This window comes from Streptomyces sp. NPDC088350 (assembly GCF_044753545.1).
Lineage (GTDB): Bacteria > Actinomycetota > Actinomycetes > Streptomycetales > Streptomycetaceae > Streptomyces.
Window position 1 is genome coordinate 56,436 of sequence record NZ_JBIVNL010000001.1, and the last position, 99,341, is coordinate 155,776.

A 99,341-nucleotide genomic window follows, 5' to 3' on the forward strand; every position below is an offset into this window, starting at 1 on the left:
CAACCGTTCCAGCAATGGAGTAGACACGTAGCGGCACTTGTGAGAAACCCTGGCCGGCGAGCAGCGCGAGCGCCAGCAATACGAGTGCTGCAATGCCGATGCCTATTCGAACTTTGACATTTTCCATTACTTGAGTCCTAGATTCCGCCACGCCTCCAGCGCGAGGGTATGAGCGTCACCCATGGACCACTTCTGCCCCGGGCCGAACAAGGGCTTGATATCGTTCGGTTCAAACCAGTCTTTTGCTGAACCGTCAGGTTTAGTCTGATTCCAGATGTGCTTGATCACCGCCGTAATGTCATCGGTTAGCGGTGTCACTCCGTCATGGTTGAAACGATCGTTAGGTACGCAATAGACGAGACATTCCATGAAGTAACTCGGCAGAGCGTCAATCTTGCCCGCAGCAACCAGGTCATTCTCTACACGCTTCAGAATGCGCACCATTTTTTTGTAACGGCGACCGGTACGGCGTTCATTCTTGGTAACTCCGTTGTCGTACTGCTGCTCGGGGTAGTTGATTACCCACTCGCCGTTCGTCCGTCGCGTTGTAGTGCCCTCGAAGTATCGAACGGCTCCTTGTGCGTCATAGTAGTATTTCCGGTGCCCGAAGGACGGCACGACGTCAGTCTTCACGCGACCGCCATTTTCAGCGATCTCGATGGCAGTAGAACCTGATGTATCGCAGTCACCGCCATACGCATGCTCCATGGCTTTCTCAAGCTCCGCCCTGAAGGAGGCTCCCTCGTAGCGTTTGCCCGTGAGGGGGCGCCTCAGGATCTTGTCGGCAGGAAGCAACTCATCGTCGTTGAAGTAATTGAATCCCTTGTGGATCACAGCAATGTCAACGTCACTGTCAGCACGGACATTAGTGTTGTTCTTATACGACCCCTTCGGCAGCAACCTGATGCCTACGCCGTCAAAGCCACTCCAGCTTTCGACGGCCTTGCACACCATGCGCTCAGCTCGGTCTTGCTTGTCTTGTTCGGTATCGCTGGACGGTGCTGTGTAGCGAGCCAGCTTCTCTTCCAGTGCTGTCATAACTATTCCTCGTTCTTACTTTGCTGTACGGCCGGAGCTACCTCGCACGCCTCGGCCGCGTGATCTTCGTACCCGGTACGTCGCCACGCTAGCCGGTGACACTGACAGTTCCTCACGCTCCGTCAGACTCAGGGCAGACAAAAGGAGTAGACCACCCTCCTTCTTGACCGAACGTGATCACTTCTGTCGACCGGTGACCGTCTGCATCTCCCGCTCCAACACCCACACGAAGGCCACGCCTCCCTTGGGAAACGTCCAGCCTGGATATGCCACCTGAACGCTCGGTGATGGGTCGGTTGCGGCCAGTTCAGCCACGCGCGACTGCCGAGGCCCAGACAGGTAGTCCAGAACGTTCATATGCCGGATACCGCAATCGCCGTACCAAAGTTCAGCCGTGAAGTCCTTGGTCGGTTGAGCGAGATCGAGGTGCAGTACGTGTCCGTGTTGCTGGACCAAGACGCGGTAGGTGTACGCCAGCGACACCTGTTTGCCTCGTTCCATCTCGCCACCGAGGCTCACGCTGAACAGCTGGCCGTCCTTCCGGCTATTCCGGCGGATCGGGCGCGACTTGCCATCTACGGTGACGGACACGAGCTCGAAGGCTTCAGGTGATCCGGCGTCAAGCCCGTTGATCGGTTGGAAGTACCAGGCTTCTGTGAACTCGGTGTCACTCGACAGCTCCCGGAAGGCGTCCAGGTCTGAGACGCACGAGAAGCGCAGCGTGGGATTTGACGGCGCGAAGCGGTACTCCCACTGGAGGGTGGCCACGAACATCGAGCCCTTGCCCATGGCAGGCCCGCCCTTCCACGGCGCTAATGCCACCGACACATGGGCGTCGTACCACCGTTGCCGTGCCCCGATGACCTGCTGCCGGAGGTCGCGGTAAACGTCGGCGGCCAACTCGGCGTCACCGAGCTGGATGGACAAGGTGTTCTCGACGATGCGATCGAGCGTCCGGGGCGAAGCGACGTTCGTCAGAGACTCGGGAGCGAAGGCGAAGCCGTCGACCACCGCGTCACGGATGGCAGGAGCCTCCTCCGAGAGCACCTTGCGCAGACGCTGGTTGGCTCGGACTTCGGCGTCGGCCTGGTCGATGTACTCGAAGAAGATGGCGATCAGGCCCGTGGTGAACAGGGCCGAGCCCACATCCAAGACGGGAAGGTCGTTGAACCAGCTCCAACCCACCTGGCCGGCTGCCCAGTGAGCCAAGACCATGAGGGCAACACCGACAACCGTGACGACGGTTGCGAGGAGTGCAAGCTTGGTGCGGTAGAGACGTTGTAGCGGGCTCTGCATACAAGATCAATTGTAACAAACATGCAGCTCAGAGCAATACTGAGGATGCACAGAGCACCCCGGGCATCTACCTGCCGGGGTGCTCTGGCAGCGCCAGCCGCTAGCGGACCGTGCCACCGCCACCACCGTTGTTGCGCAGCATGGCCACCACCTCCTCCGCTTCCCGAGGGTGCCTACGAGAGGGAGCATAGGACACATAGTCATGGGATGCAGAAGCTTGGGATGCATAGTCTCTGGATCTTGAGGCTTGGGACATATGAGCTAGGGCTTGCCATGGCAAAACAGCCCATCTCAGACGCAGCAGAGACGTTCGGTGCCCGGGTACGCGCCCGCAGGAACGAGCTCGGCAAGAGCCAGGAGCGCCTTGCCGACGACAGTGGCATGCACTGGACGTTCATCGGGCAGGTCGAGCGCGGTCAGCGCAACGTCAGCCTGCACAACATCCTGAAGCTTGCTGCGGCACTTGGGGTGGATGCGGCAGAGTTGGTGCGGGGTCTGAAGTCGCCAAGGGACGGCGAGAGCAACAAAGACTGAGGACGGCATGAAGAACAGGGTCGACTGGACCGACGAGCGACTCGGATCCAACGTCTACGAAGACATGGTCTCCGTCCTCATCAGTCGTCTTCATCCGCAAGCCCAGCGCATCGACGGAGCGGGCGGAGACAAAGGGCGCGACGTCCAGGTGCCTCTCCCTACGGGCCTGGAAATCTTTGAGCTCAAGAGCTTTACCGGGCGTCTCGATGACAGATCCGGCAGGAGACGGCAAGTTTCCGACTCCCTCAAGAGCGCGGCTAAGCACAACCCAGTGGCTTGGTATCTCGTGGTACCCATCAATCACACTGATGGCGAACTCACGTGGTTCAACGATTTGACTGCTAACTATCCCTTCCCATGCGTCTGGCGTGGGAAGGATTGGCTCGACAGCCAGATGGCCTCCCACCCAGAGCTCCCGCGTTACTACCTAGAAGGCAGCAACGACGAGATCGTTAGCATGATGCGGGAGATCAACCAAGAGCAAGCTGCCCTCACCCGTGGTGTTACTGACCTAGCAGCTCGTGTACGCACACTCAAGGATCGCCTCAACTCTCTGGACCCGCACTACTCATTTGGTTTCGAGGCCCATCCGGACGGGTCAGTAAAGATCACAGTCGCACCGCGCTATCCCGGAGCCGAGAGGGATCGCCCTATCACAATGGGTGGAGCCTTCCAATTTCCAGAAACCGAAGAGGGCAAGAAAGCGGCTCAGGCAGTCAAAGACGCCTTCAACTATGGCACGGCAGCCACCGTTCCCGGAGAATACGTAAAGCATATTCAGATTGATGCTCCGGCTGGATTCGGTGGCACCTATGAAGGTGGTGAACTCCGCTTTGGTTCAGCCATCAACACGCCGCCTCAAGAGCTCCGCGTCGTACTCCGAATTCAAGATGAGCGCGGATTCGTCGTAGCGCAGCTTCCTCTCAAGGCGCTTGAAAGCACGGTTGGCTTGCGCGGCGGCGTGCTCAAGCTAATTGACCTCAACTCCACGATCAACGTGACTGCACGCTTTGACACTGTTACCAACAGGATCAACCTGCACTACGATTACCATCAGCCTGACGGCTGCCTCCCCGGGACACTTCTGCCTGCCGTCAATTTCCTTCGGGAGATGAAACCCGAGCGCTACTTCGTAATGGAAGTGAACGGACAGGAGATTGGCCCGCCAATCGACATTCCCGAGTCCGGTACTGATGGCTACGCCCTACCGTACAAATTTCTACTTCTGCTTGCCGATGTTCAGCGAATCAGTGGCGTCTACTTCCCCATGCCCAAGACGCTCACCGACGAGGAAGTAGACGCACTCGGAGATGCCCATGCCTATCTCACCAACAATACAGCAACAGGTCAGTGGTCCGAACTGGACCTCGAAGTAACGGTAGAAGGTTTGTCCTCGCCAGACATGCAACAACTAGAGAAAGACAGAGAAGCGCGAGACGTATGGCTTAACGAACCTCTAATCATTAAGCTTGGCGGCATCACCTATATGCTCGGCATAACCAGAAAGACCCTCGCTACCGTACGTGTGGCAAATTGGCCCGAGATTCCTGATGACGCTACACGCGATACGAAGGTCACAGTAGCGCTTGAGCCAGGATCTGATCCATCTGTGACGATCGCTATTTTTAAGCCAGAGGCACAGGCGGCTCCGTATATCGGAGCTGACAAATGAACATCGCTATGACCGAGCTGCCGTAAGCGTGCGCTCTGTTGGATCGACTGGCGGCGCCCCTACGCTTGCTCCCATGCCCACCACCGCAGAAGTGACAGTCCGCACCCTCGACGGTCTCCACCTCGCCGGCACCTTGGTCGAACCAGGACAGCCAACCTCCCGGGCCGTCGTGCTCGTCCACGGCGGCGGCGTCACCCGGGAAGAGGGTGGCTTCTTCACGCGGCTCGCGGACAGCCTGTCCGACGCGGGCGTTGCCTCATTGCGCTTCGACCTCCGCGGCCATGGACAGAGCGAGGGTCGTCAGGAAGACCTCACGCTGTCGGCCGTCCTGAACGACATCCGCGTCGTGCTGGCGTATGTCCGGGAGACCACCGGGGCCGAGGATGTCACGCTGCTCGGTGCCAGCTTCGGCGGTGGCATCTGCGCGTACTACGCCGCGCAGCGTCCCGACAACCTCTCCCGGCTGGTGCTCTTCAACCCCCAGCTCGACTACAAGAAGCGAACCGTCGACAGCCGGACGTACTGGGAGAACGACTACATTCAGGACGAGGCTGCACAGCAGTTGGCATCGGAGGGCTTCATCCAGTTCACACCGACGCTCAAGCACGGGCGACCCATCTTCAACGAGGTGTTTTGGCTCCGGCCCCATGAGGCGCTCGGTGGCGTCCAAGCCCCGACGCTCATCGTGCACGGCACGAAGGACACCTTCGTGCCCATCGAGTCGTCGAGGGCAGCAGTCGAAAAGTTCGGCGGTCCCTGCAAGCTTGTCGAGATCGAGGGCTCACAGCACGGCTTCGCCGTCCACGACGACCCGCAGTACCTCGACCCCCAGAGCCAGGAGTGGCAGGCGTTCGTTATCAGGACCGTGGTCGAGTGGGTGAAGCAAGAGCCCGTTGGCAAGTAGCTCTCGAAGTTGTGTTCGGGACACCAGCCTCCTACGGCGTATACGTCATCCGGAGTAGCTTCCAGATATGGATCTCAACGACGTAACCTTGGGTGACATCGGGGCCGCTGCCGCCGCGATCATCGCGCTGGTTGCCCTCGGCATCGCTATCTGGAGCGCGAAGATCAGTTCCAAGACAATGGATGCGGCGCAGCGGTCTGCCTCAGCTGCCGAGGTTTCGGCTGACGCGGCACGACGTTCAGCAGACGCAGACGAAGAGATGGTTCGGCTCGCGAGGAGCGGCGCAGACAGTCCCGAGGTGCCGTGGCACTTGATCCAGGCAGGAAGGTCCTCGTATCGGCTAATGAACAACAGCGACAAGCCTGCCGAGAATGTAGAGATCAGCGGCAGCGTCCTGGCACCCGACTTCCAGAACGGTGACACCATCCCTGGGCGCTCGGCTGTAAAAGTGCTCGATGTTCGTTCCATGGCTGAGAGTGAGCCGTTGTCGGTCACGTGGTCTCGGCCGGGAAGCACAGAACGTCTGGGACCTTGGGTACACCCTCTCTGAGGTCATACCTTGGCCGACACACGGCCGTTAGGAGGCACGCAGCGCTTCGCGGAAGTCTCGTACCGCAGGCCGGCTGCTCCAGCGACTCAAGGTGTGCAGCACCTCGGAGAGGACGCGCAGGGTCCGCTCCGACTTCATGGTGTGGGCGACCTCGGCAGAGTCACGGCCGAGCTGGGCAGCTTCATCAGGCTCGCCACACAGCGCCACGGCAGCAGCCCGACGAGCGTTGAAGAACCCCGTGTCGCGGCGCGACAGCGTTCCAGCCGAGATCGCATCGTCGAACAGCTCGACCGCCAGACCTGGCTTCCCGGCCTCGGTGTAGCTGACGGCGTTGCGTAGCAACAGCGTGTCAGTGGTGAAGTACGCCCCCAGAGGCGAGGAGTCGTTACTGGGCACCGCGGTCAACAACTCGTGGGCTTCGTCGAGCTTCTGCTTGACGGCATCCAGCGGTTCACCAGTCATCGCCAGACCGAGAGCTTCTTGCTGCGTGACCTCGGCTCGTACCCGCGCCGGCAGCTGCCACCGCTCGTGGCTCCCTGCTTGGGCCAGCGTGAGCACCCGTAGGGCGTCGCGTTCGTCGTATGCCATCTGCGATTTCTTCAGCAGGACGTACCCCTGCATGGCCGCGTCGTCGGCTTCTTGTGCCCACTCCATGGCACGGTCGTACCAGAAGCCAGCCTGGCCCGGCTGGCGAATGTCGCGGTACAGCCATCCTGCGAACTCCGCTCCGTCGGCTCCAATGGACAGCAGCTCGCGCCGAGCTTTGGGCTTCACGTCCCGGGCATGCTCCTCGATGGCACCGAGCAGCCCGAGCACCACCGGCAGGGTCTTCTTCGGCCCAGCGGAGCCGTCGTCGCGCTTGGTCTGTTCGAGCTGGGTGCGGAAGTAATCGACGACCGGGCCGCGCTGGTAGCGGCGGGAATCTTCCAGAGCGGTCGCGACGCGCTGAAGTTCTTCCAGGCCACGACCCGGCAGGGCGGCAGCGGCAATGCCGCTGAGGAGCGTTCGACGGTGGAGCGGACTCATGGCCTCGTGTTCCGTGACGGTGGTGCTGTCGGCTGCGAGTGCCGACAGGCTGCCGAGGCCGCTGGCCGCGAGCGCTTCCGCGTCGACGGGTACGAAGACGTGTTGTCCGTTGACCATGACCGGAAGCAGCACGGGCCCTTGGGTCTGGGGCCGTTGCTCGGGCATCTGAGGGTCGGTCTCGCTCCGCGGATTGGCAGGAGCCGCGAACTGTCGTTCGCTGCCTGGCAGCTTGAACCACAGTAAGGAGGCCGGGATCTTCAGGCTATGCGCCCATTGCATGAGCTTCGAGAGGTCCTGCGGAGCTGCGCCGCTCTCGATCCTGCTGAGCTGGGCCTGGGTTACGCCGAGCCAGTCGGCGACGGCTCCTTGCGACAGCGCTCGTCCGTGGTGCGGGTGCGTGCGGTAGGCGTAGAGCACTTGGCCGAAGTGCCAACTCTCAAAAGCCTCGCAGATCCGAGGGTGCTGCCAGAACTCGGCGGGGAGAGCGGGCGGTTGGCCGGCTGAGTGACGCTCCTGGCGGGCACAGGCCCCGCAGCGATCTCCGGCGTTGTCCCTGGCCAGCCGCGTACCGCAGGTGCAGTAGCGGACCGCTTGCTGTGGTGCCATATTGCCGCCGCTCCCGCCCTTGGTGCCCCCTGGCCATGCCTACCCAGGGTATTGCCACATACGGCCCGGGACGGCAATACGCCAGACGTATACCCGCCTATGCGGGGCGGCAGTTGGCCTATCCCCGTGCCCCCAGCACGCTCGGGACACCCCGTTTTACCCCCCGACACGGGGCGGCAAGGAGCCGACAGCATGACCACAACGCCCCGACTGGCCTACGGCTACCTCCGCGTGCTGCCAGGGCTCGGGATAGACGACGTGCTGCGCTTGCAGCGCGACCTGGTGGCCTTCGCCGAAACGCACGGCTTGGTGCTCGCCGACATGTTCGTCGAAGCCCAGTGGCAGCAGCTCAAGGCCTGGCACGTGGTCATGGTCCACTGCCACGCCAAAGACGTTCGCCACGTCGTCATGCCCTCCCCGGAACACCTCCACCAGATCCCGATCTTGGCCGAGATCATGAAGGACGAGGTCGAGCGAGAGATTGGCGGCACGCTGTGGCTCGCCAAGTCTCTCGAAGCAACCTCCACTCCCGAGCAGGAGGCCCGGTCGTGAACGCCACCCCCTACACGAGCGAGCTGGAGCTTGCTGCCCAGGCCGACGCTGTGCGATGGGGTCGTCGCCACACAAGAGATGTCTTGTCCGCCTGGCGCTTGCCCGACGACCGCATTGACGACGCCCAGTTGGCGGTCTCGGAGTTGGTCACCAACGCCGTGCGCTGCGTCGGCAACGTCTCGCTCGACGCCGTACCACCCCGCATCCGACTGACGTTGCACAAGGAGCCGCACCGCCTCCTGATCTGGGTTGCTGACCCAGATCCCCGGCCGCCGGTGCTCAATGCGTCGCCTGCTGCTGGCGCTGAGAACGGCCGGGGGCTGCTCATCTTGGAACGGATCACGAAAGAGTGGAGCTACTACTTCTTGCCGACGGGCGGCAAAGTCGTCTGGTGCAGCATCGGGCTTACCTGAGCGTACCCGTGCCGACCGGGGCATTCCCTCATCCTTCCTTTGTCACTATCTGGAGCTACCCGTGTCCTCTCGGCGAACCTACCGGTTCCGCAATTACAACATCCGGGCCGACAGCGACAGCCCAAAGCTTTACAGTGCCGCATGCGTCACCGACAAGGGAGCGCCCTGTGACGCCCACAAGGAAACCATTGAGCCTGAAGCTATTGAGCGCTGGATCGCTGAGCACGTCCGCGACACCGGACACGAACACTTCCGCCGCACCTTCTCGGAACTCGTTACGGCGACTCCAGAGGAATGGCAGTGAGCCGGGTGGTCGGGTCGTCCAGTTGCCGATGTCAGCGAGCGGCGGAGTGCTTCATCGCGGCGAGCTCACAGGTCGCTCGTCCGCGCCGCAGCCTTGAGCCGGTCGAGGCTGGTGTAGCGCTGGCCCAGAACCCAGGCCCAGGGACGTCCCGACGCCGCAACCGTGTCGTTAACGACCGGGCCGTTGAGCGTCACGGTCTCCGGATCCTCCAGGCCAGACAGGAGAATGACACCGTTGGACTCGCCCTCTGCACGGTACTCCTGCTCGATGAGCACCTGGATGAGATCCGCAAGCGCCTCATGCCCCTCGGCGCGGTGGCGCTGCGCCTCCTCGTGCGTGAGCAGCACGGTGTCGTAGTGCACGCGGATACGGGCGATGACGGGCTGCACGACGCCCTCGGCGTAAAACCCGAAGTGCGTCAGCCCGTCTCGGAAGGCGCGCTCCGGCTGGCAGACGTACGCAGCGAGGGTCTGGTACTCCGGCCAGGCCGAGCGCGCTGCCACGATCACGGTGTCGTCGTTGGTCAGCAAGCCCTCGGCCTCGTACAGGGCAACGAGCTCGGACAGCAAGTAGCGGGCCTGCTCACCAAGTAGCCGCCGTGCGTCGCCGACCACAGCTTCGATCGCAGTGGCGAGGTCTCGGAAGGAAAGCCAGAGGACCCGGTCATGGGCCTGGGAATCAACACCGTCGAGCTCGGCAAACCATGCTGGCCGAGTCGGATCCGGGGTCAGGACGAACAGCCGGGCTGTCGGGTCGCCCTCCAACTGCTTGGCATGGGAGCGTACTTGACTGCGGCCGTGGCCTTCGCTCGCGTACGCGCCGCGGACGGTCTTGGTCTCGAACCACCACGTGAACCGCGCCGATATCCGTGCGTCCGGGACTGCCTCGCTAATTGTGACCTGGTTCTGGAACGAGACCGTCGGCAGTTCCCCCGCGCCGGCCGTGGCCGTTTCGAGGAGCTCCTGCACGAGGCTGAGATCGATGCGCTCGAACACGGCCATGGTGGAGGACGTGACGCGGTTCTCGCCGGTGCGGTACGTGGAGAAGAGTGGGTTCCGTGGCATGGCCGCGAGCGTACAAGCCGCCACCGACATCCGTCCGGGGAAGCCTGTGGCGCTACTTCGCTCGGGCCTTGTACCCCCACACGGCATGTTCCAGAGTGCCGGGCTCGTGCGGAGCTGCGGGCGATTTGGTCATCGGCTGTACCCCGAGCAGGCATGCTGGAACCCATGACCGACGTATCACCTCCCGTGCAGCATCCAAAGGCGTTCCTCTCGCATGCCAGCGAAGACAAGGCCGAGTTCACCGAGCCACTCGCTCGTGATCTTGCCAGGCTGGGCGTTGACCCCTGGCTGGATAAGTGGGAGATCCGCCCAGGCGACAGCCTGGTGCAGAAGCTGTTCGACGAGGGCCTCGCGCACGCCGATGCCGTAGTCGTCGTCGTGTCTCGCCACTCAGTGACCAAGGCATGGGTACGTGAGGAGCTGGACCAAGGCATGGTCGCCCGGATCGAACGCGGCACCCGGTTGATTCCGGTCCGGTTGGACGATGTGGAGGTCCCCGCGCCGTTGCGCCATCTGGTGTGGCACACCGCAGAGCGCAGCCTAGAGGGTATCGCCAAGGCCGCGCAGGAGATCGCCGACGCATTGCACGGAACACCGCGCAAGCCGAGCATCGGCGCGATCCCGACCTACGCGCATGCGTCAGCTCAGATTCCCGGGCTCGCTCCGGCGGACGCGTTCTTGCTCACGCTGGCCATCCAAGCTGCTATTGATACAGGTCGGCCTCAGCTGCTGGACTGGGCCACGGTCGAGCAGAAGGCTCAGGAAGCTGGTTTGGTGGGCGCCAACTTGCACGAGTCCACCACCGCACTGGCCGAGCAGGACTACCTCGATATCCGTTTCCTCGGGGAGCGTGTGAGCCGGGCAAACCTAACGTCCTACGGGTACAGCACTGGAATCCAGGCCCTGATGCCCGACATCGACGAGGGTCGTCGCCGCGTGACCGCGCTGCTGGTCAACGATCCACCAACCGGAGACCGCGTCATGCACGACCTTGCAGACCGCGCGAACGTCCCCCTGCTCGTGGTACGTGAACTGCTTGAGGAGCTGAAGCTTCGGGGCTTGCTGTCCTACAGCCTGACCATGGGGGACCACACTCGGCTTCACAGTGTCAGCCCGACGCTGCGGCGGGAGGTCTGACCCCACCTCAAAGCAAGGGCACTGTCCCAGAGTCCGCCAGTAGTCGGACGTGATGGTCATCCCAACCGCGAATGCGCCAAAAGGTCCGCGCCGGTAAACGTGGGCTTGCCGCCGAGCGGTGGCACATGAGCGGCCAACTCGTTGGCGAGCGTGGACGTCTCACGCGAGGTGATACCAAACTCCCGGAAGTCGTAAAGCAACTGGGTAATGTGCTGGTGGATGTCTCCCCGCGCGGTTCGTCGTTTGGCGGTTGCGACGATTTCGAGGAACCACATCGCCATGCTCAGTCGCTCGTCGGTCGTACCGTACTTGAACATGATCCCTGCGGCGTAGCTCACCGACATGAGCGCCAGCGGGTGAACGTTGGCAAGTTGGTCGAGGGTTGCCCGGCGTAGGCCGTCCAAGAGCACAGCACAACTGATGCCATCCAGCGGGATGATTCCTGCCCGCCGTGCGATGTCCTCGCCATGTTCCTGGACGGCTTCGTCTGTCCAGTCTCCGGTAAGGTCCAGGCGACCACTGTCGAGGCACAGTCGTTGGAATTCCCGTATAACGATGTCGTCGGCCATACGGGATTTGTACTTGCGGTTCAAGCCCCAGGGATTTGCTATGCGTTGCAATCCCATGTCAACGATGTCGAAGCGGCCCGGAGCAACAGCAAGCGCGCCGCTCATGGCCAACTCTCGGCGAGCGCGCTCCATCTGGCCTTTCTTGATTCCACGCTTGCGGGCCGTACGGGTAGCATTTTCACCACGCAGGGCGTCGTAATTGCCGTTCTCGTCCGTGAACAAAACCCTACAAGTCCATGCCACACCGTTCCTTTTCCCATTGCTGAACGCTAGCACTGCAAGAGCGTCATCTTCGGGCGTTGCCCAATTTGAGCGCATAAGGGCTTCGGTGGCTGTGTTGGTGGTGATGGATTTTGGGTGAATTATTTTAGACGGAGAGGGCGCCGGTGGTTTGTAACCACCGGCGAGAATTAGTTGCTCGATCTGGCTAATCGCATGGTTTAGGTCACGCTCCGCTGATTTTTGCTTGATTCGAAATCGACCAGCAGCGGCACTGTCTAGCCATTCGTAGCGCCTCGTAAGATCACGCTGACTGAGGTCGGGGCGTTCGAGGACATTGAACAGTGCCCGTACCGATAGCCGAAATTGCTTCGAGCCATCGTCAATGGGCAACCCCCGTCTACCCGATCGCACGGTCAATTGCGGGATCATTACCCGCAACCGTTCCTTTAGGATTGCTCGTGCTGCTATCGCGTCGCAATCCTCGCTAATTCCCAAAAGCGCTCGCAGCGGGTAAAGCTCACCGCCAAGAAGTTTCAGCAAATCATCTCGATAAATTCCTCTATCCTGGGTGAGCGTCTGTAGAGCTTTCCAAAGCTCCGAGCGCTCCTCGCCTTCACCCACAAGCACCCCCTTGCGCGAAACTGATTGATTATATCGCATCCAATCATTGTAAAAAAGCGCAGAATATGTTACAACTGAATAAGTAATCAAGATTAATTTATGCCATATCCACCCGGAAATTATAGTCGACCATACCCGCGCGATAGCTTCAACTCGGAAGAACTTGCCGCCGAAACGGTATTCTTTTCGCTGGATGATAGCGACTATGTCATAAATCTCACCGAAGAACGCGCCACCAAGCTGCGTGCGGAGTTAGTGCCTTTTATTGAAAAGGCGCGCAAAGTCGGGGAGGTTGGCATTATTTCTCTGTATGACCAGCTCGACAAAGAGAACGCGTACGTTGCGAGTGATGCTGTCATCTGGGATGAACCGTATCCTCTCGGTGACCTTGACTTCTTCCCTCCCGGTGCCGATCCTGCCGACTATTTTGAACTCTGACTAGTCACAGTCTGACTCGACAGTAGCGCTCTGAGCTGTGGGAACGCAGTCTGACGAGTGATAGACGTTCGACACACTTCGTTTCTTGGATCGTTCCCCCTCTAGCGTTGTCATCAGTCGGGCCGAGCCGCCAAGGCTCAAGACCCCATTCAAGCCACAGTTCTATCTGTTGGCCCATTCCTTGAAAACTCCAGAGGGGAGCATCATGTCCGAAATCGTGCCGCGCCGTGTGGGTACACCCATACCGCGCAATGCGAAGCGGACGGGTTCTGGCATCCATGCCGAAACCTACGTCGAACAGACGGCAATTCACGCGCTGGCCAGCATCGGCGAGTTCGCAGTAGCTGAGGTGCAGTACCTCAAGCAAGTGCAGCGCACTGCCGAGAACGCCAATCCGGATTGTGCCGAAGCGGTGGCCTACATCGTGGGCCTGACCGTCCAGGGCATTGCCCGGAGCGTCCAGCACTTCAGTTCGCGGCTGGACTGATCAATGCACGGATTCACCGAGCTGGGCTGGTTGGCCGGCTGCTTTGTCGGTGGCCGCATCTATCAGCGGATGCGCGACCGCAAGGCGCTCAAAGCCAACCGCACCATGACGGCAGCATTCGACGCCGTAGCCGACATTGCTGCGCAACGTCGGCGAGCCGAAAGCCGGATCACCCGAGAAACCCGCAAGAGGGGGTAGATATGACCACCACCAAGGAACTCCGCGCCGTGCGCCAGTGGTTCAACGAGAGCCGCTGGCGACTGTTGGACGGCTTCATTGCCGTCAACGATGCGGTTAAGGCTGCGGAAGTCGAAAGCAAGCGACAGCTCGTTGCCATGCTGCACAACCTGGACGAGTTCCGGCACAGCGAGGAAGAGCGGGAGTACCGCCCGGTGTGAACCACGGCGGCCCGTTGGATGGATGGAGACAGCGCTTTATTCAAGCGCTGTCTCTGTTCCTCATTGTCTCGGTCTTGGCGCGGTGGATCTTCGATCTCCTCGCGCCGGTGTTGCCACTGCTCATTCCCGTAGGGATCGGGCTGAGTATTTGGCGTCTGATGCGTCGGCGGCAGCAGTGGTAATGACAGCCGGATCACAGCCACCGTGCACAAAACCACAACACTTTTCTCGCAGCCCGACTCGCGCGCAAAACGAGCGCACCAACAGGTAGCAGCAATCCTATGCTCGCCTGCAAGTTCGGGCGAACTTTCGAGCGAGTCTAGGATTTTCAAGATCATCGCCATGTTCTAAATATTAAATAGCTCCGGGGGCAAACCGCCGACCGGAGCACAACGAAAGGAGGGCAACAAAAGCACGTGAAAGAAAATTCAACAACGAAACAGGTGGCCCCCACCCGGTTCAAGACTTTGTTGATCGACCCGCCGTGGTCGCACAACCAGTTGGGAACAAAGGGTGCAGAGCGGCATTATCCGCTCATGGATCTGAGCAAGATCAAGAGTATGCCGGTCGCGAATCTGGCGGAAGAAAATAGTCATTTGTGGCTTTGGTGCACCAATGGTTCACTGCGTGACGCTTACGACGTCGCTGAGGGCTGGGGGTTCGTCCCACGCGCACCCCTTACGTGGGTCAAATTCCGGCTTGGCCTCGGGTCTCATCTGCGCCACAGCACGGAACACCTGCTGTTCTGCACGCGCGGCAAGGCTCCGGTCAAGTTCAGGTCGCAGCCGACCTGGTTCAACGCGCCGGTCACTGAGCACTCCAGGAAGCCCGACGAGCAGTACGCCCTCATCGAGAGATTGTCGGACGGGCCATACCTAGAGATCTTCGCGCGACGCCGACCCCCGAGCATTCGGGGATGGTCAATCTGGGGTAATGAGGTCGATTCTGACCTGGTTATCCCCGGCTACCCGGTGCCCAGTGATCACCGCCATGCCCCACCGAAAGGGGGCGGTAAATGACCCCACGAAGGTCACAAAGTCAGCGGCCAGAACGCCACTACATCGTGGTAGGCGTACGCCGGGAACCGACCGACGTACGCAAGCTCGCGAAGGCCCTGCTGGCAGTAGTGCTCGCCGAACAACAGCGCACCGCGGACGCCGCCGAACCCGAGGAAGGTGTTCGCGGATGACCGTTACATGGTCCCGGCTCCATCTGCCCCGCCCGCTCGACGCGGACGCAGTGCTCGCCCTCCTTGGCCGGCTGGCGTCGGATCGCCAATCAGGGCACCTCGTGCTTGAACTTCGCGCCGAGAGCGGTAGCCAGGTGCGCTACTTGCTCGGTGCCCGCCCGGTGGACATGGCGCGGCTGGGGCATCTGCTCGGGCACTTCCTACCCGGCTCCTTGCTCGAAGACGCCCCGAAGCAGCCTCCAACTCGTCCGCCCGTGACGGCCGCTGGTCGCCTGCGGGTCCGGCCGTCATACCTGCCCTTGAGCATGGACACACCCGAGAACGTCTCCCGGGCGGTGCTGTCGGCTCTGGCCGTGCCGCTCGCGTCAGACGAGACGTTGGTCGTACAAGTCATCCTCGGCCCGAGAATCCTCCCGAGCGTGCTCCCAACAGAGATCCAAGACCCCAGTCTGCCGCTCACCCAACTCCTTCTGGTCGGCACCAGGCCGGCGGGGGCGGAGCTTCGCGGACGCCTGCGCAAGCGCGTGGAGCACCCCGGCTTCATGACCACAATCCGGGTTGGTGCGGCGGCGGCTACGCGACAGCGGCGAACCGCGCTGCTCCTGGGCGTGCTGTCCGGCCTGACGGTGGCCCAGGGGCCGGGCACTCGCATCCGACTCGTCCACGACAGCGTGGAGCGCCTCAACAAGGGCCGTCGGCCGTGGTTGTGGCCGCTCAAGCTGTCGGTGCCGGAGCTCGCTGGGCTGCTGGCCTGGCCGCTCGGTGAGGAGGAGTTGCCGGGGTTGCCACCGCTGCACCCGAAGCCGATCCGCGCGTCGGCACGGGTGCACCAAGGTGAACGGGTCTTCGCCCGTAGTGCCGCACCCGGGGACGACCGCCTGGTGGGTATCGCGCCCACTGACCAGACGTTTCACGGAGTGGCCTACGGCCCCTCCGGGTCGGGTAAGACTAATGTCCTGCTTCGCCTGATTTTGGCGGACATCGCGGCTGGTCGGCCGGTTGTCGTCCTCGACCCCAAACAGCAGTTGATTGACGACATTCTGGCGCGGGTGCCTGCCGACCAGGTTGACCGCATCGTGGAGCTGAACGCCGCCGACGCGTCGCCAACTGGATTCAACCCGCTGGACGTTGGTCACCGAGACCCGGACGTGGTCGTTGACGGCATCCTGGCCGTCTTTGCCGCAGTCTTCGCGGACGGCTACGGCCCCCGTACGGCAGACATCTTCAGCTCAGGCTTGCGCACCCTGGCCCGCGGCAGCCTCCCGAACGCCCCAGCCACCTTGACGGATTTGCCCCGGCTGTTCACCGACCCGCCGTTCCGTCGCCCATACGTCGGCCGCGTGCAGGGCGACCTCGCCCTCGCCCAATTCTGGGCCGCGTGGGAGGAGCAAGGGCCTGCCGCCCAAGCGGCTGTCCTGGCCGCACCCATGAACAAGCTCCGGCAGTTCCTGCTGCGGCCAGCAGTGGTGCGGATGCTCGACCAGCGGGAGGGCCGTTTCCGGATGCGAGATGTCTTCCGGACGAACAAGGTTGTACTGGCCCCGTTGAACGAGGGTCTGGTGGGACCTGGAACGGCCTCACTTTTGGGGAGCTTGATCATCGCGGAAACCTGGGCTGCCGTTCAGGAACGGGCCAGCGAACCGGGTGCGCACCTGCGACCGGGCACGGTGTACGTGGACGAAGCACCGCGGTTCGTACACCTACCGACTTCGCTCGCGGATGCCCTGGCTATCTCGCGCTCGCTGTCGGTGGGGTGGTTCCTCGCGGCACAGTTCCGTAGCCAGTTCCCGGCGGAGCTGCGGACGGCGGTGGACATCAACGCGAGGTCGAAGATCGTGTTCGCGACAGAGGCGGACGATGCTCGGGACATCGCACACAAGCTCGCGCCGGAGCTGGAGCCTGCCGACTTCATGAGTCTGCCGCGCTTCCACGCCTACGCCAACCTCGTCGCCGACGGTGCGCCGTCCGGCTGGGCGCTGGTCAAAACGCTGCCGCCACCTCCGATCACTGCTGACGCCGAGGCGGTGCGGGCTGTCGCCCGTACCAACTGGAGCCCGCAGTCGAGCATGCCAACGGGCGGGGCCGTTGGTGGAGTCCAAGGCACCGTCGAGCCTCCGCAGATTGGGCGCAAACGACGCACGAAGCCAGCCGAGGAATAGCCGTGGGTCGCGAATAACGCTCGGGATTGAACCCTGTCCTCGCCCCTCTGTCCGCTGCTCTCTCCACGTTGCAGTAGACCGCCGCATTCGCCCAGCTCGACGCTTGTTCGCTGGCAGATGCGGGAGGGGACTGACTGCATCTCCAGTCGTCCAATCCGCACCCCCGGCCCGGCAGGCCGGAGGAAACAGCGAAGCGAGCCACGAACCGCTTTCCTGCGCGTTAGCTCGGCGACCGGCGGCGTTCCTCGCGGAACAGCCGCCCGGCACAAAGACCCTACATTTTAATAGAAGGGAGAACGAATGAATAAGAACAATGACATCACGAGCCTGCTTGAACTACTTTCCGACCGTGACCTTTCCATCCTTGAATCAATGCGCACTCACCGCGCACTGACCACCACCCTTATCCGCCGACTCCATTTCCCGATCACGGGAGAGCTCAAAGAACCAGGCAACGACAAAACCCACGCGACCGAGATGGCCGCTGCCGTGGCCACGATCCGCGTGCTGACGAGACTGGAGTCACGTCGCCTCATTGCCCGGCTGAGTCGGCGGATCGGGGGTGTACGGGCCGGGAGTTCCGGGATCACGTGGCAGCTCGGCAATGCCGGTGAGCGGCTGCTGCGGGCTCGACATGCCGACCCGGCGCGTCGCCGCTACAGCGAGCCGTCGCCGAGTTTCATAGCGCACACGCTGGCCGCTGCTGACCTCGCGATCCGGCTGTACGAGCTGGCCCGCCGGGGCGTGATCGAGTTGCTGACACTGGAAGCCGAGCCGGAGTGTTGGAGGACGTTCCTGTCGGCGCACGGCGCCCGCCAGTGGCTCAAGCCGGACTTGTTCGCAGTCACGGCCGGCGGGGACTTTGAGCACCACTGGTTCATCGAGGCCGACTGTGCCACCGAGCACGCGCCGGTCATTGTGCGCAAGGCACTGCAATACCAGCAGTACGCCAGCTCGGGAATCCACCAACAGGAACACGGGCTGTTCCCGGCCGTGGTCTGGGTCGTCCCTGATGCCAAGCGTCAGGACGCCATCCGGGCAGCGCTGGGAAACGAGCCACAGCTCCGTGAGCCGGTGGCCGCTGGAATGTTTCAGGTGGTGACCAGTGAGGAATTTCCCGCGCTTATAACAAGCGCTGGCCTGGCCAGCCCCTAAACGGGCTTGGCCAGCCAAAATGGCCGTCGGTAATTGGCCATAACGGAGTTAAAATGGGACTGGTAAATAGCCGGAAGTAAGGAGGGAAAGCGTGAAAGAAGAAAAAGAAACACCGGCGCAAGTTTCGGCCGGAGCGTTGGCTGTGACGTACCTGCGGGTGTCGACCAAGGAGCAGGCCCAGAAAGGCGGACAGGTCGAGGGGTTCTCAATTCCTGCCCAGCGGGAGGCGCTGCGCCGGAAAGCGGAAACGCTCGATGCGGTCATTGTCGCGGAGTTCGTTGACGCTGGGGAGTCGGCCAAGTCCGCCGACCGCCCCGACCTGAAGCGGATGCTCGCCTACCTGGAAACGCACCGCGTCAGCTACGTGCTCGTGCACAAGGTCGATCGGCTGGCACGCAACCGGGTGGACGACATCGCGATCACCATGGCCATCAAGAAGGCCGGGGCGACGCTGGTGTCCGCCACCGAGAACATCGACGAGACGCCATCGGGGATGCTGCTGCACGGGATCATGTCCTCGATTGCGGAGTTCTACTCGCGCAACCTGGCGACCGAAGTACACAAGGGGATGTCGCAGAAGGCCATCGCGGGCGGTACGCCCGGCAGGGTGCCGCTCGGCTACCGCAACATCGGGCGCACCACCGACGAAGGCCAGGAGGAACGCACCGTCGAGGTCGACCCCGAACGGGCCGACCTGATCGCTTGGGCATACGCCGCCTACGCAACCGGTGAGTGGACACTGCGCTCCATGGCCGACGAACTCGAAGTTCGCGGCCTGACCACCAGGAAGACGCCGAAGCTCGCCGCCCGGCCGGTCAAGCCGAACGTCCTGCACGCCATCCTGACCAACCCCTACTACAAGGGCGAGGTCATCTACCGGGGTGTGTCACACCCCGGACGGCACCAGCCGCTCACCGACCCTGCGACCTGGGAGAAAGTGCAGGATGTATTTGCCTCCCACCTGGTCGGCGAGAAGCAGCGCGAACACCCGCACTACCTCAAGTCGAGCGTATTCTGCGGTGCCTGCGGTAGCCGGTTGATCATCACCAACGCCAAGAACCGGCACGGCACGGTGTACCCGTACTTCGTGTGTTTGGGGCGGCACCAGAAGACCACCACCTGCACCCGCAAGGCGATGCTCACCTCCAAGGTGGAGAAGCTGGTCGAGGAGTACTGGGCCACCGTCCAGCTTGAGCCTGCACTGCGTGGTGCGCTGGAGCACGCCCTCCGGGTGGCGCTGGTCGACCACCACAAGCAGGACGAAGAGGAACGCCGCCTCCTGAAGAACGAACACGCCAGGCTCACCGCTCAGCGTCAGAAGCTCATCGAGGCGATCTACAGCGGCGCCATGCCGATGGACATGATCGCCAGTGAGCAGCAGCGCATTGGCAGTCGCCTGACCGCCGTCCAGGAGCGGCTGGACGCCGCCACGGCCGTTTCCGGGAAACTGGAGGCGAACCTGGCTGCGGCGCTCAACCTGGCTGGCGACTGCCATGCCGCCTACCGGCTGGCAGAGCCATCCGTGCGGCGGATGTTCAACCAGGCGTTCTTCACCCATCTGCTCATCGATGAAGAGGACGGTGTCCACGGCCAGCGTGCCGAGCCGTTCGATGTGTTGCTTGCACCCGAGGTGCTCGACGCTGGGAGAGTCGCCCAGGCCGACCAGGAGGCGGGACTGGCCGCCATGGCGGCCGTGCTGGGCAACGCACACACCCCAATCAACCAGAAGACCCCCAGGGCGCTACGCGCCTCTGGGGGTCTATCCGGGGAACCCTGGGCCCCTGTTGCCAGGAGTGAGGGTTCGAAAACAACTACTTTGGTGCCCCCGGCAGGATTCGAACCTGCGACACCCGCTTTAGGAGAGCGGTGCTCTATCCCCTGAGCTACGAAGGCGTGCCACGGCCGTCAGTGTAGCGCGTGGCACTTCGGCGGTTGGAGCGTCGGTCAGGTCGGCCGCTGGGAGGCTCAGGGGCTTGCGGGCCGTGATCCGGGTGCGGGAGTTGTCGACCCGGACGTGGCCGATGCAGAGGAGCAGGGCGCCGTTGGCACCGTAGGCGGGGACCCTCTTGTGTGTCATCCGGCCGCGGGCCGTGGCGGTGGCCCCGCCGCCGAGCTCCGGCGCGTTCCGGAAGGGCGTCGTGCCGGGCATCCTGGGCCCGGCCCACTGCACCGCACGACTCGCGGTAGGGGCCGGTGTGACGTAAGACACGGGAACTCGTCGGCGTTCAGAGGCAGTTCAACACGTGACCCACCGCCTGCGGTCAAGAGGGTGTCCGCATCGGTCGTCGCAACCCGATGCCGGACACCCTCCCTGTGTCCGGGAACACCGCAACCGGAACTGCTCGCCTAGTCGTTCAGGTGGGCGAGGAGAAGGTTGGGATCCTCGGCGGTGACGTAGGCGGCGCTCAGCACGTATACGGTGTCGCCGCGCAGGGCGATGGACGTGGGGTTCTGCAGGCCGTCGGCCGACGTCAGCACGGTGGAGTGGCTGCCGTCGGGCTGGACGAGCGCGACCTCGCCGGGGCCGTTGAGGGCGGCCAGCAACTGGTCGCCGCGGCCGGTGAACGCGAAGTCGTCGATCCCCGGCAGGCCGGTGGCCTCGGTCCGGACCGAACCGGCGCGCCCGTCCTGGCGGACGGGGATGCGCAGGACGGTGCCCTTGTCGAGGTTGGTGGCCCAGACGGCGCCGTTGTGGATCTTCAGGCCGTTGGCGCCGAGGAAGCCGGTGGCGGCCAGTTCGGGGGCGCTGGACCAGGTGGTGGGGGTACCGCCGGCGGTGGGCACGCTCCAGATGGCGCCGCGCACGGAGTCGGTGACGTAGAGAGTGTTGGTCCGCGAATCCAGCGCCAGGCCGTTGGGCAGGCCGTCCGCGGGCAGCGCGGCGATCCGCCGGGGTTCGCCGCCGGGGCGCAGGCGCCACACCCCGGTCAGGTCTGCGGTGCCGGTGGCGTACAGGAAGTACAGGGTTCCGTCGTGGGCTCGGACGATGCCGACGGTCAGCGGGAAGCCCAGGACGGGGGTGTGGACGCCCCCGTCGGCGGGCTTGGGCAGGGTGGCCAGGATCCGGACGGTGCCCTTGGGCGAGACCTCGGCGATCTGGCGGCCCGCGGCGAAGGTGACGTACGCGGAGCCGCCCGGTGCCAGGGCGATGTTCTCCGGTGTCCGGCCCTTGGCCAGGTCGAAGTGCGTGGCGATCCGCGCACTGCTCAGCGGGGCGGAGACGGCCGACGCCGGCGCCGGAGTGAGCACCGCGGCAGCGGTCGCGACAAGGACGGCCGCTGACACGGCGGACGTGGAGAGCTTCTTGAACATGGTTCCTTCACTGGTTTTCGGGCATGCGGCAGCAACGCGCCGACGCATGGGTTGGGGGGTGGGGGGGAGGTGTGGGTTCTGCCCGGGGGCATACGGCCCCGGGAGCGCCCGCGGCGGCCGGTGGCACGGTGCTGGTTCAGGCAGTGCTCGCCCAGGACCCCGTCCGAGTCGGGTCGGTCGGGTCGGTCGGGATGGTCGGGTCGGTCGGGATGGTCGGGACGGTGCTCTGGGCGAGCAGGGCCAGCGCGGCCCGTGAGGCCGAGCCCGGCTCCGTGGTGGCGACCACCGTGGTGGGGCCCGGCCCGTGGCTCAGGGTCTGCTGAACGACGGTCAGCGGGCCGACCAGCGGGTGCCGCATCTCGTAGGTGGCGACGGTGCACGCCTTGACCCGGTGGTCGGCCCACAGCGAGGCGAACTCACCGCTCTTCGCGCTCAGTTCACCCAGCAGCGCGTGCAACGCCGTGTCCTGCGGATGCCGGGCCGCCACCAGGCGCAGATTCCCCACCACCGCCCTGGCCTTGCCCGGCCAGTCCGCGTACAGGTCGCGGGTGTGGGAGTCGAGGAACACCAGTGCGGCCATGTTGGGACGCCGCGCCGGCCGGTCGGGGGCGCCGGGGTCCAGGTGCCCGGCGAACAGCGCGTGCCCCAGGCCGTTCCACGCCAGCACGTCACCGCGCCGGCCGAGCACGATCGCGGGAACGCCCGCCAGCACGTCCAGCAGCTGGGCCGTCGCCTCCGTCACCCGCTCCGGCGCGGGCCGCCGACCACGGGTGCGCGGCCTGTCCACCCGGACCAGGTCGCGCAGATACCGCCGCTCGGACTCGTCCAGCCGCAGCGCCCCGGCGATCGCGTCCAGCACCTCGGGCGACGCGCTCAGTGACTGCCCCTGCTCAAGCCGGGTGTAGTAGGAGGCGCTCACACCCGCCAGCAGCGCCAGCTCCTCGCGCCGCAGACCCGGCACACGCCGACGCTCCCCGTAGGTGGGCATCCCGACGTCCTCGGGACGCAACTGGGAGCGCCGCGCCTGCAGGAAGTCCCCGAGCTGCGATTTTCCGGTCATGGATCCGAGTATGGGCCGACGCGAAACGCCCAGCCTGCCCCAGCTGTGGATAGGCACCGGCCGGTCCGGCTCCCCGGCGCCCGGGTCAGGACAAGGGCACCCGTGTGAACCGCCCCGCCACCCTCAGGTCCGCCTCGACGGCGCGCGCGGCCGTCGTCAGCTCGGGGAGGATGTCGTGGACGTACTCCTCGACCGTGCGGCGGGACACATGGGTCGCCGTGTTCAGGGCGGCGACGACCCGGCCCGTGCGGTCGCGGACCGGTACGGCGACCGAGCGGAGGCCCACCTCCAGCTCCTCGTCGACCAGGGCGTAGCCCTGCGAGCGGACCGTCGCCAGGGCCGTGGCCAGCGCCGCCGGGTCCGTCAGCGTGTGCGGGGTCAGCGGACGCAGGTCCCGGTCCGTCTGCGGCGCGTCCGCCAGGAGTACGCGGCCCAGTGCCGTCGCGTACGCCGGGAAGCGGGTGCCGACGGCGATGTTCACGCTCATCACGCGGCTCGTGGCGACCCGGGCCGTGTACTGGATGTCGTCGCCGACCAGGATCGCCAGGGACGCCGACTCGTGGATGCGGGTCGCGAGGGCGGTGAGGTGGGGGAGCGCCAGGTCGGGGAGGGTCGTACGGGAGAGGGGCGGGAAGCCGAGGGACAGGACCCGGGGGGTGAGGGTGAAGCGGCGGTCGCCGGACGGGGCGACCAGGCCCAGGTGCTCGTACGTGATCAGCGCCCGGCGGGCCGTCGCCCGTGCAAGTCCCGTCGCCCGGGCGACCTCCGTCAGGGTCAGTTCGGCGCGGCCTTCGCCGAAGGCGGTGAGGACCGTCAGTCCGCGGGCCAGGGACTCGACGAACTCCCGCCCCAGTTCCTGCTTCGAGGCCCCCGTCCAGGTCGCGAGTCCGGAGGGCGCGGCGACGGACTCCCCCTGGGGCGTCTCCCGCAGATCGTCCTCCATCGCCGCGACCGCCGCGCGCAGCCGCGGCAACAGCGTGTTCCGCAGGTCCTCCGCCGTGTGCCGGCTCGTGTGGCTCACGACGCTCGCCACGCACGCGATCGTGCCGGTACGAGGGTCACGCACCGGCACGGACACCGCCACCAGCCCCGGTTCGATGAGCTGGTCGTCGAGGGCCCAGCCGTCCTCGCGCGCCTGTACGGCCGACCTCTCGAAGTCGGGTCCGGGCGGCGACGAACGTACCGGGACGGCCGGGAACCCCCTGTCCTCCGGGTCCGCCGCCCGCCGCTCCCGCCACCGCCGCCAGTCCGCGTCCGTCCACTCCGTCGCGAACAGCGGCCCCGGCGCGGTGCGTTCGGCCGGCAGCAGGTCGCCGATGCGGAAGCTCAGGGACATCGCACGGCGGCGGGTCGCCTGGTGGATGAAGCGGATACCGTCCCGGTCGGCCACGGCCAACGACACCGACTCGTCCAACTCGTCTGCCAGCGCGTCCGCACGGGCGTCCAGCACGGCCGGCAGGCGCAGGGCGGCGAGATAGGCGTTGCCGAGTTCCATCAGCCGAGGGGCGAGAACCGCGTCCCGCCCGTCGAGACGGACGTATCCCATCCGCGCGAGCGTCGCGGTGATCCGGTCGACGGTGGAACGGGCCAGCCCCGTGCCCCGTTCGAGCCCGCTGAGACTCGACACGCCGCCCGCGTCGGTCAGGTGCCGCAGCACGGCGACCCCCCGGATCAACGGGGCGATCGCCTCGGCGGGCACGGCGACGGCGGGGTCGTCCAGCGTGGTGTCAGCGGACATCGATTCTCCGGTACGGCGATCTCGGCAGCCCTACCGTAAGCCCGCGCCGCACGCCCGCAGCGCCGACCGCTCTACGGCGGGCCCTCGCCCCTCGCCCCCTACCGCGTCCGTGTCACCGTCACCCGATAGTCCCCGGCCGCGTCCACCCCGGTGACCGCGACCCCCACCCCCCGCACCGGATCCCGGAACGTCTCCCCGACCCCGAACGGCGCGTCCGACAGCTCGGCGTGGACATTGGGACTCCGCGTGCACCCCCCGCTGTCCCGATGCGCGTCGTACACCTTCACCGGCCCCATGCCCGTGTCCACGTCCGCCTCCACTTTGTAGATGAGGACCCCCGGCCGGCACACCGCCTCGTCGTTGCCCTCGTGGGTGCGGACCTCCAGGGCGTAGCTGGTCCGTCGGGAGAGCGGGACGACGATCAGCCTCGTGCCGTCGGTGGACGGCCGCTCCAGTGGGGTCAGCGTGTACTCCGAAGTGCCCCTGTTCGGCGCGCAGTCGACCTGGGACGGGTCGAGCCAGCCAAGTTTCCACTTGTGCCAGCCGAGGAGGTCGTTGTCGGCGCCCCAGTCCTCGCTCATGATGTCCCAGTGGCCGACCGCGCCCCCGCCCTCCTGGGTGTAGAGGTCGGGGAGGCCGAAGACGTGGCCGTTCTCGTGGGGGAGGACGCGGTAGCCGGTCCGGGAGTAGGTGCCGGAGCCGTCGTCCTGGCGGGAGTAGACGAACGAGGCGTTGGAGACCGGGACGCCGTCCGCGACCGGGGCTTCGGTGTTGCCCGCGAACGTCACCGACAGGACCGTGTCCAGGGCGGAGGGGCCCGCGTTCGGGGTGACCAGGACGTTCAGGAGGTCGTACTGGCGGAAGTCCACGGTCGGGTCGGCCGCGGCGACGATGTCCTGGACCAGCCGCCGGTACCCGGGGTCGAAGGGCGCGCCGCGCTCTATGCCGTAGGACTTGAAGGGCCTGGGCATGCGGAGCCAGTGGTCGACCGGGGTCTCGGGGCGGTAGTCGAGGCGGCCGTAGGAGCTGGCGGCGAACCACTCCTGGGTCTGGGGGAAGAACTCGTGGTAGCGGTCCATGGCGGTGCCCTGGCCGGGGGCGTCGGAGAAGTCGACCATCAGGGTCAGGGCGTGGACCGTGCCGGTGGAGCGGGAGTAGCCGCCGGGGGTGGGGATGCCCTCGGACATCTCGGTGTCGAGGGGGCCGCTGATCATGCAGGGGCCGAGCGCGGAGGTGCGGGCGAGCGCGACCGGGCCCGCCGCCGTCATGGCGCCCGGGGTGAGGTGTCCGGTGCCGGCCGAGGTGCTGACCGCGAGGGTCAGGGCGGTCACGGACGCGAGGGCGGCCACGCGGCGCGGGCGTATCCGACGGCTGGGCTGCATGCAGGGACCCTTCGCGCCACGGCAGCCGCCGGTCTCCGGCTGCACCCTTTCGATCACCCTGTGTCGTGCGGTGCGAGGGCGCGCGCTGGAGGAGACCGACCGTGTGGTTCTGGTCGGGGAGGGCGCGGAAGGGTCCCAACGAGATGTGACCCAGGTCACATGAAATGTCCCACTGAGCGGGAAATAACCGGGGACCGTTTCCCCGTTTAGCCATGTGTCCGAGCGAAACGGGGAGTCCTTCCCCGGATCGCCCCCGTAACTCAAGGAGTTGACCGTGACGACCGCGACCCCCGTACAGCGAAAGGTGACCCGGCCGCGCGCCGACGCTTTGCGCAACCGGGAGCGGATCGTCACCGCCGCCCGCGAGATGTTCGTCGAGTTCGGCCAGGATGTGCCGCTCGACGAGATCGCCCGCCGGGCCGGCGTCGGCAACGCCACGCTCTACCGCAACTTCCCCGACCGCGACGCCCTCGTCCGCGAGGTCGTCTGCTCGGTCATGGACCGTCTGTCGGAGACCGCCGAGCAGGCGCTCGCCGAGACCGGCGACGCCTTCGCCGGTCTGGAGCGCTTCGTGCACGTGGCCGCCGACGAGCGGATCAGCGCGCTGTGCCCGATGATCTCCAGCACGTTCGACCAGTTCCACCCGGATCTGGAAGCCGCGCGGCAGCGGGTCGAGCAGCTCATCGACGAGATGATGGAGCGGGCCAGGCGGTCCGGGCAGCTCCGCCCGGACGTGGGTGTCGGTGACGTGATGGTCGCCGTGGCCCAGCTCAGCCGGCCCCCGGCCGGCACCGGCTGCCTCAGCGCCGACCGCTTCGTACACCGACACCTGCAGCTGTTCCTGGACGGACTGCGGGCCCCGGCCCGTTCGGTCCTGCCCGGCACGGCCGCGACCATGGAGGATCTCCGGCAGCCCTGACCGATCAGTTCGGCGCCGATCAGTTCAGAGCGTCACGACCGTCTCAACGACAAGCTTCCGGCTCTCGTCGCCGTAGCAGCCCGCTACGGGCGTCGAGCCGTCCCCGATCACGTCCTTCTTCCGTATTTTTCCGTCACGAAGTCCCGAAGTGGGTACCACCATGTCTGAAACAGCCCGAAGCGCCCCAGGCGCTCTCGACAAGGGCGACAAGGCCTCCGCGGCCGTCGAGCACGAAGCCCATGCCAACCGCTGGAAAGCGCTCGCGTTCATCGCGCTCGCCCAGCTGATGGTCGTGCTCGACGCGACCATCGTGAACATCGCCCTCCCGTCCGCCCAGACCGACCTGGGCATCTCCGACGGCAACCGGCAGTGGGTCGTCACGGCCTACGCCCTCGCCTTCGGCGGTCTGCTGCTCTTCGGCGGCCGGATAGCCGACCTGTGGGGCCGCAAGCGCGCCTTCGTCGTCGGTCTGACCGGCTTCGCCGCCGCGTCCGCGCTCGGCGGTATGGCCACCACCGGCGCCATGATGTTCGGCGCCCGTGCCCTCCAGGGCGCCTTCGGCGCACTGCTCGCGCCCGCCGCGCTCTCCCTGCTCGCCGTGATGTTCACGGACGCCAAGGAGCGCGCCAAGGCGTTCGGCATCTACGGCGCGATCGCCGGTGGCGGCGGCGCCGTCGGCTTCATCCTCGGCGGTGTGCTGACCGAGTACCTGGACTGGCGCTGGACGTTCTTCGTGAACATCCCGTTCGCGATCGTGGCCGCGCTCGGCGCGTACTTCGTCATCCGTGAGCCGGAGGGCGGCCGCAACCGCAACCCGCTCGACATCCCGGGTGTCCTCCTGTCCACCCTCGGCCTGGTCTCCCTCGTCTACGGCTTCACCCGCGCCGAGACCGACGGCTGGGGCGACTCCTCGACCATCGCGCTGTTCATCGCGTCGGCCGTCCTGCTGGTCTCGTTCGTGATCGTCGAGGCGAAGGTCAAGGCCCCGCTGCTGCCGCTGCGCGTGGTCACCGACCGCAACCGCGGCGGTATCTACCTCTCGCTCGGCATCGCCATCATCGCGATGTTCGGCACGTTCCTCTTCCTCACCTACTACCTCCAGGTCGTCAAGGGCTTCTCGCCGATCAAGACCGGCTTCGCCTTCATGCCGATGATCGTCGGCATGATGGTCGGCTCGACCCAGATCGGCACCCGCCTGATGACCCGGCTGCCGGCCCGTCTGCTGATGGGTCCCGGCTTCCTGGTCGCCGCGGTGGGCATGCTCCTGATGACGCAGCTGGAGATCGGCTCGTCGTACGCCTCGATCATCCTGCCCGCGATGCTGCTGCTCGGTCTCGGCATGGGTACGGCGTTCATGCCGGCCATGTCCCTGGCCACCCTGGGCGTCGAGCCCCGGGACGCGGGTGTCGCCTCCGCGATGGTCAACACCTCGCAGCAGGTGGGCGGCGCGATCGGTACGGCCCTGCTGAACACGATCGCCGCGTCCGCGACGACCGCGTACATCAAGGACCACATCGCCGGCGCCGGTACGTCCAAGACCCAGCAGCAGCTGATCCAGCTGCAGGGCCAGGTGCACGGTTACACCAACGCCATCTGGTTCGCCGTCGGCATGCTGGTGACGGCCGCCGTGCTCGTCGGGGTCCTCGTCAACGCGGGCGCGCAGGGTTCCGACCCGGTCGCCTCCGGTGACGGTGTCGAGGACGAGTTCAAGGTCCCGGTCGTCGCCCACTGACGACGCCCGGCCCGGTCGTACCCCCTTCGCACCATCCGTACGTACGGGGAAGGGGACGCCCCGTACGTACGATCCCCAGGAACTGCCCTGGCTCCCCGCTGAGTTGAGCGGCTCAGCGGAGCCAGGGCAGGTCCGCGCCCGCTTCGTTGGGCTGAAGTCCCTCGGCGACGATCTCCATGATCTCGCCGAGGGACTTCTGCTGTTCCGGGGTCAGCCGCTCGAACACCGCCTGCCGTACGGCGGTCACATGGCCCGGCGCGGTGCGGCTGAGCACCCCGTGGCCCTCGTCGGTCAGCACCGCGAACTGGCCGCGCTTGTCGGAGGGGCAGTCCTCGCGGCGCACCCATCCGCTCTTCTCCAGCCGCGCGACCGCGTGCGAGAGACGGGAGCGGGTGATCTTCGCGTACATGGCCAGCTCGGTCATCCGCAGCCGCCGGCCCGGCGCCTCGGCGAGCTTGACGAGCAGGCCGTAGTAGACGTGCGGCATGCCCGCGTCCCGCTGGAGCTGGCGGTCCAGGTGGTCCTCCAGGAGGGTGCTCGCCTGCACGTAGAAGCGCCAGACGCGCTGTTCCTCGGTGGTGAGCCAGCGGGTTTCGTCAGCGGGGGCCGCTTCGTCAGCGGGTGCGGGTGCCGTGTTCATGTATTCCACTGTACGAGAGCTCTCCTTGAAGGTTAAACAAATGGGGCGTAAGCTGTCGCTCAGGAAGTTTGAGAGTTCAAGCATCGAGTCCGAGCGCGGATTCCGAACCTGGGGAGTGACCGTCATGTCCACCGCCGCACCGGAGCGCATGCCCGCCCTCTATCTCAGCCACGGCGCGCCGCCCCTCGCGGACGACCCCGTCTGGCCCGGCGAACTCGCCGCCTGGTCCGCCGACCTCCCCCGCCCCAAGGCGATCCTCATGGTCTCCGCCCACTGGGAGGAGGCCCCCCTCGCCCTCGGCGCCACCGACCCGGTCCCCCTCGTCTACGACTTCTGGGGCTTCCCCGAGCACTACTACCAGGTCCGCTACGACGCCCCGGGCGCCCCCGAACTCGCCGAGTCCGTACGGAAGTTGCTGCGCGCCCCGGGCATCCCCGTGCAGGACGTCCCCGACCGCGGCCTCGACCACGGGGCGTACGTCCCGCTCGTCGAGATGTTCCCGGCCGCCGACATCCCCGTCCTCCAGGTGTCGATGCCGACCCTCGACCCGGTGAAGCTGATGGAGATCGGCCGCAAGCTGGCACCCCTGCGCGACGAGGGCGTCCTGATCGTCGGCTCCGGCTTCTTCACCCACAACCTGGCCGCGCTGCGCCACACCGGCGGGGGAGTGCCCACCTGGTCCTCCGAGTTCGACGACTGGGGCCGGCGCGCGCTGGAGGCCCGGGACTGGGACGGCCTGCTGGACTTCCTCCACAAGGCACCGGCCGGGCGCTACGCCCACCCGCGCACCGAGCACTTCGCCCCGCTGTTCGTCACCATGGGCGCGGCCGAGGCCGGCGGCGAGCTGGACACGCAGCACTCCGTGATCGACGGGTTCTGGATGGGGATGGCGAAGCGGTCGGTGCAGTTCGGCTGACGTTCCCGTCCGTTGCCGTCCGTCGCCGCCCGTTCCCGTCCGCTCGCGGAGCTACAACTCCTTCTCGTACCAGGCGACATCCCAGTAGCGGCCGAACTTGCGGCCCACCTCCCGGTGGGTGCCGATGTACCGGAAGCCGAAGCGTTCATGCAGCCGCGTGGACGCTTCGTTGGGCTGTGCGATGCCCGCGTACGCCCGGTGCACGTCCTCGGTCTCCAGGGACTCGAACAGCGCCTTGTAGAGCAGCGTGCCGATACCGCGGCCCCTGGCGGTGCCCCCTCTGGGGGAGTCCGGGGCGAGATAGACGGTGACCTCGACCGAGGTCGAGTAGGCGGGCTTCGTCCGGTAAGGGCTGGATGTGGCGTAGCCGAGGATTCGCTGTGAGTTCCCTGGGAAGGTCCCGTCCGCGGCAACCTTCAGCCGGTATGGACCGTCTTCAGGGTGGGAGAGCAGCCAAGGGCGGCGCTCCTCCGGCGAGAAGGCGGTGGTGTCGAAGGTGATCGGCGTCTCGCGTACGTAGTGGTTGTAGATGTCGGTGAGGGCGTCGAGGTCGCTCTCGACTCCTGGCCTGACCTGCACCTCTGTGTGTTCCGACGGCATCGTTACCCCCTTGTGGCCGGACAGGGTACTGCAAGATCAGAAAAATAGGGGAGCGGGTTGGGAATTCTGTCCGGATTCCAGTCGTTGTTTCCATCAGATGGAGGGCACACGAGAAGAGTGCCAGGCCATCCGACGAACACCTGCTGACCCACCATCGCAAGGGAGCACGCATGGCAACCCGTGCCGTCGCCCGTCGTAAGTCCGCCTCCGGCGAGACCTCCGGCGTGGCGCGCAGTGTTCGCGCCCATGGCGGCGAGATCGCCGACCGCGACCTGGTCGGCATGTATCTCGACGAAATCGCGCGCACACCGCTGCTCGACGCCGCCAAGGAAGTCGAGCTCTCACAGACCATCGAAGCGGGCGTGTTCGCGCGCCAGGTCCTCGACGGCGAGGAGAAGTCCCAGGCGGACGCCACCCGCGCCGAGTTGGAGGCCCTGGTCGCCGAAGGGGAGCGTGCCAAGGACGTCTTCATCCGGTCCAACCTCCGCCTGGTCGTGGCCGTGGCCCGCCGCTACCCCCGTAGCGGCCTGCCCCTGCTCGACCTGATCCAGGAGGGGAACGCGGGCCTGGTCCGCGCGGTGGAGAAGTTCGACTACCGCAAGGGCTTCAAGTTCTCGACGTACGCGACCTGGTGGATCCGCCAGGCCATCACCCGCTCGATCGCCGACCAGTCCCGGACCATCCGGCTCCCCGTCCACCTGGTGGAGGAGCTGGGCCGGATCCGCCGCGTGCAGCGCGAGTTCAACCGGAAGAACGGCCGGGAGCCGGAGCACGCGGAGATCGCCGCCGAGCTGGACACGACCCCGGAGCGCGTGACGAACGTCCTGGACTGGGCCCGTGACCCGGTCTCGCTGAACATGTCGGTGGACGACGACGGCGACACGCAGTTCGGTGACCTCCTGGAGGACACCTCGGCGGTCTCGCCCGAGCAGTCCGTGATGACCCTGCTGCGCAGCGAGGAACTGGACGACCTGATCGGCCGCCTCGACCAGCGCACGGCGTCCATCATCAAGATGCGCTACGGCATGGAGGACGGCCGGGAGCGCACGCTCACCGAGGTCGGCAAGGAGCACGGCCTGACCCGCGAGCGCATCCGCCAGATCGAGAAGCACGCACTGCTGGAACTGAAGAAGCTGGCCAGCCAGACCGGTTTCGACGCGGCGGCGTAAGCGGCCCCACGGCTCCGGATTCCGGCCTCACCGCTGGACGCGGGGGCGCGCACGAGATCGGTGCGCGCCGGTCCGCGTACGCCGGGTGGCGGGAGACGGCGTGAACATGGCCGTGTACCGCCGCTTCAACCTCCTGTGCCCTGGGAACAAGACTCCAGGGCCCAGGAGTTCAGGTCCGGGGCGCTGCCCCGAGACCTCCTGAGCCAAGTCCCGACGCAATCCCCCCCCCGGCGCCGGGACTCTCCCAGCCGGGCTTCGGCGTCTGTCCCCCCAGGCGTCGGAGCCCGGTGTCTTTCTTCCGCACGGGACGGGTGAGGTGCGGACATGCCGGGACGGCGGGGCACCCCGTACCTGAACTCCGGGGTGGCCCGCCGAATGGCAGATTGTGCCACAGAGGCATAGCCTGCCGATGTGAGCAGCCCCACCCCCGCACCGGACTCCCGTACCGCCTCGCCCTCCGCACCGCTCTCGCTGACCGAGCGGCGCAAGGCCGAGACCCGGATGGTGATCGCCCGGGCGGCGGCCGGACTCTTCGTGCGACACGGGCTGCGGGCCACCCGCGCCGAGGACATCGCCCAGTCCGCCGGTATCGCCCCCCGCACCTTCTACCGCTACTTCGCCACCAAGGAAGAGGCCGTCGCCCCGCTCTACGCGGCCGGCGCCGAGCGCTGGGCGGAGGCGGTCCGCGCGGCCCCGCCCGCACTGTCGGTACCGGAGGCCCTGGAACACGGGGTACGCCACACCCTGACCCCCGGGGTGGGCGTCTCCATGAACTCCTGGACCTGGCTGCGCCCCCTGATCGGCCTGGCGGAGTCCAGCCCCGCCCTGCGCCGGGTGTGGGCGGAGGTCTGCCAGACCTCGGAACGCACCCTGGGCGAGGTGCTGGCGGAACGGATCACCAAGGGCGACACCACCCTCGCCGGCCGGCCTCTGCCCGTGACCTCCCCGCAGCTGCGCTTCGCCGCCGCCGTCGCGAGTGCGGCCGTACGGACGGCTGTCGAGGGGTGGGCTTCGGGGGAGGCGGAGGGGGAGAAGGAGGGAGGTTCGGCGGCGGGACCGGCGGAACTGGCGCTGCGGAACCTGCGGGCGTTGCGGAGTTTCCCCTGGGCGGAGTTGGGGGCGGCGCGGGGCGCGCTGTGAGGTACGACGGGCGCGCTGTGAGGTGAGCGGGGTGCGGTAGTGAGGTGCGCGGGGGTGCGCTCCTGAGGGCGGTGGGGTTCAGCTCCCGCCGCCCGCCCGACTGAGCCGTTCCCCCAACTCCCGTACACACCGCGCCAGTTCCTCCGGCCCCTCCACCGTGAAATCGCACTCCAGCATCGCCAGCCGTACCGCGAGCCAGCGCACCGCGTCGCCGGTCGTGCCCCGCAGGCGGCAGCTGTGTGCGTCGAGGGGCTCCGGTGTGCCGAGCCAGGCCGGGACGCGGGTCGCCATGACGTCGGCGGGGGCGGCGAAGGTCACGGAGAAGTCGTACGTCTCCTGCCGCCGGTACATCGACTGCCGCAGATACTCGGCCGCACTCCCCGTCGGCAGCTCCCGCGGAGCGAATCGCGCCCCCGTCGCGAACGGCTCGCTCACCCGGTCCACCCGGAACGTCCGCCAGTCCTCGCGGTCGAGGTCGTAGGCGACGAGGTACCAGCGGCGGCCGGTGGAGACGAGTCGGTACGGTTCCGTCACGCGGCGGGACTCGGTGCCGTCCCCGGCACGGTACGCGAACCGCAGCCGCTCCCGGCCGGCCACCGTCGACGCCATCACGGTCAGCGTCTCGGGGGCGATGCTCGCGCCGTCGCCACTGGTCAGCGGGGTCGTGGCGGCCTGAAGGGTGGCGACCCGGTGCCGCAGCCGTGCGGGCAGTACCTGTTCCAGCTTCGCCAGTGCCCGTACGGACGCCTCGTCCACGCCCTCCAGCGCGTGCCCGGCGCCCGCGCGCAGGCCGACCGCGATCGCCACCGCCTCCTCGTCGTCCAGCACCAGCGGCGGCATCGCCTTGCCGGCGACCAGCCGGTAGCCGCCGTCGGCGCCCAGCGTCGCCTGCACGGGATAGCCGAGTTCCCGGAGCCGGTCGATGTCCCGCCGGACCGTGCGCCGGGAGACCCCGAGCCGGTCCGCCAGCTCACCGCCGGGCCACTCGCGGGGCGTCTGGAGGAGGGAGAGGAGCTGGAGGAGCCGGGCGGGGGTGTCCGTGGTCATGGGCTCTCCGTAGTCATGAAGTTCTCCGTCGGCATCGTGGATTCGAGGATGCCGCAGAAGTAGGACACGATCTGACCTAATGGGGTCGTAGCTTCACGCCATGACCTCCACCGAAACCCTTGTGGACAGCCCGGCACCCGCGGTTCCCGTGGCCGCCGTGGCCGACCGGCGGCGCTGGTTCGCCCTCGCGATCGTGATGACCGCGGCCTTCATGGACCTTGTCGACGTCACGATCGTCAATGTCGCGATCCCGTCCATCCAGCGGGACGCGGGCGCCTCCTTCAGCCAGATCCAGTGGATAACGGCCGGTTACGCGCTGGCCTTCGCCGCCGGGCTGATCACCGGCGGGCGGCTCGGTGACATCTACGGCCGCAAGCGGCTGTTCCTCGTCGGGATCGGCGGCTTCACGCTCGCGTCGGCGCTGTGCGGCTTCGCCGCGAACCCGGAGATGCTGGTCGCCTCGCGCCTCCTCCAGGGCGGGATGGCCGCGATGATGGTGCCGCAGGTGCTGTCGATCGTGCACGCCACCTTCCCGGCGCACGAGCGGGGCAAGGTGTTCGGGCTGTTCGGCGCGATCGTCGGCCTGGGCGCGGTCTCCGGCCCGCTGCTCGGCGCCCTGTTGACGGAGTGGAACCTCTTCGGCCTCGAATGGCGCCCGATCTTCCTCATCAACCTGCCCGTCGGCATCGCCGGCCTGATCCTCGGCAGCCGTTTCATCACCGAGTCCAAGGCGCCGCGCGCGCTGAAGCTGGACCTCGTCGGCGTCGCCCTGGTCACCCTCGGGCTGCTGATGCTGCTCTATCCCCTCACCCGGGGCGACGAACTGGGCTGGCCCGCCTGGGGGTTCGTGTCGATGTCCGGTTCGCTCGGCGTCTTCGTCGGCCTGGTGGCGTACGAGAAGCGGAAGGCCGCGCGGGACGGCTCCCCGCTCGTCGAACTCTCCCTGTTCAAGGTGAAGAGCTTCGCGGCCGGAATCGCCGTGCAGACCGTGTTCGGCGTCGCACTCGGCATCTTCTTCCTCGTCTGGACGCTGTACATGCAGATCGGCCTGGGCTGGAGCCCGCTGCGGGCCGGACTGACCGGAGTCCCGTTCTCGGTCGCCGTCTCGGTGGCCGCAGGGATGTCCGTCCAGAAACTGGTCCCGCGTGTCGGCGGACGCAACGTCCTCCAGGCCGGTGCGCTGGTGATGGCCGCGGGCGTGCTGCTCTACCTCTGGGAGTCCGACCGGTACCAACTGGCCATCGCCTCCTGGCAGATGGCGCTCCCGCTCGTCGTGATGGGCGCCGGCATGGGCCTGATCTTCGCCCCGCTGACCGACACGATCCTCTCCGAAGTGCCGCGCGAGCACGCGGGTTCCGCGTCCGGACTCATCAACACCGTGCAGCAGATGGGCAACGCGCTGGGGCTCGGGCTGGTGTCCGTGGTCTTCTTCGGCGCCATCGGCGACCGGCTGACCCCGGCGGAGGTCGGCCCGGCGTTCGTGAACGCGTTCCAGCACGCGTTGGTCTGGGTGGCGGCGGTGATGGGGGTGATCTTCCTGTTGATGTTCGCGTTGCCGGGGAGGAGTGCCAAGGGAGCGGTGCCCGAAGGGAGTTGACACGCTTCGGCATCGCAGGAGAGCGCCCCGCCCCGAGGTCGTACCGGGGGCGGGGCGCTCGATGTGTCCGGTCGGATGTTGGCGTACGCCGGTGCGCGGGGGGAGGCGTACGCCGGGCAGATCCGACGGCGCGGGCGGCGCCGCACGTCACACCGCGTAGCGGAAGGGTCGCTTACCGGGTGAACGCTCTCGCTTCGGGGTGGCACGCGCGCCCAACTCGCCTGTCCCGCAAGGAAACTGACATGGTGAGGGACGGGTGAGGGGGAGGGCGGGCGGAGCGGGACCGGGCAATGATCCCGTTGTCCGTCAGTCGGGATTTTTCCCTGTGCCGCGGTGAACGCCGAATTTCCCGACAGGAAACTGTTCTCCGCGCGGATTCACGGTATTCGTTTTCGGCGCGGACCGTCTCTCGGAAGGGATCGGAAAGGAATTTCCGAGGTGTCGGCCGGTTTATCCGGAGGGTGTCCGGCCGGTCCTTCGGATCGCCGGTCCGGTGGGGGTGCGTTGGCGGAATCTGTTTGGTCTTGATCGATGGCTGTCCTGTGAGAGTGCTGTCACGCCCCTTCGGGGAGGGGAGCGGTCCCGCCTTCATGTCTGCAAAAGGGGTAAAGCGTGCAGTCGGGCGGAGCGTCCCGACGGCGTGTGCGGGAAGGTGCGCTGTCGGTGACAGCCCGGAGCCGGGCGGTTAGGGCTGGCCATCGGGCAGTGGAGCGACTTTGTCGCCTGATGGGGAGTGACCCAAAGGCCGGTCGTGGTGTTTACTGGGCAACGGTCTGATCCCTGACGGGTCCGGGCCTTTCCGGGAGGTCCTGGGGGTGGTGCCCCGGGGCCTCTCGTCTTTGCCACCGGTTTGTGCGGGCGTCATATGTCGCTCACCGAAGAAGTGTCCCGACGTACCTCTGGGAGAGTGCGGACCGCGAGGACAACCGGTTTGGTAAATGCGAAATGGGTGGTTACTTTTCCGTCCGGATTGCGCGTGATCTTCCGCGGCGAAGCCCCGCTCCGAGGGGTTTCGGGGCATGATCACTATTCTTCGCGGTACCTTCGGAATCGCGACTGGCTCTTCTCTCGCAACGAGCGGTACCGTTCTGTCTCGCTCACCTGTTTACCCCCGGCCTCACCACCCGGGCGCTGCCGCACCTCCCGGAGAGGGAGGCCGGACCCGTCACCCGTGACCCCGCCGACCGGCGGGGCCGCAGAGCTTCGACAGAACAGAGAAAGGGATTCGGACCCCCATGCGTACCGTGACACATCGTCACCGTCGCGCGCTTCACGGCGCGTACGCCGGGACACGCGCCGCCGCGGCCTGTGGAGCCGGGGAGTGAGGGCGCTCGCGACCGACGACACCACCCGGCCGGCCGACCTTCTCGGAGGGCAGGAGAACAAGCCCGGGGGAAGCTTCCTGCGGTGCCTGGACACCGAGGACTGGCGTGCCCTGCTGGAGGCCGGCCTGTGCGGCCGTGGCTTCGCGCGGGACGAGTACCTGCCGATCGGACCGGACGACCGGAACGTCTACATCATCTGGGACGGCGTCGTACGCCAGGACCGCTTCCCGCTCGGCGAGGGGGAGCACGTCCCCACCGTCACCCGGTTCCGGGGCAGCGGTCAGCTGGTCGGCGAGGCCAAGCTCATCACCGGCGACTCCGCCGTCCGCACCAAGTGCCTGACCGGGACCGTGGTCGTCCCCTGCCGCGCCCGCTACTTCAACGCCCTGCTGAGCAAGTGGCCCGACATCCGGCTCGCCCTTCTGCGCAGCCTCGAAGACCGCAACCGCAGCGACGAACTCGTCTACACCATGGCCACCCGGCCGCCCCTGGAACGCGTCAGCAGGCTCCTGGCCCACCTCGCCGACACCGCGGGTTTCCCCGGCCCCCGGACCGGTTCCACCACCATCGTCGGCCCGGGCCAGAAGGACCTCGCCGCCGCTCTCCAACTCGCCGTCTCCACCACGGAGAACGCGATCCGGACCCTGCGTTACCACGGGATCGTCGAAGCCGGGTACCGCCGGTTCGTCGTCCACGACGTGGACGCGCTGCGTCACCTCGCCGCCGGGAACTGACGCCGTCCGGGCGTGCCGGCCGCTCCTCCTCCGCTCACGCTCCACCCCTGAACGGACCACAGCATGATGACCAGCACCACCACGCTGGCGATCGGCACCGGCGCCGGCTCCCTCGCGCTGGGTGCCCTCTCCTTTCTCTTCACGGGTGCCCTGGGCGCGTACACCCTCCTGCACCACAAGCAGGTCTTCGCGTGGATGCGGAGGATCCGCGGCGAGGACGAGGCCGGCGCCGAGTTCGACCGGCCCGCCGAATGGCTCGACGACCTCTACAAGGCCCAGTGCCGCCTCGCGCAGAAGCCCTGCCGTGCCGACGACTTCGAGGACATCGCCCAGATCAGCAACATGATCAAGGGCATCGCCGACCACATGGAGACCGTCCGACCCGAACTGACCAAGGTCGTCGAGCGCGTCGACGAGTACGTCGACACCGCCCTGCCCGAGCCCGGCCCGGCCGCGAAGGTCACCCTCCTCGACCACCGCACCCAACTCGTCCGGGCCATGCGGCAGGAGGCCGCCCGCCACGAACTCGCCCGCGCCGTCATCACTGCCCAACAGAAGATCACCACGCAACGGCACACCTGACCGGACGCCCGTTCATGTCCACCTCGTGCCCGAACCTGTTTACTTTCCCGAAATCCGGGCGTAGCCTCCCACCGAAACCACAAGTTCGGGCACTGGACGGAGGCGAACGGACATGTACGCACCGGAGCGGCAGCAGGAGATCCTCCGGCTGGCCCGTGACGGCGGCCGGGTGGACGTCGTGTCGCTGGCCGAGGAGTTCCAGGTCACGGCGGAGACGATCCGCCGGGACCTGAAGGCTCTGGACCGCGCGGGCCTGCTCCGGCGGGTGCACGGCGGGGCCATACCGGCCGGACGGCTCGACTTCGAGCCGGACCTCACCGAGCGCGAGTCGACGGCGGCCGATGAGAAGGACCGCATCGCCAAGGCGGCCCTCGCCGAACTGCCCACCCAGGGCACGGTGATCCTCGACGCCGGTACGACGGTGGCCCGCCTCGCGGGCATCGTCCCACTGGACGCCGAGCTGACCGTCGTCACCCACTCCCTGCCCATCGCGGCCCGCCTCGCGGACCACCCGGGCATGCAGCTCCACCTCGTCGGGGGACGCGTGCGGCACCGTACGCGCGCCGCCGTCGACGCGTGGGCGCTGCGGGCGTACGGCGAGATCCGCGCCGACGTCGTGTTCGTGGCCGCCAACGGCTTCTCCGCCGAGCACGGGCTGACCACGCCCGACCTCGCCGAGGCCGCCGTGAAGCGCGCGGCGATGGCCGCCGCCCGCCGCGTGGTGCTGCTCGCCGACTCCGCCAAGCACGGCCAGGAGCACTTCGCCCGCTTCGGCGCCCTGGGCGACGTGGACCTCCTGATCACCGACAGCGGGCTGAGCCCGGAAGACGCCACCGCCATGGAGCGCGGCGGCATGGAAGTGCTGTGTGTCTAGAAGTGCCCAGAAGCGCTGAGAAGTGCCCAGAAGTGTCCAGAAACGAGTGCGCATGATCCTCACGGTCACCCCGAACCCGTCCCTGGACCGCACCTACGAGATCCCCTCGCTCGACCGCGGTGAGGTCATACGGGCCACCGGCGAGCGCATGGACCCGGGCGGCAAGGGCGTCAACGTCTCCCGCGCGGTCGCCGCCGCCGGACGCCGTACCGTCGCGGTGCTGCCGCTGGGCGGTGCGCCGGGCGCACTGGTCGCCAGCCTGCTCGACGCGCAGGGCATCGAGGTCGCGCCGGTCCCGGTCGCCGGGGCCACCCGCTCGAACATCGCGCTGGCCGAGGCGGACGGCGTCCTCACGAAGATCAACGCCCCCGGCCCCGAACTGACCGCCGCCGAACAGGAGTTGCTTCTGGAGACGGTTCGCCGGCAGTCCCGCGACGCCGACTGGATCGCCTGCTGCGGCAGCCTCCCGCGCGGCCTCGCGCCGTCCTGGTACGCCGAGTTGGTCGCCCGCGCCCACGCCGCCGGCGTCCGTATCGCCCTGGACACCTCCGGCCCCGCGCTCATCGCGGCCCTGCGCGAACGCCCCGACGTCGTCAAGCCCAACGCCGAGGAACTCGCGGAGGCCGTCTCCCGCCCCCTCACCACCGTCGGCGACGCGGTCAAGGCGGCCGAAGAACTGCGCGAAATGGGCGCGGGCGCCGTCCTCGCCAGCCTCGGCGCCGACGGGCAGCTGCTCGTGGACGGCTCCGGTGCCTGGTACGGCAGCGCGCGCGTCGACGTCGTACGCAGCAATGTCGGCGCGGGGGACTCCTCGCTGGCCGGCTTCCTGATCGCCGGCGGCAGCGGCCCGGAGGCCCTGGCCTCGGCCGTCGCCCACGGTGCGGCGGCCGTCCAGCTTCCCGGCAGCGTCATGCCCACCCCGGCCGACCTCGACCCGGGCGCGGTGACGGTCACGGCCGACGTCCCGGTGGACCTCGTACTGACGGAGCCGGCGGCATGAACGTTTCCACGGCCTCCAAGGCGCCCCTCGAACCGGCCCTGGAGCGGCGGCACTCCCCGTTGACCGCCGCGACCGGAGGGTGGCGGGGCACCCCGAGCCGCCCCGCCACCCGGGGGAGGCGGGGTTTCCCCGGCCCCGCCTCCCCCGTCACCGCCGCACTATCCCGCTTCACCCCCGTCCCCACCCCCGCCCACGGCAGTACCCGGGCGATACGCGTGCGAAGGAGCCCGCGATGAGCGAGATGATCACCGCGGACCTGGTCGACCTCGACCTGTCCGCCGATACCAAAGAGGCGGCGGCACGTGCCCTCGCCGAGCGCATGGTCGCCCAGGGCCGGGTCACCGACCTCGACGGCTTCCTCGCCGACGTCGCCGCCCGCGAGGCGCAGATGCCGACCGGCCTCGACGGCGGCATCGGCATCCCGCACTGCCGCAGCGCGTACGTCACCGAGCCGACGCTCGCCTTCGGGCGCAGCGCCGCCGGCGTCGACTTCGGCGCCCCGGACGGACCCGCCGACCTGATCTTCCTGATCGCCGCGCCCGCCGGGGCCGACGACGCCCATCTGACGATCCTCTCCGCGCTGGCCCGGCAGCTGATGAACGCCGAGTTCACGTCCGCGCTGCGGTCGGTGGACGACGCGGAGCGCGCGGCGGCGCTGATCCGCGGGGACGAACCCGAGGCCGAACCCGAGGCCGAACCCGAGGCCGAGCCCGCGGCTGAGTCCGCGGGCACCACAGACTCCGTGGCGGCGTCGGCGGCGGCCTCCGCCGACGCCGCCACGGACAGCACGGCACCGGCGTCCGACGACGACCGCCCGTTCCGCATCGTCGCCGTCACCTCCTGCCCGACCGGCATCGCGCACACCTACATGGCGGCCGAGTCCCTGGAGAACGCCGGCCGTGCGGCGGGCGTCGAACTCGTCGTCGAGACACAGGGCTCGGCCGGTTTCACCCGGCTCGACCCGGCGGTGATCGCGGCGGCGGACGGTGTGATCTTCGCCCACGACGTGCCCGTACGGGACAAGGACCGCTTCGCCGGCAAGCCGACCGTCGACGTCGGTGTGAAGGCGGGCATCAACCGCCCCGCCGAACTGATCACCGAGGTCCGCGGCAAGGCGGACCGGGGTGAGGTGACGGCCGGTTCGGGTGCCCGGACCCCCGTCGAGCGCGGCGGTGACGCGGGCGAGGGCTACGGCTCCATGCTCCGCAAGTGGCTGATGTCCGGCGTCAGTTACATGGTCCCGTTCGTCGCGGCCGGCGGTCTGCTGATCGCCCTCGGCTTCGCGATCGGCGGGTACACGGTCAACAAGGCACCGTCGGTCATGGACCACTTCGTGTGGACCCAGGGCGACAGCTGGGCCGCGCTGCTCTTCCAGATCGGCGTGGTGTCCTTCGGCTTCCTGGTCCCGGTCCTGGCCGGCTACATCGCCTACGGCATGGCGGACCGGCCCGGTCTCGTCCCCGGCTTCGTCGGCGGCATGATCGCCTCCACCATCAACGCCGGCTTCCTGGGCGGTCTCGCCGCCGGTCTGATCGCCGGTGGGGTGGTGCTCGGGATCCAGAGGGTGAGGATCCCGACCGCGTTGCGCGGGATCATGCCGGTGGTGGTGATCCCGCTGATCTCCTCGGCGATCGTCGGGTTCCTGATGTTCGTCGTGATCGGCAAACCGATCGCCTCCGCGCAGAAGGGCATGACCGACTGGCTCAACGGCCTCAGCGGCTCGAACGCCGTCCTGCTGGGCGCCCTGCTCGGCCTGATGATGTGCTTCGACCTGGGCGGCCCGGTCAACAAGGTCGCGTACACCTTCGCCACGGCGGGCATCGCGGTGTCGAACCCGAGCGACTCCGCGATGAAGATCATGGCCGCGGTGATGGCGGCCGGTATGGTCCCGCCGCTGGCGATGGCCCTGGCCACGACCGTGCGCGGCAAGCTCTTCACCGAGACCGAGCGCGAGAACGGCAAGGCCGCCTGGGTCCTGGGCGCCTCCTTCATCTCCGAGGGCGCGATCCCGTTCGCTGCGGCCGACCCGCTGCGGGTCATCCCGTCCTCGATGGTGGGCGGCGCGATCACCGGCGCCCTGTCGATGGCCTTCGGCGCGACCCTGCGCGCCCCGCACGGCGGCATCTTCGTGGTCCCGCTGATCGGCAACCCGTTCCTCTACCTGATCGCCATCGCGGTCGGCGTGGGCGTCACCACGACCCTGGTCGTCGTCCTGAAGGGGATGCGCAAGCCGGCCGCCGGCGGCACGGTATCGGGAGCGCCGGAAGGCATATCGGCCCCGGCGGCGGAAACGAAGCAGCCGGTCGCCGCCTAGCCGCTTTTGGGCCACCGTGAGGTGTTCACGGCAACTGCGAGATACGTCACGGTCCGGGACCACGGTCCCGGACCGTGGTGTCTACTGGAACGCATGCCTGAGCACGTCTCGATCCTCCAGCTGACCGGTGTGGCCGTCCTCGCCCTGGCGACCGTCGCCTGGGTGTTCGGCCTGACGCGCGTCCTGCGCCGCTCCCTCGTCGAGCCCACCGCGTGGCACGCGGCCCACCCGCTGTACGGCCTCCCGAACCAGCGCGACACCGCTCCCCACCTGGAGTCCGTCGAACTGACCCCGGCGGAGCGCGACGCCTTCGCGGGTCTGGTACGACAGCTCAGCGACGGGCGTTGAGGCCTTCTCCGCTCAGGTGACCCGCGGTTCAGGAGACCCGCGGTCCAGTTCAGGAAACCTGCGCCGCCCGCCGCTCCATCGCGTCCCGGGCCGCGTCCTCACTGACGTACACCTCGCACATGTGCCGCCCGTCGGGCGTGGCCGTGTGCTCGACCTCCCACAGGGAGATCTCCGCGCCGTCGCGCAGCAGGAACGCGTGCTCGTAGAGCGAGAAGCACAGCGCCGCGCGGCCCGCTCGGTACGGGCGGCCGAAGGCCTGGGTGATCTGGTGCGCGAACGCCGTCGCCAGCAGCGCCGCCGTCTCCGCGTCCGGCCGGTCCACGTTCTCCGCCCGGCGCAGTAAGCGGCGCGCGTGGTCCGCGGAGTGGTCCGCCAGATACGAGTGCCGTGGCTCCGGGATCGGCGACAGCTGCACCAGCACCGGGAGTTCGAAGTCCGGGGTGTCCGGCGGCAGCGGCAGGCGCGCGGTCGCGGCCCGCACCTCCTCCTCGTCGACGTACACCTCGTGCTGCGTGTCCCGGCCCAGCACGGTGTTGTGGACCAGCTCCCACAGGGTGAGCGCCGAGCCGTCGGGCAGCAGCCAGGTGTGCCGGTACGTCTCCCGGTGCAGGCCGGCGCTGTGGTGCGCGGAGTGCAGCGAACTGTCGTGCGCCAGCGCGCAGTCGAGACGCCGTATCGTCTCGTCCGGCAGCTCGAAGGAGTTCAGGGCACGGCCGAGGAGCCGCGCGAGGTGCTCCTCCGGAGACTCGGGCGACTCGGGTTGTTCGTACGCTGCCGTGTCGTACGGAACGCTCAAGGCTTCTCCCGGCGTTGCTGCATGTCACCTTGTGGGTGCATACCGTAGCCCCTCGGTCGGACATCATTCCTGTGAACCGAGAAAACGTCTGCCCGGAAAACGCGCGGGCCGCGCGAGATGTTCCCGCGCGGCCCGAAGATCCGTCAAAACCCGCCGGTCAGGCGGCACTTCCAGCGGTCCAGTCGCTCCACGCCAGGTTCCAGCCGTTGAGCCCGTTGTCCGGGGCGACCGTCTTGTCGGGGGAGTTCTTCACGATCACGACGTCACCGATGAGCGAGTTGTCGTAGAACCACTTGGCGTTCGTCGCGCCCTGCGCGCCCTGGACGTCCGCGAGGCCGACGCAGCCGTGGCTGGTGCCGGTCCGACCGAAGGGCGGGTTGGACTGGTTGTACCAGTAGTTGCCGTGGATGAACGTCCCCGACGTGGTCAGACGCATCGCGTGCGGCACGTCCGGGATGTCGTACTCGCCGCCCAGACCGACCGTCTGGCTGTTCATCCGGGTCTGCGTGAACTTCTCGGAGATCACCATCTGCCCGTTGTACGTGGTGTGTTCGGGGCTGCCCGAGGAGATCGGCAGCGACTTGAGGGTCTGTCCGTCCCGCACGACCGTCATGGTCTGCGTGTTGACGTCGACGGTGGACACCTGCGAGCGCCCGATGGTGAACGTCACGGTCTTCTTCTGCACGCCGTAGACGCCGTTCGCGCCCTCCACGCCGTCCAGGTCGATCTTCATCGTGACCTTGGAACCGGCCTTCCAGTAGTCCTGCGGCCGGAAGTCGAGCCGCTGCGCCCCGAACCAGTGCCCCACGACCTGCTGCCCGCTGCTGGACGTCACCGTGATGTGCGACTGCACGGCCTTCTTGTCGCCGATCACCTTGTCGAAGGTGAAGGACACCGGCATCCCCACGCCGACCGTCGTCCCATTGTCCGGCGTGTACGTCCCGATGAAACTGTTGCTCGAAGTCACCGTCGTGAAGATGGAGTTGGCGGCGGCGGTCTTGCCGCTGGAGTCCTTCGCGGTAGCCGATATCTGGTACTTGGTCCCGCGCTCCAACCGCTCCTTCGGCGTCCAGCTCGCGCCGTTCGCGGATATCGCGCCGTCCACGGCCTGCCCCGAGCCCGCGACCGTCATCTTCACGTCGGTCAGCCTGCCGCCGCTGACCCGCACGCCGGTGGAGTTGATGGACGCGTTCGTCGAGCCGTCCTTGGCCGAGATGACGATCTTCGCGACGGACGTCTTGACCGACGTCCTGCCGCCGCCCTTGCTGTCCGTGTTGGCGTCCGCGCTGGCGTTGCCGCCGCACGCGCTGAGGGTGAGGGTGCCGACCACCAGGGCGGCGATGGCCCCCAGTACGCGCCGCGCTGCTATGTCCGGCGTTGTCACGGGCTGCTCCAGGTTCGTGTGGTGTGCGGATTGCGGTGTGCGGTGCGGTGATGCGTGATCCGCTGCGATGTGTGGACAAAGAGCGCCCCAACCCCCGCACGGGTTCCCGCCGTTCCCCACGAACGCCATCCGGTGACAGAACCGCGACAAACACCGGGACGAGACTCTGGAAACCCCGGGTGCCTGCCGTCCCGGGGCGAACGCGGAGTGCCCGTCGCCGCAGGGGTGCCTACCGCCTCCCGTACAACTCCTCGTACGACGGCCACGATCCGCCCGGCCCGTCCACCGGCTCGGCGGCACGCACCGCGCGCACGATCGCCCGGGTCACGACCTCCGCGCCGGCCGCGAGAACGTCGTTGAGGGCGAGGGGGTTCTCGGCGTCGAGCGGGCGGGCTCCGGTGGCGAGCGCGAACACCGTGTCCCCGTCGTGCAGCAGATGCACCGGCCGTACGGCGCGCGCGATGCCGTCGTGCGCCGTGCCGGCCAGCTTCTGCGCCTGTGCCTTGGTGAGTTCGGCGTCGGTGGCGACCACGGCGAGGGTGGTGTTCAGCGGGGGCAACGCGTTCTTCGCGCCGGCCTCGGCCAGGCGCAGCCGCGCGGCCTCGTGGACGTGCTGCTCGGGATACGCCACGCGCCCCTGGAACAACTCCCCGTACAGGGCGCCCGTTTCGGGATCCGCCGCCGACCCCGCCGCGTTGGCCACCACCAGCGCGGCCACCGTGATCCCCGACTCCAGCACGGTGCTCGCGGTACCGATCCCGCCCTTCAACGCCCCGACCACGGCCCCCGTACCGGCGCCCACACTCCCCTCGCGCACCCGCACCCCGGGCCCGCTGATCGCGGCGACCTCGACCGCGGCCCGCCCGGTGCCCGCGTCCGGCCTGGCCTTGAAGTCGCCGCCCCGCCCCAGGTCGAAGACACAGGCCGCGGGCACCACCGGCACGACATGCATCGGATCCGCGCCGACCCGCACCCCGCGCCCCTGTTCCTCCAGCCAGGCCATCACCCCGGACGCGGCGTCGAGCCCGTACGCGCTGCCACCGGTCAGCACGATCGCGTCGACCCGCTGCACGAGATTGCGCGGATCGAGCGCGTCGGTCTCCTTGGTACCGGGCCCGCCCCCGCGCACATCCACACCGGCCACCGCCCCGCCCTCCGGCGCGAGCACGACGGTGGTACCGGTGAGCCACCCGCCCCCCGAGCGCGTCGCATGCCCCACCCGCACCCCGGCCACATCCGTCAACGCGTCAACTGTCATGGGGCTCAGTCTTGCCGAACGCGCGGGGGATCCGGGGGTGGTCCTGGCGGTGCGCGCGGGTGAGTTGGGGGTGGGGAGCTGGGCTTGGGCTGTTGTTTCGGTGGTGGTCGGCCGGGCTTTGGTGGGTGTTCGGGTGGCGGCAGGTCCGGTGCGTCCGAGGGGTGTTCGACGGGCAGCGGGGCCAGCAGGCTCGACGGGTGTTCGGGCGGCAACGGGTCCGGCGGGTTTTCGGGTGGCGGCGGCCTCGGCGGTTCCGGGAACGGTCAGCTCACCGGTGCCGTCTCCTCCGCCCGGCTCTCCCCGGCGGCCATGCGTGCCGTCAGTGTCACCCCGACCGCGACCGTCAGCGCCGACACCAGGCCCGCCCCGAGCACCGCCCAGGACCCCAGGAACGTGCAGCAGATCACCAGCAACGCCGCGACCGGAAGCACCAGTTGCTGGGTGATGCCCACCTTGTAGTGGCGGGCGTGCAGCGCCCACACACTGAGCAGGTACAGCGCCGTCGGCAGCGTCACCGCGGCGGAGGCGGCCAGGGTGGAGATGTGGGCCTTGCCGACGGCCTGCGTGACCGCGACCTCCAGACCGGCGCCGATCGTCGCCGCCGAGGCGAAGATCAGGTAGTGGCCGTAACCCCACAGGAACGCCTGCTGGTTGGAACGAAGGTGGCCGTGGATCGGCACCACGAAGTAGATCCACCAGGCCGCGAACACGATCAGCAACCCACCCGCCGCGATGGGCAGCAACTCGCCCAGCGCGTCGTGCTCGTCCACCCCCGACTTCACGGCGACCGTCGCCGCGGCGATCGTCTCGCCCAGCACGATGATCGTGAACAGCCCGTAGCGTTCCGAGATGTGGTGCGGATGCCACGGCGTAGGGAAGTCTTTCTCCGCGTAGCGAGGCACGGACAGCTCGGCGATCACCATCACGAGGAACACCCAGCCCCGGGCCGGTTCCGGCAGGACCACCAGACCCGTCCAGCCGACCGTGCAGAGCAGCACGCCGCCCGCGTACCGCAATGCCATCGTCCGCTCCGGCCCGCCGGCAGCCCGTGCCGCCCGCAGCCACTGTGTGGCCATCGCCAGCCGCATGATCACGTAGCCGAGCCAGACAACCAGGTAGTCGTGGTGTTCGAAGGCCCGCGAGATCCCGGCCGCGAGGACCAGGACGCCGGCGATCTGCACCAGAGTGACGACCCGGTAGAGCACGTCGTCGTTGTCGTACGCCGAGGCGAACCAGGAGAAGTTCATCCAGGCCCACCAGATCGCGAAGAACTGCATCGCGTAGCTCAGGATGCCCTCGCCCGCATGACCCTCCGCGACGGCGTGCGCCAGCTGGACGCCCGCCTGCGCGATGGCCACGACGAAACACAGGTCGAAGAAGAGCTCCAGCGGCGAGGCGACCCGGTGCGGCTCGTCCCGGCCGCGGGCGGTGAGCGGACGCAGGGGTCTGGGAATCTCGGACGTCATGCGCACAAGCACAGCAGATTGCGTGCCGGATTTCAGAGGCGGCCGGCTCGGCCGGGACCGGCGGGTTGGTCCGCGGCCGCGTCAGGCGCCCCTTCGGCCGTACCCTGGACCTATGAGTACCGCCCCCGCCCCCGAGCCGCGCGATCCGATCGAGCCGAAGCCCGTGCTGGTCTTCGACGACCCGTTGAGCCGGCCCTCCTCGGACGACACGGATCGCGGGTGGGGCGAGCGGGCCGAGGGCGACAGCGCTGCCGACCTCAAGCGCTTCCTGGACGAGAAGCCGCCCCACCACATCTGAGCCCCCGGCCGACACGGATGGGCCTTCGCCCGCCACAGACGGGCCGTCGGCCCCGCCTGCCCCGTCGGCCACGCCCGTCCCCTCGGCTACGGCTCCCGGTGCCCCTCGCCCCGCTGCGCGACCAGCGCGTCGCGGATCTCCTTGAGCACCTCCAGCTCGGTGATCTCGATGACCTCGTGCGTGCCCTCCTTGGCCTTGCGCTGGGCCTCCGCCCGGGCCAGGTACTTCGACATCGGCAGCACCATCAGGAAGTAGACCACCGCCGCGGTGATCACGAAGCTGAGGGCGGATCCGAGGACGGAGCCCCACATCAGCTGGATGCCCTTGTCGCCGGAGCAGGTGCTGCTCAGGCAGGAGCTGTAGGTGTCCAGGTTCTGTGTGCCGATCGCCCCGACGAGCGGGTTGATGATCCCCTTCACCACCGAGTTGACGATGTTCGTGAAGGCGGCGCCGATGACGACCGCGACTGCCAGATCGACGACGTTCCCGCGTGTCAGAAAGGCCTTGAAGCCCTGCCAGACGCCCGGTTCCTTCTTTTTCTCGCTCAACTCGGAGCCTCTTCTCGCACGCGCACGGTGTGGAACGAACAGCTCCGCAACCTACGTCAGCGCCCGGCCATCCTGTCCAATTCAGTAACTCGAACGAGGGACTTGACACGAATTCGCACAGGCGACGGAAGGCGCGGCTCACGATACGGAGAGCACGACTCAGCACATCGTCACCGCCAGCCGTGCCGTAGTACTCGCTCCGGCCAGCCGCGCCGCCGTGGCGCGCGGCACCGAGAGCACCACCAACGCCCCACCGCCGTCCGCATCTTCGAGCGGCTCGGGCACCTTCGTCACCCGCGCCCCGCGCGCGACCACATGGGCGTCACCGCCCGCCGCCGACTCCTCGGCTGCGATCACATCGACCCGGTCACCGGACCGCAGCAGCCGGACCGTGCCGGCGTCGGCGATCCGCACCGGCGCAGACACCCACTCCACCGCCCGGCGGTGCCGTACCTGATCGGCCACCGGGTGCCCGCGGGGCCGCTCGCTGGGGTGTGCCTCCGCCGCTTCACGCGGGCCCGCCGCCACGAGGGCTGCCGCGGTCACCGCGAGCCCGGCGGCCACGGCCCGCCTCCGGTGCCGTAGCAGCCGGCGCAGTTGATACCACCCGCCGCGCACCCGCACGGGCGCGAAGTGCGGCACCTCGCACGTGGCCGGAGCGTCGGAGCCCAGCGGACGCGGAAAGGGATCGGTGCCAGACGGGCCCGGAATGGAATCGGTGCCCGACGGGCGTGGGAAGGACGGAGGGGAGAGGGACATGTGGACCACCACCTGCGACGAGGGATCGGTTTGCGGTCCCACGATGCGGCAATCGGCCGAGGCCCGCCGGAGCCCGTGTGCTACCCGCCGGTTGTGGACAACTCCCTCATCCGAACGGGAAGTTCCGCAGCCCGCAAGCCCTCGCCATCCCCTCCGACACAGCGGTTACGGCAGCTCAAACCCCGGATCCATCCCGCCGAGCGCGTTCACGCACAGGCAGTCCCGCGCCCCGCTCTCCGGCAGCGCGGCCACCGCGTCGAACAGCACGCCCCGCAGCCGGTCCACGTTGGCCGCGAACACCCGCAGCACCTCGTCGTGGGAGACGCCCTCGCCGGTCTCGGCGCCCGCGTCGAGGTCGGTGACCAGGGTCAACGAGGAGTAGCAGAGCTCCAGTTCACGGGCGAGCGCCGCCTCGGGGTGGCCGGTCATGCCGACCACCGACCAGCCCTGCGCCCGGTGCCACAGCGATTCGGCGCGGGTCGAGAAGCGCGGCCCCTCGATCACCACCAGCGTGCCGCCGTCCACCGCCTCCCAATCCCGCCCGCGCGCCGCCTTCAGCGCGGCGGCCCGGCCGGTCGGGCAGTAGGGGTCGGCCAGGGACACGTGCACCACGTTCGGCACCGTGCCGTCGGGCAGCGGGAGTCCGTCGAAGTACGTGCCCGCGCGGGACTTCGTGCGGTCCACCAGCTGGTCCGGCACCAGCAGCGTGCCCGGCCCGTACTCGGGGCGCAGCCCGCCCACCGCGCACGGACCGAGGACCTGGCGGACCCCGACGGAGCGCAACGCCCAGAGGTTCGCCCGGTAGTTGATGCGGTGCGGCGGCAGATGGTGGCCGCGCCCGTGCCGGGGCAGGAAGGCGACCCGCCGGCCGGCGATCTCGCCGAGGAAGAGGGAGTCGCTGGGCGGCCCGTAGGGGGTGTCCACCTGGATCTCGGTCACGTCGTCGAGGAACGAGTAGAAGCCGGAGCCACCGATTACGCCGATCTCTGCGTTCGCCATGACCCGCACCCTAGCCGCCGCCGAAAAGCCGAAGGAACGGATGGGGGAACGTACGCGGGATGCGGCTCCGGAAACGCCGAGGACCCTGTCGTCGTACGACGACAGGGTCCCGCGGGAAAGAGTCCTACGCGGCGGAGCTGTTGCTGGACGAGGAGCCCGAGCTCGACGACTTCGACTTGGAGTCCGAGGACGAGGACGAGGTCGACGGGGTGGTCGGCTTCGAGTCCGAGGACGTCGACGGCTTCGCGGTGGCCGGCGAGCTGCTCGACGAGGAGCCGCGGCTGTCGTTCCGGTAGAAGCCGGAGCCCTTGAAGACAATGCCGACCGCGGAGAACACCTTCTTCAGGCGGCCACCGCAATTGGGGCACTCGGTCAGCGCGTCGTCGGTGAACTTCTGGACCGCTTCAAGGCCCTCGCCGCACTCGGTGCACTGGTACTGGTAGGTCGGCACTGTGTCTTCCTCCTGGCACTCTCACTCAATGAGTGCTAACGAGCGTCCATACTGACGTATTCCCGGGGATCAGTCCACTGCCACTGGCACGCGGTGACCGACGCCACGTGCGACGGTGCGGCTGCGGGGCCGGGTCGCGAGGCGCGACCGCAGGGCCACCAGGGTCCCCAGGGCGAGCACCGTACCGGCCATCGGCACCAGGAAACCGGCGCCGCCCCACAGGCGGTCCTCCAGCTGTCCGGCGACCGTGACGGCGGCGGCCTGGCCGAGTGCGACCGCGCCGGTCAGCCAGGTGAAGGCCTCGGTGCGGGCGCCGGCCGGGACGAGCCCCTCGACCAGGGTGTAGCCGGTGATCAGGGCGGGCGCGATACACATGCCGACCAGAAGGCCGAGGGCGGCCAGGAGCAGCACCGAGTGGGCGGTCCACAGGGCGGACGCGGTCAGCGCGAGGGCCGAGTAGCCGACGAGGAGGCGGCGTTGCGGGGCGACCTTCCAGGCGACGGCACCGCAGACGAGGCCGGAGAGCATGTTGCCGGCGGCGAAGGTGCCGTACAGGACGCCGTTCAGGCCCGGTTCGCCGATCGACTCGCTGAAAGCGGCCAGGGAGACCTGCATGCCGCCGAAGACGGAACCGATGCCCAGGAAGGTCACGATCAGGACGCGCACCCCGGGGATGCTCAATGCGGAAACGCGCTCCACGCGTGCGTGCCCGACGAGGGCCACCGTGGGCTGGGTGCTCTTCTGGGCGGCGAACAGCAGACCGCCGACGAGAGTGAGCGCCGCCTCCGTGACCAGGCCCGCTGCCGGGTTCACGGCGGTGCACAGGGCGGTCGCCAGGAGCGGGCCGAAGACGAAGGTCAGCTCGTCTGTGACGGACTCGAAGGCCGCCGCGGTGCTCAGCAGCGGGGAGTCCTGGAGCTTCACGCCCCAGCGGGCGCGCACCATGGGCCCGATCTGCGGCACCGAGGCGCCGGTCGGCACGGCCGCCACGAACAGCGCCCACAGGGGCGCGTGTCCGAGCGCGAGCGCCGTGAACGTCAGGCCCGACAGGGAGTGCACCAGGACGCCGGGGAGGAGCACGGTCCGCTGCCCGTAGCGGTCGGCCAGGCGCCCGCTGTAGGGCGCGAACAGGGCCATGGAGACGCCCGTGACGGCCGCGGCGGCGCCCGCCGCGCCGTAGGAGCCGGTGGTGTGCTGCACGAGCAGCACGATGGAGATGGTGAGCATGGCGAACGGCTGGCGTGCCGCGAAGCCGGGGAGCAGGAACGTCCAGGCGCCGCGCGTGCGCAGCAGCTGCCCGTATCCAGGACGCGATCCCGGGCGGGAGGTGACCGTGGATGCCACGGCCCGTGCCTTTCTGCCACCTGGTAGCGCGCCCCGTGCGGGGGAGCCGAGCACTGTCCTCTTGCGCGGAACTGCGGTGGATACCGGTGCCCACTGCGGAGAGGGTTCGGCCGCCATACGGTCGCGCCAGCACTGCGTCAGGCAGAGTTGGTCCGATCAGAATGTGCCTTCATCGTACAGGGGATCAGGCCTGGTGAGCCTGTGAAAAGGGGCACCATGCGCGCGTTCACCTGCGATTGGTGAACGTGTGAACCGGACGAAACATGCCCTTAACGACCGGAGCCGACGCCGTCCGTGCCCAGCCACCCCGCCAGCTTGCCGCCGTGGCCCACCGCCCGCAGCCGCTGCTCGGCCGCGTCCCGGACGGGATCCGTCGCCACGACCAGGAGTTCGTCGCCGCGCCGCAGGACCGTCGTGGGCATCGGTACAAACGACTTTCCGTCGCGTACGACGAGGGTCACCGCGGCCCCGGCCGGCAGCCTCAGCTCGTTGACCTCGACGCCGTGCATCTTCGACTCCCCGGGGATCGCAACGGACAGCAGATGCCCGCGCAGCCGCTCCAGGGGCGCCGATTCGATGCCGAGGTCGGCGGCCTCCGGCCCCTCGCCGAGCTTCAGCTTGCGCGCCAGCCAGGGCAGTGTCGGCCCCTGGACGAGGGTGTAGACGACGACCAGGACGAAGACGATGTTGAAGATGCGGCGGCTGCCGGCGACGCCGTTCACCATGGGGATGGTCGCCAGGATGATGGGCACGGCGCCGCGCAGTCCGGCCCAGGACATGAGGGTCTGCTCCTGCCACGGCACCCGGAACGGCGTGAGGCTGAGCACCACACTGAGCGGCCGGGCCACCATCGTCAGCACCAGGCCGATGATCAGCGCGGGCCATACGTCGTCCCCCAGTTCGTGCGGGGTGACCAGCAGACCGAGCAGGACGAACATGCCGATCTGGGCGATCCAGCCGAGCCCGTCGGCGAAGCCGCGCGTCGCGGGCCAGTGGGGCAGCTTGGCGTTGCCGAGCATCATCGCGGCGAGATAGACCGCGAGGAAGCCGCTGCCGTGCATCAGGGCGCCCGCCGCGTACGCGGTGACGGCTATCGCCAGGACGGCGATGGGGTAGAGGCCGGAGGCAGGCAGCGCCACGTGCCGCAGCCCCCAGGAGCCGAGCCAGCCCACCGCGAGGCCGATGGCCGCGCCGATGGCCAGCTCCAGGGCTATCTCGCCCACCAGCGCGTACCAGTGCTCCACGGGGCCGGCCGTGGAGAAGGCGACGACCAGGATGACCACCGGGGCGTCGTTGAAGCCGGACTCGGCCTCCAACGTGCCCGTCACGCGCGCGGGGAGGGGTATTCGGCGCAGCACGGAGAAGACCGCCGCCGCGTCCGTCGAGGACACCACCGCTCCGACGATGAACGCCTGCCGCCACTCCAGGCCGACCAGATAGTGCGCGCCCGCGGCCGTGACGCCGACGCTCACCGCCACCCCCACCAGTGCCAGCGTCGCGGCGGACGACAGGACCGGCTTGACCTCCTTCCACTTCGTGCCGAGGCCGCCCTCGGCCAGGATCACGACCAGGGCCGCGTACCCGATGACCTGGGTCAGCTCGGCGTTGTTGAAGTGGATGTCGCCGACGCCGTCCTGGCCCATGGCGACGCCGATCCCCAGGTACACGAGCAGGCTGGGGAGCCCGCTGCGCGAGGAGATCCGGACCGCCGCGACGGCGACGAGCAGGACGAGCGAGCAGACGAGCAGCAGCTGGTCGAGGTGGTGGACAGTCAGTGGCCTTCCCTTCCTCGGCCGCCGCGCGTCTCGGGCGGCGGCACATGTACAGGGGACGCGAGGCTGCGGCGCCATACGTCCAAGTACTTCGTTACCTTACCTAACTCTTGACGCTTTCTTGACACTTCGCGAGGCAAGATCGAACGCCCGTCCGCGCCGGTACCCGACTCCGCGTCAAGTCGCTCGGGGCCCTGCGCCTATGGTTGCTCCAACGCTCAGTCAAAAGCACAGCCCGCCCTGCCGCTCGCGTTAGGACAGCAAGGACAGCGATGCCCCCCAACACCACCGCCTCATCGGGTCATAAGCCCGGCAAGTCCGGCAGGAAAAAGGGGCGCAAAGCCCGTCTATTCGTTCTCGTCCTGGTCATGGCCATCATCGGGGGCGTCGCCTACGGCGCGTACTGGTCCGTCAGCACGGTCCGCGCCTCGCTTCCGCAGACCACGGGCTCCATCACGCTCAAGGGCCTCTCCGGACCCGTCGACGTCAAGCGCGACAGCTACGGCATCCCTCAGATCTACGCGTCCTCCGACGCGGACCTGTTCATGGCGCAGGGCTACGTCCAGGCGCAGGACCGGTTCTACGAGATGGACGTGCGCCGGCACATGACCGCCGGGCGGCTGTCCGAGATGTTCGGCCAGAGCTCGGTCAAGGACGACGAGTTCCTGCGCACCCTGGGCTGGGACCGGGTCGCGCAGAAGGAGTACGACACCACGCTGTCGGCCTCCACGAAAAAGTACCTCCAGGCCTACGCCAAGGGAGTCAACGCCTACCTCCAGGGCAAGGACGGGAAAGACATCTCCCTGGAGTACGCGGCTCTCGGTTTCGAGAACGACTACAAGCCCGAGGAGTGGACCCCGGTCGACTCGGTCGCGTGGCTCAAGGCGATGGCCTGGGACCTGCGGGGCAACATGAAGGACGAGATCGACCGCGCCCTGATGACCACCCGCCTCGGCCCCCAGCAGATCGCGGACCTGTACCCGGACTACCCGTACAGCCGCAACCAGCCGATCGTCACCGAGGGCGAGTACGACCAGTACACCAAGACGTTCAACGGCGGCGACGGCTCCTCGGGCTCGTCCACGAGCGGTACGACGGGCTCGTCGTCGTCCTCGTCGGGTTCGGCCCTCACGAGCCAGCTCGCGGGCCTCTCGGACGCCCTGGACGACCTCCCGACGGCCGTCGGCGTGAACGGCCAGGGCATCGGCTCCAACTCCTGGGTCGTCGCCGGGAAGTACACCATCACCGGCAAGCCCCTCCTGGCCAACGATCCCCACCTGGAGGCCTCGCTGCCGTCCGTCTGGTACCAGATGGGCCTGCACTGCCGCACGGTCTCCAGCACCTGCCAGTACGACGTCAGCGGCTACACCTTCGCGGGCATGCCCGGCGTCGTCATCGGCCACAACCAGGACATCGCCTGGGGCATGACCAACTCCGGGGTCGACGTCAGCGACCTCTACCTGGAGAAGCTCTCCGGAGACGGCTACGAGTACGACGGAAAGACGAAACCCTTCACGACCCGCGAGGAGACCATCAAGGTCGCCGGCGGCGCGTCGAAGAAGATCGTCGTCCGGCAGACCAGCGACGGAATGCCCCTGCTGTCCGACCGCAGCGACGAACTCGTAAAGGTCGGCAAGAAGGCCAGCGTCGACACCGCGGCACCCGACCGGGGCGACGGCTACGGCATCGCCCTGCGCTGGACCGCCGAGGACGCGGGCACCACCATGGACGCCGTCTTCGCCATGGACAAGGCGTCCGACTGGAGCGAGTTCCGCGCGGCCTCCGCGAAGTTCGACGTGCCCTCGCAGAACCTCGTCTACGCCGACACCAAGAACAACATCGGCTACACCCTGCCCGGCAGGATCCCCACGCGCGGGAAGGGCGACGGCTCGTTGCCGGTGCCCGGCTGGGACTCCAAGTACGCCTGGACCGGCTACATTCCGCAGGCCGCCCTGCCGTACGAGTACAACCCGAAGCGCGGCTACATCGTCACCGCCAACCAGGCGGTGATCGACAAGGACAAGTACCCGTACACGCTCACCACGGACTGGGGCTACGGCACCCGCAGCCAGCGCATCACCGATCTGATCCAGTCGAAGATCGACGGCGGCGGCAAGATCTCCACCGACGACATGCGGCAGATGCAGCTCGACGACAGCAGTGAGATCGCCAAGCTGCTCGTGCCCAAGCTGCTGAAGATCGACGAGCCCGACCCGGACGTGCGCGAGGCGCAGAAACTCCTTGAGGGCTGGGACTACACCCAGGACGCCGACTCGGCCGCCGCCGCCTACTTCAACTCGGTGTGGCGCAACATCCTCAAGCTCGCCTTCGGCAACAAGCTGCCCAAGGAGCTGCGGGTCGAGGGCCAGTGCCTGTTCGTCTCGCCGGTCGACACCACCGGTCCCGCCGACCAGGACAACCAGAAGGTGCGCGAGTGCGGCGAGCGTGATGCCGACGAGGCCCAACCGGACGGCGGCGACCGCTGGTTCGAGGTCGTTCGCAAGCTCATGGACGACCCGAAGAGCGACTGGTGGAAGACCCCCTCCTCGGGCACCCGCCCGGCGGCGAACAACATGAACCAGCTGTTCAAGCGCGCCATGATCGACGCCCGCTGGGAGCTGACCGCCAAGCTCGGCAAGGACATCGACACCTGGAGCTGGGGCAGGCTGCACCGCCTGTTCCTGAAGAACCAGACCCTGGGTACCGAGGGCCCCGCCATCGTCCAGTACATCCTCAACCGCGGCCCCTGGAAGCTCAGCGGCGGCGAGGCCACGGTCAACGCGACCGGCTGGAACGCGGCCGGCGGCTACGGAGTCGTCTGGGTGCCGTCGATGCGGATGGTCGTCAACCTCGACGACTTCGACAAGTCCAAGTGGATCAACCTCACCGGAGCCTCCGGACACGCCTTCAGCGCGCACTACACCGACCAGACCGGCAAGTGGGTCAACGGTGAGCTGCTGCCCTGGTCGTACTCGTCCAAGGCGGTCGACGGCAGCACGAACGACACCCTGGTGCTCAAACCGTGAATCGTTGAACGACCTAAGTGGCCCTCCACGCGTGCGTGGAGGGCCACTTCAGTTCCCCGGGAAGCGCCGCACACCCGACGGCGTGACCGCCGCCCGCACCGGCCGGTCGTGCGCCTCCGCGGGAACGCGCCCGACGACCTCGGAGTCGTACAGCAGCACCACCAGCGCGGGATGCGCGCCTGCCCGCTCCAGCCGCGCCAGCACGCGGTCGTAGGAGCCTCCGCCGCGCCCCAGGCGCATCCCGCGCCCGTCGACCGCCAGACCGGGCAGCAGGACGACGTCGGCGGCGGTCACGGCGTCCGGGCCGAGCCGCTTGCCGGAGGGCTCGAACAGGGCCATTTTCCCGCCGTGTTGGACCCGCGCCAGCGAGCCCTCGCCGTCGTAGGCGCCCCAGTCCAGGTCGTTGTCCGGGAGGAGGGCGGGGAGCAGGACGTCGACACCGCGCGCGTGCAGGGCGTCCAGGAGCGTGAGCGTTCCGGGTTCGCTCCCGACGGAGACATAGGCCGCGACGGTGTGCGCGTGCGCCAACTCGGGTAGTTCCAGGGCACGATCGGCCAGCGCGACGGCGGCCTCCCGCACGTCATCGGCCGTCAACCTGTTCCTCACCGTGAGGAACTCTCGTCGCAACATTCGCTTGTCAGGCTCGGGTTCAGGTCCTAGGTGACGCACAGGTGCCACTCGTATCCTTCCTAATGCGCTCATATGAGAGCGTTTTAACCGGAGCCACAGATTCAGCACAAAGGCACCGGATAAGGTTCGGGCATGACTCAGTCGCACCCCAGGATCAGCAAGGCTGTCATCCCCGCAGCCGGTCTCGGCACCAGGTTCCTGCCGGCCACGAAGGCAACTCCCAAGGAGATGCTGCCGGTCGTGGACAAGCCCGCGATCCAGTACGTGGTCGAAGAGGCCGCGTCGGCTGGGCTCGACGACGTCCTCATGATCACCGGACGCAACAAGCGCCCTCTTGAGGACCACTTCGACCGCAACTACGAACTCGAATCAGCCCTCCAGAAGAAGGGCGACGCGAGCCGGCTCGCCAAGGTCCAGGAGTCCAGCGACCTCGCGACCATGCACTACGTCCGCCAGGGCGACCCCAAGGGCCTCGGCCACGCCGTCCTGTGCGCCGCCCCGCACGTCGGCCACGAGCCCTTCGCCGTCCTCCTCGGCGACGACCTCATCGACCCCCGGGACCCCCTCCTCGCGCGCATGGTCGAGGTCCAGGAGCAGCACGGCGGCAGCGTCGTCGCACTCATGGAGGTCACGCCCGAGCAGATCCACCTCTACGGCTCCGCGGCCGTCGAGGTCACCCCGGACGACGACGTCGTCAAGGTCACCGGCCTGGTCGAGAAGCCGGACGCCGCCGACGCCCCGTCGAACTACGCGATCATCGGCCGCTACGTCCTCGACCCCCACATCTTCGACATACTGCGCAAGACCGAGCCCGGCCGCGGCGGCGAGATCCAGCTCACCGACGCCCTCCAGCAACTCGCCACCGACGAGAAGATCGGCGGCCCCGTGCACGGCGTCGTCTTCAAGGGCCGCCGCTATGACACCGGCGACCGGGGCGACTACCTGCGTGCCATTGTCAGACTCGCGTGCGAACGTGAAGACCTGGGCCCGGACTTCCGCGCCTGGCTTCGCAGTTACGTAGCCGAGGAGATGCAGCAACATTGAGCACCGCCGCGACCCGCACCGCAGGACCGGAACACCTCTGGTCGGTGGACGAGCACCTGGAGGACATCCTCGCGACCGTCCGCCCCCTGGAACCCATCGAGCTGCAACTGCTCGACGCCCAGGGCTGCGTCCTGGTCGAGGACATCACGGTGCCGGTCTCGCTCCCGCCCTTCGACAACAGCTCGATGGACGGGTACGCGGTGCGGGTCACGGACGTCGCGGGCGCCAGTGAGGAGTTCCCGGCCGTCCTGACGGTGATCGGCGACGTCGCGGCCGGCCAGGCCGGCCGGCTCCACGTGGGCCCCGGCCAGACCGCCCGCATCATGACCGGCGCCCCGCTCCCGCCCGGCGCCGAGGCCGTCGTCCCCGTGGAGTGGACCGACGGAGGCCTCGGCGGCGGCCCCGTCACCGGCATGCGGGCCCGCAGCCAGGCCCCCGAGGCGGCCACCGGGCACGTGCACGTGTACCGCTCGGCCGAGGCACGCGCGCACGTACGCGCGACGGGCAGCGACGTGAAGGCGGGCGACCGCGCCCTCGACGCCGGCACGATCCTCGGCCCGCCGCAGATCGCCCTGCTCGCCGCGATCGGCCGCGGCACGGTCCGCGTCCGCCCCCGCCCGCGCGTGGTCGTCATGTCCACCGGCAGCGAACTCGTCCAGCCCGACGAGCAGTTGGGCCACGGCCAGATCTACGACTCCAACAGCTTCGCCCTCACCGCCGCCGCCCGCGACGCCGGCGCCATCGCCTACCGGGTCGGCGCCGTCGCCGACGACGCCGAGACCCTCCGCTCCGCCATCGAGGACCAGCTCGTCCGCGCCGACCTCATGGTCACCACCGGCGGCGTGAGCGTCGGGGCGTACGACGTCGTCAAGGAAGCCCTGTCCTCCGTAGGCGACGAGGACGAGGAGGGCGCCGGGATCGACTTCCGCAAGCTCGCCATGCAGCCCGGCAAACCCCAGGGCTTCGGCTCCATCGGCCCCGACCACATCCCGCTGCTCGCCCTCCCCGGCAACCCGGTGTCGTCGTACGTCTCCTTCGAGCTGTTCGTCCGCCCCGCGATCCGCGCCCTGATGGGCCTGGAGGACGTCCACCGCCCGACGGTCCGCGCCACCCTCACCACGGACAGGGCGCTGACCTCGCCCAAGGGTCGCAGGCAGTTCCTGCGCGGGACGTACGCCGACGGCGAGGTCACCCCCGTCGGCGGCGCCGGATCGCACCTGGTCGCGGCCCTCGCGCTCGCCGACGCGCTGATCGTGGTCCCCGAGGACGTCGAGTCCGTCGAGCCCGGCACCGAGGTCCAGGTGGTCCTGCTCCGCTGAGTGCTCCCGGTTGGAGGTACCGTGTCGCGCACAACACGCCCGGACCGGGAGCGCCACACAGCATGACTGAGCCTTTCCGGGGGGACACCCCCGGACCCCCTGCGCACGACCGACTCACCCACATCGACGACGCGGGCGCCGCCCGCATGGTCGACGTGTCCGGGAAGGACGTGACCGCGCGCACCGCCACCGCCAGTGGACGCGTCCTCGTCTCGCCCCGCGTGGTCGAACTGCTGCGCGGCGAGGGGGTCCCCAAGGGCGACGCCCTGGCCACCGCGCGCATCGCGGGGATCATGGGCGCCAAACGCACCCCGGACCTGATCCCGCTCTGCCACCCGTTGTCGGTGTCGGGTGTGAAACTGGACCTGTCGGTCGCGGACGACGCCGTACGGATCCGGGCCACCGTGAAGACGACGGACCGCACGGGCGTCGAGATGGAGGCCCTCACCGCGGTCTCCGTCGCCGCGCTCACCGTGATCGACATGGTCAAGGCGGTCGACAAGGGAGCGGTCATCACGGACGTGCGCGTGGAGGAGAAGACGGGCGGCAAGTCGGGCGACTGGAGCCGGACATGACGCCCGACGATGCGACGGGTGGTGCGCCGCCCGCGCGGTACCGCGCCCTGGTGGTCACCGCCTCCAACCGGGCCTCCACCGGGGTCTACGAGGACAGGGGCGGCCCCCTGATCGCCGCCGGCCTCAAGGGCTTCGGCTTCGCGGTCGAGGGCCCTCAGGTGGTCCCTGACGGCCGCCCGGTCGAGGCCGCCCTGCGCGCCGCCGTAGACGCCGGTTACGACGCCGTCGTCACCACCGGCGGCACCGGCGTCTCGCCCACCGACCGCACCCCCGAGGCGACCCGCGCGGTGATCGACTACGAGGTGCCGGGCATCGCCGAGGCCATCCGGGCGTTCGGCCGGGAGAAGGTGCCCACCGCGGCGCTCTCCCGGGGCCTGGCCGGAGTCGCCGCGCGCACACTGATCGTCAACCTGCCGGGTTCCACCGGCGGGGTGAAGGACGGCCTCGCCGTCCTGGAGCCCCTGCTGGCGCACGCCGTCGACCAGATCCGAGGCGGCGATCATCCGAGACCCGCCGACACCAGTGGGGGTGCGAGCTGAACAGCCCATCCTGGCCCGCCGTGCTGGCCGACGGCGACATCGTCCTGAGGCCGATAAAACTCCGCGACCAGCGGGCCTGGCGCGAGGTCAACCGGCGCAACCGGGACTGGCTGCGCCCCTGGGAGGCGACGATTCCGCCGCCCACGCCCAGCGGGCCGATCGTGCACCGGCCGACCTACCGGCAGATGGTCCGGCACCTGCGCTCCGAGGCGAACTCGGGCCGGATGCTGCCGTTCGTCATCGAATACCAGGGGCGTGTGGTCGGGCAGTTGACGGTCGCCGGCATCACCTGGGGGTCGATGTGCTCGGGCCACATCGGTTACTGGGTGGACGAGTCGGTGGCCGGGCGCGGAGTGATGCCGACGTCCGTGGCACTCGTCGTCGACCACTGTTTCCGGGCCGTGGGACTGCACCGCATCGAGGTCTGCATTCGCCCGGAGAACGGCCCCAGCCGCCGGGTCGTCGAGAAACTCGGATTCCGCGAGGAGGGGCTCAGGCCCCGTTATCTCCACATCGACGGCGCCTGGCGCGACCACCTCGTCTTCGCGCTCACCGCGGAAGAGGTACCCGAGGGGCTGCTGGCCCGGTGGCAGCGGGCACGCGCGCGGAGTACCCCGCACGACAATCCCGCGTAGCCCGGAGGCGGGGAAGTCCGGACGCCCGGAGGCGGGGAAGCCCGGACGTCGGGAAATGGAATATGTGTTCGAAAGTGATCGACTGATGACCGTCTTCGGGCAATGAATTCGCCAACTCGGCAGCCTGTTGATCGCATCGGTCACAAAAAAAGCTCGAAATATCAGCCAGATCGTGCGACACACCGGCCCAATTAGCAGATGGCCTCACGCAAACCCCTCTACCGTGTGAGGCGTGAGCAGCAGCGGCCTCATCTACGCAGTCATTGTCGGGGCCTGGGCCGCCTACTTGGTGCCGATGTGGCTCCGTAGGCAGGACGAGCTGAACGAGGCCCGTCCGACGGAACGCTTCAGCACCGCCATCCGGCTGCTGTCCGGACGGGCGGGAATGGAGCGCCGGTACGCCAAGGACCTGCGGGCGCGCTCCGCCGAGGAGGGGGAGCCCAGCGCCGTGCCGGACGTCGTCACCGACTCGGTGGACGTCCGGGCCTTCGCCATGCCCCCGGCCCGTCCCCAGGTGCACGCCCCGGTTCGCCAGCAGAGCCCGGACCGGCCGGAGACGGCACGCGAACCGGAGCGGGAAGGGGCCCGCGAGTCGGCGCGCGAACCCGCGCGTGAGCCGGTTCGCGAACCGGCGCGCGACCAGGCCCGTGACCAGGCGACCAAACCGGCACCCCACCAGGCCCCCGCCCAGGCGGCCAAGTCCGGCCCCGCCCCCGCACGTTCGCGCAAGCGCGTCCCGATCGCGCGCCGCACCCCCGCCGAGGAGGCCGCCGCGGCGCGCGCCCGGCGCGTGAAGGTGCTCGCGCGCCGCAGACGTACCACCGTCATGCTCTTCCTCGCCTTCACGCTCGGCGCGATCGTCGCGGCGGTCGGCGGACTCACCCTCCTGTGGGCGCCCGGCGTACCGGCGGTACTGCTCAGCGGGTACATCGCCCACCTGCGCTCCCAGGAACGCCGCCGCTTCGCCTACCAGATGGACCGGCGTCAGGCCGAGGCCGCCGCGCAGCGACTGCGGGAACGCCAGCCGCGCCGGCGCGCCTCCGTGGACGCCGGGATCGACGACACGGAGGAAGGCCCGGAACCGGCGACGGACCCCGGGATGTCGGCGCTCGCCGCCGACCGCCGTGCCCTCGTCGAGCAGACCGACCACGCCGAGTGGGTCGACCAGCAGCGCGAGCGGCAGCGCCGGCCGGGCCAGGGCGACAGCTGGGACCCGGTACCGGTACCGCTGCCGACGTACGTCACCGCGCCCGTCGCACCGCGCGCCACGTCCGACGTGGACCTCGGGGCACCCGACGCGTGGAGTTCCGCCCGCTCCAGTTCCGTAGCACCGGAGCACGAGGCGCAGCCCGCCGCGCGGGACGCCCACGACGCCCGGGACGAGGACGCGGAGGACCCGTCGGACGACAAACCGACGGCGGACGGCCGCACCGACGCCCGCCGTGCCGCCTCCGCCCGACGCGCCCGCGAGCGCGGCCGGACCCCGCTGTTCGACCAGTACGAGGACGGCGAGCGGCCCCGCGCGGCCAACGAGTGACCAGGCAGGGAACGGATTTCCAAGCACCCAGAGGGGGATGCTAGAGTTTCACTCGTTGCAAGGGCCTGTGGCGCAGTCTGGTAGCGCACCTCGTTCGCATCGAGGGGGTCTGGGGTTCAAATCCCCACAGGTCCACACAGCAACGAGATCCCGTCCGATCTTCAGATCGGGCGGGATCTTTGTGTTCGACGGCGTCTCAGGTATGGCTGCCCCTACCCTCCCCCACCCCCTGCACCCATGTCCCCGTAACCACCCCGCCGCCTACGGTGATCCGCATGCGTACCGTGTGGCAGGCGCTGACGCGGCCCGGGTTGCCGGGCGGGCACTCGCCGCTGGCGCGGCTGACCCCGCGCGAGCGGGAGGTGCTGGGGCTGGTCGCGCAGAGGCGGTCCAACGGCGCGATGGCCCGCGAGCTGGTGGTCACCGAGGCCGCCGTCGGCAAGCACATGGGCGGCATCCTCGCCAGGCTGGACCTGCCGCCAGCGGACGACGTGCACCGCGGGGTGCCGACCGTGCTCGCCTGCCTGAGAGGCTGACGCTACTTCAGGAGCTGAAGCCACCCGAGACGCTGACGCGCACCCGCGGTCACAGTGCCTTCGCGAAGCACCGGCTGTCCTGGTGGAAGCGGTAGTAGCCGAACTTCACGCAGGGCTCGTAGCCGCTGGACGTGTAGAGGGCGATGGCCTCCGGCTGCTTGGTGCCGGTCTCCAGGACCATGCGGGTGCGGCCGGCCGCGCGGGCGTCGGCCTCCAGGGCGGCCAGCATGCGGCGGGCGAGGCCCAGGCCGCGTGCCTGCCCGATCACGTACATGCGCTTGAGTTCGGCGTCGCCGTCCTCGTTGCCCTCGCCGTTGGCGTTCTGGGCGCGCCAGCCGCCGGTGGCGACGGGGTCGTCGTTGTCGTTGTACGCGATCAGGTAGACGCCGTTCGGGGGTTCGAAGTCCGACGGGTCCAGGGCCGTGGCGTCGCCGCCGTCGCCGTAGCGCTCGTGGTACTCCGCCTGGACCTGGTCGTTCAGCTTGACGGCGTCGGGGTGGTTGAAGGGAACGGTACGTATATTCATGCCGAAAATCGTATACCTACTCGCGTGGGGTCATCCGGACTCCGTCCAGTGTGCCGGTATCGTGCCGGAGTGCTCACTGTGACCTCAGCAAATGTCAACGGACTGCGGGCCGCCGCGAAGAAGGGCTTCGTGGAGTGGCTCGCCGGGACCTCCGCCGATGTGCTCTGCCTCCAGGAGGTGCGAGCCGAGCCGCAGCAGCTGCCGGAGCACGTCCGTGCCCCCGAGGGCTGGCACGTCGTGCACGCGCCGGCCGCCGCCAAGGGGCGCGCGGGCGTCTCCCTCTACACCCGCCGCGAGCCGGACCGCGTCCAGGTCGGCTTCGGGTCGGCCGAGTTCGACGGGAGCGGCCGGTACGTCGAGGCCGACCTCCCCGGTGTCACGGTCGCGAGCCTGTACCTGCCCTCCGGCGAGGTCGGCACCGAGCGGCAGGACGAGAAGGTCCGCTTCATGGACGAGTTCCTCACCTACCTGAAGGACCTGCGCACGCGGGCCGCCGCCGACGGGCGCGAGGTCGTCGTCTGCGGCGACTGGAACATCGCCCACCAGCCGGCCGACCTCAAGAACTGGCGCGGCAACCAGAAGAGCTCCGGGTTCCTGCCGGAGGAGCGCGCCTGGCTGAGCCGGGTCTTCGACGCGGAGGACGGGGCGTACGTCGACGTCGTACGGGCCCTGCATCCGGACGTGGAGGGGCCGTACTCGTGGTGGTCGTACCGGGGGCGGGCGTTCGACAACGATTCAGGCTGGAGGATCGACCTGGCTGTGGCGACTCCCGCGCTCGCGGCCCGGGCGGTCAAGGCCGTGGTGGAGCGCGCTGCCAGCCACGAGGAGCGGTGGTCGGACCATGCACCGGTGACAGTGGTCTTCGAGATGTGAACGGATCGAGGGAAGGGGGCGGGAACGCTGAGTGCTTCCCTCGTCCGTCCGACGGGTCCTAGTGGCTCTGTCGCGCTTCGAGCGGGTTGCCGAGTGCGAAAGTCAAGCGTGAGACATCCGGTCCCGTCGACCGGGCGGGACCACCGCCGCAGCGGCCTTTGGCGACGGCGACACGAACGCCGCATTGGAGGAGACGCTCCCGGGAAACGGGGGCGTCCGTCGTGGTGGCATCGTGGTAACGGTTCACCGTGTACTCCTCGAGCCAGTCTGATCGCATTGCCGCAGGAGCCGCGCATACCGCACCGCGCGCGGTTGCGCGGCACGCGTAGTCGCCGTACGGGTAATCCTTGCGCGCGGCGAAGTACATGCGCCCGCCACAGCCTGAACAGTGTGCGATGCCGGTGAGCAGCGCGGTCGTCCGGCTCCTCGGGGCGCGCGTGCCGTTGGAGCGTGCCAGCAGGGTGTCCTGCAATGTGCGGAACTCCGCCTCGGACAGCAGGGGCGGCCCGATGAGGACGGGGGCGCCGCACGCATCGCGGACGGTCTTCCCTCCATGCGTCCGGTGGCCCATCAGTGACGGGCTGCGCAGCACCTTGGACAGAGTCCCCGAAGTCCAGCGGAACCGCGCGAAGTCACGTCCATGGCGACGGCCACCTGTCGAGCGTCCTTGGAGCTGCGCGTGTCGGTCGCGAGGCACGGGCTCGCCTGATTCGTTCAGTTTGCGTGCGATGGCGATCAGTGACTGGCCCGCATGCACGTCTTCGACGATCGTGCGTACGAGGGCAGCGGAAACGGGATCGGGCGCCAGACACCAGCCACTGCCCGAAGGGTGCGGTGCCTTCCGGTAGCCGAAGGGGACGAGTCCGCCTCCGTAGCGACCCGCCGCGCGCAGTGCCTCGTGACTGCTGCTCAGCCGGGAGGAGATGGTATGAGCCTCTTGCTCGGCGTTGTAGGCCAGTTCCATGCACCGCCGGATGGCGGACCCGTCCGCCTGTGGCGTCACCATGAGCGGGTGGTCAGCTTCCGGCATTGCGAAGATGAGCGTCCGGGTGTTCTGTCGACCCCAGGCGATCAACTCGGTCATATGTGCCACGGACCGTACGGCACGGTCCACGTGTGACCACACGATTGCCTCGTACTCGTGGGGGCGACGCAGCCATGATGACAACGAAGGCCTGTCGAACGGGGACGTCCTGCGGGCGGAGACTCCGAGATCCGAGGCTTCGGCGACCAGGGTGAAACCGAGCCGCTCGGCTGAGAACCGGATGGCTGAACGCTGGCGTCCCGGCGAAGTGGTCCCACTGGTGAGGCAACTGAGGCGCAGGGCGGCAAGGGCCCTGGGCCGTTCGGCACACGGCAGGCGGGACGGGGTGGGCAGAGCCGGGCGGGGGCTACGCTGGGGCACGTCGACGCTTCCTTTGCGGTGTCGGCCATACCCCGGGGCTGGTAGGACAGCCGCCGGGGCCTTTTCGATCACACTCTCGGAGTGTGAACGCGGTTCTGTCGGCTGTTGCCCGCAATGTGCCTCAAATGAGTGAACGTCCGCGGAAAGCGAGACGGTTGAGGAATCTTGGTGCTGGCGTGTGCTCTGAGGTTCTAGGGCCGTTTCTGCAGTCGCCGGTCCATCGCCATCGACAGCTCCGCCTCCACGACGCTCTTCGCCAGGGGGCGGAGCCGTTGCAGGTCCTCCGGTGTGCGGCCCTGGTCGAGCACCAGGTCGGTGAAGAGTGCGGCGAGGGCGTCGGTGTGTTCGCGCACCCGGCGGCCCGCGCTGAGGACGTCGGCGAGGGGGATGCCCTCGCGGACCAGCGCGGCCGTGACGTCGAGGAGGCGGCGGCTGATGTGGACGATCTCGCCGCCGTCGGTGCCGAGGTAGCCGAGTTCGAGGGAGGCGGCGAAGTTCTCCGGGGTGGCCTGGTCGCCGAAGTAGTCGGCGAGGGCCTCGGGGGTGAGCCGGACCGGTGTCTCCTCGGTCGGCGCGCCCAGCCCCAGCAGCTCGCCGACGTTGCGCCCGTGGTCGAAGGCCTCGGCCAGTTCCGCGATGCCGTTGAGGGTGTGGCCGCGCTCCAGCAGCGCCGAGATCGTGCGCAGGCGGGCCAGGTGGGTCTCGTCGTACCAGGCGATACGGCCCTCCCGGCGGGGTGGGTGGATGAGTTTGCGCTCGCGGTAGAAGCGCAGGGTGCGCAGCGTGATGCCGGCCCGCTCGGCCAGTTCCTCCATGCGGTACTCGCGTTTCTCCGGCTGTTCCGCCTGTTCTGCCTTCTCCGCCACGCCCGCACCCTACGTCGTACCAGCGGTAACTTTCCTGAGTCCGCCCCCTACCCATGAGTACGGAGCTGCTCTACGCTCCGATTGCGCCAGTGTTCACTGGCGTGGTCGCATGGTCGTATGGAAGGGCACGGGATGACCGAACACGAGCATGTGCGGGTCGCGGTGATCGGGTCCGGGTTCGGGGGGCTGGGGGCCGCGGTGCGGCTGCGGCGCGAGGGCGTCACCGACTTCGTCGTCCTGGAGCGCGCCGACAGCGTGGGCGGGACCTGGCGGGACAACAGCTACCCGGGGTGCGCCTGCGACGTACCGTCCCATCTGTACTCGTTCTCCTTCGCGCCGAACGCCGACTGGCCGCGCACCTTCTCCGGGCAGGAGCACATCCGCGCCTACCTCGAGAACGTCGCGGACGTCTTCCGGCTCCGGTCGCACATCCGCTTCAACTCCGAGGTCAAGATGATGACTTGGGACGCGGAACGGCTGCGGTGGGACATCGAGACCACCGGCGGTTCCTACTCCGCCGACCTCGTCGTCTCCGCCACCGGGCCGCTGTCCGACCCCAAGATCCCGGACATCCCGGGGCTCGACTCCTTCCCCGGCAAGGTCTTCCACTCCGCCCGCTGGGACCACGACCACGACCTGCGCGGCAAGCGCGTCGCCGTGGTCGGCACCGGCGCCTCCGCGATCCAGATCGTGCCGTCGATCCAGCCCGAGGTGGAGCGCCTCACCCTCTTCCAGCGCACCCCGCCCTGGGTGATGCCCCGCGTCGACCGCCCCATCAGCGCCGCCGAACGCGCCCTGCACCGCGCGCTGCCCTTCACCACCCAGGCCCGCCGCGGACTCCTGTGGGGGCTGCGGGAGTTGCAGGTCCAGGCGTTCACCAAACGTCCCAACGAGCTGGGAATGATCGAGCAGTTGGCCAAGCGGAACATGGCCCGCTCCATCAAGGACCCGGCCCTGCGCGCCCGACTCACCCCCGACTACCGCATCGGCTGCAAGCGCATCCTGCTCTCCAGCGCCTACTATCCCGCCCTCGCCCGGCCCAACGTCGACGTCGTGACAAGCGGGTTGAGCGAGATCCGGGGTTCGACGGTCGTCGCCGCCGACGGGACCACGGCCGAGGTCGACGCGATCGTCTTCGGCACCGGCTTCCACGTCACGGACATGCCGATCGCCGACCGGGTCGTCGGCGTGGACGGGCGCACGCTGGCCGAGGCCTGGCAGGGCGGAATGCAGGCCCTGCGCGGCGCCTCCGCCGCCGGCTTCCCCAACTGGATGACCGTCATCGGGCCCAACACCGGCCTCGGGAACTCCTCCATGATCCTGATGATCGAGTCCCAGCTGAACTATCTCGCCGACTACGTACGGCAGTTGGACGTACTGGGCGGCCGGGTCGCCCTCGACGCCCGGCCCGGCGCGGTCGACGCCTGGAACCGGCGTGTGCAGGAACGGATGAAGCGGACCGTGTGGAACACCGGCGGCTGCACCAGTTGGTACCTCGACGCGAGTGGCCGCAACACCACCATCTGGCCCGGTACGACGACCGAGTTCAGGCGCGCGACCCGGCGCGTGGATCTCGCGGAGTACGAGGTCGTGCGGGCGCAGGCCGAGAAGAAGGCCGAGGTCGGCGCATGAGTCGTCTTCTGCACGTCGCGTCGGGGCCCTACGCCCCGCCCGTCCCCGCCCGCGAACTCACCGTCACGTCGGCCGACGGCTCCCGGCTGCACGTCGAGGTGCACGGACCCGAGGACGCGCCCGCCGTCGTCCTCGCGCACGGCTGGACCTGCTCGACGGCCTTCTGGGCCGCCCAGACAAGGGACTTGGCGGTCGACCACCGCGTCATCGCCTACGACCAACGCGGCCACGGACGCAGCCCGGTGGCCGTCGCGCACAGTACCGACGCGCTCGCCGACGACCTGGAAGCCGTACTGGAGAAGACGCTCGCGCCCGGCGAGAAGGCCGTGGTCGCCGGGCACTCCATGGGCGGGATGGCCGTGCTGGCGGCTGCCGGGCGGGCGGGGTTCCGGGAGCACGCGGTGGCCGTTCTGCTGTGCAGTACGGGGAGTTCGCGGCTGGTCGACGAGTCGCTCGTGCTGCCGTTGCGGGCCGGGCGGACGCGGACCTGGCTGACCCGGAAGGTCCTCGGCACACGGGCGCCGCTCGGGCCGGTCACGCCGGCCGCGCGGCGGATCCTCAAGTACGCGACGATGGGCCCCGGTTCGGCACCGCACATGGTCGAGGCGTGCGCGCGGATCGTGCACGCGTGTCCGAGGGCCGTGCGGTACGCGTGGTCGCGGGTTCTTGATTCCCTCGATCTCGACCACGGCGTACGGGAGTTGGCGGTGCCCACCGCCGTCGTCGTCGGTACGGCGGACCGGATGACACCGCCGGTGCACGCGCGGGCACTCGCCGCCGCGCTGCCGCAGTGCGTCGGGATCACCGAGTTGGCCGGGCTCGGGCACATGACGCCCGTCGAGGCGCCGGAGCTGGTCAGCGCGAGGATCCGCGAACTGGCCGCCACCTACATGGAGTTCGACCCGATCGACCAGGTCAAGGAGGGCGCATGAGCGGCAAGGTGAACCTGGAGGGCCAGGTCGCGGTCGTGACCGGGGCCGCGCGGGGCGTCGGCGAACTGCTCGCCCGCAAGCTCTCCGCACGCGGTGCGAAGGTGGCGCTGGTCGGGCTGGAGCCGGACGCGCTCAAGCAGGTCTCCGAGCGGCTGCACACCGACAGCGACCACTGGTACGCCGACGTGACGGACCACGAGGCGATGGCTCGGGTGGCGGCCGAGGTCAAGGAGCGGTTCGGGAAGGTCGACATCGTCGTCGCCAACGCGGGTGTCGCCAACGGCGGCCCGTTCCTCGACTCCGACCCGGTCGCGTGGCGGCGGGTGATCGAGGTGAACCTGATCGGGTCCGCCGTGACCGCGCGGGCGTTTCTGCCCGTGCTGATGGAGAGCCGCGGGTATCTGCTCCAGATCGCCTCGCTGGCCGCGATCACGCCCGCGCCGATGATGACCGCGTACTGCGCGTCCAAGGCCGGCGTCGAGGCGTACGCGCACAGTCTGCGCGCGGAGGTCGGTTACAAGGGTGTGCGGGTCGGCGTCGGGTATCTGTCGTGGACCGACACGGACATGGTGCGCGGGGCCGATCAGGACGAGGTCATGCGGGAGTTGCGGCAGCGGTTGCCGTGGCCGTCGAACAAGACGTATCCGCTGGGGCCGGCCGTGGACCGGATCGTCGCCGGGATCGAGCGGCGGTCGAGTCATGTGTACGGGCAGTGGTGGTTGCGGGGGATGCAGGGGGTGCGGGGGTATCTGCCGGGGGTCATCGGGACGGTGGGGCAGCGGGAGATGCGGCGCTTTGGTTCTCGGCTGGAGGGGATGCGGTCGGGGCTTGTCGGGGCGGGTGGGGCGGCCGACGAAGCCGCGCGTGCTACGGAGGGTGACTGATCGAGATGCGGGGGGTGACCGGGCGTGTGAATCTGGTCGAGGCCCGGTCAAGGGCCATTTCCCCCCACTACGGGAGTGAACCCACATGGGTATGAAGGACCAGTTCCAGGACAAGGCGAAGGACCTCGCGGACAAGGCCAAGGACAAGATGGGCCAGGGTCAGGACGAGGCGTCCGAGCGGGGTGCTCAGCGGGACGAGGTGTCTGAGCGCGTCCAGCGTGAAGAGGACCGGATGGATCAGGACTACGACGTTTAGTCGCTGTCTGGTTGCGTGGGGCGCCCTGTGTTTTGGGGCGCCCCACGTTTCGTTGTGGGGTGCGGGTTCGGTGGGGGCCGGTCGCGCCCACGCGGCGGAGCCGCAAACAGATACAGCCCCGCGCCCCTAAGTAAATCGCCCCACCGTGTCTCAAGAACGTGGCGGCAACTTCGGTCTGCTGCGGTCCGGGACGTCCGAATAGTTGGGCGGGGTTGCCGCCGGGTGGAGGGCCAGTAGGTCCAGGGCCAGCCTGATGGCGTCGTCCAGTTGGGCGTGTCTGCCCTCCGCCCAGTCCAAGGGAGTGCGGAGGATCTCCAAGTCCGGGGTTACGCCCCTGTTTTCCACCGACCAGCCGTACGCGTCGAACCAGGCCGCGTTCATGGGGACCGTGATGACCGTGCCGTCGCCGAGTTGGTGGCGGCCGGTCATGCCTACCACTCCGCCCCAGGTGCGTTGGCCCACGACCGGGCCGAGTCTGAGGAGTTTGAAGGCGGCCGTGATCATGTCGCCGTCCGACGACGTTGCCTCGTCCGCCAACGCGACTACCGGGCCCCTGGGGGCGTTTGAGGCGTACGACACCGGCTGGGCGTTGCGGGTGAGGTCCCAGCCGAGGATCGTGCGGGTGAGTTTCTCCACGACCAGTTCGCTGATGTGGCCGCCGGCGTTGCCGCGTACGTCGACGATGAGGGCGGGGCGGGAGACTTCGAGGCGCAGGTCGCGGTTGAACTGGGCCCAGCCGGAGCCGCCCATGTCGGGGATGTGCAGGTAGCCGCAGTGGCCGCCGCTCAACTCCCGTACGACCGCCCGGCGTTTGGCCACCCAGTCCTGGTAGCGCAGGGGGCGTTCGTCGATGAGGGGGACCACTGCTACTCGGCGTGCGCGGCCTTCGCCTTCCGCCGGGGTGAAGGTCAGTTCCACCGTCGTGCCGCCCGCTCCTGCCAACAGGGGGTAGGGGCCGGTGAGTTGGTCGACCGGGCGGCCGTCCACGTGGGTCAGGATCGCGCCCTCGCGGATGCCCGTGCCGGCCAGCGGGGAGCGGGCCTTGGAGTCGGACGACTCGCCGGGGAGGATGCGGGCGACCGTCCAACCGCCCTCCCTGCGGACGAAGTTGGCGCCCAGCAGGCCCTGGCGGCGCTGGTAGTGGGGCGGGCCCTCGTTGCGCCGGGACGGGGTGACGTAGGCGTGGGAGGTGCCCAGTTCGCCGAGGACTTCGCGGAGGAGGTCGGCGAAGTCGTCGGGGGAGGCTACTTGTTCCACCAGGGGGCGGTACTGGTCCAGGACTCCGTTCCAGTCGATGCCGCACATCTGCGGGTCCCAGTAGTACGCGCGGATCAGGCGGCCGGCCTCCTCGTAGGACTGGCGCCACTCGGCGGGCGGGTCGACCTCGTGGAGGATGCGGCGGAGGTCGATCCAGACCGTCGAGTCGCTGTCGCCGGACTCCGTGGAGGGGACCGCCCGCAGGTCGTCCTCGTCGACCACGACGAGGCGTGAGCCGTCGCCGCTCACCGCGAACCAGTCGAGGTGGTCCACGAGTTCGGACTTCTTCGCCTTGGTGATGTTGAAGTACTCGAGGGTCGGCCGGCCACTGGTGTCGTCCGGATTCGCGAAGGTCTCGCCGAGCGCGCCCGAGATCGGCCAGCGCAGCCAGACCAGTCCGCCGCCCGAAACCGGGTACAGCGCCGAGTACTTGGAGGCCGAGACCGGGAACGGGGTGACCCTGCTCTCCAGCCCTTCCACCTCCACCGTCACCGCGCCGTCCGCGCTCTCGTCCTCCGCCGGGTCCAGGCCCCCGGCGGCCGGGCGGCCCTCCGGGTTCAGGGCGAAGGGGGAGGGGGTGGCCGAGGAGAGGGGGACGAGGTAGGGGCGGCAGCCGAGCGGGAAGGACAGGTCGCCGGTGTGGACGTCGTAGACCGGGTCGAAGCCGCGCCAGGAGAGGAAGGCGAGGTAGCGGCCGTCCCTGGTGAAGACCGGGTTCTCGTCCTCGAAGCGGCCGTTGGTGACGTCGACGATCAGACGGTCCTTGATCCGGGCCATCTTGATCTGGCGCAGGCTGCGGCCGATGCCCGGGTGGGACCAGGTCAGCCAGGTGCCGTCGGGGGAGAAGGCGAGGTCGCGGACCGGCCCGTTGAGCGAGCAGATGAGCTCCGTGACCTCCCCGTTGGAGTCCTCGGTCGCGTCAAGCAGGAGAAGCCGTCCGTCGTGCGCGGCGATCGCGAGGCGCTCGCCCGCAGTGTCCGACACCAGTTCCAGTACGCGGCCCACCTCGCCGGAGGCGAGTCGGCGGGGCTCGCGGTCGCCGGTGGCGCGGGGCAGGTAGGCGATCTCGATCGCGTCCTCGCCGTCCGCGTCCGTGACGTAGGCGAGTCGGCCGCCGGAGCCCAGCATCTCGGGGAGGCGGACCCGTACGCCCGGGGTGTCGGTGATGGTGCGGGCCGGGCCGTCGCGATGGGTGAGCCAGTACAGGCTGCCGCGGACGACGACGGCGCTCGCCCGGCCCGTCTCGTCGACCGAGATGCCGTCGACGTGCTGGGCGGCGGGGACCTGGTAGGTACGGCGGCCGGCGCGCGGGCCGCTCAGGTGCACGTCGAGCTTGCGCGGGAGCGAGGCCGCCGACAGGTCGTCGACGATCCACAGGTCGCCGGCGCACTGGTACACGACCCGGGTGCCGTCGCTCGCCGCGTGCCGGGCGTAGAAGGCGTCGTGGTCGGTGTGGCGCCGGAGGCCGGAGCCGTCGTAGGAACAGGAGTAGAGGTTGCCGATGCCCTCGTGGTCGGAGAGGAAGGCGATGCGGCCGTCGACGAACATCGGGGAGTGCAGATGGCCTTCGAGGTCGGCGAGGAGGCGCCGGCCGTGCAGCCAGAGGCGGCCCATGGCGCCGCCGCGGTAGCGCTTCCAGGCGGCCGGTTCGTGGGGCGGGGTGCCGGTCAGGAGCAGGGTCCGGCGTTCGCCGTCGAGGTCGGCGAGCTGGATGTCGGAGACCGGGCCCCAGGGGAGCCGGCCGCCGGGGCCGCCGTCCGTGGGGATCTTGTGGGCCCAGGTGAAATAGGAGAACGGCTCCCCGTGGGAGGCCACGGCCAGGATGTCGCCCTCGGGCGTCCAGCCGCAGACCTGGGTGTCGGCGCTGCCCCAGTAGGTGAGTCTGCGGCCGGGTCCGCCGTCGACCGGGACGAGGTGGATCTCCGGGACCAGGCTCCGCCAGGTCGTGTACGCGAGGTGGCGGCCGTCGGGCGAGAAGCGGGGGTGGCCGACCTTGGCGCGGTCGACGGTGAGGCGCCAGGCGCGGCCCCTGCCGTCGAGAGGGGCCAGCCAGAGGTCGTCCTCGGCGACAAAGCTCAGCAGGTCTCCGTTGAGGTGCGGCAGGCGCAGATAGCTCACGTCCCTATGCTTTTCCGGGGGACGGACTGGAGCAACTTGTGAAAAATCACCGGCGATGCCCGGCTGGTGACTCGACCGGTGATTCGGCCGGTGACCCAGCACACGTACGAAACGGTTTCGTTTCGTAGAGGGGTGCGCTACATTCGTCATGTACGAAACCGTGTCGTTCGGAGCTGGAAGGTGAGTCGCATGACTGAAGTCGCAACGGCGCGTCGCAGTCGCATCACACCCGAGCGCGAGGCCGAGCTGTACGAGGCCGTGCTCGACCTGCTCCGCGAAGTCGGCTACGACGCCCTCACCATGGACGCCGTGGCCGCCCGCACCCGCTCCAGCAAGGCGACCCTCTACCGCCAGTGGGGCGGCAAGGCCGAGCTGGTGGCCAAAGCGGTGCGGCACAACAAGCCGGGCGCGTCGGCCTCCGCGGTCGACACCGGGTCGCTCCAGGGCGACCTGCACGCCCTGACGATGCGGTCGGACGACTGCGAGATGGAGCAGAACTCCGCGCTCATGCGGGGCCTGGCCATGGCGATGCACGGCAACCCGGACCTCCTCAGGGCGTTCCGGGAACACCTGGTCGAGCCCGAGATGGCGGAGTTCAAGAAGATGCTCCAGCGGGCCATCGACCGGGGTGAGATCCGTGCCGACAACCCGGCGATCGAGTACATCGTGCACATGATGATCGGCGGGTTCGCCGCCCGCACCATGATCGACGAGCAGCCGCCCACCCAGGCGTTCCTGCTGTCGTACATCGACGCCGTGGTGCTCCCCGCACTGGGCGCACCCACCACCTGACCGACCCGCCCCACGCAGCACAGCACGCCCACCTGACGTAACCGCTCACGTCGTCGGGCCGATCACCCGTGTCCCCAACCGGTTGATCACCCCTGCCCCGAAGAACCCCACGACCTGACCGGGAGTACGCCCTCGTGGCCACGTTCCTCTACAAAGTCGGCCGGCTGGCCTTCAGGCGACGGCACTTCGTCGCCCTCATCTGGATCGCCCTGTTGACGCTCGCGGGAGTCGGCGCGGCCAACGCGCCCGCCGCGGGCTCCACCTCCTTCTCCATCCCCGGGACCGAGGCCCAGAAGGCCTTCGACCTGCTCGACCAGCGCTTCCCCGGCTCCAGTTCGAACGGCGCCACCGCGCGGGTCGTCTTCAAGGCGCCGAGCGGCGAGAAGATGACCGACGCCGGCAACAAGGCGACCGTCGAGAAGACGGTGAAGGAGCTGGCCGACGGCTCCGAGGTCGTCTCCGTCACCGACCCGTTCACCACGAACGCCGTGAGCAAGGACGGGACGGTCGCGTACGCCTCGGTGAAGTACGACGTCGCCGGCGTGGCACTCAAGGACTCCAGCAAGAACGCCCTGGAGGACACCGCGACCGAGGCCCGCGCCACCGGGCTGACCGTCGACGTCGGCGGTGACGCGCTCCAGGCCGCCGCGGAGATGGGCGTCGGGGAGATCATCGGTATCGCCCTGGCCGCCGTCGTCCTCCTCATCACCCTGGGCTCGCTGGTCTCGGCCGGCCTGCCGCTGCTGACGGCGATCATCGGGGTGGGGATCGGCGTTTCGACGATCACGGTCCTGGCGAAGGCGCTGGACCTGGGATCGACGACCTCGACGCTGGCGTTGATGATCGGCCTCGCCGTCGGCATCGACTACGCGCTGTTCATCGTGTCCCGCTACCGGGCCGAACTGGCCGAGGGCCGGGAACGCGAGGAGGCGGCCGGCCGGGCCGTCGGCACCGCGGGCTCGGCGGTGGTCTTCGCCGGTCTCACGGTCGTCATCGCGCTGGCCGGACTCTCGGTCGTCAACGTGCCGATGCTGACCAAGATGGGTCTCGCGGCGGCGGGCACGGTCGTGGTCGCGGTGCTCATCGCCCTGACCATGATCCCCGCGCTGCTCGGCTACGCGGGCCGCAGGATCAGGCCCACCGGCGAGAAGGCCACGTGGCTGGGCGGCGGCAGCGCCAAGGAAGCGGCCAAGGCGGCCAGGCCGAACATGGGCACGCGCTGGGCGAGCTTCGTCGTACGGCGTCCCGTCGCCGTCCTGGTCCTCAGCGTGCTCGGCCTCGGCGCGATAGCGCTCCCGGCCAGCCAGCTCCAGCTGGGCCTGCCCGACGACAGCTCACAGCCGACGTCCACCACCCAGCGACGGGCCTACGACCTCCTCGCGGAGGGCTTCGGCCCCGGCTTCAACGGCCCGCTGATGATCGTCGTGGACGCCAGGAACAGCGACGCGCCCAAGGCCGCCGCCACCGCGGTGACCGACAGGATCAAGACCCTCGACGACGTCGTCTCGGTCAGCCCGGCCGCGTTCAACAAGGCCGGTGACACCGCGACGATCACCGTCGTGCCCGACTCCAAACCGTCGTCGGTCACCACCGAGGACCTGGTGCACACCATCCGCGACGAGGGCGCCGGCATCAAGGCCGACACCGACGCGCAGGTGCTGGTCACCGGCACCACGGCGATGAACATCGACTTCTCGCAGAAGCTCAACGACGCCCTGATCCCGTACCTGGCCCTGGTGGTGGGCCTCGCCTTCCTGCTCCTGATCGTGGTCTTCCGCTCGATCCTGGTCCCGCTGAAGGCGGCCCTCGGCTTCCTGCTCAGCGTGCTCGCCTCGCTCGGTGCCGTCGTCGCGGTCTTCCAGTGGGGCTGGCTGTCGGGCCTGATCGGCGTGGAGGAGACCGGGCCGATCATGTCGATGATGCCGATCTTCCTGGTGGGCGTGGTCTTCGGCCTCGCGATGGACTACGAGGTGTTCCTCGTGACCCGGATGCGCGAGGCGTACGTCCACGGCGAGAAGCCCAGCCAGGCCGTCGTCACCGGGTTCAAGCACGGTGCCCGGGTCGTCACCGCCGCGGCGGTCATCATGATGGCCGTCTTCGCGGGCTTCATCACCTCCAGCGAGTCCATGGTCAAGATGATCGGCTTCGGGCTCGCGATCGCCGTCTTCTTCGACGCGTTCGTGGTCCGCATGGCGATCGTCCCCGCGGTGCTCGCCCTGCTCGGGAAGCGGGCGTGGTGGCTGCCGAAGTGGCTGGACCGGGTACTGCCCAACGTGGACGTCGAGGGCGAGGGCCTGCGCAAGCTCGACGCCAAGGACTCGGATCCCGATGAGGACCGGGAGTTGGTCCGGGCCTGAGGCGGCTGCCGCGAGGCACTGAGGCACCGGACAACCGATCTGCCGCGCCACCGTGTTCGGGTGGCGCGGCAGATCGCGTCGGTGACAGGGTGACGGGCGTGACAGCACTGGACGAACTGGTGCGGCTGCTCGGCCCGTCGACCGTGGCACGGGAACCGTCCGTCGACGACTGGACCGAGGTCGAGGCGTACGTCGCCTCGGCACTGCCCACCGACTTCAAGGCGTTTCTCGACGCCTACGGCACGGGTGTGATCTGCGACGAACTGGTGGTCTTCCACCCGCGGGGCGCCGGCCCGCTCCTGGACAGGATGCGGCAGATCCACGAGACGTTCGGCAGGAGCCGGCGCCGCAACCCGAACCTCCACCCGTTCCCCTTCCACCCGGAACCCGGCGGCCTGATCTCCTGGGGCTACGACCACTCGGGCAACGAGCACTTCTTTAAGCCGATCTGAGCCGAGCCGAGCCGATGTCAGTGGGCGGGATTAGCGTGTTGAGCATGACCACACTCGCAGAACGCCCCCACACCGCTTTGCTGTTGATCGACGTCCAGGTCGCCGTCGTGGCCGACGCGTACGAGCGTGACGCGGTCGTCGCGAACATCGCCGCGCTCGTCGACAGGGCACGCGAGGAAGACGTCCCGGTCGTCTGGGTCCAGCACTCCGACGAGCAGGTGACGAAGGGCAGCGACGGATGGCGGTACGTCCCCGAACTGACCCGCCGCGAGCAGGAGCCCCTGGTCCACAAGCTCTACCCCGACTCCTTCGACGACACCACCCTGGAGGAGGCGCTGGCAGCCGCCCGGGTCGGACGCCTGGTGGTGGCCGGCGCGTCCACCGACGCGTGCATCCGCTCCACGATCCACAGCGCGTTCGTACGCGGCTACGACGTGACACTCGTCGGCGACGCCCACACCACGTCGGACCTGAGCAAGTGGGGTGCGCCGCCGCCGGAGCAGGTCATCGCCCACACGAACCTCTACTGGAAGTACCACACGGGCCCGGGTCGCACGGCGGGAGTCGAGGCGACGAAGGACGTCGTACTCGGGAGCTGAACCCCTCTCGGCCCTCGCTCACCTCGATACGGAGCGTTCCGGCGACGATGTGGGTGACCCGGTCCAACGGGAGCCCCCGAGCGCGGAGTTGCTCCGTGGCGAGCAGCCGGGCGAAGTGGACGTCGGGCCGCCCGCTTCTTGGCGAGTGTCGTGCTTCCGCGTCCCGAGTAAAGGGCGCTACGCGTCGCCTGCGGCGATTCCGCTTCGCTCCACCCTTGACTCGCGCCGGGTGGGCTCAGCGGCCAACGGCCGGTGGGGACACCCGCATTGAGGGCGGGGCTCGAAGGTGGGGATGGGGGGTGCTGGAAGCTGGGGTCATTTCTAACCTGTGACGTGCCATGTGAGTAGTTAGTCCAAGACCCAGCTTCCAGCACCCCCCACGTCGGCATCTCCCGCGCCACCCCCCACCCACCGGCGGTTGGCCGCCGAGACGGCCCGGCGAGCCGGCGAGGCGCAGACACGCCCCTGTCGCACCCCGACACTGGCGAAGAAGCGAGTGGCCCCATGCTCAGAACTCAGTCGCAGGCCCGGTACACCCGCCGCTACCGTGCCCCACATGACCACGAACGACAGCGAAAACATCCACGACTCCGAGGATTCCGGCGCCAACCCCCGTTTCGCCGAGGCCTTGCGGGAGTTGGGTCTCGCCGAGTTGCTCGGCAGTATTCGGCGCTTCCCGGACGCCACCCCTACCGCCGCCGAGGCCGCCGCCGCGATCGGATGCGAGTTGAGTGAGATCTGCAAGTCGTTGATCTTCGCGGCGGACGGGGTACCGGTACTGGTGCTGATGGACGGGGCGTCCCGCGTGGACGTGGAGCTCGTGCGGCGGGAACTCGGCGTCGAGAAGGTCACCCGGGCCAAGGCCGACGTCGTACGGGAGACGACCGGGTACGCCATCGGAGGTGTGCCTCCCTTCGGGCACCGTACGAAGACCCGCGTACTCGCCGACCGGTCCCTGCTCGCGCACGGCGTCGTGTGGGCCGCCGCCGGCAACCCGCATGCCGTGTTCCCCATGGAGCCCAAGGAACTTGTCGCCCACGCCGGTGCCACCCTGGTGGACGTGCGCGAGCAGACCTCGTGACTCCGGGGGCCCGTGGAGGATGCGCGGACGGCGGCCCAACTGGGCTGCGATCGGGGCCGCGTTGACAACCGGGCTGTCGATCGCCGCGTACACCGCCCCAACGGGCTCGGGCGGGCATCGGGGTCCTCGTTCGGGTACATCGCCTGGCTGCTGGCCGCCCAGGGCTGGATGATCCCGGCCTGCGCTCTTCACCTCCGACGCGATCAACTCCCGCCCGACCTACGCCCGTTCTCACCCCAGAGTGAGCCATCGGATGCCCAGACGGTCGACGTCCGATGCTTCGTCCCTGGTGATCGGCTCGCGCCCCGTCGCCTTGCGCAGGAAGCGCAGTTGCCCCCAACCCAGTTTCTCCAGCGTCGCTGTCCCATCCGGGCCGAGCAGAAGACCCTGTACCACATCCGCGGCCTGGGAAGTCAGCCACGGTTCGCGTCCCAGGGCGTCGGCCAGGTCCAGGCCGTGCACGGCGACCTCGACCACGCGCGTCAGCAGGAACTCCGACAGGAGCATCGGGTCGCCGTGCCGGGTGCGCACCACACGCCCCTCGGGCTCGGCCCGGCACAGTCGGTCCACCTGTTGCCAAGTGACGTTGAAGTCGTCGACGAGCGCGGCGCCGCTGAGCTGTTCGGCCGCATGGTCTTGGGCCAGAGCGATCCGAGCCGCGTTGGTGTCCGGGGCGAAACGGCTGTCGGGCCGGTAGTACTCCACTGCGGAGACCTCGGCACGGGTCGGTGCCGGCGCGGCCAGCATGTCCGGCAGCCAGGCAATCACCACCCGGACGTGAGCCAGCAAGTCGCTCACTTTCCACGGGGCACACCGCGTCGGCAGACGCCATTCGGCTGTCGAGACCTCAGCCATCGCCCGCGTGAGCTGCCTCGCCTCCAGACGAAACGCTTCAACTACCCGCCCCTGGTCCATGCCGGTAAAGCTACTCGGCCTGGGTACAGATCTGCGTCGGCGACGTCTCGTGGCCGGAATCGGGCTGATGCTGCAGGCGGGTTGACCGTTCCTTCACCGGGCTTGCCTACGACTTGACGAACCGTTTCATGGGCGTTCAGACGGCTGTCTGTGTCTGTGATGTGTGGTGCCCCTAGGGTCCCTGAGGATGCGAGAGAAGGGGGCTCATGGAGAGACGCCACGCGGTCCGGGCCGGCGGGATCACCAAGTGCTTCGGCGATGTCGTCGCGCTCGACGGTGTCGATCTGGAGGTGACGCAGGGGCAGATCCATGGTCTCGTCGGGCCGAACGGGGCCGGGAAGACCACCTTGCTGGGTCTGTTGCTGGGGTTGGCCGTCGCCGACGGCGGGCGGCTGGAGATCCTGGGTACGCCGGTCGGGCGGGCGTTCGCCGCTCCCGACGGTGTCGCCGGGTTCGTGGACGGGCCCGGGCTCTATCCCTCGCTCACCGCCCGGCAGAACCTCGCCGCGCTGGCCGCTCTTCGGGGCCATGACGCACGGACCGCGGGGATCGACGACGTGCTCGACCAGGTCGGGCTCACCGATGTCGCCGACGACCGGGCCCGCGGGTTCTCGCTCGGGATGCGGCAGCGGCTCGGGCTCGCCGCCGCGCTGCTCACCAAACCCCGGCTGCTCGTGCTCGACGAACCGTCCAACGGCCTTGATCCGGCGGGCAAGAGACATGTGCACGGGGTGCTCAGCAGACTCGCCGCCGGCGGGACCGGCGTGGTGCTCTCCAGCCATCGTATGGACGACCTGGAGGCGCTGTGTTCCGAGGTCACCATCCTCGCCACCGGACGGGTCGTGTTCTCCGGGCCGTTGAGCAAGCTGGCCGCCGAGAGCCGTGAACTCGACTACCGGTTGCGGACGTCCGACCCCGGGGCCGCGCGTGCGCTTGCCGCCGGCACAGCCGGCATCCGGATCGTCGACGACAGCGGCGTGCGGCCGGACGCCGAGGTGCTCGTCGTGCGCGCGCTGACACCCGCCCTCGACGAACTGGTGGCCCGGCTCGTGCGGTCGGGCATCGCGGTACGTGAACTCGCCCCCGTCATATCGCCGTTGGAGGCCGCGTTCCTCGCCCTCACCGATCAGGAACAGAGGGAACAGCGGCAGGAGGCCGGTCGATGAGCGCGACCGTCGTTGCCGAACATGTCGCCCCCGCCCGTCGCGTCTCCGTCGCGCGCAGCTACCGCTTCGAACTCGTCAAGCTGGTCTCGCAGTGGCGCATCCGCCTGTTGGTACTTGCCTGTTGGGTCGCGCCGGCGCTCTTCGTCGCCGGGGTGAGCCGGCAGAGCACCCTCCCCTCCGACACTCTCTTCGGGCGCTGGATGCATGCGACGGGGTGGGCCGGGCCGCTGGTCATGCTGGGGTTCGCGGGTAGTTGGGCGCTCCCGCTGCTCACCTCGCTCGTCGCCGGTGACGTGTTCGCCGCCGAGGACCGGCTCGGCACCTGGCGTCATCTGCTGGTGGCGGTCCGTTCGCCCGCGCGGATCTTCGTGGCGAAGGCACTGGCCAGCCTCACCGTCATCCTGGTGCTGGTGGCCGGGCTGGCCGGGTCCAGTGCCGCCGGTGGGCTCGTGGCGGTCGGCGACCAGCCGCTCGTCGGTCTCGACGGTCATCTGCTGGCGCCGGGGGACGCGGCCGGGCGGGTGCTCCTTGCCTGGCTTGTCGCCCTCGCGCCGACCCTGGCGCTCGCCGCGATCGGACTCCTCGGGTCGGTCGCGCTGGGGCGGTCCTCGATGGGGCTGCTGCTGCCCGTTCTGGTCGCGCTCGCGATGCAGGTCGCCCAGATGCTGCCGCTGCCCGTCGCCGTGCGCCTCGCCCTCCCCGGCTACGCCTTCATCGCCTGGAACGGTTTGTTCACCAGCCCGGCCCAGCTCGCCCCGCTCCTGACCGCCGTCGCGGTCAGCCTGGCATGGGCCCTCCTCGCGACCGCGCTGGCCCATCTCCTGTTCGTACGGCGGGACTTCACCAACCCGGCCTACGACGGATCCGGGCGCCGCGCGTTCACCTTCGGCGTGCTGCCGCTGGCCGCGCTGACCGCCGTCACCGTGGGGGCGGTCGCCGCGGCGACGCCGTCGACGGGCTCCGGGATCGAGCAGGACAAGGTGCAGAAGTCCCTCGCGACGGTGTTCGCGCATCTGTATCGCCAGCAGACCGAGCAGCTGCACCGGCCCGCCGTCACCGAGGCGCAGCTGCGGACCTCGGCGGCGTGCACCAAGAGCGACGGCCAGGCCGCGCAGGAGGGCGCGGGCAACGACTGGCGCTGCGTCGTGAGCTGGCATCTCCCCGGGGTCGCGGTCACGGGGACGGCGGTCTACCAGCTCGACATCACCTCGGACGGGCGGTTCGTGGCGGACGGCGACGGTCCCAAGGAGGTCAACGGCTACTTCCTGGTACGGACTTCGACCGGTGACGCCCCGAATCCGCTGTGGCAGTTCGACGGCAACGTCGAGCTGCTCGACACCCACTGAAGGGAACAGTTCCGTGCAGGTAACTCGCCAGCGTCGGATCAGCGAGAAGAAACAGGTCAACCTCTTCGGCAGACACGTCGGCCGCCGGGCACTGCTGGTGACGACCGGTATCGCGGTCGCCCTCGGCGTCACGGGCACGGCGGTCGCCTCGACGTACCAGTTCGGCACCCAGCAGGTCGGCCAGACCACCGCCAACGGCCAGGTCATCTCCAGCGACCAGTACATCAAGCCGTACGGCACCCGTACCGTCATCAACGACGGCAAGATCATGTCGTCGACGGTCAGCCCGGACGGCACCCGTCTCGCGGCCTCGATCGCCGACGGCGACGCCTCTCTGGTGGTCATGGACCTGACTACCGGTCAGGTGAAGCAGAAGATCGGCACCAACGCGGCGGACGACCTGCGCATCAGCAGCGGCTCCGTAGGCCAGGAGGGCCCGACCTACTCGCCCGACGGCAAGCAGCTGTGGCTGGGGCAGGCCAATGGCTACACCAGGTTCACCGTCAACGCCGACGGCACCCTCGCGAGCCCCACGGCCGTCCCGATCGCCGCGGACGGTGCCAAGCAGGCGCTGGTGGGCGCGGCCGTGTTCTCCGCCGACGGCTCCACCGTGTACTCCGCGGTCAACGGCCAGAACAAGGTGGTCGCCATCGACGCGGCGACCGGAACCATCAAGCAGAGCTGGGCAGTTGGCACCGCCCCGCGCGGAATCGCCCTGGTCGGCGGCACGTTGTACGTCAGCAACGAGGGCGGGCGCCCGGCGAAGGCCGGCGACACCACCATCAACTCCTACGGGACGGATGTTCCGGCGAATCCCGACACCGGCGCCAGCACCACCGGCACGGTCAGCGTCATCGACACCGCCGACCCCTCCGCCGCCGTCGGCACCATCGCCGTAGGACTGCACCCGACCGCCGTGTACGCGAGCAAGGGCGCGGTGTTCGTCACCAACACCGCCGACAACAGCGTGTCCGTCATCGACACCCGCAAGGACAGGGTCGTCCAGACGATCGCCACCCAGCCGTGGCCCGAGGCGTCGGTCGGCTACGAGCCGAACGCGGTGACGCTCACCGACGACGGCCGGCTGCTGGTCACGCTCGGGCGCGCCAACGCGGTCGCCGTCTACCGCTACAACTCCCCGCAGCAGCCCGCCCGTTACGTCGGCCTGCTCCCCACGGACTACTACCCCTCGGGGATCAGCGCGGTCGGCAAGCAGGTCGTCGTCGCCAACACCCGTGGCGTGGACGCGCTGCGCCCCGACGCCGCCGGCCACAACACCCACGACACGACGTCGAGCCTGACCCGGTTCACGCTGCCCAGCGACCTCGTCGTCAGGTCGCAGACGGCCAAGGTCTTCAGGCAGAACGGCTGGACGCGCGACTCGGTCACCACGGCCGGGGGCAGGGGCAGGAGCCACGCCAAGGCCGTCCCGGTCCCGGCCCGGCTCGGCGACCCCTCGACGATCAAGCACGTCTTCCTGCTCGTCAAGGAGAACCGCACCTACGACCAGGTCTTCGGCGACCTCCCGCAGGGCGACGGCAACGCCTCGCTCACCCAGTTCGGCGAGAACGTGACGCCCAACCAGCACGCGCTGGCCGAGCAGTTCGGGCTCTACGACAACTTCTACGACATCGGCACCAACTCCGCCGAGGGCCACAACTGGCTGATGCAGTCGGACAACCCGGAGTACACCGAGTCCTCGGCCGGCGAGTACACGCGCAGCTACGACACCGAGAACGACGTCCTGGGCCACCAGAAGACCGGGTTCATCTGGACCGGCGCGCAGGCGGCCGGCAAGTCCGTCAAGGACTTCGGCGAGTTCCAGTCGCTGGAGACCAAGCCGTCCGGCGCGACCTGGCAGAACCTGTACTGCGACAGCAAGAACATGGCCGCGACCGGAGCGCAGACCGCCTACCCCATCCAGACGGGCTCGGCGATCCCCTCCCTCAACAACGTGTCGGTGCAGGGCTTCCCGCTGTTCGACCTCAGCGTCCCGGACATCTACAAAGAGCAGATCTGGCAGCAGGACTTCGACAAGAACGGCCCGGCGAACCTGAACATGTTCTGGTTCTCCAACGACCACACCGGCGGCCCCGCGAACGCGGCGGCCGAGGTCGCCGACAACGACCTCGCGGTCGGCAGGATGGTCGACAGGATCACGCACAGCTCGTCCTGGAAGGACTCGGCGATCTTCGTCGTCGAGGACGACTCCCAGGCCGGCCTCGACCACGTCGACGGCCACCGCGCCCCGGTCCAGGTCATCAGCCCGTACGCCAACCACGGCACGGTCGACAACCACTACTACTCGCAGATCACGATGGTCCGCACGATCGAGCAGATCCTCGGCATCCACCCGATGAACCAGCTCGACAGCGCGGCCACCCCGATGTACGGGGCGTTCACGGACAAGGCCGACGACACCCCGTTCACGGCGGTCCCCAACCGGACCTCGCTGACCCTCGGGGTGAGCCCGCAGCCGTCCTGCGGCTCGGACACCCCGGCGGCCCAGGACACCGCCGCGGCACCCGCGCCGACGTCCGTGTCGGTACCGGCGGCCGAGAAGGCCCTCGCGGCCCAGTGGAAGACCTGGGCCTCGCACCAGCGGCTGACCGGCCCGCACGCCGTGCCCGACTACGCCAACCCCACCCAGATGAACCGTTACACCTGGTACCAGACCCACAACTGGACCAAGCCGTACCCCGGCGACAGCACGCTCTACGCGCCGAACGACGTACCGGGCGCCTACCTCCCGTCGTCGGAGTCCGACGGCTGACCGAGTCCCGGCCCGGCAACGGCCCCTGTCCGGCATCGCCGCCGGTCAGGGGTCGCACGGCCACCGCGTCCACCGCGAACCCGGCCCGGTCCGGTCCGGCTATCTCAAGGACGCCCGTACCGCCTTCACCAGTGCCTGCGCCCTCGGATCCGCCGTCACGCTCTTGCGGAAGCCGTTCGTGACATAGCCGAGCGCGATGCCCGACTCCGGGTCGGCGAAGCCCAGCGCGCCGCCCCGGCCCGGGTGACCGAAGGAGCCGTCCGACAGCAACGGGGACGCGCTGCCGTGCAGCATGTATCCCAGGCCGAAACGCGTGCCCACCACCAGTACCCGATCCGGTCCCGACGAGCGTTCCGTGCGGGCCAGTCGGACCGTCTCCGGGGTGAACAGCCGTGTCCCGCCGTCCACTTCGCCGATCAGGGACGCGTAGAAACGGGCCAGGCCGTCCGCCGTCGCGATGCCGTTCGACGCGGGGAGTACGGCCGCCCGGTACGCCGGGTCGTTCTCGTCCGGCATCGGCGTGATCGCCCCGAACGCGCGCCGGGTGAGGGAGCCGGGGTTCGCGTACGCCGCGGAGACCGACCGCTTGGGGCGCATGCGCAACGCGCCCGCGTCCGCCGGAGCCGGGGCGGCCTCGACCTGCGCCACCCGGCCCACCCGAGCCGTCTCACCGGCCGGCAGACCCACCCACAGGTCCGCCCCGACCGGGCCCGCGATCTCGTCCGCGATCCACTCACCGATGGACCGTCCGGTCACCCGCCGGACCAGCTCACCCGTCAGCCAGCTGTACGTCTGCGCGTGGTACCCGTGATCCGTGCCCGGCTCCCACACCGGCGCCTGCGCCGCCACGGCCTCCGCGCCCCGCACCGGATCGGCGGCCTGCACCGGGGTCAGCGGCCGGTCCAGCACCGGCACCCCCGCGCGATGCGCGAGCAGCTGCCACACCAGCGTCCGCTCCTTGCCCGCCGCCTTGTACTCCGGCCAGTACGCACCCACCGGAGCGTCCGGATCCAGCTCCCCGCGCTGCGCCAGCAGGAGCAGTGCGGCGGCGGCCACGCCCTTCGTCGCCGAGCGGACGATCTGGGCCGTGTCCCGCTGCCAGGGCGCGGTGCCGTCGACGTCCTTCGTGCCGGCCCACAGGTCCACGACCCGGTGCCCGTCCCGGTACACCGTCACCGCCGCGCCCCGGTCCCCGAGCAGCTCGAAGTTCCGTACGAACGCCTCCCCGACCGGCTCGAAGCCCTCGGCCACCACGCCGTTCACGTCCACGTCCGCGCTCCTCGTTCCGCCGTCGGGCCCCTCTCTCAACCAAGCAGGATCGTCACGTCGATGTTCCCGCGGGTCGCGTTCGAGTACGGGCAGACCTCGTGGGCCGCGTCCACCAGCTTCGCCGCGATGCCCGGGTCGAGGACCGGCAGGGACACGCTCAGGGCGACCGCGAGGCCGTAGCCCTTCTGGTTGTTGGGGCCGATGCCGACCTTCGCGGCGACCGTGGAACCGGTCAGGTCGAAGCCGGCCCGGCGGCCGACGAGGACCAGCGCGTTGTGGAAGCAGGAGCTGTAGCCGGCCGCGAACAGCTGCTCGGGGTTCGTGCCGTTGCCGTCGCCGCCCAGGGCCGGGGGCATCGCGACCCGGAGGGCGAGCTGGCCGTCCTGGCTGCTGACATAGCCGTCCCGGCCGCCGTGGGCGGTGGCCTCGGCGACGTACATGATCTTCGTCGGGCGGGTGTCGACGGCGGTGTCAGCGGTGTCGTCGGTCATGGCGGGACCTCCCCCGGAGCGGAAACACGAGAGCGCGCAACTACATCGTGCACAAGATACTGGCGGGTAGGTCGACCCTCTGTGGCAGGGGGTGGAAACCGCCGGTAACCCGAGGCCGGCGGGTCAGCGGGCCCGTTCCGCCGCCGCCCCGGCCCGTTCCGCCAGCCGCCACAGCTCCTCGCGCAGCCGGACGACCTCCGCCGTCTCCAGCTCCGTCGCCGCCAGCAGCGCACCCGGCACCCGCGCCGCCCGCTCCCTGAGAGCCGTACCGCGCTCCGTGCACGCGACCAGTACCGAACGCTCGTCGTGCGCCGCCCGCTCCCGGCGCACGAACCCCGCCGCCTCCAGGCGCTTCAGCAGCGGGGACACCGTGCCGTAGTCGAGGCGCAGGGCGGTCGCCAGGTCCTTGACCGGGGTCTCGCCGCGCTCCCACAGGACGAGGAGGACGAGGTACTGCGGGTAGGTCAGCTCCAGCTCGTCGAGGAGCGGGCGGTACGCGGCCGTCAGCGCACGCTGGGCCGCGTACAGGGCGAAGCACAACTGCTCGTCGAGGCGCAGCGACCCGGCAGCAACCGTATGGTCCTCGTTCGTCACGCGCCCATTGTCACGGACCGCGGGTCGAACCCGAAGGGCAACTCCAGGCGACGGGCCTCGTGCACCGCGGCTCCCCTGGATGTGAGATCTGTCGCCCCGGAGGGCGCTCCCGAGAAAATATGCGACATTGGGGTAGTGGAAGCGGATGCATAGCTTTCACACAGGTCACTCAGCGTAAGGGGCCGCCCGATGTCCGTAGTCGAACAGTACGCGCGAGCCCATATCGTCACCGACGAGGACGTGGACCGGCTGGACCGCGACGCGGTCCCCGTCATCCTGCGGTACGACCCCGAAGCCGATCCGCGCGCGGTCCGTATCGACCTGCCCGGACCGCACGAATGGACCTTCTCCCGCTCCCTGCTGGAACAGGGGCTGCGCGCCCCCGCCGGCAGCGGCGAGGTACGGGTGTGGCCGTGCGGGCGGGTGCAGGCCGTCGTCGAGTTCCACTCCGAACAGGGCGTCTCCGTCGTCCAGTTCGAGACGAAGACGATCATGCGATTCCTGCGGCGGACCTATATGGCCGCCGCGCCGATCGCGTCCTGAACCTCAGCCCCCGAGACTGCTGCCCAGCTTGAGCAGCGCCGCCACGATCGGACCCGCCGTGTCGCCGCCGTGGCCGCCCGCCTGGACCACGCCGGCGGCGACCAGGTCGCCCTTGTACGCGGTGAACCAGCCGTTGGGCTTCTTCTGGCCGTCGACCTCCGCCGAGCCCGTCTTCGCGCCGTAGTCCGGACCGAGACCGGCCATCGCCTTCGCCGCCGTGCCGTAGGCCGCCGTGTACTGCATGACCTCCTTCAGCTCGGACTGCGTCGTCGAGGACATCGTGCGGGAGGCCTTCGCGAGCGTGCGGTTGTCGACCGTCGGGGAGACCAGGTACGGCTGGTGGAAGGTGCCCGCGTCGACCGTGGAGGCGACCGACGCCATGTTCAGCGGGTTCATGCGGACCCCGCCCTGCCCGATCAGCGAGGCGCCCATCTGCGCGCCGCTCTGCACCGGGACCGAGCCGTCGAAGCTGGGGACGCCGATGGCCCAGTTGTCCATGCCGAGGCCGTAGACCTGCTGGGCCTCCGTCGTCAGGTCGCTGTTGGACAGCTTGGGCGCGAAGTTGATGAAGGCGTTGTTGCAGGAGGCCGCGAAGGCCAGCTTGAACGAGCCCTTCTTGATCTCCGAGTCGTCGTCGTTGTGGAAGGTCCAGCCCGCCAGCTTGTACGTCTTGGGGCAGGGGTGCGACGCGTCCGGGGTGATCAGGTTCTTCTCGAAGAGCATCGTCGACGTCACGATCTTCATCGTGGAACCGGGGGCGAGGGAGCCCTGGAAGGCCACGTTGAAGCCGTGCGAGGCGTTCGCGACGGCCAGGATCTCGCCGGTCGACGGGCGCATCATCACGACCGAGGAGTTCTTCTGCTTGTCGACCTGCGTCTCGGCCGCCGCCTGGAGCGTCGGGCTGAGCGTCGTCTTCACCTTGCCCGGGGTGCCCTTGCTCAGCTCCAGCAGCGTCTTGTCGGACTCCTTGGACTGCTTGCCCCGGACCACCCGCAGCTCGATGCCCGCCTTGCCGCCGGCCTTCTTGCCGAACTTCTCCCGCAGCCCGTCCAGCACCGGGCCCAGCGACGGGTACTTGGCCGTCGTCAGCTCGCCGCCGGCACGGTCGTAGGCCTTGATCGGCGGGGTGCCCGACTCGCCGGTGACCAGGGTGTCGCCGTCCGCGAGGTCCGGGTGGACGACGGAGGCGTGCCACTGGACGTACGGCCTGCCGTCCTTCGCGCTGCGCACGACGGTGAGCGAAGTGGCGTACGTCATCGGCTTGGTGATGCCCTTGTACGACACCGTGCACTTCACGGAGAAGGGGACCTTGGTGCCCGCGCGGACGCCCTCGGTGACGGTGATGCCCGTCATGTGGGCGTTCTTCGTGTAGCCGGTGAGCAGCGCGGTGGCCGCCGTCGCCTTGTCGGTCGCGGCGGCGGCCTGGGCGACCCTGCCCTGCTGCCAGTCGGCGAGGAACCGCTTCGCGGTCGTCTGCACCTCGGTCGCCGACAGCGGGCCCGTCTTGACGGCCTTGTGGTCGGCGCCCTGGGTGCGCGCCTCGGCGGACGCCCCGCCGTCGTACAGCGCGTAGGCGCCGACGCCCGCGCCGACGACGGCCACGGCGATCACTCCGCCGACCAGGGCGGGTCTCGCCTTCCGCCGCTCGGCGGCGACCTTCTTCTTGCCCCTCGTGCCCACAGTTCCCGATCCTCCGCGAATCCCTTGGGGCCCCCGTCGTCACTCGGCCCTGTTCTGCCCTCACACGCCCCAACGACGGGGCACACCTTAGAGTCCCGTCCTGTGCGGGTGAGTTCCCGTCTCACGGGGGTGAGTTCAGCCACTCGCCGCCAGGACGGCGCGGACGATCGGGCCCGCGGCGTCGATGCCGTGGCCGCCGTCCTGGGTCATCGCCGCCGCCGAGACGTCGCCCCGGTAGCCGGTGAACCAGCTGTTGGACTTGGCCTGCCCGTCCACCTCGGCGGAACCCGTCTTCGCGCCGATGTCCGGGCCGAGCCCCGCCATGACGCCCGCCGCGGTGCCGCTGGTCGCGGTGCGGTACATCATCGCCCGCAGCTGGGCCGACGTATTCGCCGACAGGCCCTGCGCGGTGGCCAGTCGGCGGTCGTCGAGGCTCCGCGCGACGAGCACCGGCTGGCGGAACGTGCCCGTCTTCGCGGTCGCCGTCACCGACGCCATGTTCAGCGGGCTCAGCTGCACCTGGCCTTGCCCGATCAGGTTGGCCGCGGTGTCGGGGCCGCCGGACGCGGGCACCGAGCCGTCGAAGGACGGGATGCCCGTCTTCCAGTTGTCCCGGCCCAGCCCGAAGCGGTCCTCGGCCTCCTTGGTCAGGGAGTCGACCTCGACCGAGTCGGCGAACTTCACGAACGCGGTGTTGCAGGAGCGGGCGAAACTGTCGGCGAGCGTCGCGCCCTCGTCCGGCTTGAGGCCCGTCAGGTTGTGGAACGTCTGCTCCTGCCAGACCGCGGTGGTCGGGCAGGGCGCCGGGCCGGTCATCGTCGTGAGCCCGGTGTCGATGAGCGTGGCGGCGCTGATGATCTTCATGGTCGAGCCGGGCGCCAGCTTCCCCAGGAACGCGGCGTTGAAGCCGTCGTCGCGGTGGTTGGCGATCGCCAGTACCTGCCCGGTGCTCGGCTGCAGGGCCACGACGGACGACTCCGCGTACTTCGTCACGGCCTTCTCGGCGGCGGCCTGGACGCCCGCGCTGAGCGTCGTGCGCACCGTGCCCGCCTTGCCCTTCTCCAGGGTCAGCAGCGTGGTGTCCGCCGAGTCCGCGGCCTCGTGCTTGATCGACAGCTCGATACCGGGCGTACCGCCCGCCACGGCACCGTACTTGGCACGCAGCTCGTCCAGGATCGGCCCCAGCGACGGATACTTCTCCTTGGTCAGCTCGGACCCGTTCCGGTCCACGGCCTCGATCGCCGGGCTCTCGGACTCCCCGGTGACGAAGGTGTCGCCGGCCTTCAACTCCGGGTGCACGACGGACGGTTCCCAGTCGACGAGCGCCCGCCCGGTGGTCTTCCCGCGCACGACGGTCAGCCGGCTCTTGTAGCTGAGCGGCTTGTCGATTCCCTTGTACGACACCGTCGCCCGCACGCCGAACGGCACGGTGGCCCCGGTCGCCGCACCGGGTGTGATCCTCACCTCGGTGAGGTGGCCGGACCCGCTGAACGACTCCAGTACGGGGTCGGCGGCGGCGTCGTTGTTCGTGTACGTCGCGGCGGTCGCCGACTCGCCGCTCTGCCAGGCCGCGAAGAACTTCCCCGTCGTCTCCTTGACCTCGGCGGCACTCGGCGGCCCGGTCTTCACGGGCGCGGGCCCACTCGACCCGCCGACCCCGGAACTGCCGCCCAGCGCGGACACGAGGTTGTAGGCCCCGTACCCCGCCCCCGACACCATCACGGCGAACACACTGCCGATGACGGTGACCTTGACCCCCTTGCGCATCGCGCGGTCCCTTCCCCGTTACCAGTCCTTCGCACTGTAGGTGGCGTGGGGGAAAGCTGTGAGGGGTGTTGCTTTTTGTTGTCCTAACGGAGATCGGCTGACTGAATCACGCCCTTCGCCGGGCCGCGTACCGGCTAGACCCAGGTGTCCAGCCACATCCGCGACCGCCACTGGTCGATGGGGATCGCCGTGCCCGTGTACAGCGGCCAGAAGTAGATGAAGTTCCACGTGATCAGCAGCATCAGCACGCCCGCGCCCACCGCGCCCACGACCCGGCGGGTGTCGTCGGAGCCGGGTGGGCCGATGAGCGCGCCGATCAGCATCGCGACCGCGAGGCAGAGGAAGGGGAGGAAGACGATGGAGTAGAAGAAGAAGATCGTGCGGTCCTGGTACAGGAACCAGGGGAGGTAGCCGGCCGCGACGCCGCAGGCGATCGCGCCCGCGCGCCAGTCGCGGCGGAACGCCCAGCGCCACAGGACGTACAGCAGCGCGAAGCAGGCCGCCCACCACAGGAGCGGGGTGCCGATGGCGAGGACCTCGCGGGCGCACTTCTCGCCGGCGCTCGCCGGGCAGCCGTCGGAGCCGGGTGAGGGGGACTCGTAGAAGTACGAGACCGGGCGGCCGTCGACGAGCCAGCTCCACGGGTTGGACATGTAGGTGTGCGGGGAGTGCAGGCCGACGTTGAACTCGTAGACCTCGTGCTCGTAGTGCCACAGGCTGCGCGCCCAGTCCGGCATGAACTGGCTCCAGAAGCCGCCCTTGCCGTCGGTGGCCGCCCAGTTGCGGAAGTAGCCGCCGGTGCCGTTGGCGGGGGAGAGGATCCAGCCGAGCCAGGACAGGAGGTACACGGAGATCGCGACCGGGACCATGAGCGCGACAAGGAACAGGTCGTACTTCAGGGCCGCGACGTACGGGCGGCGGGCGCCCGCGACCCTGCGGGAGCCGACGTCCCACAGCAGCGTCATCACCATGAAGGCCGCCGCGATGTAGAGGCCGTTCCACTTGGTGCCGATGGCGAGGCCGAGCAGGAGGCACGCCGCCCAGCGCCAGGGGCGCAGGCCGAGGAACAGGGTGTCGGCGGTGTGCGCGTCCGGGCGGACCCGGCCGTCGGCGTCCACCGGCAGCGCCGCCGCGAGTTTCTCCCTGGCCCTGTCCCTGTCCAGTAGCAGGCAGCCGAACGCGGCCACCACGAAGAACATCAGCACACCGTCGAGCAGCGAGGTGCGGGCCATCACGAAGGCGAGGCCGTCGAGCGACATCAGGACGCCCGCCACGCAGCCCAGGAACGTGGAGCGGAACAGACGGCGGCCGATGCGGCACAGCATCAGGACGGCCAGCGTGCCGAGCAGCGCCGTCATGAAGCGCCAGCCGAACGGGTTGAAGCCGAAGATCAGCTCACCCAGCCCGATGACGTACTTGCCGACCGGCGGGTGCACGACGTAGGCCGCGTCCGAGGGGATGGTGACGTGGCCGTTGTGCTGAAGGATGAGGTCGTTGGCGTTCTTGTCCCAGTTGACCTCGAAGCCGCGGTGGACCAGCGCCCACGCGTCCTTCGCGTAGTACGTCTCGTCGAATATCACCGCCTTCGGGCTGCCCAGGTGGTAGAAGCGCAGCACGCCCGCCATGAGCGTGACCAGCAGCGGGCCGCCCCAGCCCGACCAGCGGGTGACGCGGTCGACGAGCGCCGGCGACAGGCCGAGCGCCGCCCACAGCCGGGGGCTGGGCTCCGCGTACGGCGGCACCAGCCGGTCCCGTACGTCGCTTCTGGGCCCCGCCGCATATCCGAATCGGCGCAGCCGCTGCTGCCACGACGGCCGCTGCTCGTGCGGGGCCTGCCCTTGCCGGGTGTCCGTGGAGGACGCGGTACTGGTCACCGCGCCATCGTAGGGAACCGCGCTGTGTGAGTCCCGTGCATGGGCGGTCTCGGTCCGGATGCGTCCGCAGATGTCGGCCCCTGCGAGGATGGGGGCGTGACTGGAACCCTTGTACTGGCGGGCACCCCCATCGGCGACATGCAGGACGCGCCGCCCCGGCTCGCCGAGGAGCTGACCGGCGCCGACGTGGTCGCCGCCGAGGACACCCGGCGGCTGCGGCGGCTCACGCAGGCGCTCGGGGTGCAGCCCAAGGGGCGGGTCGTGTCGTACTTCGAGGGCAACGAGGCCGCGCGGACGCCCGAGCTGGTCGAGGCGCTGGTGGGCGGGGCGCGCGTGCTCCTTGTGACCGACGCCGGGATGCCGTCGGTGTCCGACCCGGGGTACCGGCTGGTCGCCGCCGCGGTGGAGCGGGACATCAGGGTGACCGCCGTACCGGGGCCGTCCGCCGTGCTCACCGCGCTCGCGCTGTCGGGGCTGCCGGTGGACCGGTTCTGCTTCGAGGGGTTCCTGCCGAGGAAGGCCGGCGAGCGCTTGTCGCGGCTGCGGGAGGTGGCCGGTGAGCGGCGCACCCTCGTGTACTTCGAGGCGCCGCACCGGCTCGACGACACCCTCGCCGCGATGGCCGAGGTGTTCGGCGCCGAGCGGCGGGCCGCCGTGTGCCGGGAGCTGACCAAGACGTACGAGGAGATCAAGCGCGGCCCGGTCGGCGAGCTGGCCGCGTGGGCGGCGGAGGGTGTGAGAGGGGAGATCACCGTCGTCGTCGAGGGCGCCCCCGAGAAGGCCGAGGAACTCGGCGCCGACGAGCTGGTACGCCGGGTGCGGGTGCGTGAGGAGGCGGGGGAGCGGCGCAAGGAGGCGATCGCCGCGGTGGCGGTCGAAGCGGGCGTTCCCAAGCGTGCGGTGTTCGATGCGGTGGTCGCGGCGAAGAGTGCGCAAAAACCCGTCTGACCTGCGGGAAGGGTTCCTCTGAGCGGGGAGCTGTTCCTATGAGCGCGCGCCCCATGGCGGGGCAAAGCACGGTCAGCGAATGCACATGCCGGACCGCCTTGGTGGGGCGATTCGACAAGGAAAGTCCAAATCGCCTCCAACAGTCGACAGGTCTGATGCGTTCGCCCTGCCGGAGGCGTCCACTTGATTGAGGGACGTACCCGTCCCTCGCCTCCACTGAGAGTTCCGGGGGGAATCCTCTCGCCGGAGGCGCTAGTCCAGCGGAAAGCAAGCAGGAGCTGGCATGAGTGAGATCGCAGGGCAGACCGGCCTTCGTGGCGCTGCCACCGCCGTGGTCAACGAGTCGTACTCCTTCGCCTGCATGCGGTGCGGGCACGGCTGGGAGCAGGCGTACGAGATAGAGCACCACGTCGACACCGACGGCCACCAGTTCGTGATGTACGTGGCGGAGGGCCAGGTCGTGCCGTCGCCGCTGAGTCGCCCCGCCTGCCTCAACTGCGACGGGCACGTCGTGCGCATCATGCGGGCGGGCCAGGTGTCGTCGGTGCGGGAGGCCGCGCAGCGGCAGTACCAGGCACCGCGGCCCCGGACGGCGGCAGCGGCAGACGCGGCTACGGCCGCGGAGGGCGGCGGCGCGGACGGCGATGCCGCCGTGACCCCGCTGCCGGAACCCCGCGAACACCACTGGCACCTCTCCGATCTCCTGCACCCGTTCCACCGCAGGGCGAGCTGACCGGCTCCCACGACCGGGCGGGCATGCCCCTTTCGTAGGATCGGGGCATGCCTTCCTCCAGCGGCAGCGAGAAGAACGCTGCACCGCCGCTCCCGGAACCCCTCCGGGTGCCCGTCGCCGACTCCCACACCCACCTCGACATGCAGTCCGGCACGGTGGGCGAGGCTCTCGCCAAGGCCGCGTCGGTCGGTGTCACCACGCTCATCCAGGTCGGCTGCGACCTGAAGGGCTCCCGCTGGGCCGCCGAGACGGCCGCCCGCTACGAGGCCGTCCACGCGACGGTCGCGCTGCACCCGAACGAGGCCCCGCGCATAGTCCACGGGGACCCCGACGGTTGGTCGAGGCAGGGCGCACGAGTCCCCGGCGGCGACGCGGCCCTCGACGAGGCACTCGCCGAGATCGACCGTCTCGCCGGGTTGCCGCAGGTCAAGGGCGTCGGCGAGACCGGCCTCGACTACTTCCGCACCGGCCCCGAGGGCAAGGCCGCACAGGAACTCTCCTTCCGCGCGCACATCGAGATCGCCAAGCGGCACGGCAAGGCCCTGGTCATCCACGACCGCGACGCCCACGCCGACGTCCTGCGCGTCCTCAAGGAGGAGGGCGCTCCCGAGCGGACCGTCTTCCACTGCTACTCCGGCGACGCCGAGATGGCCGAACTCTGCGCCCGCGCCGGGTACTTCATGTCGTTCGCCGGCACCGTCACCTTCAAGAACGCCCAGAACCTGCGGGACGCGCTCGCGGTGGCCCCCCTCGAACTGGTCCTGGTGGAGACCGACGCCCCCTTCCTGACCCCGGCCCCGTACCGCGGACGGCCCAACGCGCCCTATCTCGTTCCGGTCACGGTGCGCGCCATGGCGGCCGTCCGGGACCTCGGTGAGGACGCGCTGGCGACGGCCCTGGCGGCGAACACGGCCCGAGCCTTCGGCTATTGAGGCTTCACCGATGCCCGGCGCCCCTTTCGAACACAACCCTGAGTAGTCGCGCCGCTTTGGAGAGTGACGGTCGCTCCGCTAGGTTCTGTTGGCCCGATCCGGACCCTTCTGGCCTTCTGGAGCGTGTCGGCGTGAGCAACTACGAGACCTACGAGACCTACGAGACGTACGACCGCGGTGTGCGCGCCGATGTGTACACCGACGGCCCCACCGAGGTGTACGAGGACACGTACCGGCCCGCCTACGAGGCGCACGAACCCGTGTTCCCGCGCCAGGCGGTGAGCGAGGCGCCGGGGCGCGCGGAGCGCAGACGAAGAGCCGAGCGCACCGGCTCGACGGCCTCGACCATGCGGCGGCTGGTACCGCAGGCGCTGGTCGTCGCGGTCCTCGCCGGCGGCACCACCGCGTTCGTCGCCAAGGACAAGGCGATCGAGCTGAACGTCGACGGCAGGCCGCGCACCCTGCACACCTTCGCCGACGACGTCACCGAACTCCTCGCCCAGCAGGGCGTCGACGTGGGCGAACACGACGTGGTGGCACCCGGCCCGGACACGGCCCTCGCCAGCGGCGACGAGGTCGCGGTGCGCTACGGCCGCCCCGTGCGGCTCACGATCGACGGGCAGCGGCGCGAGGTGTGGACCACGGCGCGCACGGTCGACGGGGCGCTCGAACAGCTCGGGGTGCGCGCGGAAGGGGCGTACGTGTCGACCTCGCGCTCCCAGCCGATCGGCCGCGCCGGGCTCGCGCTCGACGTGCGCACCGAACGCACCGTCACGATCATGGCCGACGGCCGCGCCCGCACGATCCGTACCAACGCGGCGACGGTCGGCGAGGCGGTCGACGAGGCCGGTATCGGCCTGCACGGCGAGGACACCACCTCGGTACCGCCCGACAGCTTCCCGCGGGACGGCCAGACGATCACGGTCCTGCGTGTCACCGGGACGCGCGAGATCCGCGAGGAGGCGATCCCCTTCGAGGTGGAACGCGCCGACGACCCCACCCTCTTCAAGGGCACGGAGGTCGTCGAACGCGCCGGCCAGCCGGGCCTGCGCCGGGTCACCTACGCCCTGCGCACGGTCAACGGCGTCAAGGAGAAGCCCCGCCGGATCGACGACGACCTGGTGCGGGAACCCCGCTCGCAGTTGGTGAAGGTCGGCACGAAACCCCTCCCCACCTCGGTACAGGGCGCCGACCAACTGAACTGGCACGGCCTCGCGACCTGCGAGTCGGGCGGTCGCCCCGGCGCGGTCGACCCCTCCGGCACCTACGGCGGCCTCTACCAGTTCGACACCCACACCTGGCACAGCCTCGGCGGCACGGGCCGCCCGCAGGACGCGAGCGCGGAAGAACAGACCTTGCGCGCGAAGAGGCTGTACGTAAGACGGGGTTCAAGCCCCTGGCCGCACTGTGGAACAAGGCTGCACGGCTGATGGATCGGGGGCGCAGCCCCCATCCTTCAGGGGCGCGGGGCTGCATCGATTTGCGGCTCCGCCGCGTGGGCGCGACCAGCCACGACGGACCGGCAGACGAAGAACGGCCCGTAACCTAGATGACGTGAGCAGCAACCCCGACGCCCTCCTGGGCCCCGCCGAAGTCCGTGAACTCGCGGCAGCCCTGGGCGTACGCCCCACCAAACAGCGCGGCCAGAACTTCGTGATCGACGCGAACACGGTCCGCCGTATCGTCCGCACCGCAGACGTCCGCCCCGACGACGTGGTCGTGGAGGTGGGCCCCGGCCTCGGCTCGCTCACCCTCGCGCTGCTGGAGGTCGCCGACCGCGTCACCGCCGTGGAGATCGACGACACCCTCGCGAGCGCACTGCCGGCGACAGTGACCGCCCGCATGCCCGACCGGGCCGACCGCTTCGCACTCGTCCACTCCGACGCGATGCAGGTGACGGAGTTGCCGGGCCCGCCCCCGACCGCGCTGGTCGCCAACCTCCCTTACAACGTGGCCGTACCGGTCCTTCTCCACATGCTGGAGCACTTCCCGAGCATCGAGCGCACACTGGTGATGGTCCAGGCGGAGGTCGCCGACCGGCTGGCCGCGCCGCCCGGTTCGAAGGTGTACGGCGTCCCGTCCGTGAAGGCGAACTGGTACGCCGAGGTCAAGCGGGCCGGCTCCATCGGCCGTACGGTCTTCTGGCCCGCACCGAACGTGGACAGCGGGCTCGTGGCACTCACCCGCAGGACCGAGCCGCCGAAGACCACCGCCACGAGGCGCGAGGTGTTCGCCGTGGTCGACGCGGCCTTCGCACAGCGCCGCAAGACGCTGCGGGCGGCGCTCGCGGGCTGGGCGGGCTCGGCGGCGGCGGCGGAGATCGCCATCGTCGCTGCCGGGGTGTCGCCGCAGGCACGCGGGGAGTCACTGACGGTCGAGGAGTTCGCGCGGATCGCGGAGAACAAGCCGACCGGAACCGAGGTCACCACACACGCGGGTACCGAACGCGAGGCGGGCACGGCGGAGAACGCGGGTGGCGTCGGGGCCGGCGACGCCCTGCGCGCGAGCGGCCCGGCGGAGGCAGTGAGCGCCGGTCGGGCGGGCAACGCCCCGAGCGCGAGCCGTGCGGCGGAGACCGCGAACACCGTCCGACCCGGCGAC

Annotated in this window: 89 protein-coding genes, 2 tRNA genes and 4 pseudogenes (1 of these 95 only partly in view); 59 read left to right on the plus strand and 36 right to left on the minus strand. The window is 69.0% G+C overall.

Going from position 1 to position 99,341, the window contains the following annotated elements:
• The 3 genes from ACIQBL_RS00260 to ACIQBL_RS00270 all read right to left on the minus strand — a co-directional run.
• Positions 1-127 carry the beginning of a hypothetical protein gene (locus ACIQBL_RS00260; protein WP_401935187.1) on the minus strand. It extends 518 nt beyond the left edge of the window, so 127 of the gene's 645 nt are visible here — the first part of the coding sequence; it begins with the start codon at positions 125-127; its stop codon lies off the left edge, out of view.
• Entirely contained in the window at positions 127-1,038 is a 912-nt protein-coding gene (locus ACIQBL_RS00265; RefSeq protein WP_401935188.1) for a hypothetical protein, read from the minus strand. Before ACIQBL_RS00265 ends, ACIQBL_RS00260 begins: the two co-directional genes overlap by 1 nt.
• Positions 1,039-1,215: 177 nt before the next feature.
• Entirely contained in the window at positions 1,216-2,334 is a 1,119-nt protein-coding gene (locus tag ACIQBL_RS00270) for a hypothetical protein (RefSeq protein WP_401935190.1), read from the minus strand.
• A 273-nt stretch (positions 2,335-2,607) separates the two neighbouring features.
• Between ACIQBL_RS00270 and ACIQBL_RS00275 the strand changes: the two genes are divergently transcribed.
• From ACIQBL_RS00275 to ACIQBL_RS00290, 4 genes are all read left to right on the plus strand, one after another.
• Positions 2,608-2,868 (plus strand): helix-turn-helix domain-containing protein, encoded by a 261-nt coding sequence (locus ACIQBL_RS00275; RefSeq protein WP_401935192.1) that lies wholly within the window; start codon positions 2,608-2,610, stop codon positions 2,866-2,868.
• Positions 2,869-2,875: 7 nt separating this feature from the next.
• Positions 2,876-4,540, plus strand: a complete 1,665-nt coding sequence (locus ACIQBL_RS00280; protein ID WP_401935194.1) for a hypothetical protein — start codon at positions 2,876-2,878, stop codon at positions 4,538-4,540.
• Positions 4,541-4,613: 73 nt separating this feature from the next.
• The gene (locus tag ACIQBL_RS00285) at positions 4,614-5,444 is read left to right on the plus strand and encodes an alpha/beta hydrolase (RefSeq protein ID WP_401935195.1); all 831 of its coding nucleotides are present in this window, start codon (positions 4,614-4,616) and stop codon (positions 5,442-5,444) included.
• A 67-nt stretch (positions 5,445-5,511) separates the two neighbouring features.
• Positions 5,512-5,994 (plus strand): hypothetical protein, encoded by a 483-nt coding sequence (locus tag ACIQBL_RS00290; protein ID WP_401935197.1) that lies wholly within the window; start codon positions 5,512-5,514, stop codon positions 5,992-5,994.
• Between the two features lie 27 nt (positions 5,995-6,021).
• On the opposite strand, the gene ACIQBL_RS00295 is transcribed toward ACIQBL_RS00290, so the two are convergent.
• Positions 6,022-7,473: a helix-turn-helix domain-containing protein gene (locus ACIQBL_RS00295; protein WP_401936946.1), complete on the minus strand. Its 1,452-nt coding sequence runs from the start codon at positions 7,471-7,473 to the stop codon at positions 6,022-6,024.
• A 345-nt stretch (positions 7,474-7,818) separates the two neighbouring features.
• Here ACIQBL_RS00295 and ACIQBL_RS00300 point away from each other — a divergent pair, with 345 nt between their 5' ends.
• The 3 genes from ACIQBL_RS00300 (at position 7,819) to ACIQBL_RS00310 (ending at position 8,895) form a co-directional block, all read left to right on the plus strand.
• The gene (locus ACIQBL_RS00300; protein ID WP_401935199.1) at positions 7,819-8,178 is read left to right on the plus strand and encodes a hypothetical protein; all 360 of its coding nucleotides are present in this window, start codon (positions 7,819-7,821) and stop codon (positions 8,176-8,178) included.
• Positions 8,175-8,591 (plus strand): ATP-binding protein, encoded by a 417-nt coding sequence (locus ACIQBL_RS00305; RefSeq protein ID WP_401935201.1) that lies wholly within the window; start codon positions 8,175-8,177, stop codon positions 8,589-8,591. Before ACIQBL_RS00300 ends, ACIQBL_RS00305 begins: the two co-directional genes overlap by 4 nt.
• 61 nt (positions 8,592-8,652) lie before the next feature.
• Positions 8,653-8,895, plus strand: coding sequence for a hypothetical protein (locus tag ACIQBL_RS00310; RefSeq protein ID WP_401935203.1), 243 nt, complete (start codon positions 8,653-8,655; stop codon positions 8,893-8,895).
• Between the two features lie 65 nt (positions 8,896-8,960).
• Here ACIQBL_RS00310 and ACIQBL_RS00315 read toward each other — a convergent pair whose 3' ends face one another.
• Entirely contained in the window at positions 8,961-9,959 is a 999-nt protein-coding gene (locus ACIQBL_RS00315) for a hypothetical protein (RefSeq protein ID WP_401935205.1), read from the minus strand.
• A gap of 165 nt (positions 9,960-10,124) precedes the next feature.
• On the opposite strand from ACIQBL_RS00315, the gene ACIQBL_RS00320 reads away from it, so the two are divergent.
• Entirely contained in the window at positions 10,125-11,096 is a 972-nt protein-coding gene (locus ACIQBL_RS00320) for a toll/interleukin-1 receptor domain-containing protein (protein ID WP_401935207.1), read from the plus strand.
• Between the two features lie 56 nt (positions 11,097-11,152).
• On the opposite strand, the gene ACIQBL_RS00325 is transcribed toward ACIQBL_RS00320, so the two are convergent.
• Positions 11,153-12,508, minus strand: a complete 1,356-nt coding sequence (locus ACIQBL_RS00325) for a hypothetical protein (RefSeq protein WP_401935209.1) — start codon at positions 12,506-12,508, stop codon at positions 11,153-11,155.
• A 99-nt stretch (positions 12,509-12,607) separates the two neighbouring features.
• On the opposite strand from ACIQBL_RS00325, the gene ACIQBL_RS00330 reads away from it, so the two are divergent.
• From ACIQBL_RS00330 to ACIQBL_RS00370, 9 genes and pseudogenes are all read left to right on the plus strand, one after another.
• A complete protein-coding gene (locus ACIQBL_RS00330) occupies positions 12,608-12,946 on the plus strand; it encodes a histone-like nucleoid-structuring protein Lsr2 (RefSeq protein WP_401935211.1) in 339 nt (112 codons plus the stop codon).
• A 205-nt stretch (positions 12,947-13,151) separates the two neighbouring features.
• The gene (locus ACIQBL_RS00335; protein WP_401935213.1) at positions 13,152-13,433 is read left to right on the plus strand and encodes a hypothetical protein; all 282 of its coding nucleotides are present in this window, start codon (positions 13,152-13,154) and stop codon (positions 13,431-13,433) included.
• A gap of 3 nt (positions 13,434-13,436) precedes the next feature.
• Positions 13,437-13,631: a hypothetical protein gene (locus tag ACIQBL_RS00340; RefSeq protein ID WP_401935215.1), complete on the plus strand. Its 195-nt coding sequence runs from the start codon at positions 13,437-13,439 to the stop codon at positions 13,629-13,631.
• Positions 13,632-13,633: 2 nt separating this feature from the next.
• Positions 13,634-13,831, plus strand: a complete 198-nt coding sequence (locus tag ACIQBL_RS00345; RefSeq protein WP_401935217.1) for a hypothetical protein — start codon at positions 13,634-13,636, stop codon at positions 13,829-13,831.
• A gap of 416 nt (positions 13,832-14,247) precedes the next feature.
• Complete coding sequence (locus ACIQBL_RS00350) at positions 14,248-14,850, plus strand: MT-A70 family methyltransferase (RefSeq protein ID WP_401935218.1); 603 nt, start codon at positions 14,248-14,250, stop codon at positions 14,848-14,850.
• The gene (locus ACIQBL_RS00355) at positions 14,847-15,020 is read left to right on the plus strand and encodes a hypothetical protein (RefSeq protein ID WP_401935220.1); all 174 of its coding nucleotides are present in this window, start codon (positions 14,847-14,849) and stop codon (positions 15,018-15,020) included. Before ACIQBL_RS00350 ends, ACIQBL_RS00355 begins: the two co-directional genes overlap by 4 nt.
• A complete protein-coding gene (locus ACIQBL_RS00360; protein ID WP_401935222.1) occupies positions 15,017-17,179 on the plus strand; it encodes a type IV secretory system conjugative DNA transfer family protein in 2,163 nt (720 codons plus the stop codon). Before ACIQBL_RS00355 ends, ACIQBL_RS00360 begins: the two co-directional genes overlap by 4 nt.
• 300 nt (positions 17,180-17,479) lie before the next feature.
• On the plus strand, positions 17,480-18,334 hold the full coding sequence (locus tag ACIQBL_RS00365) for a replication-relaxation family protein (RefSeq protein WP_401935223.1): 855 nt from the start codon (positions 17,480-17,482) through the stop codon (positions 18,332-18,334).
• A 157-nt stretch (positions 18,335-18,491) separates the two neighbouring features.
• Positions 18,492-19,451: pseudogene (locus tag ACIQBL_RS00370) on the plus strand (recombinase family protein); the annotation flags it as partial.
• A gap of 700 nt (positions 19,452-20,151) precedes the next feature.
• Here ACIQBL_RS00370 and ACIQBL_RS00375 read toward each other — a convergent pair.
• The 5 genes from ACIQBL_RS00375 to ACIQBL_RS00395 form a co-directional block, all read right to left on the minus strand.
• Positions 20,152-20,227 (minus strand) — tRNA-Arg (locus ACIQBL_RS00375).
• A 453-nt stretch (positions 20,228-20,680) separates the two neighbouring features.
• Positions 20,681-21,646 carry an SMP-30/gluconolactonase/LRE family protein gene (locus ACIQBL_RS00380; protein WP_401935225.1) on the minus strand — a complete coding sequence of 322 codons (966 nt, stop codon included), beginning with the start codon at positions 21,644-21,646 and terminating at the stop codon, positions 20,681-20,683.
• Positions 21,647-21,782: 136 nt separating this feature from the next.
• Positions 21,783-22,706, minus strand: a complete 924-nt coding sequence (locus tag ACIQBL_RS00385) for a helix-turn-helix domain-containing protein (RefSeq protein WP_401935227.1) — start codon at positions 22,704-22,706, stop codon at positions 21,783-21,785.
• An 85-nt stretch (positions 22,707-22,791) separates the two neighbouring features.
• A complete protein-coding gene (locus ACIQBL_RS00390; RefSeq protein ID WP_401935229.1) occupies positions 22,792-24,444 on the minus strand; it encodes an IclR family transcriptional regulator C-terminal domain-containing protein in 1,653 nt (550 codons plus the stop codon).
• A gap of 98 nt (positions 24,445-24,542) precedes the next feature.
• The gene (locus ACIQBL_RS00395) at positions 24,543-25,826 is read right to left on the minus strand and encodes a M6 family metalloprotease domain-containing protein (protein ID WP_401935231.1); all 1,284 of its coding nucleotides are present in this window, start codon (positions 25,824-25,826) and stop codon (positions 24,543-24,545) included.
• A 274-nt stretch (positions 25,827-26,100) separates the two neighbouring features.
• Here ACIQBL_RS00395 and ACIQBL_RS00400 point away from each other — a divergent pair, with 274 nt between their 5' ends.
• Positions 26,101-26,745 (plus strand): TetR/AcrR family transcriptional regulator, encoded by a 645-nt coding sequence (locus tag ACIQBL_RS00400; RefSeq protein ID WP_401935233.1) that lies wholly within the window; start codon positions 26,101-26,103, stop codon positions 26,743-26,745.
• 160 nt (positions 26,746-26,905) lie between these two features.
• The gene (locus ACIQBL_RS00405; protein WP_401935235.1) at positions 26,906-28,477 is read left to right on the plus strand and encodes an MFS transporter; all 1,572 of its coding nucleotides are present in this window, start codon (positions 26,906-26,908) and stop codon (positions 28,475-28,477) included.
• Positions 28,478-28,589: 112 nt separating this feature from the next.
• On the opposite strand, the gene ACIQBL_RS00410 is transcribed toward ACIQBL_RS00405, so the two are convergent.
• The gene (locus tag ACIQBL_RS00410) at positions 28,590-29,117 is read right to left on the minus strand and encodes a MarR family winged helix-turn-helix transcriptional regulator (protein ID WP_401935237.1); all 528 of its coding nucleotides are present in this window, start codon (positions 29,115-29,117) and stop codon (positions 28,590-28,592) included.
• A 124-nt stretch (positions 29,118-29,241) separates the two neighbouring features.
• Here ACIQBL_RS00410 and ACIQBL_RS00415 point away from each other — a divergent pair, with 124 nt between their 5' ends.
• On the plus strand, positions 29,242-30,033 hold the full coding sequence (locus ACIQBL_RS00415; protein ID WP_401935239.1) for a dioxygenase: 792 nt from the start codon (positions 29,242-29,244) through the stop codon (positions 30,031-30,033).
• 51 nt (positions 30,034-30,084) lie between these two features.
• On the opposite strand, the gene ACIQBL_RS00420 is transcribed toward ACIQBL_RS00415, so the two are convergent.
• The gene (locus tag ACIQBL_RS00420; RefSeq protein WP_401935241.1) at positions 30,085-30,633 is read right to left on the minus strand and encodes a GNAT family N-acetyltransferase; all 549 of its coding nucleotides are present in this window, start codon (positions 30,631-30,633) and stop codon (positions 30,085-30,087) included.
• Between the two features lie 170 nt (positions 30,634-30,803).
• On the opposite strand from ACIQBL_RS00420, the gene ACIQBL_RS00425 reads away from it, so the two are divergent.
• Complete coding sequence (locus tag ACIQBL_RS00425) at positions 30,804-31,802, plus strand: RNA polymerase sigma factor RpoD/SigA (protein ID WP_401935243.1); 999 nt, start codon at positions 30,804-30,806, stop codon at positions 31,800-31,802.
• Positions 31,803-32,303: 501 nt separating this feature from the next.
• The gene (locus ACIQBL_RS00430) at positions 32,304-32,942 is read left to right on the plus strand and encodes a TetR/AcrR family transcriptional regulator (RefSeq protein ID WP_401936948.1); all 639 of its coding nucleotides are present in this window, start codon (positions 32,304-32,306) and stop codon (positions 32,940-32,942) included.
• Positions 32,943-33,020: 78 nt separating this feature from the next.
• On the opposite strand, the gene ACIQBL_RS00435 is transcribed toward ACIQBL_RS00430, so the two are convergent.
• Positions 33,021-33,989 carry a helix-turn-helix transcriptional regulator gene (locus ACIQBL_RS00435; protein ID WP_401935244.1) on the minus strand — a complete coding sequence of 323 codons (969 nt, stop codon included), beginning with the start codon at positions 33,987-33,989 and terminating at the stop codon, positions 33,021-33,023.
• A gap of 100 nt (positions 33,990-34,089) precedes the next feature.
• On the opposite strand from ACIQBL_RS00435, the gene ACIQBL_RS00440 reads away from it, so the two are divergent.
• The 7 genes from ACIQBL_RS00440 to ACIQBL_RS00470 all read left to right on the plus strand — a co-directional run bounded on the left by ACIQBL_RS00440 (position 34,090) and on the right by ACIQBL_RS00470 (position 42,763).
• A complete protein-coding gene (locus ACIQBL_RS00440) occupies positions 34,090-35,586 on the plus strand; it encodes an MFS transporter (protein ID WP_401935246.1) in 1,497 nt (498 codons plus the stop codon).
• Positions 35,587-36,907: 1,321 nt separating this feature from the next.
• On the plus strand, positions 36,908-37,645 hold the full coding sequence (locus ACIQBL_RS00445; protein WP_401935247.1) for a Crp/Fnr family transcriptional regulator: 738 nt from the start codon (positions 36,908-36,910) through the stop codon (positions 37,643-37,645).
• A gap of 63 nt (positions 37,646-37,708) precedes the next feature.
• Positions 37,709-38,227, plus strand: coding sequence for a hypothetical protein (locus tag ACIQBL_RS00450; protein WP_401935249.1), 519 nt, complete (start codon positions 37,709-37,711; stop codon positions 38,225-38,227).
• A gap of 112 nt (positions 38,228-38,339) precedes the next feature.
• Entirely contained in the window at positions 38,340-39,101 is a 762-nt protein-coding gene (locus tag ACIQBL_RS00455; RefSeq protein WP_401935251.1) for a DeoR/GlpR family DNA-binding transcription regulator, read from the plus strand.
• 52 nt (positions 39,102-39,153) lie between these two features.
• Entirely contained in the window at positions 39,154-40,101 is a 948-nt protein-coding gene (gene pfkB, locus ACIQBL_RS00460) for a 1-phosphofructokinase (RefSeq protein ID WP_401935253.1), read from the plus strand.
• Positions 40,102-40,333: 232 nt separating this feature from the next.
• Positions 40,334-42,415, plus strand: a complete 2,082-nt coding sequence (locus tag ACIQBL_RS00465) for a fructose-specific PTS transporter subunit EIIC (RefSeq protein ID WP_401935255.1) — start codon at positions 40,334-40,336, stop codon at positions 42,413-42,415.
• A 93-nt stretch (positions 42,416-42,508) separates the two neighbouring features.
• Positions 42,509-42,763: a hypothetical protein gene (locus ACIQBL_RS00470; RefSeq protein WP_401935256.1), complete on the plus strand. Its 255-nt coding sequence runs from the start codon at positions 42,509-42,511 to the stop codon at positions 42,761-42,763.
• Between the two features lie 49 nt (positions 42,764-42,812).
• Here the strand turns inward: ACIQBL_RS00470 and ACIQBL_RS00475 are convergent, their stop codons facing one another.
• From ACIQBL_RS00475 to ACIQBL_RS00490, 4 genes are all read right to left on the minus strand, one after another.
• Positions 42,813-43,559, minus strand: coding sequence for a DUF6227 family protein (locus tag ACIQBL_RS00475; protein WP_401935258.1), 747 nt, complete (start codon positions 43,557-43,559; stop codon positions 42,813-42,815).
• Positions 43,560-43,716: 157 nt separating this feature from the next.
• Positions 43,717-44,943 carry an Ig-like domain-containing protein gene (locus ACIQBL_RS00480; RefSeq protein WP_401935260.1) on the minus strand — a complete coding sequence of 409 codons (1,227 nt, stop codon included), beginning with the start codon at positions 44,941-44,943 and terminating at the stop codon, positions 43,717-43,719.
• 229 nt (positions 44,944-45,172) lie between these two features.
• Positions 45,173-46,201, minus strand: a complete 1,029-nt coding sequence (locus ACIQBL_RS00485) for a P1 family peptidase (protein ID WP_401935262.1) — start codon at positions 46,199-46,201, stop codon at positions 45,173-45,175.
• A 263-nt stretch (positions 46,202-46,464) separates the two neighbouring features.
• Positions 46,465-47,667: a low temperature requirement protein A gene (locus ACIQBL_RS00490; RefSeq protein ID WP_401935264.1), complete on the minus strand. Its 1,203-nt coding sequence runs from the start codon at positions 47,665-47,667 to the stop codon at positions 46,465-46,467.
• 112 nt (positions 47,668-47,779) lie between these two features.
• Here ACIQBL_RS00490 and ACIQBL_RS00495 point away from each other — a divergent pair, with 112 nt between their 5' ends.
• On the plus strand, positions 47,780-47,965 hold the full coding sequence (locus tag ACIQBL_RS00495; protein ID WP_401935266.1) for a hypothetical protein: 186 nt from the start codon (positions 47,780-47,782) through the stop codon (positions 47,963-47,965).
• Positions 47,966-48,051: 86 nt separating this feature from the next.
• Here ACIQBL_RS00495 and mscL read toward each other — a convergent pair whose 3' ends face one another.
• The 6 genes from mscL to ACIQBL_RS00525 all read right to left on the minus strand — a co-directional run bounded on the left by mscL (position 48,052) and on the right by ACIQBL_RS00525 (position 53,916).
• On the minus strand, positions 48,052-48,513 hold the full coding sequence (gene mscL / locus ACIQBL_RS00500; RefSeq protein ID WP_401935268.1) for a large conductance mechanosensitive channel protein MscL: 462 nt from the start codon (positions 48,511-48,513) through the stop codon (positions 48,052-48,054).
• Positions 48,514-48,672: 159 nt separating this feature from the next.
• Entirely contained in the window at positions 48,673-49,272 is a 600-nt protein-coding gene (locus tag ACIQBL_RS00505; protein WP_401935270.1) for a hypothetical protein, read from the minus strand.
• A gap of 165 nt (positions 49,273-49,437) precedes the next feature.
• Entirely contained in the window at positions 49,438-50,271 is an 834-nt protein-coding gene (locus tag ACIQBL_RS00510; protein ID WP_401935272.1) for an S-methyl-5'-thioadenosine phosphorylase, read from the minus strand.
• A gap of 124 nt (positions 50,272-50,395) precedes the next feature.
• Positions 50,396-50,722 (minus strand): FmdB family zinc ribbon protein, encoded by a 327-nt coding sequence (locus ACIQBL_RS00515; protein WP_401935274.1) that lies wholly within the window; start codon positions 50,720-50,722, stop codon positions 50,396-50,398.
• A 69-nt stretch (positions 50,723-50,791) separates the two neighbouring features.
• Positions 50,792-52,066 (minus strand): MFS transporter, encoded by a 1,275-nt coding sequence (locus tag ACIQBL_RS00520; RefSeq protein WP_401935276.1) that lies wholly within the window; start codon positions 52,064-52,066, stop codon positions 50,792-50,794.
• A 269-nt stretch (positions 52,067-52,335) separates the two neighbouring features.
• Complete coding sequence (locus ACIQBL_RS00525; RefSeq protein ID WP_401935278.1) at positions 52,336-53,916, minus strand: potassium/proton antiporter; 1,581 nt, start codon at positions 53,914-53,916, stop codon at positions 52,336-52,338.
• A 194-nt stretch (positions 53,917-54,110) separates the two neighbouring features.
• Here ACIQBL_RS00525 and ACIQBL_RS00530 point away from each other — a divergent pair, with 194 nt between their 5' ends.
• Positions 54,111-56,864 carry a penicillin acylase family protein gene (locus ACIQBL_RS00530; protein WP_401935280.1) on the plus strand — a complete coding sequence of 918 codons (2,754 nt, stop codon included), beginning with the start codon at positions 54,111-54,113 and terminating at the stop codon, positions 56,862-56,864.
• Between the two features lie 48 nt (positions 56,865-56,912).
• Here ACIQBL_RS00530 and ACIQBL_RS00535 read toward each other — a convergent pair whose 3' ends face one another.
• On the minus strand, positions 56,913-57,494 hold the full coding sequence (locus tag ACIQBL_RS00535; protein ID WP_401935282.1) for a 5-formyltetrahydrofolate cyclo-ligase: 582 nt from the start codon (positions 57,492-57,494) through the stop codon (positions 56,913-56,915).
• Positions 57,495-57,626: 132 nt separating this feature from the next.
• On the opposite strand from ACIQBL_RS00535, the gene galU reads away from it, so the two are divergent.
• From galU to ACIQBL_RS00575, 8 genes and pseudogenes are all read left to right on the plus strand, one after another.
• Entirely contained in the window at positions 57,627-58,538 is a 912-nt protein-coding gene (galU, locus tag ACIQBL_RS00540; RefSeq protein ID WP_401935284.1) for a UTP--glucose-1-phosphate uridylyltransferase GalU, read from the plus strand.
• On the plus strand, positions 58,535-59,857 hold the full coding sequence (gene glp / locus ACIQBL_RS00545) for a gephyrin-like molybdotransferase Glp (protein ID WP_401935285.1): 1,323 nt from the start codon (positions 58,535-58,537) through the stop codon (positions 59,855-59,857). The genes galU and glp overlap by 4 nt, the downstream gene beginning before the upstream one ends.
• A gap of 62 nt (positions 59,858-59,919) precedes the next feature.
• Entirely contained in the window at positions 59,920-60,432 is a 513-nt protein-coding gene (moaC, locus tag ACIQBL_RS00550; RefSeq protein WP_401935287.1) for a cyclic pyranopterin monophosphate synthase MoaC, read from the plus strand.
• Complete coding sequence (locus tag ACIQBL_RS00555) at positions 60,429-60,971, plus strand: molybdenum cofactor biosynthesis protein B (protein WP_401935289.1); 543 nt, start codon at positions 60,429-60,431, stop codon at positions 60,969-60,971. The genes moaC and ACIQBL_RS00555 overlap by 4 nt, the downstream gene beginning before the upstream one ends.
• A gap of 20 nt (positions 60,972-60,991) precedes the next feature.
• Complete coding sequence (locus ACIQBL_RS00560) at positions 60,992-61,606, plus strand: GNAT family N-acetyltransferase (protein WP_401935291.1); 615 nt, start codon at positions 60,992-60,994, stop codon at positions 61,604-61,606.
• A gap of 232 nt (positions 61,607-61,838) precedes the next feature.
• Complete coding sequence (glpR, locus tag ACIQBL_RS00565) at positions 61,839-63,143, plus strand: gephyrin-like molybdotransferase receptor GlpR (RefSeq protein WP_401935293.1); 1,305 nt, start codon at positions 61,839-61,841, stop codon at positions 63,141-63,143.
• A gap of 61 nt (positions 63,144-63,204) precedes the next feature.
• A tRNA-Ala gene (locus ACIQBL_RS00570) sits at positions 63,205-63,278 on the plus strand.
• 191 nt (positions 63,279-63,469) lie between these two features.
• Positions 63,470-63,679: pseudogene (locus tag ACIQBL_RS00575) on the plus strand (response regulator transcription factor); the annotation flags it as partial.
• A 49-nt stretch (positions 63,680-63,728) separates the two neighbouring features.
• Here the strand turns inward: ACIQBL_RS00575 and ACIQBL_RS00580 are convergent.
• Positions 63,729-64,205 (minus strand): GNAT family N-acetyltransferase, encoded by a 477-nt coding sequence (locus tag ACIQBL_RS00580; RefSeq protein ID WP_401935295.1) that lies wholly within the window; start codon positions 64,203-64,205, stop codon positions 63,729-63,731.
• A 48-nt stretch (positions 64,206-64,253) separates the two neighbouring features.
• Here ACIQBL_RS00580 and ACIQBL_RS00585 point away from each other — a divergent pair, with 48 nt between their 5' ends.
• On the plus strand, positions 64,254-65,078 hold the full coding sequence (locus ACIQBL_RS00585; protein ID WP_401935297.1) for an exodeoxyribonuclease III: 825 nt from the start codon (positions 64,254-64,256) through the stop codon (positions 65,076-65,078).
• A gap of 58 nt (positions 65,079-65,136) precedes the next feature.
• On the opposite strand, the gene ACIQBL_RS00590 is transcribed toward ACIQBL_RS00585, so the two are convergent.
• Both ACIQBL_RS00590 and ACIQBL_RS00595 read right to left on the minus strand, forming a co-directional pair.
• On the minus strand, positions 65,137-66,555 hold the full coding sequence (locus ACIQBL_RS00590) for a recombinase family protein (protein WP_401935299.1): 1,419 nt from the start codon (positions 66,553-66,555) through the stop codon (positions 65,137-65,139).
• Positions 66,556-66,674: 119 nt separating this feature from the next.
• Complete coding sequence (locus ACIQBL_RS00595) at positions 66,675-67,298, minus strand: MerR family transcriptional regulator (protein WP_401936951.1); 624 nt, start codon at positions 67,296-67,298, stop codon at positions 66,675-66,677.
• A gap of 183 nt (positions 67,299-67,481) precedes the next feature.
• Between ACIQBL_RS00595 and ACIQBL_RS00600 the strand changes: the two genes are divergently transcribed.
• From ACIQBL_RS00600 to ACIQBL_RS00615, 4 genes are all read left to right on the plus strand, one after another.
• Positions 67,482-68,981 carry a flavin-containing monooxygenase gene (locus tag ACIQBL_RS00600; protein ID WP_401935300.1) on the plus strand — a complete coding sequence of 500 codons (1,500 nt, stop codon included), beginning with the start codon at positions 67,482-67,484 and terminating at the stop codon, positions 68,979-68,981.
• Positions 68,978-69,913 (plus strand): alpha/beta fold hydrolase, encoded by a 936-nt coding sequence (locus tag ACIQBL_RS00605; RefSeq protein WP_401935302.1) that lies wholly within the window; start codon positions 68,978-68,980, stop codon positions 69,911-69,913. The genes ACIQBL_RS00600 and ACIQBL_RS00605 overlap by 4 nt, the downstream gene beginning before the upstream one ends.
• A complete protein-coding gene (locus ACIQBL_RS00610; protein WP_401935304.1) occupies positions 69,910-70,797 on the plus strand; it encodes an SDR family oxidoreductase in 888 nt (295 codons plus the stop codon). Before ACIQBL_RS00605 ends, ACIQBL_RS00610 begins: the two co-directional genes overlap by 4 nt.
• An 85-nt stretch (positions 70,798-70,882) precedes the next feature.
• Positions 70,883-71,053 (plus strand): hypothetical protein, encoded by a 171-nt coding sequence (locus ACIQBL_RS00615; protein WP_401935305.1) that lies wholly within the window; start codon positions 70,883-70,885, stop codon positions 71,051-71,053.
• A 150-nt stretch (positions 71,054-71,203) separates the two neighbouring features.
• Here the strand turns inward: ACIQBL_RS00615 and ACIQBL_RS00620 are convergent, their stop codons facing one another.
• Positions 71,204-74,428, minus strand: a complete 3,225-nt coding sequence (locus ACIQBL_RS00620) for a S41 family peptidase (protein WP_401935307.1) — start codon at positions 74,426-74,428, stop codon at positions 71,204-71,206.
• Between the two features lie 189 nt (positions 74,429-74,617).
• On the opposite strand from ACIQBL_RS00620, the gene ACIQBL_RS00625 reads away from it, so the two are divergent.
• The 6 genes and pseudogenes from ACIQBL_RS00625 to ACIQBL_RS00650 all read left to right on the plus strand — a co-directional run.
• Positions 74,618-75,220, plus strand: a complete 603-nt coding sequence (locus ACIQBL_RS00625; protein WP_401935309.1) for a TetR/AcrR family transcriptional regulator — start codon at positions 74,618-74,620, stop codon at positions 75,218-75,220.
• A gap of 134 nt (positions 75,221-75,354) precedes the next feature.
• The gene (locus tag ACIQBL_RS00630) at positions 75,355-77,577 is read left to right on the plus strand and encodes an MMPL family transporter (protein ID WP_401935311.1); all 2,223 of its coding nucleotides are present in this window, start codon (positions 75,355-75,357) and stop codon (positions 77,575-77,577) included.
• A gap of 98 nt (positions 77,578-77,675) precedes the next feature.
• Positions 77,676-78,029 carry a hypothetical protein gene (locus ACIQBL_RS00635; protein ID WP_401935313.1) on the plus strand — a complete coding sequence of 118 codons (354 nt, stop codon included), beginning with the start codon at positions 77,676-77,678 and terminating at the stop codon, positions 78,027-78,029.
• A gap of 44 nt (positions 78,030-78,073) precedes the next feature.
• Positions 78,074-78,628 carry an isochorismatase family protein gene (locus ACIQBL_RS00640; RefSeq protein ID WP_401935315.1) on the plus strand — a complete coding sequence of 185 codons (555 nt, stop codon included), beginning with the start codon at positions 78,074-78,076 and terminating at the stop codon, positions 78,626-78,628.
• A 556-nt stretch (positions 78,629-79,184) separates the two neighbouring features.
• Positions 79,185-79,709 carry a YbaK/EbsC family protein gene (locus ACIQBL_RS00645; RefSeq protein ID WP_401935317.1) on the plus strand — a complete coding sequence of 175 codons (525 nt, stop codon included), beginning with the start codon at positions 79,185-79,187 and terminating at the stop codon, positions 79,707-79,709.
• Between the two features lie 13 nt (positions 79,710-79,722).
• Positions 79,723-79,937, plus strand: a pseudogene (locus tag ACIQBL_RS00650) (EamA family transporter); the annotation flags it as partial.
• A gap of 3 nt (positions 79,938-79,940) precedes the next feature.
• Here the strand turns inward: ACIQBL_RS00650 and ACIQBL_RS00655 are convergent.
• Positions 79,941-80,624, minus strand: a complete 684-nt coding sequence (locus ACIQBL_RS00655) for a maleylpyruvate isomerase N-terminal domain-containing protein (protein ID WP_401935319.1) — start codon at positions 80,622-80,624, stop codon at positions 79,941-79,943.
• A gap of 206 nt (positions 80,625-80,830) precedes the next feature.
• Here ACIQBL_RS00655 and ACIQBL_RS00660 point away from each other — a divergent pair, with 206 nt between their 5' ends.
• Genes ACIQBL_RS00660 through ACIQBL_RS00670 form a run of 3 tightly spaced genes read left to right on the plus strand, consistent with a single transcriptional unit; the run spans position 80,831 to position 85,909 of the window.
• Entirely contained in the window at positions 80,831-81,790 is a 960-nt protein-coding gene (locus ACIQBL_RS00660; RefSeq protein ID WP_401935321.1) for an ABC transporter ATP-binding protein, read from the plus strand.
• Positions 81,787-83,136 carry an ABC transporter permease gene (locus ACIQBL_RS00665; RefSeq protein ID WP_401935322.1) on the plus strand — a complete coding sequence of 450 codons (1,350 nt, stop codon included), beginning with the start codon at positions 81,787-81,789 and terminating at the stop codon, positions 83,134-83,136. Before ACIQBL_RS00660 ends, ACIQBL_RS00665 begins: the two co-directional genes overlap by 4 nt.
• A gap of 13 nt (positions 83,137-83,149) precedes the next feature.
• Positions 83,150-85,909, plus strand: a complete 2,760-nt coding sequence (locus ACIQBL_RS00670; protein WP_401935324.1) for an alkaline phosphatase family protein — start codon at positions 83,150-83,152, stop codon at positions 85,907-85,909.
• A 99-nt stretch (positions 85,910-86,008) separates the two neighbouring features.
• Here the strand turns inward: ACIQBL_RS00670 and ACIQBL_RS00675 are convergent, their stop codons facing one another.
• From ACIQBL_RS00675 to ACIQBL_RS00685, 3 genes are all read right to left on the minus strand, one after another.
• On the minus strand, positions 86,009-87,178 hold the full coding sequence (locus ACIQBL_RS00675) for a serine hydrolase domain-containing protein (protein WP_401935326.1): 1,170 nt from the start codon (positions 87,176-87,178) through the stop codon (positions 86,009-86,011).
• A 35-nt stretch (positions 87,179-87,213) separates the two neighbouring features.
• On the minus strand, positions 87,214-87,669 hold the full coding sequence (locus ACIQBL_RS00680) for an organic hydroperoxide resistance protein (protein WP_401935328.1): 456 nt from the start codon (positions 87,667-87,669) through the stop codon (positions 87,214-87,216).
• A gap of 123 nt (positions 87,670-87,792) precedes the next feature.
• Positions 87,793-88,263 (minus strand): MarR family winged helix-turn-helix transcriptional regulator, encoded by a 471-nt coding sequence (locus ACIQBL_RS00685; protein WP_401935330.1) that lies wholly within the window; start codon positions 88,261-88,263, stop codon positions 87,793-87,795.
• Between the two features lie 189 nt (positions 88,264-88,452).
• Here ACIQBL_RS00685 and ACIQBL_RS00690 point away from each other — a divergent pair, with 189 nt between their 5' ends.
• Entirely contained in the window at positions 88,453-88,806 is a 354-nt protein-coding gene (locus tag ACIQBL_RS00690) for an SsgA family sporulation/cell division regulator (RefSeq protein WP_401935332.1), read from the plus strand.
• 3 nt (positions 88,807-88,809) lie between these two features.
• Here ACIQBL_RS00690 and ACIQBL_RS00695 read toward each other — a convergent pair whose 3' ends face one another.
• The 3 genes from ACIQBL_RS00695 to ACIQBL_RS00705 form a co-directional block, all read right to left on the minus strand.
• On the minus strand, positions 88,810-90,486 hold the full coding sequence (locus tag ACIQBL_RS00695) for a penicillin-binding transpeptidase domain-containing protein (RefSeq protein ID WP_401935334.1): 1,677 nt from the start codon (positions 90,484-90,486) through the stop codon (positions 88,810-88,812).
• A gap of 135 nt (positions 90,487-90,621) precedes the next feature.
• Positions 90,622-92,253: a penicillin-binding transpeptidase domain-containing protein gene (locus ACIQBL_RS00700; protein WP_401935336.1), complete on the minus strand. Its 1,632-nt coding sequence runs from the start codon at positions 92,251-92,253 to the stop codon at positions 90,622-90,624.
• A 134-nt stretch (positions 92,254-92,387) separates the two neighbouring features.
• Complete coding sequence (locus ACIQBL_RS00705; RefSeq protein WP_401935338.1) at positions 92,388-94,127, minus strand: dolichyl-phosphate-mannose--protein mannosyltransferase; 1,740 nt, start codon at positions 94,125-94,127, stop codon at positions 92,388-92,390.
• A gap of 96 nt (positions 94,128-94,223) precedes the next feature.
• Between ACIQBL_RS00705 and rsmI the strand changes: the two genes are divergently transcribed.
• The 5 genes and pseudogenes from rsmI to rsmA form a co-directional block, all read left to right on the plus strand.
• Positions 94,224-95,075, plus strand: coding sequence for a 16S rRNA (cytidine(1402)-2'-O)-methyltransferase (gene rsmI, locus ACIQBL_RS00710; protein WP_401935340.1), 852 nt, complete (start codon positions 94,224-94,226; stop codon positions 95,073-95,075).
• 283 nt (positions 95,076-95,358) lie between these two features.
• Positions 95,359-95,808 (plus strand): hypothetical protein, encoded by a 450-nt coding sequence (locus tag ACIQBL_RS00715; RefSeq protein WP_401935342.1) that lies wholly within the window; start codon positions 95,359-95,361, stop codon positions 95,806-95,808.
• 47 nt (positions 95,809-95,855) lie between these two features.
• On the plus strand, positions 95,856-96,740 hold the full coding sequence (locus ACIQBL_RS00720) for a TatD family hydrolase (RefSeq protein WP_401935344.1): 885 nt from the start codon (positions 95,856-95,858) through the stop codon (positions 96,738-96,740).
• 131 nt (positions 96,741-96,871) lie between these two features.
• Entirely contained in the window at positions 96,872-98,170 is a 1,299-nt protein-coding gene (locus tag ACIQBL_RS00725) for a ubiquitin-like domain-containing protein (protein WP_401935346.1), read from the plus strand.
• A 124-nt stretch (positions 98,171-98,294) separates the two neighbouring features.
• Positions 98,295-99,146, plus strand: a pseudogene (rsmA, locus tag ACIQBL_RS00730) (16S rRNA (adenine(1518)-N(6)/adenine(1519)-N(6))-dimethyltransferase RsmA); the annotation flags it as partial.
• Positions 99,147-99,341 lie beyond the last annotated feature (195 nt).

Coding starts and splice junctions, on each gene's coding strand:
- ACIQBL_RS00265 (WP_401935188.1), bottom strand. CDS start 1,038: ATGACAGCACTGGAAGAGAAGCTGGCTCGCTACACAGCACCGTCCAGC.
- ACIQBL_RS00270 (WP_401935190.1), bottom strand. CDS start 2,334: ATGCAGAGCCCGCTACAACGTCTCTACCGCACCAAGCTTGCACTCCTC.
- ACIQBL_RS00275 (WP_401935192.1), top strand. CDS start 2,608: ATGGCAAAACAGCCCATCTCAGACGCAGCAGAGACGTTCGGTGCCCGG.
- ACIQBL_RS00280 (WP_401935194.1), top strand. CDS start 2,876: ATGAAGAACAGGGTCGACTGGACCGACGAGCGACTCGGATCCAACGTC.
- ACIQBL_RS00285 (WP_401935195.1), top strand. CDS start 4,614: ATGCCCACCACCGCAGAAGTGACAGTCCGCACCCTCGACGGTCTCCAC.
- ACIQBL_RS00290 (WP_401935197.1), top strand. CDS start 5,512: ATGGATCTCAACGACGTAACCTTGGGTGACATCGGGGCCGCTGCCGCC.
- ACIQBL_RS00300 (WP_401935199.1), top strand. CDS start 7,819: ATGACCACAACGCCCCGACTGGCCTACGGCTACCTCCGCGTGCTGCCA.
- ACIQBL_RS00315 (WP_401935205.1), bottom strand. CDS start 9,959: ATGCCACGGAACCCACTCTTCTCCACGTACCGCACCGGCGAGAACCGC.
- ACIQBL_RS00320 (WP_401935207.1), top strand. CDS start 10,125: ATGACCGACGTATCACCTCCCGTGCAGCATCCAAAGGCGTTCCTCTCG.
- ACIQBL_RS00330 (WP_401935211.1), top strand. CDS start 12,608: ATGCCATATCCACCCGGAAATTATAGTCGACCATACCCGCGCGATAGC.
- ACIQBL_RS00335 (WP_401935213.1), top strand. CDS start 13,152: ATGTCCGAAATCGTGCCGCGCCGTGTGGGTACACCCATACCGCGCAAT.
- ACIQBL_RS00340 (WP_401935215.1), top strand. CDS start 13,437: ATGCACGGATTCACCGAGCTGGGCTGGTTGGCCGGCTGCTTTGTCGGT.
- ACIQBL_RS00345 (WP_401935217.1), top strand. CDS start 13,634: ATGACCACCACCAAGGAACTCCGCGCCGTGCGCCAGTGGTTCAACGAG.
- ACIQBL_RS00355 (WP_401935220.1), top strand. CDS start 14,847: ATGACCCCACGAAGGTCACAAAGTCAGCGGCCAGAACGCCACTACATC.
- ACIQBL_RS00360 (WP_401935222.1), top strand. CDS start 15,017: ATGACCGTTACATGGTCCCGGCTCCATCTGCCCCGCCCGCTCGACGCG.
- ACIQBL_RS00365 (WP_401935223.1), top strand. CDS start 17,480: ATGAATAAGAACAATGACATCACGAGCCTGCTTGAACTACTTTCCGAC.
- ACIQBL_RS00380 (WP_401935225.1), bottom strand. CDS start 21,646: ATGTTCAAGAAGCTCTCCACGTCCGCCGTGTCAGCGGCCGTCCTTGTC.
- ACIQBL_RS00385 (WP_401935227.1), bottom strand. CDS start 22,706: ATGACCGGAAAATCGCAGCTCGGGGACTTCCTGCAGGCGCGGCGCTCC.
- ACIQBL_RS00390 (WP_401935229.1), bottom strand. CDS start 24,444: ATGTCCGCTGACACCACGCTGGACGACCCCGCCGTCGCCGTGCCCGCC.
- ACIQBL_RS00395 (WP_401935231.1), bottom strand. CDS start 25,826: ATGCAGCCCAGCCGTCGGATACGCCCGCGCCGCGTGGCCGCCCTCGCG.
- ACIQBL_RS00405 (WP_401935235.1), top strand. CDS start 26,906: ATGTCTGAAACAGCCCGAAGCGCCCCAGGCGCTCTCGACAAGGGCGAC.
- ACIQBL_RS00410 (WP_401935237.1), bottom strand. CDS start 29,117: ATGAACACGGCACCCGCACCCGCTGACGAAGCGGCCCCCGCTGACGAA.
- ACIQBL_RS00415 (WP_401935239.1), top strand. CDS start 29,242: ATGTCCACCGCCGCACCGGAGCGCATGCCCGCCCTCTATCTCAGCCAC.
- ACIQBL_RS00420 (WP_401935241.1), bottom strand. CDS start 30,633: ATGCCGTCGGAACACACAGAGGTGCAGGTCAGGCCAGGAGTCGAGAGC.
- ACIQBL_RS00425 (WP_401935243.1), top strand. CDS start 30,804: ATGGCAACCCGTGCCGTCGCCCGTCGTAAGTCCGCCTCCGGCGAGACC.
- ACIQBL_RS00430 (WP_401936948.1), top strand. CDS start 32,304: ATGGTGATCGCCCGGGCGGCGGCCGGACTCTTCGTGCGACACGGGCTG.
- ACIQBL_RS00435 (WP_401935244.1), bottom strand. CDS start 33,989: ATGACCACGGACACCCCCGCCCGGCTCCTCCAGCTCCTCTCCCTCCTC.
- ACIQBL_RS00440 (WP_401935246.1), top strand. CDS start 34,090: ATGACCTCCACCGAAACCCTTGTGGACAGCCCGGCACCCGCGGTTCCC.
- ACIQBL_RS00450 (WP_401935249.1), top strand. CDS start 37,709: ATGATGACCAGCACCACCACGCTGGCGATCGGCACCGGCGCCGGCTCC.
- ACIQBL_RS00455 (WP_401935251.1), top strand. CDS start 38,340: ATGTACGCACCGGAGCGGCAGCAGGAGATCCTCCGGCTGGCCCGTGAC.
- pfkB (WP_401935253.1), top strand. CDS start 39,154: ATGATCCTCACGGTCACCCCGAACCCGTCCCTGGACCGCACCTACGAG.
- ACIQBL_RS00465 (WP_401935255.1), top strand. CDS start 40,334: ATGAGCGAGATGATCACCGCGGACCTGGTCGACCTCGACCTGTCCGCC.
- ACIQBL_RS00470 (WP_401935256.1), top strand. CDS start 42,509: ATGCCTGAGCACGTCTCGATCCTCCAGCTGACCGGTGTGGCCGTCCTC.
- ACIQBL_RS00485 (WP_401935262.1), bottom strand. CDS start 46,201: ATGACAGTTGACGCGTTGACGGATGTGGCCGGGGTGCGGGTGGGGCAT.
- ACIQBL_RS00490 (WP_401935264.1), bottom strand. CDS start 47,667: ATGACGTCCGAGATTCCCAGACCCCTGCGTCCGCTCACCGCCCGCGGC.
- ACIQBL_RS00495 (WP_401935266.1), top strand. CDS start 47,780: ATGAGTACCGCCCCCGCCCCCGAGCCGCGCGATCCGATCGAGCCGAAG.
- ACIQBL_RS00505 (WP_401935270.1), bottom strand. CDS start 49,272: ATGTCCCTCTCCCCTCCGTCCTTCCCACGCCCGTCGGGCACCGATTCC.
- ACIQBL_RS00510 (WP_401935272.1), bottom strand. CDS start 50,271: ATGGCGAACGCAGAGATCGGCGTAATCGGTGGCTCCGGCTTCTACTCG.
- ACIQBL_RS00525 (WP_401935278.1), bottom strand. CDS start 53,916: ATGGCGCCGCAGCCTCGCGTCCCCTGTACATGTGCCGCCGCCCGAGAC.
- ACIQBL_RS00530 (WP_401935280.1), top strand. CDS start 54,111: ATGCCCCCCAACACCACCGCCTCATCGGGTCATAAGCCCGGCAAGTCC.
- ACIQBL_RS00535 (WP_401935282.1), bottom strand. CDS start 57,494: ATGTTGCGACGAGAGTTCCTCACGGTGAGGAACAGGTTGACGGCCGAT.
- galU (WP_401935284.1), top strand. CDS start 57,627: ATGACTCAGTCGCACCCCAGGATCAGCAAGGCTGTCATCCCCGCAGCC.
- moaC (WP_401935287.1), top strand. CDS start 59,920: ATGACTGAGCCTTTCCGGGGGGACACCCCCGGACCCCCTGCGCACGAC.
- ACIQBL_RS00555 (WP_401935289.1), top strand. CDS start 60,429: ATGACGCCCGACGATGCGACGGGTGGTGCGCCGCCCGCGCGGTACCGC.
- ACIQBL_RS00580 (WP_401935295.1), bottom strand. CDS start 64,205: ATGAATATACGTACCGTTCCCTTCAACCACCCCGACGCCGTCAAGCTG.
- ACIQBL_RS00595 (WP_401936951.1), bottom strand. CDS start 67,298: ATGGAGGAACTGGCCGAGCGGGCCGGCATCACGCTGCGCACCCTGCGC.
- ACIQBL_RS00600 (WP_401935300.1), top strand. CDS start 67,482: ATGACCGAACACGAGCATGTGCGGGTCGCGGTGATCGGGTCCGGGTTC.
- ACIQBL_RS00605 (WP_401935302.1), top strand. CDS start 68,978: ATGAGTCGTCTTCTGCACGTCGCGTCGGGGCCCTACGCCCCGCCCGTC.
- ACIQBL_RS00610 (WP_401935304.1), top strand. CDS start 69,910: ATGAGCGGCAAGGTGAACCTGGAGGGCCAGGTCGCGGTCGTGACCGGG.
- ACIQBL_RS00615 (WP_401935305.1), top strand. CDS start 70,883: ATGGGTATGAAGGACCAGTTCCAGGACAAGGCGAAGGACCTCGCGGAC.
- ACIQBL_RS00625 (WP_401935309.1), top strand. CDS start 74,618: ATGACTGAAGTCGCAACGGCGCGTCGCAGTCGCATCACACCCGAGCGC.
- ACIQBL_RS00640 (WP_401935315.1), top strand. CDS start 78,074: ATGACCACACTCGCAGAACGCCCCCACACCGCTTTGCTGTTGATCGAC.
- ACIQBL_RS00645 (WP_401935317.1), top strand. CDS start 79,185: ATGACCACGAACGACAGCGAAAACATCCACGACTCCGAGGATTCCGGC.
- ACIQBL_RS00655 (WP_401935319.1), bottom strand. CDS start 80,624: ATGGACCAGGGGCGGGTAGTTGAAGCGTTTCGTCTGGAGGCGAGGCAG.
- ACIQBL_RS00660 (WP_401935321.1), top strand. CDS start 80,831: ATGGAGAGACGCCACGCGGTCCGGGCCGGCGGGATCACCAAGTGCTTC.
- ACIQBL_RS00665 (WP_401935322.1), top strand. CDS start 81,787: ATGAGCGCGACCGTCGTTGCCGAACATGTCGCCCCCGCCCGTCGCGTC.
- ACIQBL_RS00680 (WP_401935328.1), bottom strand. CDS start 87,669: ATGACCGACGACACCGCTGACACCGCCGTCGACACCCGCCCGACGAAG.
- ACIQBL_RS00690 (WP_401935332.1), top strand. CDS start 88,453: ATGTCCGTAGTCGAACAGTACGCGCGAGCCCATATCGTCACCGACGAG.
- ACIQBL_RS00700 (WP_401935336.1), bottom strand. CDS start 92,253: ATGCGCAAGGGGGTCAAGGTCACCGTCATCGGCAGTGTGTTCGCCGTG.
- ACIQBL_RS00715 (WP_401935342.1), top strand. CDS start 95,359: ATGAGTGAGATCGCAGGGCAGACCGGCCTTCGTGGCGCTGCCACCGCC.
- ACIQBL_RS00720 (WP_401935344.1), top strand. CDS start 95,856: ATGCCTTCCTCCAGCGGCAGCGAGAAGAACGCTGCACCGCCGCTCCCG.